Origin of the sequence: Flagellimonas sp. MMG031 (assembly GCF_040112705.1) — a bacterium.
Classification (GTDB): Bacteria; Bacteroidota; Bacteroidia; order Flavobacteriales; family Flavobacteriaceae; genus Flagellimonas.
Genome location: NZ_CP157804.1, coordinates 2,191,373 through 2,306,715, shown reverse-complemented (window position 1 = coordinate 2,306,715; position 115,343 = coordinate 2,191,373). Strand labels below are relative to the sequence as shown.

124 protein-coding genes, 1 tRNA gene and 1 pseudogene (2 of these 126 running past the window's edge) are annotated in these 115,343 nt (G+C 41.7%); 62 read left to right on the top strand and 64 right to left on the bottom strand.

The window, feature by feature from the left end:
* Positions 1 to 237 carry the 3' end of a tetratricopeptide repeat protein gene (locus ABNE31_RS10370; protein WP_349351070.1) on the top strand. 300 nt of this gene lie to the left of the window's left edge, so only the last 237 of its 537 coding nucleotides appear in the window; the start codon falls outside the window, past its left edge; the stop codon is at positions 235 to 237.
* A gap of 15 nt (positions 238 to 252) precedes the next feature.
* Positions 253 to 1,590: a histidine kinase gene (locus ABNE31_RS10365; RefSeq protein WP_349351069.1), complete on the top strand. Its 1,338-nt coding sequence runs from the start codon at positions 253 to 255 to the stop codon at positions 1,588 to 1,590.
* A 6-nt stretch (positions 1,591 to 1,596) separates the two neighbouring features.
* Here the strand turns inward: ABNE31_RS10365 and murA are convergent, their stop codons facing one another.
* The 3 genes from murA to ABNE31_RS10350 form a co-directional block, all read right to left on the bottom strand.
* The gene (gene murA, locus ABNE31_RS10360; protein WP_349351068.1) at positions 1,597 to 2,904 is read right to left on the bottom strand and encodes a UDP-N-acetylglucosamine 1-carboxyvinyltransferase; all 1,308 of its coding nucleotides are present in this window, start codon (positions 2,902 to 2,904) and stop codon (positions 1,597 to 1,599) included.
* Positions 2,905 to 2,919: 15 nt separating this feature from the next.
* Complete coding sequence (locus ABNE31_RS10355) at positions 2,920 to 3,567, bottom strand: DUF4290 domain-containing protein (protein WP_179385646.1); 648 nt, start codon at positions 3,565 to 3,567, stop codon at positions 2,920 to 2,922.
* Positions 3,568 to 3,649: 82 nt separating this feature from the next.
* The gene (locus ABNE31_RS10350; RefSeq protein WP_179385647.1) at positions 3,650 to 3,937 is read right to left on the bottom strand and encodes a DUF493 family protein; all 288 of its coding nucleotides are present in this window, start codon (positions 3,935 to 3,937) and stop codon (positions 3,650 to 3,652) included.
* A gap of 89 nt (positions 3,938 to 4,026) precedes the next feature.
* Here ABNE31_RS10350 and ABNE31_RS10345 point away from each other — a divergent pair, with 89 nt between their 5' ends.
* The 5 genes from ABNE31_RS10345 (at position 4,027) to ABNE31_RS10325 (ending at position 8,556) form a co-directional block, all read left to right on the top strand.
* Entirely contained in the window at positions 4,027 to 4,590 is a 564-nt protein-coding gene (locus ABNE31_RS10345) for an ATP-binding protein (RefSeq protein ID WP_179385648.1), read from the top strand.
* On the top strand, positions 4,590 to 6,482 hold the full coding sequence (locus ABNE31_RS10340) for an ATP-dependent DNA helicase RecQ (RefSeq protein ID WP_349351067.1): 1,893 nt from the start codon (positions 4,590 to 4,592) through the stop codon (positions 6,480 to 6,482). Before ABNE31_RS10345 ends, ABNE31_RS10340 begins: the two co-directional genes overlap by 1 nt.
* Positions 6,463 to 7,425: a methionyl-tRNA formyltransferase gene (gene fmt / locus ABNE31_RS10335; protein ID WP_349351066.1), complete on the top strand. Its 963-nt coding sequence runs from the start codon at positions 6,463 to 6,465 to the stop codon at positions 7,423 to 7,425. Before ABNE31_RS10340 ends, fmt begins: the two co-directional genes overlap by 20 nt.
* Positions 7,426 to 7,600: 175 nt before the next feature.
* On the top strand, positions 7,601 to 7,873 hold the full coding sequence (locus ABNE31_RS10330) for an HU family DNA-binding protein (RefSeq protein ID WP_127140702.1): 273 nt from the start codon (positions 7,601 to 7,603) through the stop codon (positions 7,871 to 7,873).
* 122 nt (positions 7,874 to 7,995) lie between these two features.
* Positions 7,996 to 8,556: a YqgE/AlgH family protein gene (locus ABNE31_RS10325; RefSeq protein WP_179385651.1), complete on the top strand. Its 561-nt coding sequence runs from the start codon at positions 7,996 to 7,998 to the stop codon at positions 8,554 to 8,556.
* On the opposite strand, the gene ABNE31_RS10320 is transcribed toward ABNE31_RS10325, so the two are convergent.
* Positions 8,553 to 9,398 carry an aminotransferase class IV gene (locus ABNE31_RS10320; RefSeq protein WP_349351065.1) on the bottom strand — a complete coding sequence of 282 codons (846 nt, stop codon included), beginning with the start codon at positions 9,396 to 9,398 and terminating at the stop codon, positions 8,553 to 8,555. The genes ABNE31_RS10325 and ABNE31_RS10320 overlap by 4 nt on opposite strands.
* 54 nt (positions 9,399 to 9,452) lie before the next feature.
* Positions 9,453 to 9,836 (bottom strand): START-like domain-containing protein, encoded by a 384-nt coding sequence (locus ABNE31_RS10315; protein ID WP_349351064.1) that lies wholly within the window; start codon positions 9,834 to 9,836, stop codon positions 9,453 to 9,455.
* A gap of 209 nt (positions 9,837 to 10,045) precedes the next feature.
* Here ABNE31_RS10315 and ABNE31_RS10310 point away from each other — a divergent pair.
* Positions 10,046 to 10,119, top strand: a tRNA-Met gene (locus ABNE31_RS10310).
* Between the two features lie 86 nt (positions 10,120 to 10,205).
* On the opposite strand, the gene ABNE31_RS10305 is transcribed toward ABNE31_RS10310, so the two are convergent.
* The 8 genes from ABNE31_RS10305 to ABNE31_RS10270 are packed head-to-tail and all read right to left on the bottom strand — an operon-like array spanning position 10,206 to position 14,742.
* Positions 10,206 to 10,457 (bottom strand): hypothetical protein, encoded by a 252-nt coding sequence (locus tag ABNE31_RS10305; protein WP_116183674.1) that lies wholly within the window; start codon positions 10,455 to 10,457, stop codon positions 10,206 to 10,208.
* Complete coding sequence (locus ABNE31_RS10300) at positions 10,454 to 10,780, bottom strand: hypothetical protein (protein WP_116183675.1); 327 nt, start codon at positions 10,778 to 10,780, stop codon at positions 10,454 to 10,456. The genes ABNE31_RS10305 and ABNE31_RS10300 overlap by 4 nt, the downstream gene beginning before the upstream one ends.
* A gap of 5 nt (positions 10,781 to 10,785) precedes the next feature.
* The gene (locus ABNE31_RS10295) at positions 10,786 to 11,439 is read right to left on the bottom strand and encodes a hypothetical protein (protein WP_116183676.1); all 654 of its coding nucleotides are present in this window, start codon (positions 11,437 to 11,439) and stop codon (positions 10,786 to 10,788) included.
* A gap of 37 nt (positions 11,440 to 11,476) precedes the next feature.
* On the bottom strand, positions 11,477 to 12,256 hold the full coding sequence (locus tag ABNE31_RS10290) for a PRTRC system ThiF family protein (RefSeq protein ID WP_116183677.1): 780 nt from the start codon (positions 12,254 to 12,256) through the stop codon (positions 11,477 to 11,479).
* Positions 12,246 to 12,953, bottom strand: a complete 708-nt coding sequence (locus ABNE31_RS10285; RefSeq protein WP_116183678.1) for a hypothetical protein — start codon at positions 12,951 to 12,953, stop codon at positions 12,246 to 12,248. The genes ABNE31_RS10290 and ABNE31_RS10285 overlap by 11 nt, the downstream gene beginning before the upstream one ends.
* A 2-nt stretch (positions 12,954 to 12,955) precedes the next feature.
* On the bottom strand, positions 12,956 to 13,999 hold the full coding sequence (locus ABNE31_RS10280) for a hypothetical protein (protein ID WP_116183679.1): 1,044 nt from the start codon (positions 13,997 to 13,999) through the stop codon (positions 12,956 to 12,958).
* 36 nt (positions 14,000 to 14,035) lie between these two features.
* Complete coding sequence (locus ABNE31_RS10275) at positions 14,036 to 14,257, bottom strand: PRTRC system protein C (RefSeq protein ID WP_116183680.1); 222 nt, start codon at positions 14,255 to 14,257, stop codon at positions 14,036 to 14,038.
* Positions 14,254 to 14,742: a PRTRC system protein E gene (locus ABNE31_RS10270; RefSeq protein ID WP_116183681.1), complete on the bottom strand. Its 489-nt coding sequence runs from the start codon at positions 14,740 to 14,742 to the stop codon at positions 14,254 to 14,256. The genes ABNE31_RS10275 and ABNE31_RS10270 overlap by 4 nt, the downstream gene beginning before the upstream one ends.
* Before the next feature lie 315 nt (positions 14,743 to 15,057).
* Here ABNE31_RS10270 and ABNE31_RS10265 point away from each other — a divergent pair, with 315 nt between their 5' ends.
* The 3 genes from ABNE31_RS10265 to ABNE31_RS10255 are packed head-to-tail and all read left to right on the top strand — an operon-like array spanning position 15,058 to position 17,583.
* Positions 15,058 to 15,942, top strand: coding sequence for a DUF488 domain-containing protein (locus ABNE31_RS10265; RefSeq protein WP_116183682.1), 885 nt, complete (start codon positions 15,058 to 15,060; stop codon positions 15,940 to 15,942).
* A gap of 4 nt (positions 15,943 to 15,946) precedes the next feature.
* A complete protein-coding gene (locus tag ABNE31_RS10260) occupies positions 15,947 to 16,768 on the top strand; it encodes a hypothetical protein (protein ID WP_067030397.1) in 822 nt (273 codons plus the stop codon).
* Positions 16,769 to 16,779: 11 nt separating this feature from the next.
* On the top strand, positions 16,780 to 17,583 hold the full coding sequence (locus tag ABNE31_RS10255; protein WP_116183683.1) for an HNH endonuclease: 804 nt from the start codon (positions 16,780 to 16,782) through the stop codon (positions 17,581 to 17,583).
* 152 nt (positions 17,584 to 17,735) lie between these two features.
* On the opposite strand, the gene ABNE31_RS10250 is transcribed toward ABNE31_RS10255, so the two are convergent.
* From ABNE31_RS10250 to ABNE31_RS10235, 4 genes are read right to left on the bottom strand one after another with little or no spacing between them, the layout of a single operon-like run.
* The gene (locus ABNE31_RS10250) at positions 17,736 to 22,640 is read right to left on the bottom strand and encodes an SNF2-related protein (RefSeq protein ID WP_067030391.1); all 4,905 of its coding nucleotides are present in this window, start codon (positions 22,638 to 22,640) and stop codon (positions 17,736 to 17,738) included.
* Positions 22,641 to 22,680: 40 nt separating this feature from the next.
* Positions 22,681 to 23,130, bottom strand: coding sequence for a hypothetical protein (locus tag ABNE31_RS10245; protein ID WP_141673213.1), 450 nt, complete (start codon positions 23,128 to 23,130; stop codon positions 22,681 to 22,683).
* 1 nt (position 23,131) lies between these two features.
* Positions 23,132 to 24,406, bottom strand: coding sequence for a hypothetical protein (locus ABNE31_RS10240; protein ID WP_116183684.1), 1,275 nt, complete (start codon positions 24,404 to 24,406; stop codon positions 23,132 to 23,134).
* Positions 24,393 to 25,187: a M23 family metallopeptidase gene (locus ABNE31_RS10235; protein WP_181899447.1), complete on the bottom strand. Its 795-nt coding sequence runs from the start codon at positions 25,185 to 25,187 to the stop codon at positions 24,393 to 24,395. Before ABNE31_RS10235 ends, ABNE31_RS10240 begins: the two co-directional genes overlap by 14 nt.
* A gap of 105 nt (positions 25,188 to 25,292) precedes the next feature.
* Between ABNE31_RS10235 and ABNE31_RS10230 the strand changes: the two genes are divergently transcribed.
* The 9 genes from ABNE31_RS10230 (at position 25,293) to ABNE31_RS10190 (ending at position 33,919) form a co-directional block, all read left to right on the top strand.
* On the top strand, positions 25,293 to 26,519 hold the full coding sequence (locus tag ABNE31_RS10230) for a hypothetical protein (RefSeq protein WP_147296615.1): 1,227 nt from the start codon (positions 25,293 to 25,295) through the stop codon (positions 26,517 to 26,519).
* 123 nt (positions 26,520 to 26,642) lie between these two features.
* A complete protein-coding gene (locus ABNE31_RS10225; protein ID WP_166247891.1) occupies positions 26,643 to 27,464 on the top strand; it encodes a hypothetical protein in 822 nt (273 codons plus the stop codon).
* Between the two features lie 75 nt (positions 27,465 to 27,539).
* A complete protein-coding gene (locus tag ABNE31_RS10220) occupies positions 27,540 to 29,096 on the top strand; it encodes a hypothetical protein (RefSeq protein ID WP_067030373.1) in 1,557 nt (518 codons plus the stop codon).
* A complete protein-coding gene (locus ABNE31_RS10215) occupies positions 29,093 to 29,350 on the top strand; it encodes a hypothetical protein (protein WP_067030369.1) in 258 nt (85 codons plus the stop codon). The genes ABNE31_RS10220 and ABNE31_RS10215 overlap by 4 nt, the downstream gene beginning before the upstream one ends.
* A gap of 35 nt (positions 29,351 to 29,385) precedes the next feature.
* Entirely contained in the window at positions 29,386 to 31,917 is a 2,532-nt protein-coding gene (locus ABNE31_RS10210) for a type IV secretory system conjugative DNA transfer family protein (protein WP_166247890.1), read from the top strand.
* An 85-nt stretch (positions 31,918 to 32,002) separates the two neighbouring features.
* Positions 32,003 to 32,401, top strand: coding sequence for a hypothetical protein (locus tag ABNE31_RS10205; protein WP_067030363.1), 399 nt, complete (start codon positions 32,003 to 32,005; stop codon positions 32,399 to 32,401).
* Positions 32,402 to 32,443: 42 nt separating this feature from the next.
* Entirely contained in the window at positions 32,444 to 32,941 is a 498-nt protein-coding gene (locus tag ABNE31_RS10200; RefSeq protein WP_067030360.1) for an ORF6N domain-containing protein, read from the top strand.
* Positions 32,942 to 33,042: 101 nt separating this feature from the next.
* On the top strand, positions 33,043 to 33,450 hold the full coding sequence (locus tag ABNE31_RS10195) for a hypothetical protein (protein ID WP_141673212.1): 408 nt from the start codon (positions 33,043 to 33,045) through the stop codon (positions 33,448 to 33,450).
* Positions 33,451 to 33,631: 181 nt separating this feature from the next.
* Positions 33,632 to 33,919: a hypothetical protein gene (locus tag ABNE31_RS10190; RefSeq protein ID WP_067030354.1), complete on the top strand. Its 288-nt coding sequence runs from the start codon at positions 33,632 to 33,634 to the stop codon at positions 33,917 to 33,919.
* A 43-nt stretch (positions 33,920 to 33,962) separates the two neighbouring features.
* Here ABNE31_RS10190 and ABNE31_RS10185 read toward each other — a convergent pair whose 3' ends face one another.
* Both ABNE31_RS10185 and ABNE31_RS10180 read right to left on the bottom strand, forming a co-directional pair.
* Entirely contained in the window at positions 33,963 to 36,260 is a 2,298-nt protein-coding gene (locus ABNE31_RS10185) for a relaxase/mobilization nuclease domain-containing protein (RefSeq protein ID WP_067030351.1), read from the bottom strand.
* Positions 36,261 to 36,647 carry a plasmid mobilization relaxosome protein MobC gene (locus ABNE31_RS10180; protein WP_116183697.1) on the bottom strand — a complete coding sequence of 129 codons (387 nt, stop codon included), beginning with the start codon at positions 36,645 to 36,647 and terminating at the stop codon, positions 36,261 to 36,263.
* A gap of 813 nt (positions 36,648 to 37,460) precedes the next feature.
* Here ABNE31_RS10180 and ABNE31_RS10175 point away from each other — a divergent pair.
* The 13 genes from ABNE31_RS10175 (at position 37,461) to ABNE31_RS10115 (ending at position 49,911) form a co-directional block, all read left to right on the top strand.
* Complete coding sequence (locus ABNE31_RS10175) at positions 37,461 to 38,141, top strand: ParA family protein (protein WP_067030418.1); 681 nt, start codon at positions 37,461 to 37,463, stop codon at positions 38,139 to 38,141.
* A 9-nt stretch (positions 38,142 to 38,150) separates the two neighbouring features.
* A complete protein-coding gene (locus ABNE31_RS10170) occupies positions 38,151 to 38,615 on the top strand; it encodes a hypothetical protein (RefSeq protein WP_067030415.1) in 465 nt (154 codons plus the stop codon).
* Positions 38,616 to 38,792: 177 nt separating this feature from the next.
* A complete protein-coding gene (locus tag ABNE31_RS10165; RefSeq protein WP_293283834.1) occupies positions 38,793 to 38,972 on the top strand; it encodes a hypothetical protein in 180 nt (59 codons plus the stop codon).
* Positions 38,905 to 39,264: a hypothetical protein gene (locus tag ABNE31_RS10160; protein WP_166247889.1), complete on the top strand. Its 360-nt coding sequence runs from the start codon at positions 38,905 to 38,907 to the stop codon at positions 39,262 to 39,264. Before ABNE31_RS10165 ends, ABNE31_RS10160 begins: the two co-directional genes overlap by 68 nt.
* A 13-nt stretch (positions 39,265 to 39,277) precedes the next feature.
* The gene (locus ABNE31_RS10155; protein WP_116183701.1) at positions 39,278 to 39,601 is read left to right on the top strand and encodes a DUF4133 domain-containing protein; all 324 of its coding nucleotides are present in this window, start codon (positions 39,278 to 39,280) and stop codon (positions 39,599 to 39,601) included.
* Positions 39,586 to 42,120: a TraG family conjugative transposon ATPase gene (locus ABNE31_RS10150; protein WP_116183702.1), complete on the top strand. Its 2,535-nt coding sequence runs from the start codon at positions 39,586 to 39,588 to the stop codon at positions 42,118 to 42,120. The genes ABNE31_RS10155 and ABNE31_RS10150 overlap by 16 nt, the downstream gene beginning before the upstream one ends.
* 10 nt (positions 42,121 to 42,130) lie before the next feature.
* Positions 42,131 to 42,748, top strand: a complete 618-nt coding sequence (locus ABNE31_RS10145; protein WP_116183703.1) for a hypothetical protein — start codon at positions 42,131 to 42,133, stop codon at positions 42,746 to 42,748.
* Between the two features lie 9 nt (positions 42,749 to 42,757).
* Complete coding sequence (locus ABNE31_RS10140) at positions 42,758 to 43,669, top strand: hypothetical protein (RefSeq protein ID WP_116183704.1); 912 nt, start codon at positions 42,758 to 42,760, stop codon at positions 43,667 to 43,669.
* Positions 43,670 to 43,715: 46 nt separating this feature from the next.
* On the top strand, positions 43,716 to 44,333 hold the full coding sequence (locus ABNE31_RS10135; protein WP_067037738.1) for a hypothetical protein: 618 nt from the start codon (positions 43,716 to 43,718) through the stop codon (positions 44,331 to 44,333).
* A gap of 10 nt (positions 44,334 to 44,343) precedes the next feature.
* On the top strand, positions 44,344 to 45,348 hold the full coding sequence (gene traM, locus ABNE31_RS10130; RefSeq protein WP_067037736.1) for a conjugative transposon protein TraM: 1,005 nt from the start codon (positions 44,344 to 44,346) through the stop codon (positions 45,346 to 45,348).
* Positions 45,349 to 45,352: 4 nt separating this feature from the next.
* The gene (locus ABNE31_RS10125; RefSeq protein ID WP_067037734.1) at positions 45,353 to 46,315 is read left to right on the top strand and encodes a DUF4138 domain-containing protein; all 963 of its coding nucleotides are present in this window, start codon (positions 45,353 to 45,355) and stop codon (positions 46,313 to 46,315) included.
* A gap of 2 nt (positions 46,316 to 46,317) precedes the next feature.
* On the top strand, positions 46,318 to 46,857 hold the full coding sequence (locus ABNE31_RS10120; RefSeq protein WP_067037733.1) for a conjugal transfer protein TraO: 540 nt from the start codon (positions 46,318 to 46,320) through the stop codon (positions 46,855 to 46,857).
* A gap of 12 nt (positions 46,858 to 46,869) precedes the next feature.
* Positions 46,870 to 49,911, top strand: a complete 3,042-nt coding sequence (locus tag ABNE31_RS10115; RefSeq protein WP_067037730.1) for a TraQ conjugal transfer family protein — start codon at positions 46,870 to 46,872, stop codon at positions 49,909 to 49,911.
* Positions 49,912 to 49,951: 40 nt separating this feature from the next.
* Here the strand turns inward: ABNE31_RS10115 and ABNE31_RS10110 are convergent, their stop codons facing one another.
* On the bottom strand, positions 49,952 to 50,437 hold the full coding sequence (locus ABNE31_RS10110) for a hypothetical protein (protein WP_067037728.1): 486 nt from the start codon (positions 50,435 to 50,437) through the stop codon (positions 49,952 to 49,954).
* 437 nt (positions 50,438 to 50,874) lie between these two features.
* On the opposite strand from ABNE31_RS10110, the gene ABNE31_RS10105 reads away from it, so the two are divergent.
* Positions 50,875 to 52,413 (top strand): Fic family protein, encoded by a 1,539-nt coding sequence (locus ABNE31_RS10105; RefSeq protein ID WP_067037726.1) that lies wholly within the window; start codon positions 50,875 to 50,877, stop codon positions 52,411 to 52,413.
* A 122-nt stretch (positions 52,414 to 52,535) separates the two neighbouring features.
* On the opposite strand, the gene ABNE31_RS10100 is transcribed toward ABNE31_RS10105, so the two are convergent.
* From ABNE31_RS10100 to ABNE31_RS09945, 32 genes are all read right to left on the bottom strand, one after another.
* A complete protein-coding gene (locus ABNE31_RS10100; RefSeq protein ID WP_349351063.1) occupies positions 52,536 to 53,318 on the bottom strand; it encodes a M90 family metallopeptidase in 783 nt (260 codons plus the stop codon).
* Between the two features lie 82 nt (positions 53,319 to 53,400).
* Positions 53,401 to 54,045: a GNAT family N-acetyltransferase gene (locus ABNE31_RS10095; protein ID WP_116183705.1), complete on the bottom strand. Its 645-nt coding sequence runs from the start codon at positions 54,043 to 54,045 to the stop codon at positions 53,401 to 53,403.
* Positions 54,046 to 54,127: 82 nt separating this feature from the next.
* Positions 54,128 to 54,346 carry a heavy-metal-associated domain-containing protein gene (locus ABNE31_RS10090; RefSeq protein ID WP_067037721.1) on the bottom strand — a complete coding sequence of 73 codons (219 nt, stop codon included), beginning with the start codon at positions 54,344 to 54,346 and terminating at the stop codon, positions 54,128 to 54,130.
* Positions 54,347 to 54,370: 24 nt separating this feature from the next.
* Positions 54,371 to 56,629, bottom strand: a complete 2,259-nt coding sequence (locus ABNE31_RS10085) for a heavy metal translocating P-type ATPase (protein ID WP_116183706.1) — start codon at positions 56,627 to 56,629, stop codon at positions 54,371 to 54,373.
* A gap of 101 nt (positions 56,630 to 56,730) precedes the next feature.
* Entirely contained in the window at positions 56,731 to 57,684 is a 954-nt protein-coding gene (locus ABNE31_RS10080; RefSeq protein ID WP_293283848.1) for a hypothetical protein, read from the bottom strand.
* Between the two features lie 251 nt (positions 57,685 to 57,935).
* Complete coding sequence (locus ABNE31_RS10075; RefSeq protein ID WP_166247888.1) at positions 57,936 to 59,231, bottom strand: sorbosone dehydrogenase family protein; 1,296 nt, start codon at positions 59,229 to 59,231, stop codon at positions 57,936 to 57,938.
* Between the two features lie 48 nt (positions 59,232 to 59,279).
* Positions 59,280 to 60,617, bottom strand: coding sequence for an MBL fold metallo-hydrolase (locus ABNE31_RS10070; protein WP_067032972.1), 1,338 nt, complete (start codon positions 60,615 to 60,617; stop codon positions 59,280 to 59,282).
* A 119-nt stretch (positions 60,618 to 60,736) separates the two neighbouring features.
* Positions 60,737 to 61,297: a DUF305 domain-containing protein gene (locus ABNE31_RS10065; protein ID WP_067032975.1), complete on the bottom strand. Its 561-nt coding sequence runs from the start codon at positions 61,295 to 61,297 to the stop codon at positions 60,737 to 60,739.
* Positions 61,298 to 61,394: 97 nt separating this feature from the next.
* Positions 61,395 to 61,610, bottom strand: a complete 216-nt coding sequence (locus tag ABNE31_RS10060) for a heavy metal-associated domain-containing protein (protein WP_067033717.1) — start codon at positions 61,608 to 61,610, stop codon at positions 61,395 to 61,397.
* Positions 61,611 to 61,983: 373 nt separating this feature from the next.
* On the bottom strand, positions 61,984 to 62,550 hold the full coding sequence (locus tag ABNE31_RS10055; protein WP_067033721.1) for an AraC family transcriptional regulator: 567 nt from the start codon (positions 62,548 to 62,550) through the stop codon (positions 61,984 to 61,986).
* Positions 62,551 to 62,846: 296 nt separating this feature from the next.
* Positions 62,847 to 64,667 (bottom strand): efflux RND transporter periplasmic adaptor subunit, encoded by a 1,821-nt coding sequence (locus ABNE31_RS10050; protein ID WP_067033724.1) that lies wholly within the window; start codon positions 64,665 to 64,667, stop codon positions 62,847 to 62,849.
* A gap of 37 nt (positions 64,668 to 64,704) precedes the next feature.
* The gene (locus ABNE31_RS10045; RefSeq protein WP_162987835.1) at positions 64,705 to 64,848 is read right to left on the bottom strand and encodes a hypothetical protein; all 144 of its coding nucleotides are present in this window, start codon (positions 64,846 to 64,848) and stop codon (positions 64,705 to 64,707) included.
* A 30-nt stretch (positions 64,849 to 64,878) separates the two neighbouring features.
* A complete protein-coding gene (locus ABNE31_RS10040; protein ID WP_067033727.1) occupies positions 64,879 to 65,583 on the bottom strand; it encodes a PepSY domain-containing protein in 705 nt (234 codons plus the stop codon).
* Between the two features lie 25 nt (positions 65,584 to 65,608).
* Complete coding sequence (locus ABNE31_RS10035; protein WP_067033730.1) at positions 65,609 to 66,835, bottom strand: permease; 1,227 nt, start codon at positions 66,833 to 66,835, stop codon at positions 65,609 to 65,611.
* Between the two features lie 85 nt (positions 66,836 to 66,920).
* On the bottom strand, positions 66,921 to 67,499 hold the full coding sequence (locus ABNE31_RS10030; protein WP_166247887.1) for a DUF2911 domain-containing protein: 579 nt from the start codon (positions 67,497 to 67,499) through the stop codon (positions 66,921 to 66,923).
* A 6-nt stretch (positions 67,500 to 67,505) separates the two neighbouring features.
* Complete coding sequence (locus ABNE31_RS10025) at positions 67,506 to 67,982, bottom strand: nuclear transport factor 2 family protein (protein WP_067033736.1); 477 nt, start codon at positions 67,980 to 67,982, stop codon at positions 67,506 to 67,508.
* An 18-nt stretch (positions 67,983 to 68,000) separates the two neighbouring features.
* Complete coding sequence (locus tag ABNE31_RS10020; protein ID WP_067033738.1) at positions 68,001 to 68,549, bottom strand: ion channel; 549 nt, start codon at positions 68,547 to 68,549, stop codon at positions 68,001 to 68,003.
* 2 nt (positions 68,550 to 68,551) lie between these two features.
* On the bottom strand, positions 68,552 to 70,051 hold the full coding sequence (locus ABNE31_RS10015) for an FMN-binding glutamate synthase family protein (protein ID WP_067033740.1): 1,500 nt from the start codon (positions 70,049 to 70,051) through the stop codon (positions 68,552 to 68,554).
* Between the two features lie 10 nt (positions 70,052 to 70,061).
* Positions 70,062 to 70,736 (bottom strand): DUF2231 domain-containing protein, encoded by a 675-nt coding sequence (locus tag ABNE31_RS10010; protein WP_067033778.1) that lies wholly within the window; start codon positions 70,734 to 70,736, stop codon positions 70,062 to 70,064.
* Between the two features lie 321 nt (positions 70,737 to 71,057).
* Positions 71,058 to 71,597 (bottom strand): hypothetical protein, encoded by a 540-nt coding sequence (locus tag ABNE31_RS10005; RefSeq protein WP_067033742.1) that lies wholly within the window; start codon positions 71,595 to 71,597, stop codon positions 71,058 to 71,060.
* 147 nt (positions 71,598 to 71,744) lie between these two features.
* Positions 71,745 to 72,266 (bottom strand): DUF3347 domain-containing protein, encoded by a 522-nt coding sequence (locus ABNE31_RS10000; RefSeq protein ID WP_067033744.1) that lies wholly within the window; start codon positions 72,264 to 72,266, stop codon positions 71,745 to 71,747.
* A 16-nt stretch (positions 72,267 to 72,282) separates the two neighbouring features.
* Complete coding sequence (locus tag ABNE31_RS09995; protein WP_067033748.1) at positions 72,283 to 72,738, bottom strand: heme-binding domain-containing protein; 456 nt, start codon at positions 72,736 to 72,738, stop codon at positions 72,283 to 72,285.
* Positions 72,739 to 73,368 carry a DUF3347 domain-containing protein gene (locus tag ABNE31_RS09990; RefSeq protein WP_067033751.1) on the bottom strand — a complete coding sequence of 210 codons (630 nt, stop codon included), beginning with the start codon at positions 73,366 to 73,368 and terminating at the stop codon, positions 72,739 to 72,741. It lies immediately after the preceding gene.
* A 21-nt stretch (positions 73,369 to 73,389) separates the two neighbouring features.
* Complete coding sequence (locus ABNE31_RS09985; RefSeq protein WP_067033754.1) at positions 73,390 to 73,863, bottom strand: DUF302 domain-containing protein; 474 nt, start codon at positions 73,861 to 73,863, stop codon at positions 73,390 to 73,392.
* Positions 73,864 to 73,874: 11 nt separating this feature from the next.
* Positions 73,875 to 74,261: a DUF302 domain-containing protein gene (locus ABNE31_RS09980; RefSeq protein ID WP_067033756.1), complete on the bottom strand. Its 387-nt coding sequence runs from the start codon at positions 74,259 to 74,261 to the stop codon at positions 73,875 to 73,877.
* Positions 74,262 to 74,265: 4 nt separating this feature from the next.
* Entirely contained in the window at positions 74,266 to 74,457 is a 192-nt protein-coding gene (locus tag ABNE31_RS09975; protein ID WP_067033759.1) for an SHOCT domain-containing protein, read from the bottom strand.
* Positions 74,458 to 74,514: 57 nt separating this feature from the next.
* The gene (locus ABNE31_RS09970; protein ID WP_232520874.1) at positions 74,515 to 75,072 is read right to left on the bottom strand and encodes a DUF4175 domain-containing protein; all 558 of its coding nucleotides are present in this window, start codon (positions 75,070 to 75,072) and stop codon (positions 74,515 to 74,517) included.
* A gap of 19 nt (positions 75,073 to 75,091) precedes the next feature.
* On the bottom strand, positions 75,092 to 76,417 hold the full coding sequence (locus tag ABNE31_RS09965; protein WP_349351062.1) for an APC family permease: 1,326 nt from the start codon (positions 76,415 to 76,417) through the stop codon (positions 75,092 to 75,094).
* Positions 76,418 to 76,420: 3 nt separating this feature from the next.
* Complete coding sequence (locus ABNE31_RS09960) at positions 76,421 to 78,796, bottom strand: multicopper oxidase domain-containing protein (RefSeq protein WP_067033765.1); 2,376 nt, start codon at positions 78,794 to 78,796, stop codon at positions 76,421 to 76,423.
* 72 nt (positions 78,797 to 78,868) lie between these two features.
* Positions 78,869 to 80,083 carry a TolC family protein gene (locus ABNE31_RS09955; protein ID WP_349351061.1) on the bottom strand — a complete coding sequence of 405 codons (1,215 nt, stop codon included), beginning with the start codon at positions 80,081 to 80,083 and terminating at the stop codon, positions 78,869 to 78,871.
* Complete coding sequence (locus ABNE31_RS09950) at positions 80,080 to 83,844, bottom strand: efflux RND transporter permease subunit (protein ID WP_349351060.1); 3,765 nt, start codon at positions 83,842 to 83,844, stop codon at positions 80,080 to 80,082. The genes ABNE31_RS09955 and ABNE31_RS09950 overlap by 4 nt, the downstream gene beginning before the upstream one ends.
* Positions 83,845 to 83,948: 104 nt before the next feature.
* Positions 83,949 to 84,329: a hypothetical protein gene (locus tag ABNE31_RS09945; protein WP_232520875.1), complete on the bottom strand. Its 381-nt coding sequence runs from the start codon at positions 84,327 to 84,329 to the stop codon at positions 83,949 to 83,951.
* 310 nt (positions 84,330 to 84,639) lie between these two features.
* Here ABNE31_RS09945 and ABNE31_RS09940 point away from each other — a divergent pair, with 310 nt between their 5' ends.
* From ABNE31_RS09940 to ABNE31_RS09805, 28 genes and pseudogenes are all read left to right on the top strand, one after another.
* Entirely contained in the window at positions 84,640 to 85,059 is a 420-nt protein-coding gene (locus ABNE31_RS09940; protein WP_067030421.1) for a hypothetical protein, read from the top strand.
* A gap of 166 nt (positions 85,060 to 85,225) precedes the next feature.
* Positions 85,226 to 85,807, top strand: a complete 582-nt coding sequence (locus tag ABNE31_RS09935) for a helix-turn-helix domain-containing protein (RefSeq protein WP_067030424.1) — start codon at positions 85,226 to 85,228, stop codon at positions 85,805 to 85,807.
* Between the two features lie 264 nt (positions 85,808 to 86,071).
* A complete protein-coding gene (locus tag ABNE31_RS09930; RefSeq protein WP_309474604.1) occupies positions 86,072 to 86,476 on the top strand; it encodes a hypothetical protein in 405 nt (134 codons plus the stop codon).
* 24 nt (positions 86,477 to 86,500) lie between these two features.
* Positions 86,501 to 86,743 (top strand): hypothetical protein, encoded by a 243-nt coding sequence (locus ABNE31_RS09925; RefSeq protein ID WP_067035924.1) that lies wholly within the window; start codon positions 86,501 to 86,503, stop codon positions 86,741 to 86,743.
* A gap of 14 nt (positions 86,744 to 86,757) precedes the next feature.
* Positions 86,758 to 86,973 (top strand): heavy metal-associated domain-containing protein, encoded by a 216-nt coding sequence (locus ABNE31_RS09920; protein ID WP_067035921.1) that lies wholly within the window; start codon positions 86,758 to 86,760, stop codon positions 86,971 to 86,973.
* 25 nt (positions 86,974 to 86,998) lie between these two features.
* On the top strand, positions 86,999 to 87,217 hold the full coding sequence (locus ABNE31_RS09915; protein WP_067035918.1) for an SHOCT domain-containing protein: 219 nt from the start codon (positions 86,999 to 87,001) through the stop codon (positions 87,215 to 87,217).
* 15 nt (positions 87,218 to 87,232) lie between these two features.
* Positions 87,233 to 87,505 (top strand): DUF5676 family membrane protein, encoded by a 273-nt coding sequence (locus ABNE31_RS09910; RefSeq protein WP_067035915.1) that lies wholly within the window; start codon positions 87,233 to 87,235, stop codon positions 87,503 to 87,505.
* Complete coding sequence (locus ABNE31_RS09905) at positions 87,506 to 88,210, top strand: lycopene cyclase domain-containing protein (RefSeq protein ID WP_067035912.1); 705 nt, start codon at positions 87,506 to 87,508, stop codon at positions 88,208 to 88,210.
* Positions 88,211 to 88,263: 53 nt separating this feature from the next.
* A complete protein-coding gene (locus ABNE31_RS09900; protein ID WP_067035909.1) occupies positions 88,264 to 88,740 on the top strand; it encodes a universal stress protein in 477 nt (158 codons plus the stop codon).
* Between the two features lie 22 nt (positions 88,741 to 88,762).
* Positions 88,763 to 90,115, top strand: coding sequence for an NAD(P)/FAD-dependent oxidoreductase (locus tag ABNE31_RS09895; protein ID WP_067035907.1), 1,353 nt, complete (start codon positions 88,763 to 88,765; stop codon positions 90,113 to 90,115).
* 27 nt (positions 90,116 to 90,142) lie between these two features.
* A complete protein-coding gene (locus tag ABNE31_RS09890; protein ID WP_067035904.1) occupies positions 90,143 to 91,159 on the top strand; it encodes a type II glyceraldehyde-3-phosphate dehydrogenase in 1,017 nt (338 codons plus the stop codon).
* An 8-nt stretch (positions 91,160 to 91,167) separates the two neighbouring features.
* Positions 91,168 to 92,229: a class I fructose-bisphosphate aldolase gene (locus ABNE31_RS09885; protein ID WP_067035901.1), complete on the top strand. Its 1,062-nt coding sequence runs from the start codon at positions 91,168 to 91,170 to the stop codon at positions 92,227 to 92,229.
* Between the two features lie 13 nt (positions 92,230 to 92,242).
* On the top strand, positions 92,243 to 93,592 hold the full coding sequence (locus ABNE31_RS09880; RefSeq protein WP_067035898.1) for a dicarboxylate/amino acid:cation symporter: 1,350 nt from the start codon (positions 92,243 to 92,245) through the stop codon (positions 93,590 to 93,592).
* Entirely contained in the window at positions 93,589 to 94,560 is a 972-nt protein-coding gene (locus tag ABNE31_RS09875) for an ATP-dependent 6-phosphofructokinase (RefSeq protein WP_067035894.1), read from the top strand. The genes ABNE31_RS09880 and ABNE31_RS09875 overlap by 4 nt, the downstream gene beginning before the upstream one ends.
* Positions 94,561 to 94,573: 13 nt before the next feature.
* Positions 94,574 to 95,569, top strand: coding sequence for a 2-hydroxyacid dehydrogenase (locus ABNE31_RS09870; RefSeq protein WP_067035891.1), 996 nt, complete (start codon positions 94,574 to 94,576; stop codon positions 95,567 to 95,569).
* 58 nt (positions 95,570 to 95,627) lie between these two features.
* Positions 95,628 to 96,458 carry a universal stress protein gene (locus ABNE31_RS09865; protein ID WP_067035888.1) on the top strand — a complete coding sequence of 277 codons (831 nt, stop codon included), beginning with the start codon at positions 95,628 to 95,630 and terminating at the stop codon, positions 96,456 to 96,458.
* Between the two features lie 3 nt (positions 96,459 to 96,461).
* A complete protein-coding gene (locus ABNE31_RS09860) occupies positions 96,462 to 97,304 on the top strand; it encodes a restriction endonuclease (RefSeq protein ID WP_067035885.1) in 843 nt (280 codons plus the stop codon).
* A gap of 36 nt (positions 97,305 to 97,340) precedes the next feature.
* Positions 97,341 to 97,595: a hypothetical protein gene (locus tag ABNE31_RS09855; RefSeq protein ID WP_067035882.1), complete on the top strand. Its 255-nt coding sequence runs from the start codon at positions 97,341 to 97,343 to the stop codon at positions 97,593 to 97,595.
* 13 nt (positions 97,596 to 97,608) lie between these two features.
* The gene (locus ABNE31_RS09850; protein ID WP_067035879.1) at positions 97,609 to 99,000 is read left to right on the top strand and encodes an MBL fold metallo-hydrolase; all 1,392 of its coding nucleotides are present in this window, start codon (positions 97,609 to 97,611) and stop codon (positions 98,998 to 99,000) included.
* Between the two features lie 69 nt (positions 99,001 to 99,069).
* Positions 99,070 to 100,572 carry a thymidine phosphorylase family protein gene (locus ABNE31_RS09845; protein ID WP_067035877.1) on the top strand — a complete coding sequence of 501 codons (1,503 nt, stop codon included), beginning with the start codon at positions 99,070 to 99,072 and terminating at the stop codon, positions 100,570 to 100,572.
* 11 nt (positions 100,573 to 100,583) lie between these two features.
* Positions 100,584 to 101,477 (top strand): ribose-phosphate pyrophosphokinase, encoded by an 894-nt coding sequence (locus ABNE31_RS09840; RefSeq protein WP_067035874.1) that lies wholly within the window; start codon positions 100,584 to 100,586, stop codon positions 101,475 to 101,477.
* A 32-nt stretch (positions 101,478 to 101,509) separates the two neighbouring features.
* Entirely contained in the window at positions 101,510 to 102,127 is a 618-nt protein-coding gene (locus ABNE31_RS09835; RefSeq protein WP_237685876.1) for a hypothetical protein, read from the top strand.
* Between the two features lie 3 nt (positions 102,128 to 102,130).
* Positions 102,131 to 102,423: pseudogene (locus ABNE31_RS09830) on the top strand (phosphoribosylpyrophosphate synthetase).
* A gap of 17 nt (positions 102,424 to 102,440) precedes the next feature.
* Entirely contained in the window at positions 102,441 to 104,591 is a 2,151-nt protein-coding gene (locus ABNE31_RS09825) for a copper-translocating P-type ATPase (RefSeq protein WP_176712428.1), read from the top strand.
* Positions 104,591 to 105,850, top strand: coding sequence for an MFS transporter (locus tag ABNE31_RS09820; RefSeq protein ID WP_067035866.1), 1,260 nt, complete (start codon positions 104,591 to 104,593; stop codon positions 105,848 to 105,850). Before ABNE31_RS09825 ends, ABNE31_RS09820 begins: the two co-directional genes overlap by 1 nt.
* 2 nt (positions 105,851 to 105,852) lie before the next feature.
* Positions 105,853 to 107,046 (top strand): phospholipase D-like domain-containing protein, encoded by a 1,194-nt coding sequence (locus ABNE31_RS09815; RefSeq protein WP_067035864.1) that lies wholly within the window; start codon positions 105,853 to 105,855, stop codon positions 107,044 to 107,046.
* 174 nt (positions 107,047 to 107,220) lie between these two features.
* Positions 107,221 to 107,673 carry a pyridoxamine 5'-phosphate oxidase family protein gene (locus ABNE31_RS09810; RefSeq protein ID WP_067035861.1) on the top strand — a complete coding sequence of 151 codons (453 nt, stop codon included), beginning with the start codon at positions 107,221 to 107,223 and terminating at the stop codon, positions 107,671 to 107,673.
* Positions 107,674 to 107,872: 199 nt separating this feature from the next.
* Positions 107,873 to 108,379 carry a hypothetical protein gene (locus tag ABNE31_RS09805; RefSeq protein WP_116183710.1) on the top strand — a complete coding sequence of 169 codons (507 nt, stop codon included), beginning with the start codon at positions 107,873 to 107,875 and terminating at the stop codon, positions 108,377 to 108,379.
* Between the two features lie 25 nt (positions 108,380 to 108,404).
* Here ABNE31_RS09805 and ABNE31_RS09800 read toward each other — a convergent pair whose 3' ends face one another.
* From ABNE31_RS09800 to ABNE31_RS09745, 12 genes are all read right to left on the bottom strand, one after another.
* Complete coding sequence (locus ABNE31_RS09800) at positions 108,405 to 109,223, bottom strand: NHL repeat-containing protein (protein WP_067028995.1); 819 nt, start codon at positions 109,221 to 109,223, stop codon at positions 108,405 to 108,407.
* Positions 109,213 to 109,554, bottom strand: a complete 342-nt coding sequence (locus ABNE31_RS09795) for a mercuric transporter MerT family protein (RefSeq protein ID WP_166247886.1) — start codon at positions 109,552 to 109,554, stop codon at positions 109,213 to 109,215. The genes ABNE31_RS09800 and ABNE31_RS09795 overlap by 11 nt, the downstream gene beginning before the upstream one ends.
* A 5-nt stretch (positions 109,555 to 109,559) precedes the next feature.
* Positions 109,560 to 110,045, bottom strand: a complete 486-nt coding sequence (locus ABNE31_RS09790) for a heavy metal-associated domain-containing protein (protein WP_067028999.1) — start codon at positions 110,043 to 110,045, stop codon at positions 109,560 to 109,562.
* A 25-nt stretch (positions 110,046 to 110,070) separates the two neighbouring features.
* On the bottom strand, positions 110,071 to 110,940 hold the full coding sequence (locus tag ABNE31_RS09785) for a hypothetical protein (protein ID WP_083157918.1): 870 nt from the start codon (positions 110,938 to 110,940) through the stop codon (positions 110,071 to 110,073).
* 17 nt (positions 110,941 to 110,957) lie between these two features.
* Positions 110,958 to 111,227, bottom strand: a complete 270-nt coding sequence (locus ABNE31_RS09780; RefSeq protein ID WP_116183711.1) for a thioredoxin family protein — start codon at positions 111,225 to 111,227, stop codon at positions 110,958 to 110,960.
* 154 nt (positions 111,228 to 111,381) lie between these two features.
* Positions 111,382 to 111,744, bottom strand: coding sequence for a metal-sensitive transcriptional regulator (locus ABNE31_RS09775; protein WP_067036917.1), 363 nt, complete (start codon positions 111,742 to 111,744; stop codon positions 111,382 to 111,384).
* A 66-nt stretch (positions 111,745 to 111,810) separates the two neighbouring features.
* On the bottom strand, positions 111,811 to 112,026 hold the full coding sequence (locus ABNE31_RS09770; protein ID WP_083158132.1) for a GDCCVxC domain-containing (seleno)protein: 216 nt from the start codon (positions 112,024 to 112,026) through the stop codon (positions 111,811 to 111,813).
* A 1-nt stretch (position 112,027) separates the two neighbouring features.
* Entirely contained in the window at positions 112,028 to 112,651 is a 624-nt protein-coding gene (locus ABNE31_RS09765; RefSeq protein WP_067036919.1) for a class I SAM-dependent methyltransferase, read from the bottom strand.
* A gap of 16 nt (positions 112,652 to 112,667) precedes the next feature.
* Positions 112,668 to 114,014, bottom strand: coding sequence for an NAD(P)/FAD-dependent oxidoreductase (locus tag ABNE31_RS09760; RefSeq protein WP_067036921.1), 1,347 nt, complete (start codon positions 114,012 to 114,014; stop codon positions 112,668 to 112,670).
* Complete coding sequence (merTP, locus tag ABNE31_RS09755) at positions 114,015 to 114,638, bottom strand: mercuric transport protein MerTP (protein WP_067036923.1); 624 nt, start codon at positions 114,636 to 114,638, stop codon at positions 114,015 to 114,017.
* A 1-nt stretch (position 114,639) separates the two neighbouring features.
* On the bottom strand, positions 114,640 to 115,011 hold the full coding sequence (locus ABNE31_RS09750; RefSeq protein ID WP_067036925.1) for a metalloregulator ArsR/SmtB family transcription factor: 372 nt from the start codon (positions 115,009 to 115,011) through the stop codon (positions 114,640 to 114,642).
* 146 nt (positions 115,012 to 115,157) lie between these two features.
* Positions 115,158 to 115,343, bottom strand: the end of a protein-coding gene (locus ABNE31_RS09745; protein WP_116183712.1) for a hypothetical protein. It continues 1,047 nt past the right edge of the window; the window shows 186 of its 1,233 coding nt (coding positions 1,048-1,233); the start codon falls outside the window, past its right edge; the stop codon is at positions 115,158 to 115,160.

The following is a 115,343-nucleotide window of genomic DNA, read 5'->3' as shown; positions in this document are numbered from 1 at the left end:
TCCATGGGGATTGTATATAAACGCATTGGGGATTACCCTTCGAGTCAAGAAAGCTATCTAAAAAGTCTCAAAGTAATCGATTCGTTCAATCTTCAAATAAACGCTGCTTCCGTGTACATCAACCTCGGGGTTTTACACGATTTGATGGATGAAAGGGAAGAGGCCATTGCCAGCTACCAAAAGGCGCTGGAAATCTACGACGGCCCAGACCCAGAAGCCATGAAGAACGATGTCTAAGTAAACTTGGCCATCATGAGCTACACGGACGGGGACTACCAAACAGCTTTGGACAAATTTTTGAAAATTGTACCGTATTGGAGGCAAGAAGGAAACAACATCAAATTGTACGACCTGTATAGTAATATTGGCCATTGTTATTTGCAATTGGAACAATGGAATAATGCGGAGGAATATCTTTTCAAAGCCCTTGATTTGGCTAACCAGCTGTCCCTAGAGCAAGGAAAGGCATTCGTGTATCATAATTTGGCAAGTCTAATGCTCAATCAAAGTAAGCTGAAGGAAGCCATAGGTTACTCCAAACAAAACCTTGACGTTTTACAAGGTATGGAGGGAACGTTTGAGCGTAAACGAGAGGCCCATCAAAAAGCTTATGAAATCTACGAGGCTTCAGGACAGCTTAAAAAGGCTATTTTTCATTTGAACAGGGCACAGGAGTACAAGGATAGCCTGATGAACGAAGCCAAGGTAAAGGAAATTCAAAATTTACAGGTGCGACACGAAGTATATGTGAAAGACCGGGAAATCGAGGCCAATACCTTAGAATTGGCGCTCCTGAATACCCGAGTGGAGCAAAATAGAAAACGAACGCTTTACCTTATCGTTATATCTATCCTATTGCTCTTCTCCGCCAGCCTGCTCTATTTCCGATATTTGGCAAAGAAAAGATCTAATGCCATTCTTTCCGAAAAGAACAGGTTGATATCTGAGCAACGAGATACCATAGGCCAAATGAACAGGCAGTTAGAAAAGCGGATGTTACGGGCCCAGATGAATCCCCATTTTATTTTTAACTCCCTCGGTTCCATACAACACCTCATCAGCACCAACGATAAAAAAGGGGCCCTCACCTATCTCTCCAAGTTTTCAAAACTGCTTCGTCAGGTCTTGGAAAGTTCGGTGAACATAAGTTTGGTGCTAAGTGAAGAAATAGAGCTGCTCAAAATTTATGTGGAACTGGAAGCTTTGCGTTTTGACCATTCCTTTTCCTATCAATTTGAAATCGATGAGAATTTGGATATCGATGCCCATGAAGTTCCCATGCTTTTGGTACAGCCTTATATCGAAAATGCCATCATACACGGATTGATGCCAAAGGAGGGAAACAAGGAGCTTAAAGTTTCTTTTACCGATAAAGGAGATAATATCGAATGTGTGATTGAAGACAATGGCGTGGGACTGACACAAACGGAAGCACGAAAATCCAACCGGATATCCCGTGGCATGTCCATTACGGAACGAAGGATACAAGCACTTAAACAGCACTCTGCCCAACAATTGGTTAAAATAGAGAACCTTTCCGACAAGAACCGCTCAGGTACCCGTGTAACCATCTTGATCCCGAAAGAATAAGTTTAATTATACCCTTACGATATTGGCTCCAATGGCACGCAAACGCTCATCGATGTTTTCGTAGCCACGGTCAATTTGCTCAATATTATGAATGGTGGATGTTCCTTTGGCCGACAGTGCTGCAATCAAAAGGGAAACACCCGCCCGAATATCTGGCGACACCATGGTGGTGGCCTTTAGGGTGGATTTAAAATCATGCCCAATAACCGTGGCCCTGTGTGGGTCACAAAGGATGATTTTAGCCCCCATATCAATAAGCTTGTCCACAAAGAACAATCGGCTTTCAAACATTTTCTGATGAATCAGGACTTCGCCTCGGGCCTGTGTGGCCGTAACCAAAATAATACTCAATAAATCAGGGGTCAATCCGGGCCATGGTGCATCGGCAATAGTTAGGATAGAACCGTCAATAAAATTTTGGATTTCGTATCCATCTTCATGCTTGGGAATAAAAATATCATCGTTTCTTCGCTCTACTGTAATTCCCAGCTTACGGAAAACAGTTGGAATCTGGCCCAAATCGTCCCAACTCACATTTTTAATGGTCAGTTCGCTCTGGGTCATGGCCGCCAGTCCAATCCAGCTACCAATTTCAATCATATCGGGAAGCATGGTATGCTCCGTTCCCTTTAGGGATTTTACGCCCTCAATGGTCAACAAATTGGAACCGATACCTGAGATTTTGGCCCCCATCCGGTTCAGCATTTTGCACAACTGCTGCAAATAGGGCTCACAGGCCGCATTATAAATCGTAGTGGTACCCTCGGCCAAAACGGCTGCCATCACAATGTTGGCCGTACCGGTTACGGATGCCTCATCCAACAACATGTAGGTGCCAGTAAGTTTTTCTGCTTCCACACCATAGAAATACTCTTCTTTGTTATATCTAAATTGGGCTCCAAGCTTAATGAAACCTTCAAAATGGGTATCCAAACGACGTCTTCCTATTTTATCCCCACCAGGTTTGGGGATGTATCCTTTTCCAAAACGGGCCAACAGTGGACCAACCAACATAATGGAACCGCGAAGGCCTCTTCCATCTTCCTTGAACTTGACCGATTGCAGATAATCCAAGTTAACATCATCCGCTTTAAAGGTATACGAGCCTTTTCCTTTCTTTTGGATCTTGACGCCTAAATCTTCAAGCAGTGCAATGAGTTTATTGACATCGACAATGTCCGGAATGTTGTTTATGGTAATTTTTTCTTCTGATAGCAATACGGCGCAAAGAATTTGAAGTGCTTCGTTCTTTGCTCCCTGGGGGGTGATTTCACCATGCAACTGGTGGCCGCCCTCTATTCGAAATGTACCCATGTATTCCTTTGGAGTTTAATATCTTTTTTTACGACCTCTTTGACTTTTTTTGCCCCGATTATTGCTGGTGTTCGAACGGCTGGGCCTATTTTTCAAAAACTGTCCGCTCTCCGTCAAACTCTCATCGCTCTTGGCCAAATCAATCTGACCATCACTAAGCTCTTTCAAGTGATTAAAAATTACGGTGTCCTCTACGGTATCCTTGTTCCAAGTCAAATAACACTTTTTCATGTGGTTGGCAATGGCATATTCCAAGCCAGACCGCATATCGCCCTTTTCCCAATTTACCGCCACATCAATCATCCGTTTGATGTTGTTTCCATAAAAACGGTACTTGGGATGGTTCTGAGGATATTCCAAGGGTTCAGGACGCTGCTGCAAGGTCTCTTTGGAGGTTATGGGAAAGGGAGAGTCCACATCCAATTTAAAATCGGACATAATGAAAAGCTGGTCCCAAAGTTTGTGCTGAAAATCCGGCACGTCCCTTAAATGGGGCTGCAAATTACCCATAACACTAATAATGGATTGTGCCACTCGGTTTCGTTCATCACGATCTTCGATGGCTACGGCATGGTCCACCATTTTTTGAAAATGGCGCCCATATTCGGGAATAAAAAGCTTTGGACGCTCTGTATTGTATTCTAGGGTATATACTTCGTTCAAACTACTGGATTTAGTGAATTGATAATTGGAAAGTCAAACTGATAACGAGTGCAAATTAAGAAAATTATGGCAAACTAAGGACCTACAGGGAAATAACACCTTCCACAACAGAAACTTCCTTGTACTTTTGGATAACTTCGTCCGGATTCTTCAAATGTACGGTAATGGACAAGCTGGTGTACGTCCCCTTTTTGCTCTTTTTGGATTCTATCACCGCCCCTGTATTATCGAAAATGTCCTGGATTTGCGATATTTTGGCCTCCTCTGTGGGAACAATAAATTTGTAAAGGTAGGTTGATGGCCAACTCGTGGTCTCCAACAACTGCTCCTTTAGCTTCGCGTAAAATTCTTCCGTCTCTTTCTTATCCATACCGCAATTTTATACAAATATATGGCTTACCCTTCAATTTTTTTTCCTTGGGGCGATTTCATTACTTTGCACCATTAATTCTAAGGTCTTTGGGAAAAAACAAGGTAGTTATAACGGGAGCTCCCGGCACTGGGAAGACGTCCATAGTAAACGGTTTGGAACAGAGAGGTTTTCACTGCTTTCACGAAATCATTCGGGATATGACCTCCAAGGCAAAGCAGGAAGGCCAATCGGAACACCATATTTCCAATCCGCTGGTTTTTGTGGACGATGCCTTGCAGTTCAATAAAGACTTGCTGGAAGGTAGGACGTCCCATTACCGACAATCAAAGCACATCAATGCGCCCATCAGCTTTTTTGACAGGGGCATTCCCGATGTGCTCGCCTATATGGATTTTTTCGACCAAGCATATGACGACTATTTTATTTCCCATGCCGAGAACCATAGGTATGATTCCGTTTTTATAGTTCCGCCTTGGAAAGAAATCTATGTTTCCGATAATGAACGTTTGGAAACTTTTGAGGAAGCGGAAAACATCCACCATTCCTTGCTTAAAATTTATACCCAATTTGGCTATAACCCCATCGAAGTGCCAAAAGATGATGTCCTAAATCGGATTGATTTTATTTTGGAAACACTTAAAATAACATAGTGCACAAGAACATCACAAGCGTTTTACAACAGTACTGGGGATATGATGATTTTAGGGGTTCCCAGAGGAAAATCATTGATACGGTCATTTCTGGGCAAGATGTACTCGCCCTGATGCCTACCGGTGGCGGAAAATCCATTTGTTACCAAGTGCCCGCACTGGCCATGGAAGGTATTTGTGTTGTGGTCTCACCTTTGGTGGCCCTGATCCAAGATCAGGTGGCCCAATTAAAAAAGAGAAATATCAAGGCAATCGCCTTAACCGGGGGCATCCGTTCCAACGAAGTAAACGACTTGTTGGACAATTGTGTATTTGGCAACTACAAATTCCTGTACCTATCCCCAGAACGCTTACAGCAGACCGTGGTAAGGGAACGCATTCAGCAAATGAACGTTAATCTTATTGCGATTGACGAGGCACATTGTATCTCCCAGTGGGGAAACGACTTTAGGCCTGCTTATTTGGAATGCTCTATTTTAAAGGAATTGGCTCCTCAAACTCCAATGATTGCACTTACGGCGACAGCTACGCCTCGTGTTGTGGATGACATCGTTGAGAATTTGGAACTGAAGGAGGTCCGTATTTTTAAGGATTCCTTTTCCCGTTCCAATATCGCTTTCAAGGTAAGGCGTTCGGAGGACAAATTGTACCAGCTCAAAAAATACATGGAAAAAATCCCGGGAAGCGGCATCGTCTATGTACGTTCCCGGAAAATGTCCATATCCTTGGCCAACTTTTTGATCAACAACGGGGTATCGGCTCCTTTTTACCATGGGGGCATTCCCAAATCGGACAAGGAGGAAAAACTCAATCGTTGGTTGAATGGCAAAGACAGGGTCATGGTGGCCACCAATGCCTTTGGCATGGGGGTGGATAAACCAGATGTGCGTTTGGTCATCCATTACCAGATACCCGACAGTTTGGAAAGCTATTTTCAGGAGGCGGGACGTGCTGGTAGGGATGGAGAGCCTTCAACGGCCATCATCCTAACCTCCAAAGAAGATGCGGATAGGGCCAAACAGCAGTTTTTGTCCACCCTGCCCGATGTGGGTTTTGTGAAAACCGTTTATTCCAAGCTCAACAACTATTTTCAGATTTCCTACGGAGAGCTTATTTCGGAACCCCAGGCCTTCAAGTTCAATGAGTTTTGTTCACGATATGCGTTTAATCCCAACATGGCGTTCAATGCCCTTCGTATTTTAGATCAAAATTCCGTGCTATCGTTGGCCGAAAACTTTAAGGAGAAAACTACGCTTCAATTTGTAGCTTCCAAGGCCGAAATATTCAATTACTTGGACAAAAACCGCAAAACGGCTCCCATCATTCAAACCATTTTACGGACCTACGGAGGTATTACGGATTATGAGACCAAGATCAATCTGTATATGCTGTCCCAAAAAACGGGCACGGGCGAAGAACGTTTAAAACAATTATTACAGCAACTGGCGGACGATAACATTGCGGAATACTACAACCATAGTTCCGATTTGGAAATTACCTTTTTAGTGCCCCGTGAAGACGACCATACCATCAACCCGTTTGCCAAAAAAATAAAGGATTTCAACCAAGTGAAGGTGGATAATATGGCCGCTATGTTGGGGTACATTGCCAATCAGAAAAGGTGCCGTAGTGTTTACCTACTGAATTATTTTGGCGAAAAGTCCGCCGAAAAGTGCGGCACTTGCGATATTTGCACAAAGAAGGCCAAAGTATCCCCTCCACACGACTTGGAACAAAAAATTCTGGAACTCTTGGAAATTCGCCCCCATTCCTCCAGACAGTTGGAACGCGTCACGGGAACAAGTGAAAAAGAACTTTTGAACCTGCTCGAGCGGTTGCTGGAAAATGGATTGGTCTCGATAAACATTAAGAATGAGTACATCAAAACATAATTTGCTTCGTATCGTATTTATGGGTACCCCCGATTTTGCGGTGGGCAGCCTAAAACAACTTTTGGAAGCTGGCTTTAAGGTGGTGGGTGTAATTACCGCCCCGGATAGGCCAGCGGGAAGGGGGCGCAAGCTCCAAGAGTCAGCCGTGAAACAATTCGCTGTTAAACACCAATTAAAGGTATTACAGCCGACTAATTTAAAGGACGAGGCATTTTTGAAGGACCTCAAAAGCCTTGATGCCAACCTTCAAGTAGTGGTCGCTTTTCGGATGCTGCCCAAAGTGGTCTGGCAAATGCCCGCGTATGGCACCTTTAACCTTCATGCTTCGCTCCTGCCCCAATATCGGGGTGCAGCTCCCATTAATTGGGCAATCATCAATGGTGAAACTAAGACAGGCGTAACAACCTTTTTTATTGATGAAAAGATAGATACCGGGAACATCATTCTTCAAAAAGGAGCCAACATACGGCCAGAGGACAATGCCGGAGACCTGCACGACAGGTTGATGGAACTGGGCGCCCATTTGGTCGTTCATACCTGCAAACAGATTGAAGCAGGAACCGTGTCCCTACAAAAACAGGATGAGAGCATGGAATTAAAGCCCGCTCCAAAAATCCATAAGGATACCTGCCGAATCGATTGGAATAGTTCCATGATGGATATTTACAATCATATCCGGGGGTTGAGTCCATATCCAGGGGCATGGACGGAGTTGGTGAACGATGGAAAAGCAGAACCCATGAAGATTTTCAGGACCGAAATGGAGACCTCCGAACACAACTACATCGTTGGAAAACTGGTGGTAGAAAAAAAATCGCTCAAGGTTGCGGTTAAAGAGGGGTACCTAAACTTGTTGGAATTACAGCTTCCTGGCAAACGAAGGATGCAGGTAAACGAAGTTTTGAATGGGCTAAATCTGGAAAAAGAGGCACATCTTCGCTAAAGCCTTGCTATGATTGGGCTGGGAAAAGTTGTCGTTTTTTCCCACTTTATCAACAAACGTTTCAAGTTATCAACAAAAACCCCTATTTCCCTTGGTTTTACTTGCGTGAGACCCAAATCCATATAAATTTGTTCAGCATTAAAATTATATTAACAACAATTAATTTAATTCCATTATGAACAAAACAGAATTAATCGATGCTATGGCAGCTGATGCTGGCATCACTAAGGCAGCAGCAAAAAAAGCATTGGAATCTTTCTTGGGAAATGTAGAAGGAACGCTTAAAAAAGGAGACAGAGTTTCCTTGGTAGGTTTTGGTTCTTGGTCAGTTTCTAAAAGAAGCGCTAGAGAAGGTAGAAATCCACAGACTGGAGCTACTATTAAGATTGCCGCTAAGAACGTTGTAAAGTTCAAAGCAGGTGCTGAATTGAGCAGTGCAGTAAACTAATCAATTTATTTATTGAATATACGAAAGCACTCCTTTTGGGGTGCTTTTTTAGTTGATAACAGCTTTGTTTTTTTTGCATATGTTGAATAATATGTTAAATTTAGAAACATGAATTCAGGTAAATGGTAACTCAGAAGCCAAAAAAGGGAAATTTACTTGTTGCGGAACCTTCGCTGACCGGCGATGTTTCTTTCAATAGATCTGTTGTACTTATTGCCGAACACAACCACGAGGGTTCGGTCGGGTTTATTTTGAACAAGCCCCTTGACTACACCATTTGCGACTTGGTCTCGGACATAACCATTCCCTTCCAAGTGTTCAATGGTGGCCCTGTAGAGCAGGACAACCTTTATTTTATCCACAAGGTGCCCCATTTGATAGAAAACAGTATCGAGATTTCCGATGGGATTTTCTGGGGCGGTAATTTTGAAGTGACCATAGAACTCATCAACAATGGAACCATCACCGAACAGGATATCCGATTCTTTTTAGGGTATTCCGGATGGGGAACCAGTCAATTGGATCAAGAACTCTCGTCCAAATCATGGGTGGTACTGCCGAACGAATACGAAAGCAGTATTCTGGAAAAAGCCGCTAACGCCTTCTGGAAAGAAAAAATGGTGGAATTGGGCGGTGATTATCTGCTTTGGTCCAATGCTCCCGAAAACCCTTCGCTCAACTAGCCAATTCTGGCCTTAGCATTTAATTTACCCACCAAACTCTTGGCAACTTTGGTATCGTACTCCTTTTTTCTGTATTTGCTGATGGGCTGAATCCCCACAATGGAATTGGTGAGGAACATCTCGTCCATTTTTTGAAGCTCAAACGGCGAAACGGAATCCTCGACCAAATCATAATCTTCCGACCCAGCGATCAGCTTCATCAGGTTTTTTCGGATAATCCCGTCCAAGCAACCATCACTCAAAGGAGGTGTCTTTATTTGGTTGCCCTTCACCAAAAATAAATTGCCATTAATGGCTTCTACCACCTTTTTGTCCGTGTTCACCAATAAACAATTGGCATATCCATTTTCCTGGGCATAGACACCGGCCACCACATTCAAAATTTTGTTAGTGGATTTTAGGTTGGAAAGCATATCCTTATTGACGTAATAATCCTTGAAAAGTTCCACTTCGTAGGGTTTCTCCTCGATGATGAAGAAAGGAGACTCCATAGCATTGGTTTCAATCACGTAGGAAACATCGTTGGTAGCCGGGGTATACAGTCCACCGTCGTTTCTAAAAACTGTTAATCGCACACGAACCGCTCCGCTTTCCAGCTGATTGGATTCGATGGTTTTCTTGATTTCTTCCTCTAAAAATTCCAGGGTAAAATCCATTGGGATTTCCATCCGAAGGATACGCATGGAAGCCATCAACCTAAAATAATGATCTTCCCAAAAAAATAAGGTCCCGTTCACATACCGGACCGTCTCAAAAAGAGCGTCGCCATATTTAAAGGCCCTGTTGTTGTGGGTGAAAATTGTTTTATCCGCTGCTTGTAGTGCTCCGTTACAATTGACCATAAAAAAGTCCCGATTTTTATAGGGACCAAAGATACGGTTTACTGAAGAATCGGGCTAGGTGGAACCTAGAACTTGTTTGAGGTCCGATACTTGGTTCTCCCACAGCATTTTCGCTTCGTCCACTTCGCCTTCCTCGGCAAAATCGGTAATGAACAAGGAAACATCCTTTGTAATCTCATCCACAATGATGCGCATTTCAAAAAAGGAACCATCTTCGTTTTCTTCCCATGCCAATTTGACGAATTCCTCGCTCTTTCGCTTGAGCAGTTTGGCCCGCTCCTCGGAGCCATCCCATATAAACGTAAAAATCTCCCCACGGGAGTTTACGTTATCGGCATACCATTCGGAAAGTCCTGATGGGGTGGAAATATATTGGTAAAGCAACTGAGGTGAAGCCTGGATCACAAATTCCAGTTCAAATTTAACCTTATCACTCATTGTCGTGTTCTTTAGAAGTTTTTTCAGCTTAAGTATAGTTTGGGAAGATATAAAAATAAATATCAAATAATAAATTAATAATGAATTTTGATTCAGCGAAAATTTAAACCTATATTTGCACCCGCTTAGCAAAAACACGGCGAGGTAGCTCAGCTGGTTAGAGCGTCGGATTCATAACCCGGAGACAAAATTGAAATATTGTAGTAAATGGCGAGGTAGCTCAGGTGGTTAGAGCGTTGGATTCATAACCCAGAGGTCGGGGGTTCAAGTCCCCCTCTCGCTACTTTTTGATGATAAAAAACCCAAGACGAAAATCTTGGGTTTTTTTGTTCTGTACAACATATGTACAACATTTTTGGTTTTTCCTTATCATTCCACATAGTCTCTAAAAATAGTGTGCCTACCGTGCTTGACCACCAAATTCGGAAGCTGTTTCAAAGGGCTAATTTTTTCGACTATATCCACACGGTAGAATTTGCCATCAATTTTGAATAATTCTTTTTTTCTTGCCCCAAATGCTGCGGATTGAAAAGACCTTTCCTCAAAATAGGTAAACTCCCAATACAGTTTTTCTGGGTCGATTTTTCTAAAAATCGTGATTAAATGTGCATACATGGTCATTGCAATGGTGCTTTTGATTTGCCAGTATTACCCAAAAGCCGAAGCGCAACGGTCTGCAATTTACACGGAAAGAAAGCTTTTTTTGAAAACCCCGTTCTGATAAAACCTATGAAATCCCTATCGGCATATTCTATAACCTTGACATTATAGAATTTATGGTCAGTCGGAAAATCAAGAGGTTTTCCCTTCCATTGCACCAATCGGTACAAGGCTTCCAACTTTTTACCATATAATCCTGTCCTTTCGTTGTGGTAGACGAAATTGTGAATTGTCCCGTAATGCTGTTCTTTGATGTTAGATCTGTTCTTTTTATTTGTTTTCATTTTTGTTATTTAGAGTAAAAATGAATTTGGCCAATTGATTGCCTATATATTAATGGAACTTGTGACCTGATCCATCTTTTCACTTTAATAGCGTGTTTAACGATCTTTTGCCTTAAGTAATGCTCATCATTTGATTTTGCTTCCCCGATCATATCTTCCTTTCCCAAATCCCCATAATAGCCATAACAACTGTCCAAAGTATTTCCACTGGAATCGGCAATGGAGTAACCGAATACATTACCCGTCAAATAATCATCGTACAACCGAACATTGTCCCTAATCATTTCTTCCAATTCCTTGGCAGTTTTATCCCCTGCCCGTAAACCCCATTGCTTCAACGTAGGAATATCTATAAAGGCAAAACCGATTTGGCTGCTATCCCAACAGCAAATAAAAGGGCTAGTCTTAATAGTAATGCCACCGTGGTCGTACATGAAAACTGACAATATGGCCAAGGGGCAATATTCATCTTCAATAGCTTCTCTTATAGCTTCCCAACTCTCAAATTCATTGGTATCAAAATCGGTGTTATTATGCAAATCATATCGTTTGTGGTTTAGACAAAAAAGTACATGCCCATCCCAATCCCTAAGTGGATTTTGGGGAAAATCATCCCGCTCGATTTTGATTTCATATCCTTTATAATGCAACGTTTCCATGTCTGATATTTTTTAGCGTCAATATTTTAATTCTCAATTAGACCAAAATCGAATTGACCTTCCCACTCTCCAAATTCACAAATGCCCCATGCTTTTGAATCTGCTTGTGGTACAATAACCGAAATAGGCAATCGGAAGCATGGGCGACCAGTACATCGTTGATGAAAAGTGATTGCTCGTTCAGCTTATCGGAATAGGCACATCCCGCACCTTGAAGACGGGGAATGTCATGGGCATCCAAATCGGGAAAAAAATCGATGATGTTTTTGAGTTTGTCCACCATTTCAAAATCTTCCCGTTCCATATTTCGTTCTTCCTCGAACAAAGTTCCTAACACGAATTGCCCACTATCCCTACAGTTGCCAATGTCCAGCCAATAGAACATGCTTTGATATTCAGACCCCTTGAAGGGAAATGCAAGCGATTTTGATAACAGCGTTCTAAATCGGGCATTATCGACACAAGTGATGATGATGTTCGCCCGAATATCCTCGCCATCGGGAAGTGCATCCATGGGAATTCCTTCCCATTGCAGACCAAAGGCAATATTTACCTTATTGACGGCATTGACCACTTTATACTCCCCTACATCACTAAGGGCATAGAGTTGTCTGCCAACATTGTTGTTTTCAACCATATCCGAATCATAGGCGATTATGTGCAAACCTGGGTGTCCGATTTGGCGCAGGGCAAAATCCATCCGTGCCAACCGTGCCAGCATCAGGGAACCTGTACCCCCTACCCCGATCAATGCAATGGTTATGGGATGTGTTGGATTGTAAAAGTAGTTGGGAGCGAAATGAATTCTAGTTTTCATATAAATCCTTTAAGGTCAATTTGTTTTTTTTCAGTAGAGCGTCATCAAAGAATGTTTTCCTGAAATTCCGTTTCATTACATCCACAATGTTCCCTTTCGCAATGTTGTTGTGATGGGTAGCCGTAAAAACGGAACGAAAGAATTGCTGCTCGACAAACCCCATGATGTCCTCGTAATAGTCAAAGCCGTCATAATCCATCGAGGCATTGCCCATACATACATTTCCTTGCCTCCCTACGTTCAATAACGGTGCGTGGTACAATGAAACGGTGTCGGTCAATGTATCCTTTCGATGGAGGGCAAAGACTTTAAGGGTGTTCCCTTCAAGCTTGAAGATCAGTTTTGGCAAGGGATAATTTCCCGAAGCGATACCCGTTCGTGTATCGAAATACAGGGTGTGCTGTTTTGGATGGACGTACCATACCAGTTGGAGATTTCCTTTGAAATCAAAATGAATAAGGTTCTTGGGCAACATTCCCTTAAACCTGAACTTTATCAAATCCCCTTCCAAACACCTAAAGAGGTTTCGGGCGGTATCCTTGGTCAGCGGCATCCCTGCCGTAAGCTTTGCCCCTACGATGTTGTGATATGAAAAGTAGTGCCCCCTGTTGTAATAATCTTCTTCTTGGGAATAACCGATAATGGCAAATTTTGGAAGAAAGTGTTCATCGGGCCGTAAATTGGCAATCTGTTCCATGTTCAAAGCAGTCTTAAAAGTTCGTTGAGATCGGTAAGAAATTCTTCCAATCGATTAAGTTTGTAGGTCGACCCTTCCTCAAAGGGCTGTAGGTTACCTTTTTCGACCGTAGTTAGTTCATAGGCAGAAATAATGTCATATTCGTTGGAACATTCGTTGAGCATTTCGATATAGGAACGGGTAAATTCACTGTCCGCATCGTCAACTATCAGGAAAGATTCCCAATGCTCGAACATACTTTCATAGGCATCCCTTGTTCCGATACGGAACGGCACCCGAAAATCAATGGTATCGGCTTTTGATAACAGTTCCTTGATTCCCTTGTGCAGGGGTTTTCGAGGACGGTATTTTAGTAAAAGGAATTTCCAATCCTGTGGTTCGTATTCGTCGAACAGCTTTTGGTAGCGACCAAAGAACCTGACCGAGTTACAATTACCAAAAACACTCCCGTTTTTCCTATGGTAGGCTTCTTCCTCAAATAGATATTCCCAAAGCCAGTCCACCCTATCCTCTCCCGTATGGAAAAGATTGATATAGGGTAGGCTTTTGATAAAGGACATTAGTATATCAAAAAGCATAGGGTTTTTCCATCGAAGGGGCATAACGGGTCGCAACGGAATGCAATAGACCGTGCTACGATTCCCGATATGGCGTTTCAAGACCAAGCGCAGGTCGGCATCTTCCCGTAAAACTTCGATATGGTCAATTCTTGCCCTTTCTTTCAGCCGATTGGCACATCGCAATATCAAATCATCCAAGCTATCGGATGCCGAAAACCGCCAGTCGTCAATATTTCCCGAAAAGTTACGGGTGGCATCCACCATTAAACTGGCAAGTGCCTTTATATCAACCGATGATCCGTCCTCGATTATCGGCTTGGAAAGAATAGGCAGAACGCTCAGGTCAGAAAGGGAAAAACCTTTGGTTGCAAGACTTTCGGTCTTTGCGTTCCGTACCTGTAATGGGATTGTTGAACCGCCTTGAACAATCGGGCGTGGAACTCTTTGAGTTCTTTCGATAAAAGGGGTGTCGGTTTGTGGGTGCATCTTTCGTGATTTAGAAATTCGTCTACGTTCATCGGTCTATCCCTTTGTTCCTGCCAAGGTCTTGAAATGGATTTCATGATGGCCATTGACTATGCCCTTGTCCATGATATTGGCGTTGGTCAGTTCGGCATAGATCTGCGAATAGTGTTCCATCACTTGCTGATGGGTCAATTGGCTATCCAAATCATCCAACTCAATGGCATTGTTGTTGCCGTCTTGGTAGATGTACTTGCGTTCTATCGTTGCGATTTCCATCATTGAAAAAGTTTTGGGGATTCGTATGCTTTCATATCCTTGATGACCTTTTGCGCTTCCTTGTGGTTCGGGTCTATCTTCAAGATTTCGTTGGCAATGTCCGTTGCCTTCTTATGGTCGCTCATGGGGTTAAAGTCCTTCTCTTTTAGAAGTTGCTTTAACTCGGTGACCTTTTTGGTAGTCGATTCTTTTTTCTTCTTGGCCTGTTGGGTCTTTTGTTCGGTTTCCGCCAAGGCTTTTTCAAAAGCAACGGTGTTTCTGAAAAGTGCCTTGGTCTGCTCCAATGGTTTTTGAAGAACTTGAAAGAATTTCTCGTCCACTTCCGTTACGTTTCCCCGTAGGGTAAGCGGTTTTATGGATTGGAGGGCCTTGTCCTTGGCACTCGATTTGGGCAAAACGGACACGCTGACCGAATCCCCATCAAAAGAGACACTTATGCCATATTGTTCTATACCCGTTTGCCGTAATGTTGAAAAGAAGTCTGTCATAGTAACGGTATTTATAGTTCTTAAAAAAATTTAGTTAAAAGCGGGGCTTGGTTTGCACCGTATTAATTTGCCCCGCTCCTTCCTTAACTCTCTTTCAAGATACGCCCATACCCGTGGGAATCCTCGTAAAAACAGGCTAAAATCCACCCTTTTCTTCCTTCTCCCTGTCCACAAAAAAGCGCCCGATAGGGCGCTGGATTCTACATCCGAAATAACAATCAAAACGCTTATTCTACGTTTGCATTCATGTAGTTCTTTTTCATTAAGGAATTACCTTGATATTTCTGTTTGTTTATTAATAAGTAATTTTACATCATGTTTTATCGAAGAAAGTTGGTTTTTGCTTTACTGGAAAAGTTTGAAGATGGATTGGAAAGCACTCGTCTTCAAAAACTTATGTTTTTGTTGACCCAAATGCAGAAAGAACCCAACTATGATTTCGTTCCTTATCGATATGGGTGCTATTCGTATTCTCTGAAGGCGGATTTGGCGGCTATGGTAAAACATGATTGGTTAGTTGAATCAGAGAAAACCTATAGTCTTAATGTAAAGAAGAAATATTATAAAGAACTTACCCCAGTAGATAAGCAACTTGTCAACGAAACTTTCGAGCTTTACGGAAGCATGAAAACGGATGTCATTACAAAACATACATATATCAATTTTCCGTATTATGCCACCAATAGCATTATAGCAGAGAGAATTCTTCCAGAAAAGTTTTTTGAAAGAGTTGTAACTGCACGTCATAATGATGAATCTACAGTTTTATTTACTATTGGGTATGAAGGTATTTCGCTAGAGGAATACTTAAACAGGTTACTAAAAAACAATGTCCATCTTCTTGTAGACGTCAGAAGAAACCCCTTGAGCCAGAAATACGGTTTTAGCAAAAAGTCTTTAAGTAGTTTTTGTAGTCGATTGGGAATTGAGTACATCCATATTCCGGATGTAGGCATTGATTCTAGTAAAAGGCGAGAATTAAATACGCAAGAAGACTATGATTTGCTTTTCGATGAATATAAGGCGACCGTACTAAAAGAGGCCATTGAAAGTCAAAATTTTATACTCAGTTTGTTGGAAAAACACAGGCGTATTGCCCTTACTTGTTTTGAGGCCGATACCTGTCAATGCCATAGAACCCACCTAGCTGAAAATTTGAAGAAGTCTCCTAATTTTAAATACGATTTGAAGCATATTTAAAAAAATGGCGCTTACAAAAGTACTTATCACTGTAAAAACCTACCCTTCCCTTTCGGCGAAATACGGAGAACTTGTGTGTACGGCAGGTTTTCTAGAAGACGGTTCTTGGATAAGACTATATCCTATACCATTTAGGAAGCTAAAAAAGGACGAGAAGTATACAAAATACCAATGGATTGAATTAGATATTGTAAATAACGACAAGGACTTTAGACCTGAAAGTTTTCGACCGGCCACTATTGACACACCGATTACACTTCTGAATACAATTGATACCAAAGGCAATTGGTATAAACGCAAACAAATTGTTCTTGGAAAAGTTTATACGGATATCAAGGCACTTATAGCCGAAGCACACGATAAGGACATCTGCACATCCCTAGCCGTCTTTAAACCTGCTAAGGTAACCGATTTCAAAGTCGAGAAAGTTTCGGCCGAATGGGATAAGAAAAAATTAGATGAACAAAAAGCGCTACAAGAACAAGGGAATTTATTCGAAATGGAAGAAGAACCCTTCGAGGTTGTGGCAAAACTTCCATATAAATTCTCTTATGTAATTGAAGATGAAAACGGGGTGTCAAGTACAATGATGATTGAAGATTGGGAAATTGGAGCACTATTTAGAAACACACTTGCGGCAGCAGAAGGAAATGAAGCGGTTGCCGTTGAGAAAGTCAGGCAGAAATACTTCGACTATTTTGCTTTGAAAAAAGATTTGCATTTGTATTTGGGCACAACCAAGGCATTTCATTATCGTTCTAAAAATCCATTTATGATAATTGGAACTTTCACACCGGGTATTGAAATACAAACTAGCTTATTTTAATTTTTTGAATTATGCGTTGTATTTTCTGCAAGAAATCGTCCGGCAGGTCTTCAAGTATTCAGCATATCATTCCAGAATCGTTAGGCAATAAAGAATTGATTCTTCGACCTGGTGTGGTATGTGATGAATGTAACCAATATTTTGCCGTGAAAATTGAGAAACCATTATTGGAGATGAAGTATTTCCAAAATGTAAGATTTAGAAACAATATCAAATCTAAAAAAGAGCGTAACATCCCATACAAAACCCTATTTCCGCATAAAGATGGTGGCTGGTTTGATATGTATATGGATGGGGATAGTTTGGGTTTTAGAGGCGATGATACTAAAGTAATAAACTTAATACGCAACAAGAAGGTCAATAAATTAATGTTTGAAGTGGTGGATATGCCTGAAAACAAAAACTACCAAATGTCCCGTTTTCTTGCAAAGACCGCTCTGGAGTTATTTGCTTTAAAAGCAGGTCATAACCAGTCAAATCTGAATGAAGTTATTGATATGTCCGAATTAGACCCATTACGTGAATATGCCCGGTTTGGAAAAGGAGAACAATGGATTTATAGTCAGCGTAGAATTTATTCCGAAGAGGCGCGGTTTGTAGACCCTATATTCAATCCTAAACCCTACGAAGTACTTCACGAATTGGATTTCTTAATCATCGAACCGGGCATATATTATTTCGTTCTTGTAATTATGGGTGTTGAATATGTAATTAACTGTGGAGCTTCTGAGCTGAATTTATTTAATGATTGGTTAGAACGAAATGAAAATCAATCGCCTATAAGGCGTTTTACGGAGAGAATGGTCAAGGAGTAAAAAGCAAGCGTTAGGGATAGCAGCGGCATCGAACGCGGCGGGCCGTTAGGGTTCGTTGCCCAAGAAAGCGACAACGGAGCTCTTTTTGGGCTTACGAAACCTTGGGGCCCGCAAGGGCGATATAGCGGATAGCCCGGGCAACGCCCTAAACCTTACATTGAAATTTCTTGGTTCATGTTTATATTCTGTGACCGTGCACTTTGTGAGTTACATTTCTCTTCTTTTTCCTCCGGTTCGGCATCGTACTTTTCATCAAGGTCGGTATTGATTTCTACGAGCCTTTTCTGAACCAATGCCAGTTTTTCGGTCTTGTCGAATTCAAGTTCCAATACTTTCCGGTTGGCCTTTATGGATTTTTTGTACTCGGCCAGATGTTCCTTTTGTGCCAAGAGGGATTTCGGGATTTTGGATAGGGCATTGTAAACATAGTCGGTCAGGCTTTGCCAGTTGGCCACGATTCTCTTGGAACCATAACCATAGGAGGCATTCGGGGTAAGTACCAATAAGCGGTGGTGCAATTTGTCTTCTACGTCAAGAACCAGTCTTGCATTGGATATAGTCATAATGGTATGCTGGCCAACTTCTTCCCGTTTGGCCTGTAACCTCGAATTAAGTATTTGGCCCAACATATTGGCATCCATGGTATCGGGGCTATCAAGTGCCTTTCCCAATGCACTATAGTAAACGTCCTTTTCTTGCAGCGTGGTCCACAAGGACAGGTCTTTTTCAAGTTTGTCAATATTCTTTGTCGTTCTTGTCAGTTCGGTTTCATAAAAGGCGATATTGTTCTTGGCCTCCAAACGGTTCTTCTTGAAAATGGATCGTTCCAGTTCCAGTTCGTCCAATTCTTTGCCCAATTCCTCTTTTTCCAGATACAACGGGTCGTTCTTTGCGACCGCCAAGAGCGTTTTGTAATCTATGGTGCCCTCATCGTTTACCGCGCCCATATCCAGCCGATTGAACTGTATGGTGCCATTGGTCAATTGCTCGATAAAATTTTTCTTGATGTTGACGTTGTTGAGCATGAGGGCATCGGTACAGTTTTCGACAATGTAAAAGGAAACAACGACCTTGTCCCCAAAATGCTGCTTTGCGCCAATATTGCCTTTACGGACTCCCCTACCGTTTCGTTGGTCGATGTCCGTCGGACGATAGGGAATGTCCACGTGATGGATGCGTACCAATCTTTCTTGGATATTGGTACCGGTCCCCAACTTTTCAGTAGAACCGATGATGACCCTATAAGTGCCTTCGTTCACTTGCTTAAAGCATTCCAGCCGCTTGTTGTCGGTCTTGAAATCATGGATAAATACCACTTCTTCTTTGGGAATATCGAATTCTTCGGTCAGAATGCGTTTGAGTTCATCGTAAATATTAAATGTGTCTTTCGGTACGCCCAGGTCCGAAAAAATGGCCTGTGTACCTTTAAAAGCGTCCGTTTTCCTATAGGTGTCATATACCTCGGAGGCTATTTTCTGCAGTTTGGCATCGCCCGGATCTTCTAGGTTCTGGTTCAACATCCTTGGGTCTATGGAGGCGTTTCTCATGTGGTGCAAGGCAATCAGTGAGAGGGCGCTTTTTTGGTCTTCCGTATAGTCCTTATCCCCATATAATAGGCTGCTGTCCCCCGTTCTTAGAAATTCCTTGATCTGTTCAAAATATTCCAATTGGGCCGCCGTGGGTTTTAGCGTGTGCACATCGAGCTGCATTTTGGGCCTATCGATTTGGTGCGTGGTTCCGTTGACAATTATGGAAATCTCATTGTACAGTGAGGACAACAGTTTCATTTTCTTGAACGAACGAAAGCGTTCGCGAACTTTATAATCCCCCGAGACGGTAGGTTCAAATTCATAGGATTTGTTGGCGAAGACCTGTGCCCATTGGTCGAATGATGTAATGTTCATCTGTTCCATTCTATGCGGGATTAGATATTTGAACAGCACATAGACCTCCGTAATGGAATTGGAAATGGGCGTACCCGATAGAAAAGTGGTCTGAAAATCCCTTGTCTTTGCCCTCTGCAGTGTTCGGATGGCCACCAAAAGGTTTTTACTGCGTTCGGAGCCTTTGTTGGTATTCAGCCCCGCAACCCTGTGGTGCCTTGTTGTGTACATCAGGTTCTTGAACTTGTGGGATTCATCTACCATAATATGTTCAAACCCCATCTGCTCAAAATCGATGGCATCGTTCTGTTTGCTTTTGATCTGGTAATAGACCTGCTCCAAGGTTACGTTCAGGTTTTCCTTTCGTTTCTCCAGACCTTTGAGCACCCTTTTGCCTACATCGTATTTATTTTCGTTGATTACGCTAAGGTCGCGTTCAAGGTTTGCCAGCTCCTCGCTTATGATTTCATGGATGATCTCGGGGGATTGGGGTATGAACTTAAACGTGTCATGACTCATCAGCACGACGTCATGCCGGCCATTTTTTATTTTCTTAAAAAAGGTGTCTCGCTTTGTCTTCCCGTTTACTACCTTATCATGGGCCACCAATAGTTTCATCGTGGGAAATGCATTTAACAACTCCCGTTCCAATTGCACCACGGTGGAGCGAAGACCGATGACCAATGTCTTTTCCGAGAGGTTCAGCTCCTTTAGTTTCTGGGTCGTAAGGGCAATATCCAAGGTTTTTCCAAAACCGACTTCCTTGTTGACCAAAAGGCCTTGGTTTACGATGATTCCCGCAACCGTATCCATTTGGCTTTTGTACGGGGTAAAATATTGCAGCCCTTCAAAATGAAGGTAGTCACCGTCGTATTTCGGATGGACCTGGGCATCGTAGGTATTGTAAAAAATACGCTCCAATTGCGCCTTGATTTCAGGCTTGCCCAAGATGTATGCGGTAAACTCCTTGTAAATAAGGTCGAACTTGATGCGTATTTCCTGCATTTTCGCCTTGTCCGTGCGCTTATATTGTTTCGAGCCTTTTGTGACGTAGGGTATGGTGGAGTTCAATGCGCCTTCCAATATCTCTTTGAAATTGTAATAGCGATGTTCCGTACGCACGCTGAATTTTTTGATATACTCATAATCCGTCTTTTCGATTTTGACCATGTACTTGGAGGTACTCTCGTTATAGGCGATATGTACCAAGGAGCGGTAGGTGTCGAAAATGAAGGCTTGGGTATATTCAATGGGAAACCACGGTTCATGGAGTTTGATATCCAGATCCTCGTAAGGGGTCATCGGTGGCTTTACCTTTTCCAAGGCAACAACAGTACGTTCGATATAGGATTTGTCCACATAGGACTGATATTCCCCAAAATCGTTTTTGCGATAGGCATTCAGTTTTTCGTAAATGGTTCCCGATAAAAACAGGAACTTGGGGGCCAGTTCCCATCCCTGCTCCTTCGGGTCCAAAAACAATAGTTGCAGATCCAAAGCCTTTTTTATGATTTCGTCCTGTTCCATGCCCGTGTTCGAAACCAGGGAATCCAATTTTATTCGATTGAATTTGTTCAGGGAATAATAAATGGCATCTTCCAAGCTGAGCACTTTCTTCGGCTCTTGCGGCTTTTCTTTTGAAATCGACCGGAATGATTTATTGAAAACCTCCGATTTGATAAAGTTTCCGTCTTTCGGTGTTTCCAGCCCCAAAATCAAAGGCCCCTGAATATCCAAGGTCACAAAGGGATAGTTGGCTTTGTCATGGAGCCGCCCGTACTGGAAATTGAAGGCATCGTATTGATAGTCTAGCTCGTCCCTTACCTTGTCGATCTGTTCTTCGGGTGCCCGTAAAAATTTGAAATAGGTATCCCGCAGCGCTATTATTTTTGACAGCCTATCGAACTCCCGGGGCTTTACTTTCAATAACCGTAAACCGTTTTCCTCTTCTACTTTATAGAGTTTTTGTTGCTTGATGGTCAGATTTCCAGGTTTAAGTTCGGGATCGTCAGCACCGGAAATACCGATGGCCGTTTCTTCCGCCTGCGAGGTTTCTTTAGGTTTTGGGGCAATGGCCGGAATTGTGGCCTTTTTTTGCGCCTTTGGTTGCACGGTAAATCCTGCCATCAACGCTTTGATTTCAAGAGCGATATGCGCCAAGCCTTTATCGCTTTTTACGGTGTAGTCCGCATTGTTGTAGAGACCGCCTTCTTCGATAGTTCCAATAATTTGGGAGGTATATTCGGTATAGTAGTCGTTTATCTGAACATTATTTTTCCCTACGGTTTGCTCTGAACTGTTGGCAAACAAGCTGTTTATTTTCTTCTGTTCGTTCGAAGTTTCAATACGCCGGTTATTTTGGAAAACCAGAATATCCGTTACAATAGCCGTGTTCTCTTTGGAAAACGTAGTATCGGGCAGACGCACCCCACCCATAAAATTGTTTCGCTTGATGATATGCTCCCGAATTGGAACGTATTTGGTCCTGTCCATAAAATTCTTGGTGCATATCAAAATGGAAACACCTGAAGGTTTTAGACATTCAAGACTTCTGTAGACAAAATAGGAATGGATATTTCTGGAAATCTTGGTTTGTAACGGATGGCCCATTAGACCGCTGTCGAATATTTTATTGTCCCCAAAGGGCACATTGCTGATGACCAGGTCATAGCTTTTCGCAGCATCGGTCCGGGAAAGGTTTTCAAAGGGAACGCCGAAGATTTTGACCCGCTGCCGGAACCTGAAGTTGTGCTCCAATATTCGTACGGTTAGTATCTCCTTTTCAAAAGCGGTAAACTTCGCGGAGGGATAGCGCCTCAACAATTCCCGAATGAACAGCCCGTTACCGGCGCTTGGCTCAAGAATGGTTTTAGGAGTAAAGGACCCTTGGGTTTTTAAATAGTGGGATATTGCATCGATAATCGGCTCGGGGGTGTAAAAAGAATTAAGCGATCCTTTTTTTAGGCTACCGATAATGGTGTTTGTGTATTCTTCGCCATAATATTTCTCCAATATCCTAATGAGCTGTGCCCGGTAGGCATCATTTTTTAGAATGTCGAAGATATTTCCGAATCCTGGATTGTTGATGAAAAAATGGGATTGATTTTCAGGACTGTGGAGTGCTTCAATCGTCCTGACCAAATAATCCAGGTACTTCTTTTTTGAGTATTTCATTTTGAGTGAGTGAGTTAAGGAACTTGATCGGATGGTTATGTTACATAATTAATCCTTTGTTTTGGTTACTGTTCAGAAGCTTGCGAACTTCTTGCAGATCATTTCTTGAGAGCGTAAAACCCAAGTCCTTTTGTAAAGCCATATTGCATTTGTCCGTTATATTTTCAGACCTGCAAAGAATTCCCTGGAACTCTTTTTCATGTTTGAGAAAATATTCCTTGGCAAGGTCGATTCCGTGTTCTTCGACCATACATTTTCTGGCATATCTGAGCCTTTTACAAATCCATTCGTAATTGTAGTACAAAAGGTTTTCGTACAAATCACGGTTCGCCATATAGTTATCCGAAACCAACTTTTGTGTTTCCCTATCGAATAGAATAACACTGCCGTTATCGTCCCCTTCGCTAAAATCCATGTAGTAGGTAAAATCGATGGTTTCCATTACCTTCTCAAAGGTGTTGCCCTGATGTATAAGCATATTCCGATCCATGCTATTGTTGTTTTATTTGTGCAGTTTGTATGGTTTGATTTTTTTGAAGTTTTGCCAACGCAGTTTGGAAATTAGTACTTCGGGAATAGGTTCGGTTGATGTGTTCCAATACCGAGTCGTCAACCGGTCTGGAATTCATTGCTGACCGATGATGTTTCCCTTCCAAAAAATGCCATTTTCCTGTGCCATAGTGCTTTTTTAGACTGGCCTCATTGGTGTCGGATTTCAAGGAAATGGCATCCGTTTCGACCAAAAAGTTCTTTTTTGAAATGACCTCTTTCGATATATAGTACTTTTCAATGGCCGAGAGCGAACCCGATTGCATCCGGCTTTCAAAATTTTCCCAGCGTAAACGCCCCTTTCCATTTGCCCCGTCATGTTTCCCTATCTGTAACGTTCCATTTTGAACCCCTAGGCGGAGTCCATGTTTAAGATGGGCCAATACTATAATTCCGCTATCGAGAAATCGCTTCTTAAACTCTTGCTTTTCAAAATAAATGGATTCCTGTTTCGGTGCCGTTTCCATAAATGACTGAAAAACAAAATAAAGGTCGGTCGCCTCGGTCAATGTCATTATGGTTTCCTTCCCTTGCGACAAGGACAGATAAAATTGCTGGCCAAAATAGTTTTTGGGGTTCACTAATAGGTCTTCCTTTGGGGAGGAAATACTATTTTGAAAATAGGTGTTGCTATGAAATGTTTGCCGAACGGCATCATTATAGACCCGACAAATCGCCAATTTGTAATCTTGGCCGACTTTCAGAGCACCTATATCGAAAAAAATATGGCTTAATTTAAGTTTATTGCCCATTTCCGGATGCAGTGCACCAAAGTACCGTTCCAATCTTACCGTGTCATAAGGTTTCCATAGGGGAATATTTTCATGATTGCGATAGGCTACGCAGAAAGTTTCGTTAAGGGTGTCAAAGCCCAATTGCATCATGGCCACTAGCTTTTCCCCTTCCATGACCCGAAGATTTCCGAAGGGAACAATCTTGTGGTCTTGTTCTATAAAACGTTCTTTCCGTTTTGCGGCTACCAATTGTAATTTAAGGTTCTTATCTACATATCCCCTTTTTGCAAGCTGGAGTTGTTTCATGAAACCCAATCGTTTCGCATCGTTTACCTCTTCAGGTGTTACTTTGTCGTATTCCAGAAGGCTGAAATCCCTGAAATCGGGGTCTTTAGCGCTCATCCTATAGTTATTTACGGAATGGTACAGCCTTCTTGCCGAACGCAGTACCTTCTGCCAACGTTTTATGCTATTCTTCTCCATCTTTATTTGGATTTATTTGGATTACATGTTCATATATCTTCTTCTTTAAGGCAAGTGAGGGTCTCGGATCGATCTTTACTTGATTTTTGATGGTCTCGTAATGTAAGTGGTAGCCAGTGGAACTTCCCGAACTTCCCACGGTAGCGATGAGTTCATGCTGTTCGACCTTTTGGCCCTTATGGGCCAAAACTTTATCCAGATGCCCATAAAGGGTCTGAAAACCGAATCGGTGCTTGATTATGATATGGGTTCCATAGCCCTTATCGGAATAGAAAATATCGGTAATGATACCGGAGGCCGATGCGTAGACGGGTTTGCCGTTGGATGCGGCCAAATCGATTCCAAAATGTTTTTTTGTCTTTCCGGAAATCGGATGGCTCCGAATACCGTAATCGCTCGAAAGTATATAATCTCCTTTTTCCAAGGGAACGGCGGAAGGGAGTTGCTCCAATAGTACGTGGCGACATTTCAAGTACGTTTCCAGTGAACCTATATAGGAATAATCGGGAATTTGATAGAGATACGTCACGATGCGTTCCTCGATGGCCATCAGTAGTTGTTCCCGCTCTTTTTGAACGGTCAGTGAATCGCCATAATCGGAATTTATATTCAGTTTTAGGCGTTCTTGATACTGGGCCATGGCAACGGTGGCGTCATGCAGTCTCGTTTCCGACATCTTGTGATCTCCCTGTACAAAATACACAAGGCATACAAGCGTCAATAAAAGAAGATAGGCCAACTCCTTTCTTCCCAATTGTTTCAAGCATTCCCAAATGCCCAAGATGATATTTTTTGTTCGAAATGTTGTGAATTCAAAAAAATTCATATATTTGTATTTATAAGCAAATATATTATTTTAATGCAAATACACAAACATTAATAGGATATGATGAACAAATGGCTTGTGGAAGACTATAGGATTCATCTCCCCAAACTTTTTGAACACTTGGGTTTCCAAAGTATTCGAACGGAAAAGACCCATCGCATTTTCGAAAATGCCGGACTGTATTATATAGTCATATATACAGAAGAGGGCTTTTTGTACTATAAGGCCCAACGTCCGAAGGAAAAACTCTCGGCAACAGATCTGATCACCGAACACGTCTCGAAAATTGAGGGCGTACAAAAAGAAATGCTATGGGACAAGGTAGCGGCCTACCATACAAAGGTATTGGAGACTGACGCTTTGACCATATCAAGGGATTGGAAGGGTGAGTTCAAAAAAGTGCCCAAGGATTTCAATCATTTCGATTCTTATAGACTTCCCATCCAAAATAATGGCGAAGGCCTGTACGGTGATGCTGCCGATTTACCCTCTTTTACCGGCCGTATGTTCCTAAACGAAAAAGGGGAGATTCTTTTCCCCCTGTTCAATATGCAGAATACCGTTTGCGGGTATTTCGTCGACGCGGGCAAAAATGTGGCCCCCTACCGGGAATCAGCTGCGAAGCATGCCTTATGGTATTCCAATATACCCAAGAAAATTGACGGACTCTTTCTTTTCAAGAATCCCAAGGAGGCCTTGGCCTTTCATAAAAAATTCCAATTGAAAAACGTGGTGTATATGGCGTTGGGAGAAATAAATTCACAAACAACCGATATTCTTTTTCAAATACGGCAAACCGTTAAAGTGGACAAGATTATGCTTAGTTTTACCGGAGAAAAGAAAATAGAAGGTTATTTACGGGACCTTCATTTCATAACCTTCATAAAGGATTCCGGATTCAAATTGTCGTTGACGGACAGGGATATGGTACTAAGATTCCCTATTGGCGACAAAAAAGCCTTTTCCAGATTTTATGACCATACGAAAAGGTACAATAAGGAACTGGCCCAAAGCTTTTTAAGATATAACAACATACTCGACCAGCATCGATTGAACCGGTACGGAATCTCGGTTTCCAAAAACGAGGAAAGTATCAAGGTGCGATTGCCCTTGGAGACGAACGCCATTAAACTTTTGGTCTGGTCGTACTATAAAAACTATTTGAACAAGGCGATAGATATTCTAAAACCCAAGTCCGGTAATTGGTATTCGGAATGGGAGACCATGGAACATCGATCCAAAAGCGGAAAGGAGGTGCAGTTGAAAGAATATAGAATCGCACTATAAAAAAAATGGAAAAAGGGCGCTCCCGCCCCTTTTCCGTTCCTTAACTAGCAAATCACTCCTGAAATGCTCGTTACTCAAAAGTACTTAATTAAAAATTCCTTAACAATTAAAAATCACTCAAAAATGGAAAAACAAGTAGAAAAAGTGTTCGTAAAACTCAATCAGGCATGGCAGAAAGGCGATGCGGTCGCCGTCAACGACACAACGTACAAAGTGAAGACGGCCGACAATCTGACCTTTGAAATCGATAAGCAGAGCGAATATCTCGAAATGCAAAAGTCTCCTGCGCAGCGATTTGCGTTGGGCGAGGCCAAAGAACGGCTTGAAGGTGCGTATATCAGTTTTGCCAAGCTCCCCGAGAATGTGCAGGATGCCATCGTAAGAGGGGAAGAATACCTCCATAAATCCGCGTATCCAAAAGATGGTGTCATCAAGGAAAGCGTTAAAATGGTGCAAATGGTATACAGCCCCACTTCTGGTTCCCGATTGGATGTTCAAATCAAGCGCAAGGAGGAGGTAACCTTGGCCCAGGCCAAGGCATACAACCACCAGTTTACACAGGCCGAGTTTGACAAAATGGTCAATGAGGGCCGGTTCGTTTCCTTTGAGGGCCGTTCCTCCAATGGAGAATCGTTCACGAAACTGGCCTATTACGAGCCAAAACTGAACGACATCCGTACAAAATCGGCTTTGTCGTCCAGCACCTATCTCTATGGGCAACAATTGACCCAAGAACAGGCGGATTCCTTAAATCAGGGCAAGGAGACGAAAATAACGATCAAGGCAACCAAGAAGGGGCCCTTGACCTATATGGTCAGCTACAGCCCGAGAGCCGAGCGCTTTATTACTAAATCTTTGGAAAAAGCAAAGGTCAAGGATATGGAAACCAAGGATGCGATAACGGTAAGCGGCGAAAAAAAAAGAAACAGCCTAGCAACGCCATAAGTATGTAATCCAATAATTACCAACTCAATGTAATGGCCGACATGCTTGGTGTGTCGGCCATTTTAAAACCTTTCCATGCAAAGTCCAAACTACGGGGATAACCCGCAACACTATAAAAATTTGATTGCCCAGATCAATGAAGAGGCTAATTTTCCGATGTACCTACATCAGAACGGATACAAGTTGGTACAACAAAGTGCCGGGTCTATGGAGTTTCAAAATGACGAGGACCGCATTGTACTGCAGACGATGCGCAAACCCATGACCTACTTCAACCGGAACGATTCCTGCGACAAGGGCCTGTTCTTTAAATACCTTTTGCAACGTAGTGCCAATTTCTACAAAGCCATAGAAAGCGGTTTGGAAATAACCAATCGAACCTACGATCTAGGGAACACCGTTATCAAAATCACAAAATCGAATGCTTTCTTAAAATCGTTGGAAGAAAAATACAATATAGTCCCGTTACGGAATTCAAACTATTTACGGATCCATCGGGGAATCTGCAAAGCTACCATAAACAGTCCGCTCTTTAGGGGCCGCATTTTCAATGCCTATCACATTAGGGACAACGGCGGTAGAATCGCCAACATCGCCTTTCCCAAATATGATTTGGCGGGCGACCCAAAAAACTATATCCTCTATAACAAGCCCTACCGCAGAAGGGCCGACAATAAAGTAAAAAAGTTCCGTCTTGTATTGAATCAAAAAGATCATTTTCTTTTTCATTCCAAAATCATGGCAAGGCCGACCAGAATTATTTTCGGGGAAAGCGGTATAGACCTTCTTTCCTACCAAGAACTTCATGGCAAAAAGGATGATTTCTACGTTTCCTTCGGTGGGAACGTGCACAGGGAAAAACTACAATTCTTCATGCAATTGATTACGCCAATGCTACAAAATAAAGGCCTCGAACTCAAATCCATCATGGACAATGACATATCTGGCCATGAGTATGACCTAAAGATCTTTACGGCCCTGATCAATCAAAACAATACGGACCTCTATGCGGAAGCCTCGTTCAAAAATGGCAATGTCAGTTTGAGCATCCATTATACTGAAAAAGTGCGAAATCGGATTGCATCCCACAAAAATCTCTTGGAGGAAAAATTGACCTCTGACCTCCGTAGGGATAACCATGTTTTTGGTTTGGTTCGATGTGTGGGGTTCTCCGATAAATTGCTTTTGGAATTCTCTTTACAGGAAGTAATCAATACTACCCATATCATACGGCAACAAAATGTATTCAAGACCTTACTCGACGCCATTAACGGCCTGTATCTCCCTTTTACCGCCAACATCCATAAATCAAACGGAAAGGACTGGAACGACGACCTCATGGTTTCGAAAAAAACAAAATTTATAAAAATGGAAAAAGTCGTACCCAAGGAATTGGGGATTGGCGATCAAATCGAATTGAAATCGCCCAAGGGTCCAGAGGGCGCAACGAACAAAGGAACCATCAAGTCCATAAAGCCAAATGGCGTCGAATGTGATTTCGGGTTGACCTATACGTATGCCATCCCCTATTTGGCCATTGTCTCCCATTTTAAGAACACCGCTTTTCTTTCCAGGGAAAGGGAGGATGAAAGAACAAAGAAAAACGATAACTTACAAAACCATATCGCATGAATATCATGGAACCACTATCGGAAGAACTACAGGACAACCAATATTATGTCGCCCTCTTGGACGAACTCGTCGAAGAGAACGATATCGAACTAAAGCACCGTCTGCAAAAAGCGGATACCTATGCCCAATTCATCAACGATCAGGCCGGTCTATTGATGGATAAGACCATAGACTACATAAAGTCGAATGAAGTATCTTTCGTCCTTGCGTCCAACATAGTGGTAGAGCAATGGAAGGAACGTATGTTCAATTAGTCCTTCAATTTCATTCCAACCCTGAAGTTTTCAACATGAAGGACAAGAATCTGGCTTTTTCGGCAATGCTACTATCCGTGCTGGTATTTACGGTAATAGGTTTTACGGGCTACTATCCCATCCTGCAGGACCGGCAGTTGGATTCCAATCTTTCCGAAATAGTTTATCGGTTCTTGATGCGATTTGGACCCTTACAAAGCCCCCTGAAAAGCAGGGGATTGTTGGTGATGTGCATTTTTGGTGCGGTCTTGTTATACAACCCTAAAAAACAGGAAGGCAAATCGCTCTCCGGTGGCCTTTCGTATTTTGGTATGGGCTGTATGCTTCTTTTAATATCTGCATATTTTAAAACGAACCATATCGGTATGTTGTGGTTGTCCGCAGGTCTCTATTTTTTAGGGTTCCTATTTACCGTGTCCGGTACGGTTCATATTTTCCAAACGATGAATTTCGGCAACATGGTCGATGACGACCCTTTCAATGACCGGAACGAGATGTTTCGGCAAACGGAAAAACGTGTGGACACCGAACATTCGGTAAACATACCTTATGAATATAGGTATAAAGGGAGATTAAGAAAGGGCTGGATAAATTTTGTCAACCTTTTTCGCGCTTTGTTGATTATCGGTACGCCAGGTAGCGGAAAGTCCTTTGCCTTGATCGAGGAAATTATCGAGCAAATGATAGAAAAGGATTTTACCATGCTGCTCTATGATTTTAAATTCGACACCCTGAGCAAAATCGCCTACAACTACCTCAGAAGAAAAAGGGAACGGCCCGAAAATGACAAGGTCCCCCGAACCGTAAAAATTCCGGAATTCTACGTCATAAGTTTTGATAACATCGAAAAGTCGAACCGTTGCAATCCCATCGATCCGTATTTGATGAAGAACCAGTCCGATGCTGCGGATGCGGCCACCGTTATCATGAAAAACCTGAACAAGGATTGGATAAAGCGCAGCGATTTCTTCGCGAAGAGCGCCATAAGTTTCGTTTCGGGACTGATTTGGTACTTGAAGAAGAAATCCGAGGAATTGGGCAAGAACATATGTACGCTTCCCCACGCCATTACCTTATCCATGGTCAACATCGAGTACCTGTTGGAAATCATGATGCAGGACCTGGAGGTACGCACCTTGATGATTCCATTTAAGGATGCCATGGAAAGACAAGCGGGCCAGCAATTGGCAGGGCAGACCGCGAGCGCACAAATTTCACTATCGATGTTGGCCAACAAGGAAATCTACTATATCATGACCGGTAACGATTTTCGCCTGGATATCAACAATCCCAAAAAACCTAAAATCGTGTGTATCCAAAACAATCCTGACCGTTCGGAAGTCTACGCGGCCCCTATCGGCCTCTACATCAATAAGACCTTGCAAGTAGTCAATAAACCCGGGGGAAGACCGTTAGGATTGATTTTCGATGAAGTCCCGACTGTCTTTATTATGGGGCTTCGAAAGATAATCGATACCGGAAGGTCGCACTATATCGCTACCATATTGGGCATCCAGAGCGTCACGCAACTGATCGCGGATTACGGTAGAGAACTTGCGGAGGTTATATTCGACAATTGCTCGAACGTTTTCAGTGGGGCCGCCAAAGGAGAAACCGCAAGACGGATAAGTGAAATATTCGGTAGGATACATCAGGAAAAAAAGAGCAAAACGGTTTCCAATAACGACACTACGGTCAATTATAGTACCATTCTCTCCGAACTGCTGCCGAAGAGTAAGATTACGAGCATGTCCACAGGTCATTTTGGGGGAATCGTTGCCGACACCTTTGAAAATCCCATTGAACAAAAACTATGTTTCGGCCAGATAAGACCTAATATGGCCTCGAAGAAAATTCAAGGTAGATACGATATTCCCGTACATACCCATTTTAAATGCAAGAACCATAAAGAGTTGGTCGAAGGAAAGCTACGACTTATTGGGACCCTTGATTTTTTCGATAATGTCCATGCAATCGATTTCCAGCAATTGGACTATATTGATTTTTACAATGTATATCTAAAGGAGTTTGCCCATAAGCACTATTCCAATACCATAAAACGTATGCAGTTCATAGCATTGGTACGTGAACTGAAACTTTTTGACCACCTGCCCCGTTTGGAAGAGCTTTCAAGAAGGAAAACTTCAAAAGAAGATCTAAAGGCTTTCATTTTTAAGTTAGTGGACCGGATGTACATTGACAAGGAAATCGATAATGTGTTGGATATCAATTTTTTGAAAGTCATTAAGGATATCGATACTTTAGTTCAGGAGGAATATTTGATAAGCACGGGAAAGCAACTCGAATCCACCGTTTTCGATAAAAATAAAATGGGTGATCAGATCGGGGAATCCCTAGAGAAGGAAGAGGCCATCGCAGCGCATTTCATGAAAGAATATCGTAAGAAGCCGAGCAGGGAATTGGCAGATGCGTTCTTAAAGGTCCATCAAATCCCGACATTCGAAAAGGTGTCGGCAAGCCAGGAAGTGAATTTGTTCGCCGCTGCCGAACAAGAGGATCTGGAGGCTTTATATTCGAGTTTTCCGGTCGAAACCAAAGAAGAATAATGAATAGCAACTTAGCATAGCCTCAAATTCACCAATCAAGAATGCCGATAGCTGAAGTGTCATATAAACTAGTAAACTAAATAGTATGGAAGATATAGAAAAAATCATGAAAGGGTCAAAGAAGGACTTTGCTTACATCGGGGAGCGTTTGCGTATGATACGCGAAGAACTGGTCAAGAAGGACACCGACAATCAAATTACGAGTCAATTCTCAATGAAAAAACTTGCGGAGCGTTTTGATATGAATCCCATGACCATCGCGAACGTCGAAAGGGGAACCATTTCCCTTACCACTATAAAGCTGGCACTATATTATTATACGTTGGGCTATAATATGATGTGGATCTTTTCGTACGATAACGAGTTTATCGAAAAGCACAATATCGGCGAGAACGTGGTGTACCAAACGGATGTACAGGAGGAATATAAGGAATTGGAGTCCTCTATAGTGGATGCCTTAATGACCTTCAAGAAGAAAATTTAAAGAGGGGTATCACAATTTGTGATACCCCAAAACCGACCAAATATGACAAAGATCGTATCAGAAACCATTGCCGAAACAATCCATTATTTAAGGGGGCACAAGGTAATCTTGGATTTTTATTTGGCAAGATTATACGAAGTGGAAACAAGATCGTTAAAACAGCAGGTCAAACGGAACCTCGACAGGTTTCCGGAGGATTTCATGTTCGAGCTCAGCGTCCCTGAGATAGATGAACTGGTATCACAGAATGTGATACCCAACAGAAGTATTTTAGGTGGGGCCGTTCCCATGGCCTTTACCGAACAAGGGGTGGCTATGCTTTCCAGTGTACTTAGAAGCCAAAAGGCACTTGATGTCAATATCGCTATAATGAGAACCTTTGTCCAACTCAGAAAGCTTTTTCAATCGAACAAGGAGCTGGAGAAACAAATACTGGCTATGGAACGGAAATACGACCAGCAGTTCAAAGTGGTCTTTGACGCGATCAAAAAGCTTATCGTCAAAGAGACCGGGCCCAGAAAACGTATTGGATATAAGTAACCAGGTTACGATGGGAAATTTAAACTCGTGTACCAATTCAATATTTCAATGACTTTATATTTCAAACCAATAAAATGAAGCGTCCCGCAAAAAAGTTTACCATGGAAGAATTACTTGAGTTCGCCGATTGGTGTAGAAATGGATTGACCAATTCGGAATATAAATCCTTATCAAGTTCAGGACTTCTTTACCCAAATTGGCGTAAAAGTAAGGAAAAAGCCAAAGTTGAGGAAAATTTGAAACAGGCCAGACTATGGTTCAATGCAAGACCTGGGGATATTCTAACAGTAATTTCAAAGGACCCTAGATCAAAAATAGAGCTGGGAGAAAAACTCGTAGTCCAAAAGATATGGCACTCAATACGAGAACTAAACGACGAAAGAGCAAATGTCTATGATGTGAGATTAAAACGGACTAGAAAATCCTCGATAAAAAATATAAAAATCTCGGCATGGAGTGATGGAGTTTTGGTTAACTCCAACTGGCTTTTCGAAAAGTCAAGCTCTTAGGGATAATTAAAGAATTTGGGATATTTAGTTGAAAATAAGAGGCGCAAATAATCAATTTTTATTGCGTCCCCAAAATCATGACATTGGCTTCAACTTCTAAATTAACGACACTAGCCATGTTTTTTGAAACACTTTATTAATAAAATTCTCCGTGATACAAGGAGCTTAAAATAAGCAGGGTATGAATTCTGATGGTCTTTTAAATATTTACGAACAATACTACGAAGCTGAATTGAAATATGGGTTCTTCATCAAGGCGAAATCATGGCAATCCATAGGCCAGGTCATGTTCATAGCCGGAATTGACGAAGGGCAGCCCTTGAGAGGGGAACCACCCTATTTCAACAACCCAAAAGTTATCGTAAGACTATTCTATGCCGACAGTGTTTCGCAGATTACCGAGTCGACCACGTCGCGGGTCGTAGCTTTGGTGGATGGTGGTACTTATAGGTACCAGCCTGTTGTCTGAAAAAGTGTTTCGCCAAAACCAAATCCCGATAAGGTGTCTTTTCCTAGATAAATAAAGATTTATATTTCGAGTAGTCAGTAAACTCGTCCTTAAACCCGTTAAAGACGTCTTCTTCTTTATAATCGCCACCTAGAAGTGAACTGAATGCATAAACACTTTTTCGTAGCAATGAGGCCTGTTCGGCACTAACTTTTCGGTTTGACATCTCGATCAATTTTTCCCGTAAGCCGTTTTCCATATGGTACTCCATCGTTTCAGGATGTAAATTGGGTTGAATACCTTCATAGACCATTATGTAGGCAACCTTTCCGTACCACTGCTTTTCCATTAAATAAGAGACCCATAGGTTTTTAAGCTGCCCTCGTCCCTGCTTTTTTATACTATCCATGGCCGTGCGTTGTTCTTTCAGTACATCATCCAAATTTTTCAGGGAACTGAGATATTCATTAGTGTTTTTACGTAATGGAACACTGACCGGATATTTGGAATAGATGGATGCTACATGGATTTTATCTCCCCGTGCTTCAAAAAAGAAACCTCTGGCATTGAAAAGCCTTATATAATCGGTTGGGGATTTTTCAAATAGGATATTGAATCCTTCCATTGCCTTATGAAAGGCCTTTAAACTCTTTTTCTCGTAACCCGTTCGAAACGTTTTGGTCATGCTCCCATATAATTCCGGCATCAATATCGGCAGGAAAAATGATGTTGGATTTAAATCCATGGCTTTTGTGCTATCGTCCGCTGTTAGCATTTCCAACACCTTTTCATTTTGGTTGATGGACCCGGTGGAAATATAGGCTTCATCGGAATTGGAGGGAATTATTCCTTGCAATGTAAGGGGAATGGAATGTGTGCCAGAATTCAAAAAGGTAACGTTGCCGTGATGATATTTTAGACCTAACCCCCGTAGTAGATAAAATGCGATGTTCGTATCGTTGGTTATGTCAAAAACCGATTTTTCCAGCACCTTTTTAATCAACCCCGTCCTTATTTCCAGTTTTTTGATTTCCCTTTTCGATTCGGTCTTCGCGAATTCGGCTCGAATGTCATCAAACCTATTTTTAAGGGTCTTGGGCAACATTTTTCCGTTATTTGCACCTAGATAGTGGTTCAAAAAAGAATAGTGCTCAGTACGTGCTATAAGTGGCAGCAAGTCCTTAAGATTTCTGTTTACAACAAATTCCGACAATAGCTCCTTGCTTTTATTTGTGCCCAGATACGATTTGTAGAAAGCGTTCTTTATCAGTTTTTTGATTTCAAGGCTAAACTGATTACTCCCAATATCAATGTGGGTCTCGGAGGACTGGTCTCCACTCAATCGGGAATTATTGGGCCAATCGTGTTGCAGGCTTATCTCGGATGCCTTAAAAGTATATCCCGACTTATCATATATAATAAAGTCCGCCAATTGCCTATTCCTTCCATATAGTAGCTGACAATCGATGTTCTGATAAGATTTCAGGACATCGGGCAAATCCTCGGTCTTAATATTATTGAAGAGTTTAAATGTGGTCAGCAGTTGCTTTTCCAAACGTTTTTTGTGCATGGGTAAAAGCTTTGATTTGCTGTATTTTTCAAAGATGGTCCTTAGTTTTGGCCCACTCAGTTCAGGATGGACGACATAGCCGTTTATGAACTGGGTATTGTATTGTTTTTGGTTGTCGATGCCGTAGGCCACCCCTACCCTTCCGCTGGCATGGGTCATCGTCCTTACGACGATATGGTAAGGTTTTGCCAATCGCGCCAGCTCTTCAAAACCCCGAACTTTATATTTCTGCAACAGGCCGTTGATTACATCCTGCATATAGAATTTAGTCCCGTTATTTTCATCGACAGAAAGCTGTAGTTCGGGCAAACGGTACTTCGGAAGGTCCCTTTGAACCTTTGTGCCCGGCGAAGGAGAGAGACCGTATTTTTTCTCCAAAAACCTTTGGGTGGCTACATTTCTATGGTAATCGTTGCGCAAATTGATGAGCGTACCGGATTCGTTCACGGTGGTAGATACAAGGTGTACATGCTCATGGATGGTATCGCTATGGCGTACCACGACGTAGGGCTGTTCCCCGTATCCCATTTCATCCATATAATCCTTGGCAACCTTATAGAACGTTTTGTCGTCAAGATGCTCCCCATGGGGCAGGTTGAGGGTAATATGGGCATATCGACTGGCCGAATCATGGCGTTGGCCCTGAAAATGTAATGTATTCGCGAAAAATTTAGGGGTGGTGCCAAATTCCGATATCGTGTTCTGAAAGCCCAAAATGGTACTTCCGTTCTTTCCAAAAACATAGTTCAATACCCCATGTACGGTCTCGCGATATAGAATACGACCGATCATTTATGGTAATTTTTCACTTAACAGTTCCAAAATTTGCATCAATAAGGTATTCGTTTTTTCGATTTCAGCATCCAACTTTGCGGATGGGCTTCTCAAATTTTTGGCATGTGCAGTTGCTGTAAGCTGGTTTATATTGGTGCCGATCCTATTGATTTGATAAATGAGGTTTGCCGAAGGTCCGGGCAGTTTTTTGGTGTCCTCGGCCTGTTGTTTATCAAGTATCAGCCGCCTTAAAAAAGGGGCCACTACTCCCCTTTTGGTAAAATCGAGGTTGTAGGTTCCCATGGTCTCCTTGACCATTTGCAGTTCCGAATCATTAAAGCGGAGCACTATGCCATGTATCCGCTTTTTATTGCCTAAAGGTTTTCTGCCTGTTTTACGTGCCATTTCTCTGGTTTAACGGTATAACCGCATTTTTCACTTCGTTAGAAGTAGTAGTTTTAAGATACTTAAAACATAACTTGCGAAATTCTCTGAATTTCAATATACGAAATTATTACCGAAAGTAAATGGGATATTTAAGGTATAAATGTACCATCAAATTAATTATGGACATTATAACATCTTGGATAACAGCGAACGATTGTTTTTACCATCTTAAGTAGGGTTGTCAAGACAACCTATTGCCCCCATAACGGATTCATTTTATGATATGCACCATCTCAAATGATAATAAACGATACAGCAAACTTAAATACCGTGCCTGGGCAAAAAAAGTGCATGGGACTTTTTTGTCCCATGGGCTTTTGAGCGGTTCCGAGGATGCCAAGGAGGCCGATAGGCATTTCTTGGCTTCCACAGGAACAAGGGCTACACATTCTTTTGATTTTACCCATCGGTCATACTGTGTTTGAACCCAAAAATGCTCTAGATACAGCCATCCTATTTTTTCAAGATCATTATTTAAAAAATCGGTCCTATTTGCATTATTGGACCTTTATACATTTCAAGAAAATCATCGAAATATCATAAAAATAGATTCGTCCTTAAGCCAAATGAAACCACGTTGTGGATCCATTTAGATTCATTTGGCCTCATATGGTTTTAGCCCAAATTATTTTTCATAAACATCTAGTTATTAACAAATTATAATTATATATTTCTCAATAATTATATAATTAATTAGGGATTTAGGTCATTAAACAATGCCTTGATTATTTCATCATTTAACTAATTATTGAAAGAACTAAATAACGGATTATGGATACAAAGATTATTAGTGTGGTAGGCGAAAAAGGTGGTATCGGAAAAACGACATTGAACATTATTCTAGCTTCAAATCTTTTCTATGCAAAGCAGCAAAAAATTGTGCTTTTGGATGCCGATAATCCTCAATACTCCATCTACAAAAAACGGAATCGGGAAATGGAAATGTTGGATGCCGAAGAAAGGGCAGGTTTGGAACTTTATCCTATTGAACCAGTAACCGTTCAGAATCTACAGGATGCCATCCTGAAGTACTATGGCCAAGTGGATTATATAATTCTCGACCTTCCTGGCAGTTTGAATGTAGAGATGGTCAAAGGGCTAATGTATGTGGAACATGTTTTTGTGCCCTTTGACCATGACGAACTGGAAATAGACAGCACTTCACACTTTTATTTCACGTTGAAAAATAATTTCCTTGATAATGAAGAGCGTGTATTAAAGAGCATCCATCTTTTTTTCAACAAGTACAAGCTGGTTAAAAGAAACAAGTTTGCGGTGCTGCGCCAGCAATTTAAAGAGGCGGGTATTCCCATGATGACCAGTGTAGTCAAGGACAAGACCATCTACAAGGAAAGATATCGGAATACACTGTACCCCATACCTGAGCATAAAGAAAGGGGCGAAAAAGATATCAAACATTTCTTTGAGGAAGTAAGCCAACTAACAAAATAGCGCAATACTATGAAAAGAGGAAAAAAAGTAAATACACTAGGTCTGATCCAAAAAATGGCGGAACAGAACAAAGAAACCGTGAATGTGCTGAAGACCTTGAAAAGTGAGCGTTCGATTGAGGAAACGCCGAGTGGGTCCAAACAACATTTTGAGCCTAAAACCGTTAGGAATACGAAAGAAACCGCAGTCATTGAGAATCATAAAGGGATGACATCCAAAAATTCTTCAATGACCGACGAGTACCCGGTTCGACAATTTAAATTGTTCCTACGCACGGAAAACTTTCGCGATAGAAAGGAATCCTTCGTGCTTTCCTTAAGTAAGGACTGCATGGGAAAATATGAAAAATTGGCACAGGGGGCATCCTATAAATTGGACATAAAAACCCATCGCAATGACTTGATAAGAAAGGTTTTGGAAGATTTTATAGATAAAAAGTATAGAAAACTGATAAACATAATAGAACAAAAATAGAAAACTTTGAGCAGCTACTGGTACATATTGATAGGTTTGGCCCTAATCTATTACGGGTATGTTCTGTGGGTGCTGTTCAAGAAGAAAAAAACGTCAAAGAAAAAAGATTCAAAAAATATTGCTTTTTTGCATTTAAATAATATATTTGCATATAAGTCAGATAATGAACAAACTGATTTGGAAGCTGTACTCGACCAGATGACCGAAGTGGAAAACACCTCGGAACTTCTGGAAGCTTTTAAAGAGGGTTCATTGGAAGATGATGCAAATTCCTTAACTCGCAAAAAGCATGAAAAACTCAAAGTTATCCGCAATGAGGATACGGCCGAGAACAATGGGCCGGATTCCGAAACCTGATCCCATTATCCTATTCCTACTTCTGGTCTGCATTCCCATATGTTTCTACGGCCAGTTTGACCAACTCCTGCAAGAGGCGCAAGATTTCAAGAACGACTCCAAAAGCCTTTCCCGTGAAATCATAGATATTATCAAGATTATAGCGGGCACGGCACTTGGTATTATGGCCTTGGCCTATATCTATATCCGTAACCAACAGACGGATCTTGCGGATAAACTTGGAAAGGCCATTATTGGGATAGCCATCTTTTTTGCCATGATCGCCATTGGCGAGGAAATTGCCAACATCTAAATTTCCTTACGTCATGGAGAATAATTTTATCCCGATCAGGAAAGGGCTGCAAAAGGATGTCCTATATCGAGGCCTCAAGGCAAAGTACATTATGTACTGCCTTTATCTTGGCCTGGCAGCGATTATACTGGGACTGGTCCTATCCACTTTTATTCCGATGGTATTGGCCATGTTAGCGATCGTCATCGCAATCGCCATCATATTCCTCGTCCTTCTGTTCTACTCACGAACCTACGGCGCCAATGGGTTTGTCAAAAAAATGGCAGATGCCGCCAAACCCGATTCCATAAAAATATCCAATACATACGAAAACCTATTGCTATGGAAAAACAAGTAGCACTTTGGGACGCGTTCCCTATTTACGGTTATGAGAGAAGGGCATTGATATCCAAAGAGAAGGGTTGTTTGACCGTTCCCCTAAAACTTGAATTACCCGAAGTATATACATTGGATGCTCTGGAATATGGAATGCTTCAAGAGCTGTTTTCCAACATCATCAATGTCTTGGGCCCGAATAGGCTCCTACACCGGCAGGATTTCTTTCTTCAGGAAAATTATACTCCGAATTCCCAAAGGCTACGAGGCGATATGTTGGAACGCGCCAACGAAAAACATTTTGAGGACCGCCCTTATTTGGTCGGCAGCCATTATCTATATATCAGCGTTGTTCCCAAAAATTACATTACCTATGGTTCCAAACGGGCGAACTCGTTCTTGGGCAAAAGGCGGGAATTCTATTTGTCGCATACCGTTCCCGAAGAATTCATCGATAGCGGAATATTGAAGGAGTTCGAAAATCAAGTGGAGAATGTCGACAATTTGATTAATTCGAGCGGTCTGATAAAGTCCGAACTATTGGATTATGACGATTTGTTTTCCCCGGATGGGCTATACCCCAAATATTTTGGCATTTGTGAAGAAAACGCCAATCTAACCGATGTGGATTTCGCCAACAACTCCATAAATATTGGCAGTAAGAAGGGGCAATTTTTCACGCTGGAAAATTTGGATCAGTTCACCAAAGAGCATGTAGGCACCCATGAGCTATATGGAAAGTTCACTACCCGTCATAATCGTTTCCCTATCGGCAATCTGTTTTCTTTGGGTTTCAAGGTGCCCCATGAACATATCATCAATCAATATATCCACATACCGGATCAGGAAAAAGCACTTTCCAGCCTACGGAAAAAAGCGAAAAGCTTCCAGCGCTTCAGTACCGGAAAGAAAGATGACAGTAACGCGATATACGCGGATCAAATATTCGACTATACCAAAGATATCCTTGAAAACCACAAGGAAACGGTCTTTTACCATCTCAATGTATTCGGGTTCGAGGACGACCGGAGCAGGCAAGGGCAAATGGAAAACTCCATTTCTTCCGCCTTTAAAAAATTGAAGATCAATGCAAAGAGGAACAGTATAGATAGGAAGAATCTGTTTTTTGCCGGTGTCCCTGGTAATGCTATTGGCATCCCGTTCGAGCTATACCTACCCATGCCGAGCGATATGGCCTCCTCCCTACTCTATTTTGAAGGCGGCTATAAAGATTCGTCGAAAGCCGTTGATGGGCTGCGTACGGTGGATAGAATCTCCGGCCGGCCGCTTACTGCCAGCTTGTATCGAATACCTGAAGAAAAAGGTTGGATATTCAATCGGGGGATGTTGGTCGCCTCCGGGTCGGGCGGCGGCAAATCCTATTATGTCAACCATTACATCGCTTCCGAACTGAGGCAAGGCGGGGAGGCCGTTATCATCGAGGACGGCAATTCCTACGATAAACTTACCGAGGTATTTGGTGGCATAATCCTGCAGCATGATGATGACCGGCCATTTACCTTCAATCCTTTTCTTCTGGACAATCACGATGTTGTCGAGAACCGCACTCGGAGCAAGACTTTGGCCGAAAGCAAACTGCTGCACCTTGTAACGCTTCTCAAATTGATTACGGGTAACAGTAAGGATGTCACAGGTTTGGAAGTCGCAAATACCGTTATCGAACTTTTGGTTACGGGTTATTACGAGTTAATGTGGCAAAGCGGTAATACAAATTTCAGGTTTGACACTTTCTATGAGTATTGCAGGAATCATATAATAGCATTTATTGGAACCAAAGAAATTCCGAAGGAAAAATTCGATGCCAATGTGTTCCTCTTCCTGCTGGAAAAGTATTACACAGGCGGGCCGAGAGGCGAACTCTTGAACAAACAGGACGATAGGATTACCAGACTAAGCGATGAAAAAGTGGTGTACTTCAAATTGGGCAAACTGATCGATAACGAGCTGCTGTTTCCCATCACTGCGCTGATGATAATGGAGATCTTTAACAAGAAGATGCATGACCTCGCCAAACTGTCCATAAATAAAATATTGGCCGTAGACGAGGCATGGAAGGCCTTGGTAAGGCCCGAACTGGTACACTATTTCAACAGCCAATCAAGAATGGCGCGAAAACTGGGAGGCCAGCCTATTTTTATTTCCCAAAAAGTAAGTGACTTTATCTCCTCCGAAATCATCAAAAATGCCATTGTGGTCAACTCGCACATCAAGGTCTTCCTGGACATGCGGGACTTTGCCCAATCCTTCGATAAGATACAGACCGTTATGGGTTTAAACGAGAAACAAAAACAGCTTATTCTTTCCATCAATAAGGATTTACCGAAGGACAGAAAGTTCCGTGAGGCCGCGTTCTGTTGGATGGACAAGGTAAAGGTCTACGGCTTGGAAACCTCTTTGGAAGAGAAATGCATTTACGAAACCAATCCGACCGAGAGCGGTAAAATTTTGGAACTGTATAAAAAGAATCATAAAAATTGGGAGTTGACCGCAAAGGCCTACGCCTTTGAAAATGCTCCATAAAACTAAGACTATGAAAAGAACATTTGTATTAATGGGTTTGCTTTTTCCATTGGCGATCATTTCCCAAATTCCGGTTACCGATGCCGCGACCAACGCCAGCGTTGGAATGGTAAACAGTCAACTGATGAATATCAACATACAGCTAAAGGCCGTCAACAAAAATCTTTCCCGCCTTATTAACCTGATGGAGAAAAACAACAATGAAACCTTAAAATCGAGAAAGATCCTTAAAGAAGAGCTGGAGGCCAAGAAACAGGCACCGGCCTATGTGACCAAATCGACGGACGTTAGCAGGACCATCGACTTAAAAACCAAGATTTTGGAGGCGTATCGCACTTCCAAACAGACCGTACAACAATTGGAACACTTGAATCGAAAAGAAAGGCAGGAGTTTTTTGGCTTTGCCGCGAACGCTATCCTTGAAACCAAAAACCTTTTTAAACAATGCAACGATATCCTGAAGACCAAGGCGATAATCCTACCCGAGGAACGCCTAAAGAAAGTGAACGGAATCAACAGTGAACTGGAAAGTATTCTCGATAACCTGATAGTCTATAACAACAAACTTTCACGGACCAATGCCTTCAGAAAGTCCAGAAGCACACTGATAAATATGAACAAAGAATAAAAAGAAACCATGCAGATTACGGACAAAGGAATTCGGGAAACGGTCAACGAGCTTTTTGACCAATATATTATTGACGCTTTTGAGGTGGTCGATCCCATTATAGGTATCGGGCAACAATTCGCCTATATCGGTATCGGGCTTATCGCACTGGGCGTGTTTCTGAACGAAGAAAAAAGAGCGAACATTCTTGCTTACCTCAAATGGGTGCCTTTGGCCATATTGCTTTTGAACTACGAAGTGGTTATCCTGACCATATACGAGTTTTATCAAACGGTCGGAACAACTTTTAAAGCCAACGATATTTCGTGGGACGTACTTCAAACGAAGATTTTTATAGCACAGATGGAGGCCCTTGAGTCCGAGGACGGCACATGGAGCTTATTGGCTTTGGATTCGGAAGGACTTGCATCCATCGCCTTGGGATTTGTTACCTCTACGGCCACGTCGATTGCCTCGTTCATATCGGCCGTTGTATTTGTCGGCATCAAAGCCATGTCGGTAATCTACCTTTTCGTCCTGATCATATTTGGCCCGTTGAATATCGGGCTGTCATTCATTCCTGTCTTTTCGGGGATGTGGAAAGCTTGGCTACAGAAGTTTATGAGCGTATGCCTATGGATACCCATGCTATATCTGATCGACAATTTTATGCTCAAGATTCTCGATAATCTTATACAAACTTTGCTATACGACGGAGAAGCCAATTTGGGCCTGGTGCTGACAAGTGCCCTATTGATGTTAATGAACGTATTCGTATACCTCAAGGCACCGGTCTTGTCCAACTTTATTGTGCAGGGCATGAACGTAAGCGCAAGCCAACTAAAAGACAGGACAAAACATTATGCCAAAAAAGCCGCACAGACAGCGGTCGATGCAAAGACGGGCGGAGCTACAAAAGGCGTAAGAACTTTGATACAATAATCCTTTCAACGATCAAAGAAGAATTTAAACGAACACAGAAGAACAGATGGACGGTAAATACAGGATTTTCAACGATTTAAGTAGGATTCGTAGCAATAGCAACAAGGTACTATATGTATCTTTAATTCTTACGTTCGTCTCGACCATCCTCAATATCTACTATACCTACAGAACGAACGAGAGTGCCAGGAACAGTTTCTATCTGCTCGATAAAGGCCAGAAATTGGCCGTAGTCAGAATCAAGGACTACAAGCGGGCGGTAGATATTTTATGCGAAGGCCATATTGCAAATTTCCATGAACTCTTCTTTGCCTTGGAACCTGATTTGCGCCATATCAAAAGAAATATTGAAGGCAGGGCGCTTTATATGGGCGATCATTCGGTACAGCGATTGTACAATAGGTTGATCGATCAAAGTTATTATGAGGATATAGCCAAAAGTGGCTATTCCATCGAAGTGGAAAAGGATTCGATTTTAGTGGATTACTCACGCTATCCCTTTCCATTTCGGTTTGTCGGAAAACAACGAATCTTAAAAGATGGGAATGCGGAATATCGAACCTTGATCACAACGGGGTTTATCGAGGAGACCAAATCGACACCGAACAATTTGAACGGTTTAAAGATCCTCAGGTTCGATGTTTTGAACAATACGGATCTGTAACCACCAACCTATGAACAGTATGATTGAAAAGTTTAACCATTGGATACGGCAGCATAAGCTGTTCGCTATTTCTGCACCCATAATCGTGTTGCTTACGGTATTTTTTATCACGACCAGTATAAGTTCTGTGCGGAACCATGGGAAAAACGATTTGGATAAGGATGGTTACAACAATTTCCTGCCGGACCAAAAGAAGGAACTTAAGGTCGAGGAACCAAACGATATCTATAAAAATGCTCAACAAGATTCTTTGGACGCCCAGAAGAATAATGGACTTTTCAAAAGCATTCTCCACTCAAAAAAAGAAAACGATTCACTGGAACGCCTCTTGGAAGAACTGAACAATTTTTCATTGGACGAAACGGCTTCGCAAGATATCGATGATGAAAACACCCTCGACCAAAACACTACAACCCCCGAATATGTTACAAAAAAGAGCGTAGCCAAAGAAAAACTGGAATACAGGAAGTTACTGATGGAAGCTCGTGACGAACGTCTCTCGCGAAGTCAGGACTATTCCGCACCTTATATGGAATCACCATCTACAGTTACCGTGGAATCAATAAAATTTGATGCGTCAATATATCGCGATCAGTTCATACTGCCCGGTAATCGTGTAGTGCTTATTTTAAGGGAAGATGTGCACTATAATAACAAGCGATTCCCCAAGAACACCTTTGTGTATGCCAAATCGAACTTGCAAGGATCTCGGGTTCTGTTGGAAGTAACCAATATCGACAACGTAAAGATACCGCTAACGGCTATCGACCAAGAAGATGGAATGGTCGGATTACACAACGAAAGGGCAGGTGAACTGCTGAATGAATTTAACGCAGAGATCCGACAACAAGGAGTCAATGAACTTTCCGAAGCGGCAGGAGAAGTTTCTGAAACACCACTCGGTCGAAACCTTGTCCGCTCCTTCGGCAACTTTTTCCAGAAGAAAAAATACAAACAACAGGATAAAATCTTATTGGTCAATGGAGACCGTGTTTTTTTGGTGCCCAAAACCTAAATGAATGGCTAAGAAAATACTACTCATATCAACATTTATTTTCGCTTCGGCATGTGCCGCACAGCGTTATAGCGACACTTTGGAAGTGGCTAGAAACTACAAGACCATTTTGATATTTCCTGAAAATATTTCTGAAAGTATTATCGGGAACGATTTTGGGTTTATAGCAGACCTGCCAAAAGCTGAGGGAAGTAAATTTCATGGAAGGATCTTAAAGCTATATTACGATGAACTTGCCACGGAGGAAAAAAACTTTACGAACCATACCGTAATTACAGAATCGGGCCAAGTCTATGATTTCATTCTTGAACTGACCGAGCGACCAAAACAGTTCACTTGGTACATCAAGCCCGAAATGGCCATTACCAATATTGATGGAACAACAAGAAATGTGCAAAATAACAATAACGCTTCTGAGGGTACTACATCAGAAAACAAAGAGAATGAGGCGGTAGCCATATCAACGGCTAAACCTGCAAAAACTTCCGACAATTCCATAGACAGGGCAACCAAAGAGCTTTACGAAAAAGATCCAATGGAATACTATCGTCTTCGGTGCTATTATATGCAGTTTGACAGGGCCAGAATCAGTCGCTATTTTGCACGGTTGGATAATGTTTTTCTTTGGCTCAAGGGGGTCTATTACAACGAGGACGAACTCTATTTTCAGTTTCGGATCGAGAATAAGGAAGGGCTTGATCTGGACATCAATTTCATCAAGCACCAAATCGCCACAAATTACAGGAACAGTAGCAGCAACCAGCGAATGGAACTAAAGCCCCTTTTTACCTACAAACAGCCCAAAACGGTGGCCGGAAAGAGCGAGAACCATTTCGTGGTGGTCTTTAAAAAATTCGCATTGGACGAAAAAAAAGAGGTGGTCGTGGAATTGGACGAAGAATCGGGCAACCGAAACCTGTCCCTGAAAATCGGGCATGAAATAATCAACAACCCAATACACTTTTGAACATGAAAAATTTATTATTCATAACCGCAATAATAGCTTGCAGTTCAATTCATTCCCAGGAAGGCAATTATGCTTCATCAATCGGGGTCAGCAGCGGATATGCCGAAGACGGTTTTGGCATTATGGCAACCTATAATTACCACTTGAATCGAAATCGGTATGCCCAGTTGAGCGTATTCGCCGCCATAGCGGAAGACCGAGGTACGTTCACGATTCCCTACAACATATTCACGGTACAACCTGGCTATTTCTTTAAAATTCTGGAACAAAGAAACTTTAAACGTTATGCGCTCAATATCGGGGGTGGTGCCATTATCGGTTACGAGGTCATCAACAATGGCAATAGCCTCTTGGAAACGGGTGCGGTCATCGATGCCAAGAGCCAGTTTATCTACGGAGCCTATGTAGGGCTTGAGGGCGAGCTTACCCTGAGCAATGATTTTTCCCTCTTGGTCAAGGCCAACGAGTATTATCATGTAAATAGCGATGTGGGCAATTTCTATCCCTATGCAGGTATCGGCCTTCGTTATTTTCTGTTTTAAAACCAGTCGAAAATGAAAAAGTTAAAAACTACTACAAAAGTGACAATAGGGGTTTTGACCCTCATTTCTATCCTAGTTATTGCCTGTAGCAAGGATTTTGAGGATGTCATTTTGGAAGATTTCGATTTCAGCTTCTCGGTGGAACATCCCGAGGAAAGCTTTGTATTCGAACGTACGAGAACCTCATTTTCCCTGGTTCCGGAAAAGGAAATCTCTACAGTAGATTATTTTCTAAAATACTCGGCAGCCAATGCAAAAGGCTATTTTTTAAACATGGAGGGGGATACGATACGTGAGAACGACACATTGCGCATAACCGATAAAAATTGGGCCTATAATTACGTGGCTATTGATACCGGTATGCATAAGATCAATTTTTTAGCATGGGATTCCAACATGCGAGAGAAGAGATTGGAGCTGTTTCATCGTGCCAAATATGCCAGTTTCAGTTTCTTGCTCAACAAGGGACTTAATGAATTTATCATCAATTCAAAAAACCCGGTCAATCTTACACTTATTCGTGATAAGGAAACTGAAAGTCCAAGTGCAATAGGGAATTTTGAAATAACGTATCAAATCGAGAACGGCTCGGGCAAATTATATTTGGGCGATAAGGTCTTTGATGCGGGGAATCCATTTTTCCTGCCAAAAGGCATTTCCGAACTATCCTACCTACCCGAGAATTTGGGTGAACATAAACTGATCGTTACTGCCAAAGCCCCTGATGGCGCTACCTTGACCCAAGAACTATTATTGACTGTATTAAATCTTGGTTTTACACTCAATACAACGGCTTCCTCTTCACAGGTGGAGCTCGATACGAATCTGGCCATTGCCATAGACCTTGCAACACAGGATGAAAATTCGAATGTGACCTATGAGATAACCCATTCCTTTTCCAGTTCAAGTGAGGGTGGTGGAACCGTAAGGGACCAGAACGGCGGGGTTATGGAACCGGGGCAATTTAGGGCCATTGACCCTGACACTTATAATTTTTCATTTACGAGTACGAATCTGGGAAAGCGTAAAATATATTTTGACGTACGGGACAGTAATGGTCAGCAAAAACGGGACAGCGTCGAAATCGAGGTCGCCAATATTCCGTTCACATTCTCCGGCAACTCGGAAAGTAATTCGGTGTTCATCAATGAAAGGACCCAATTCAACTTCAATATAAAATCCAATGGAAACACGAACAATATAGAATACAGCATCTCCTATGAAATTCTGGAGGGAAATGGTATTGTACGCAACGTGAACGGTACAGAACTCATAAATTCAACGGATTATCCAGTCGCTTTCGGTAATTTTTCACTGTTCTATATCCCAGAGACGGCTGATACCCATAGAGTTTCCTTTGTGGTAACGGATAATTTTGGACAATCCTCTGAACCGGTTATCATCGATCTGGAAATCAAGCAAAATGAATTCGAGGCGACTTTCACCCCATCAAAAACATCTGAATTTACCAATATTCCCGTTTCTGCTATTGTGAATATCGATGAAGAACCTGAAGGCACCAATGACACCTATGAGGCATTTTTTACCTCTGGAAAAAGTGGTGGGGTAAGTATTAACGGAAATTCTTATGGACCTGGGGAGAAATTTAACTTGACCGCAGACATAAACAACATATTTTATACCGGTTTTGAGCCTGGTGAGCATAATTTGGTCTTTAGTGTCGAGTCGGGATCAGGCGTAACCCATGCGACGGAACCTATAACCATAGCATATCAACAAGTTGATTTTTCTTTCACTGGCGGCATCCAAAAATCGGATATTTCTGTTGGGGAGGTGACCTCGGTAAACTTCAATATTTCAGAAAGCGTAGGGTCTTCGGACTATACCATGCGGTTTGCAATGAACGGCAATGCATTGTTGAAGGATACCAATGGAAACGCCGTAAGCCCAGGCAATAGTTACGATGTTCCCAAGGGGAATTTCAATTGGAGTTTGGAGGGCATCAGCGAGGGAACGGTTACTATAACTTTTTATGCCAAAAATGAGACAGGGCTGGAAAAACCTGTTCCCATTACGGTCAATGTCAGCCCGAAAGACTATGTTCTCACTGTAAATGCTACGGGGCCTGGCGCATTTATTGGAGAGGCCATACCCATTAACTTTAATATTACTGAAATCGGCCTGGGGGGAGATACGTATACCATGTACTATTCTACCGGCAATGCTAATAGTACTTTTGAATTTGACGGAAACTCTTATGGCCCAGGAGAGGCATTCCCAGTGCCCGTTGGTTCATTTTCGGGTAACTACACCGGCCTTTCGGAGGGTTTGCACAACATAGTATTCAACACCATATCTTCTTCCAATGTCACCAAAAACGAAAGTGTGGATATTGATTATGAGCGATATGTTGAGCCATTCGATTTAACCATAAGTCAGGCTCCTGGTGAACGCCTTGAGGGAGAGGCATTCAATATAACTGTCATCACCAATGCCATAGGCACCCATGATAATACGGTTTCCTATACGATGACCTTTTCCTTTGAGGGTAATCGAGCGGGTTATTTTCTTCTTTCAGGATCAAGATATGATGAGGGCGAAACCGTTCCATTGAACTATGGGAGCACCAATCTCACATTCTATCCCGACAGTCAGGATACGTTCACCATTGATTTTGAGGTGGAGAACTCAACGGGGGAAACGCAAACCGGAAGCACATTTGTGGATACCTTGAGAAGGCCTGTAGCTTTTGTAAAAGGAGAAAAGTACAATGTCAGTTGTGGCGGTTTGAATGGATGCGATTATCAGGTAAGGATATACACTTGTTATGATATCGGATGTTCCGAGGCCTATGGGGGTGCCACCTTGGACCGAGTAGAGATCAGGATTTACAACAGAAGGGATAATCGATGGGATACCCGGGTATTCAACTATAATGAGGCTGTGGGGAATGGTGTGGACCGATACTTTTTGTTAGAGGAGGAGGCCAGAGAAAGCAGACTACGTTATTTAGACCAAGACTTTGAGGTCAGGGTCAGGGATACCAATGGACAGTGGAGTGAAGTGGCTTTTGGTAAAGTAATAAGGGTATAAGACAAATATCTCTTCGTTTAAAGATTCCTTTTTGAGGCTGTTAACTACGTCTAAATACATAGGTAACAATCACATTGCGGTCATCTAAAAAGTCCTCTTCTTCAACAACTAGTCGGTTTTGGGTAAATTCTATGATCGTCCAATCGCTACGGGTATCAAATCGGATAATCTCGTTATTTATTAATTCATAGGTATCACTTTCCACGTTTTGAAATGCCGGAACATCACCGCAAGAAAGTCCATTTTCATTGATGGTGAAAACATCCTTTTCCCCAGGTCCCCTATCATTGAAAAACGTCAAATTGTCCTTTAGGCACTGCCGAATTTCGTTTGTATTATAAAAGTCATCATTCACTGTGCCATCCCCATTAATATCGACTGCGATGTTGGAACCAATGGCCTCATACTCCCATTGACCAAGCAAGGCTTCTGCCCTATCTGCTTCAGAAACACCATTGTCGTCATTATTACAAGAGTAAATTAATAGCACCAATAAAACTAAAAAGACTTTAGTGTAGATTTTCATTTCGAAATGTTTAGACGCCTTTATAAAGATAAAATTTTTATCCCTAACCTTTTTAACCCTTCCAGTCGATTAAGAAACTATCAATGAGATTAAAACAAGAAATGGAAGATTAAATTGCGTAATTTGACAAGATAAATGCAGGGAGCGCACTTTTACGCCTCCACGTGTTCAGGTGCGGCTCCGAGGAGGTTGATAAATCTGGAACGGAAAGATCTCGATTGTGTCGCGGCGAATTACGTCTGCTCTGGAAATCTTGATGTAGATGATTTGTTAAAATTCAACAGTGGTTGAGTACATATTAAAATAAGGTATCTGTCAAACTCCTTTTAAGCAAAGAGAAACTTATTTTCATGTCTCTTACCCATAAATAACTGTTTTTCATGAAAAGTAACCATTTTTCATATTATATTTGTACTTATATTTCATGAAATGTAACTATGAGTAATCAATTTGCACGAAAAATAAGCACTTTTCACGATAGGGTCTTGCCAGAGGAAGGAATTTTGGTTGGGTATGGTTGGCTTCTACAATTTATCGAGGATACAAGAAATAGACGATTACCTTTACCAGAGCTACTTGCCATTGTAACAGAGAAACAACAGCGGTACAATACCCCACAATGGCAGGTATTTGCAAAACGGTATATCCCCGAGGATAATGCAAGTGGCCATCTCACTTTTGCACTGAAGTACGAAGGTATTGATTTGCTCATTTTAAAAGAGTTTTTTCTGGCAGTGGGTGATGCGCCGGTAATGAGCATGGTGCAGAACGAGCCCACTGGTCAATATTCCAGAAGGATTTGGTTCCTATATGAATGGCTCTTTGGTAAAAAACTGGATATCCCCGATTTAAAAACCGGTAATTATGTTGAAGTTGTAAACCCCAAGCATCAATATGTAGGACCGGTTGAAAATAGTACCAGGCATCGCGTAAAGAATAATCTACCGGGTACCAGAGAATTCTGTCCCATGATACGCAAGACCAAAAAATTAGAGTCTTACGCCGCAACAAAATTTCCTGAAATCATGGAAAAAGGATTAATGGGAAGAAATAAGGACTTGATACGTAGGACGGCCGCATTCCTTTTGCTGAAAGATTCAAAAGCATCCTTTGCCATCGAGGGGGAATATCCTCCGAACATGAGGGCCAGAAATTGGGGCAAGGCCATTGGCCAGGCAGGTAAAAAACCATTGACGATTGAAGAGATTGAGCGACTTCAGGATATTGTAATAGGCACCAAGAAATTGAAGCACATGGGAATTCGCAAAGGCGAAGGATTTATTGGTGAACATGACCGCGAAAGCTTACTTCCAATGCCTGATCATATCTCGGCCAAGGCAAAAGATTTGGAATCATTGCTACGTGGATTGATTGACACTAACAACCTCTTGAAAAACAGTGGCTATAACCCAGTTTTGGCGGCAGCCAGTATCGCTTTTGGTTTTGTGTTCATCCACCCTCTTTCAGACGGAAACGGCAGGATACATCGATATATCATACATCATATTTTGGTTCGCATGGGCTATACCCAGAGGGATATGATCTTTCCGATTTCGGCAGCTATACTGAATCGGATAGGAGAGTATCAAGATATTCTGGAGCACTTCTCATCGCCCAGACTTAATCTAATCGAATGGAAGCCGACCCTTGACCACAACGTTGAAATCTTGAACGACACCATTGACCTCTATCGCTATTTTGACGCCACATTGCAGACAGAGTTTCTTTATGAATGTGTCGAAGAGACCATTGAAAAGATAATACCCGAAGAGTTGGATTTTCTGGAAAAATATGACCAAATGACCCATCAAATCAATGCGTTGGTTAATTTGCCCGATAACAAAGTAGATCTATTAATCAAGCTTCTCAATCAAAACAAGGGAAAGCTGTCAAAAACTAAAAAGGCAAAAGAATTCGAGGAATTATCCCAAGAGGAAATTGAAAATGTCGAAAAAATGTATGCTTCAATCTTTTAACATCCATCAGGTATAACATTAAAAATGGTTCGTAAGGTTCTTCTAGTAATACCAACACCTAAATAAGGAATTACGTTGTGGTGCTTTACTACCCAAAACTAAAAAATCGGTTTCTTGAAACGTTACTTTTCTAAAACTCCTGGTTCCTGCCTAAAGCATTCTACCAGCATTTTGTAGAGTTCTGGATGTTTTCTCTTAAATAAATCGGGACGTTCAAAAAAGTACTCGGCAGCTACGGCAAAAAACTCCGCTTCGTTGGTACCGCCATAGTTTCTTATATCGGATTTATTGGCATTGATAACTTCCATTTCCGCATGGATCAACTTTAACCACGGGATGGTATATTGATGCTCCAACAACCTTTCCGGAATTCCATCCGTGAAATCGTCCAATTTATCAATAAGATGCACAAACTCGTGTATGCCAGTATTGCTTTTGTCGGTTGTGTTTTTGAACCCGTGATGCAATGCTTTTTTCGATAAAATCATTTGCTTTTCAAAACGTCCATTCCCCACAATTCCGCCGATATTACGCGATTTATCTTTGCTGCTAAATTGCATATCCTCATTGAAGTTATCAGGATACAATAGGATTCCGCTTAAATTGGTATAGTGCCATTCGTCAAAACCAAAAACGGGAATTACAGGACTCGCCGCAATTAAAATCTTGTCGAGCTCTTGCAATTCCAGTTGTACCCCATCAATATAGACTTCACTTAAAAATTGCATCATTCGTTGTTGAAAAACTACCTGTTTTGCTTTGGGAAGGTTGCGGTAGAAGAGCACATTTTCCATCAGTAACGGATGCCAATATTTTGGGAACGGTTTTACTTTTTTGCTTCCTATTTTTGAAACAAAATAAACGGCAAGGACAAGCATCAATCCGAATATAATCGTATAAATCATAGTTGATGTAGCGGATAAGGGAATATCATCTGATTTTAGTTTTTCCAAGAATGACCACCATATAATAAATTATCCGGTTTGATTATTTGGAATAGTCCTTCAACAGAAAATTCCAATGGTATCTTTTTAACAATCCTATGTACAAATAGAGTTTCAACTTTTGGGCATTCAATTTTTCATTGACTTTTATTGATGACGTATTGAAGTAGGAGACAATACTGTAAAGTTCTTCTACGCTATAGTTTTCAAGAAGTTCAAAGCAATGATAACGTAAGTAGGTAGCCAAGTTCTTACCTCTATACGCCTGAAACGTGTAAACATTCAAAAGGTAACCTTCCTTATCTTTTATTTTGAAGGAGCGGCCTTTAAACACAAAATCCTGCAAATCAACGAATAATAGGGCGGCAATCTCTTTCCCTCGCTTGAGACCGATACATATCTGCCCCATACTTAAATTCTGCTCTAATTCCTTGGTTGTAAGCCCCATGATGTTATTCATTATCCCAATCTCGTCCAAACCTATATAACATAATTCATAGTCTTTGAAGCTATCTCGAATCTCAGGTTTTTCGGCTCCATTTTTTATTTCCCTATACCAATAGTAGGGTGCGATGTCCAATCCTATCCGGGTCAGAGCATTCCTAAGGGTGAATAAAAATAATCCATGGCGTATTCGGTGCCACAATAACTTCGTTTTATAGAATTTGCTTTTTTCCGCTACCTTCATTTTCTTTTCATTTGACTTAAGTCAGTACTGACAGAACGATATCTTTTAGATTGGATATAAATTTATTATAGGCGTTTGGTGATTAACGAACATCAACACTTTCCGCGCTAAACCCTATTTTCTGCAAAGTAGCTTTTACATCTTCTTCCGAAGCACCATGACTTTCTATAGTCAAGATTTTATCAGGATTAGCGGTATCCACTTCCCAACTTTCAACGCCTTCTTGTTTGTTTAAAAATGGGGTTACTTTAGAGACACAACCACCACAATTGATATTTGTTTTAAATTTTAAAGTTTTCATCGTATTTGAATTTATAATTAATTATTAAAGTTTTGCTCGTTTAAGTCTTAAGCTATTTGCAACCACAGATACGCTACTGAATGCCATTGCTGCTCCCGCAATCATTGGGTCTAATAAGAACCCATTTATGGGATACAAAACGCCCGCCGCAATCGGTATTCCAATGATATTATATATGAATGCCCAAAACAGGTTCTGACGGATTCCCAAAACGGTTCTTTTTGAAAGTTCCAACGCTTTGGGAATGGATTGCAAATCTGAGGTAATCAAGGTCATCTTTGCCATGTCCATAGCGATGTCAGAACCTTTACCCATGGCAATGCTCACATTGGCTTGCGCCAAGGCGTGTGAATCGTTGATGCCATCGCCAACCATAGCTACGATCTTTCCATCAGCTTGCAGTTTTTCTACAAAAGCTGCTTTGTCCGAGGGCATTACTTCTCCTTGATAATTTGTTATTCCTACTTGTTTTGCGACAGCCGATGCGGTTTTATTATTATCTCCAGTAAGCATAAAGACCTCGATGTCTCTTTCTTGAAGTGTTGCTATGGCCTTTTTTGAAGTTTCCTTAATCTTATCCGCAATGGCGAGTATCGCGAGCATTTGTTTTTCATTACCAAAAAATATGACCGTCTTTGCTTGCTCTTCAAGACTCTCTGCTGTTTGCATCAAGGAAGCGTCGATTTGAATATTATTCTCAAGCATTAGTTTATGGTTTCCAACATAGTATTGTGAACCGTCCTTTATTTCAGCTTGAACGCCTTTTCCTGTAATACTTTCAAAAGAAGCAATTTCAGCTTTTTCAATATTTTCATCTTTTAAGTGGTTGACCACCGCTTCCGCCAAAGGGTGTTCTGATTGTGCTTCAATTGCTAAAAGAATTTGTTTGTATTTTTTCGTGTCTTTATTATTCTCAGACCAATGAATATCCGTCACTAATGGTTTTCCTTTGGTAATGGTACCCGTTTTATCAAGAATGACTGCGTTCACTTTGTGTCCTAGTTCTAAACTTTCGGCATCTTTTATTAGGATATTGTTCTCGGCACCTTTGCCAATCCCCACCATTATAGCCGTAGGTGTAGCCAATCCCAATGCACAGGGACAAGCGATAACCAATACTGCTACAGAGGTCAATAAGGCCTGCGAAAATGCATTATCGTCTCCTACCGACATCCAAACAATAAACGTAATGATAGATATCCCCAAAACGATAGGAACAAATATTCCCGCTATTTTATCGACCAGTTTTTGAACGGGTGCCTTGCTTCCCTGGGCTTCCTGAACCATTTTAATGATTTGGGACAGCAAGGTTTCGCCGCCTACTTTTTCAGCGGTAAATTGAAAACTTCCTTTTTGGTTTACCGTACCCGCAAATACTTTTCCACCATCTGATTTTTCTACGGGAACAGGTTCACCTGTAATCATACTTTCATCAACATACGAGTTGCCTTTTGAAACTTCACCATCCACAGGAATTTTCTCACCAGGCCGTACCAAGATGGTCTGCCCAACTTGGACTTCGGAAATCGGAATCTCCATTTCTTCACCGTCCTCAACAATCTTTAACGTTTTGGGCTGTAATCCCATCAGTTTTTTAATGGCCGAAGAAGTGTTCGACTTTGCTTTTTCCTCCAACAATTTCCCAAGGGAAATGAACGTAATAATGACCGTGGCCGCTTCGTAATAGACGTGAGGTTCTATACCACGGCTCAACCAAAATTCGGGAAAGAGCGTATTGAAAACACTGAACACAAAGGCAATCCCCGTACTGAGCGCGACCAAAGTATCCATATTGGCCTTGGCGTACTTTGCTTGCTTAAAGGCATTGATAAAAAAGCTACGCCCGAACCAAAAAAGCACCGGTATGGTCAAGACCAACGAAATCCATTTTCCAGGTATCCATTCCATAAAGAACATCCCAAGAACGAAAATGGGCAACGTTAAAATTGCCGACCAAATGGTACGGTTTTTTATGTCTCGGTAATGTTGCCGCTGAAGTTCTTGTTGCGCTTCGGCTGGGTCTTCGACATCAATAATGATATCATAGCCCACTTCACGCAGCACGTTTTGCAGTTTTTCTTCGGAAACACTTGCATCATAATCTACCCACACGGAATTGCTGGCAAAATTTACGGTGGCCTTGTTTACACCATCGATATGGGAAAGAATCGACTCCATACTACTGGCACAGGCAGCACAGGTCATACCTGTTACCGGAAAGGATTTTTTGATATCTGATTTCTTGGTTTTATCCTTTTGCTCCAAAACAGTTGTGGTTTCCATAGCTTTACCTGAATTGCTTTATGCAAAGTTCAGAATCGTTACCGCCAACCTTGTTACGAAATTTGCTGAAAGAGTTGTAATATTCTCGGGAAAACAACTAGTCAAAGTTGTTTTTCTAGCTCAGCGACTGTTTTCTTAAACTGTTCTAAATCCTTGAAGATATGTGCCCCTATCTCTATGGCTTTGCGATAATAGGGAAGAATGATTTTGGGAAAGCTCCTTTTCTTGTACTCATTTTCCTCTACATCCATTTTGTCTTTACGGACATCCCCAAATTTCAACAGTAATAGTGTTGCTCGTCGTATTTCCTGCGGGTTATTTCGTTCTTTGATTTTATCCACCAAATTGAAAAACTCTAAGTCATTCTTGGTAATGTTAGCTTTTGTTTCGTATCGTCTTAATTGTTCGTCAATCTCTATATCTTCAATTCTGGCTAAGTTCATATTGATATTATGGCCTGCCCAAAAACCATACTCTTCATCGAACCAAATGCCAGAATCGTGCCATTTACCAAAGAAGTTGACGGCATTTTTAATGCGGAAACCTTTCAGTCCTTCCTCAGAACCCAAAATGGTAACCTCGCAAGGATTGGGAAACATTCCCATTACAACCACATCCTTTTTATAAGAATTAAAATATTGAAAATACAATTTCTTGAAAATGTCAAATAAGTCAATAACATTGTTCAACTTGGGATAGAAAAATTCATCTAAATCGAAGGAATGAATCAAAACGCCATCTAAATTGATAGGGTCTGAATCGTGCATAACATACCGACCTTCGTCTATAGAATAGGCGGAATGAAAGAAACTGTTGCGTATTTCTTTAAAATGGTTCTGTTCATAAAAATCGATTAGGTGCTGCTTTTCCGAATCGGCCAAGAGCTCCATCAAGAAATCTTGTTTTTCGCCAATTCCCAAAAGGCGCTCATATTTTTTCGTTTTCCAAAAAAGATATGATGAACCTTTGTACCCCAATTTAATACGGCACAAATTACCTATTATGTTGTAGAAGTCGCTGTTCTCAAAAAAAGTGGAGTAAATCTGTAAACCCATACGGGTTTTCTCTTTTCCTTCTAATTCATTGTACAACCTTTTATAAAACTCGATTGCATCGAACCATTCATGAAGGTTAGAGTTTAAATTAGATGAACTGATTCCCCTATAATTAATCAGGTTAAGTACAAAATCGAATTCGCTTTTAGCCTTGGCTTCTTCAAAAAGATTTCTCAAATCATTTATCGGAGGTTGTGCATCTTCCATAAATAAAAGTACTTATAAAACGGCAAACCCCCACTGAGAATCCCTCACATACCGCGTTTACCGTCCCAACTAATTCTCCAGATCCTATTGGTCACATCATCGGATATCAACATCGATCCATCGGGTAGTATGGCGGCACCCACGGGTCGGCCATAGACCTCATCTTTTTTGCCGTCAACAATAAAACCCGTTAAAAAATCTTCAGGTTTTCCAGTTTGTTCTCCGTTCTCGAAAGGCACGAAAACCACTTTATAGCCTGATAAAACCTGTCTGTTCCAAGAGCCATGCTGTACGACAAAGGCCCCGTTCCGATACTTTTCGGGGAAGGAATCGCCCGTGTAGAACGTCAATCCCAAAGATGCGGTATGGGGGCCAACGTTCACATCGGGCATCAGTGTATTTCCCACTTGGGCCGAAGGCACCCATTTTACCCTAGGATCTTCATTTTGCCCATAATACAAGTAGGGCCAACCGTAAAATCCGTTTTCGCGGACACTGGTCAAATAATCAGGTACGAGGTTGTTGCCCAATCCGTCGCGTTCGTTGACCGCCGTCCATAAGTCTCCGGTAACGGGATTCCAATCCATACCCACGGGGTTTCTTAGTCCTGATGCGAAAATTCTTAGTCCTGCGCCATCGGGATCAATCTCAAGAATGGCCGCCTTCATGAATTCAGCCTCTGCCCCTTTCTCCCCAACATTCGAGCCACTACCGACCGCTATATATATTTTCGAGCCGTCCTTGTTGGCAATAATATTGCGTGTCCAGTGCCGATTGGCCTTTCCTGCGGGTAAGGTGGTAATTTTTTCCGCTTTTCCCGATATTTGCAATTGACCGGGCTTGTAAGGAAAACGTAGCAATCCGTTGGTATTGGCCACATAGAACCAATCATCTAGCACAAGCATTCCGAATGGTTGATCGAGTTCCTTTTCGAGAAATACGGTACGTTCATCGGGAGACCCGTCCTTGTCTACATCGCGGAGCAAGGTTATCAAGTCCGCACTGTTCTTAAAGCTTTTCGACTTTGATGCCCCGATGAACCATGCCCCGATTTTTTTCCAGAGCGGATAATTCGAATTGCTTTGCGCCACAAGTACATCGCCGTTCGGTGTAACGTACATCCACCTTGGATTCTTGAAACCGTCAGCATATTTTGTAACGGTAAAACCGGGCGGGGCTTTGGGGGTCCTTCCATTTTTCCAGCCAATGACATTGCTATAGTTGGAATAGGATTTGGAGGCCGATATCGGCGGTAGCGAATCGACGGTCTGCGCATTTGTAGTTGCCAATACTAAGAGTGAAATGATTAAACCTGTAAAAAAACGTGTTCCCATGACCATTTAAAATTTTGTCTTACATCTTCTGCCAATTAAAACTTAGCATCTTGGTTATTTGAATTTCTCAATAACTTCCCCTAGGTCATATACTTTTACGTCTTGCAATTCATTTGAAAGTATGCTGCTTCCGATCGCGCTTCTATATCCACTGCCACAATGGACAATAATGGGTTTGTCGTTAGGAATGTCCTGAATTGATTCCCTTAGTTCGTGTAGGGGTTGGTTCAGGGCACCGTCAAAAATTTTCTTTTTTCTTACTTCATCCGTATTTCTGACATCGACAATGGTGTAATTATCCAGATTTTGCACAAAATGCTTGAAATCCAATCGCTCGTTTTCGACAAAGCTTTTCTTCGAAAGGGTAATTATCGCCTTGAGTTGATTTTCATATCCAATCTTCGCCACCCGCCGGGCGATGGTCTTTACACTTTTTGGAGAATCGACAACCAGATGAAATTCCTCATTTGGTTGGATTATAGTACCTAACCATGTTTCAAAAGAGGATGCTTCGCCACCCTGCATAATATTGATACTCTGTGGCCAATGACCTTGTTTAAACTCGTTTTCATCACGACTATCGACAATTAAGATATTATCTTTTGGTGTTTCGGCATTAAGATGAATAGGGATTTTAGCGGTAACCATATCAATCGATTCAACTTTCTTTTTGTTCATAGCTACATCATGTTTGAAATAGGCCGGTATGAACGGTTGGTCTTCAAGGAGTTCTTTGACAAACTCGTCTTCATTCTGATGGCCAAATGCCCAGTTATCCTTTCGCTCCCTACCTAATGTGCTAATGCTATCTGCCGACATGCTTTTGCCGCACAGGGATCCCGCCCCGTGGGCGGGGTAAATAATGGCCTCATTCGGTATTTTTTTGAATTTAGTTCGAATTGTGTTGAACATTTCACGGGCCAGTGCTTGCTTTTTTTGCTCTTTGTCATCTTCATTTCCGCGCAGGTCCGGGCGTCCGACATCCCCGATCAATAAGGTGTCCCCCGTAAAAAGTGCAACCTCATTTTCATCTGTGGCAAGAATGGAAATACTATCGTATGAATGCCCAGGAGTATTTATGGCTTCTAGTTTGGTATTGCCCACGAATATGGCACTGTTCCCATCAAAACTTTCGAAAGGGTATTCAGCTTCCAATTTGCTGCTGTTATAAATCGTGACACCTGTTTCTTTGCTAATTTGCCAATGTGAGCTTACAAAGTCTGCATGGGAGTGGGTCAATAGCACAGCTCTAATCACAGCATTTTCTTTATGCGCAAGATTATAATACTGCATCGGGTCGCGATCGGGATCGATTATCGCCATCTCCCCTTCGCTCAGCAGTGCGTATGAATAGTGGGAAAGTGGTTCATATTCAAATTGCTGTATTTTCATAAAAATTTTATGCGTTTATAATTTAACGTCCGAAATGCCTTCGTTTATTCTCCTGTATTTTCGTTTTTTCCTTTCGAAAGTAAAAACTGTTATTACCTCCTGACATTCACTTTTCCGTATCAGTCAAGGTTTGTTGTTTCTTCGGTAAGCGATCCTTCAAATTTGGGAAGCGAACGCTTTTCCTTTTCTTCTTCTGTTTCTACTATCCCATTTTTCTTGATATCGTTGATTAACCATTGCATTTCCATTATTTCCCGACGCTGCGCTTTGATGATCTCATCGGCAAGTTTTCTTACCCTAATATCTTTTATTTGAGATCGTTCACTAGTTAGGATAGCGATGGAATGATGGGGAATCATACCTTCCATATAGTCAACACCGGAAACCGTAACCTGGCTCCTGACCAGCCATATTCCGCCTGCGATCAGCAAAACACCCAAAGCCAAGATGGCAATATTCTTATTGCGGTCTTTGTACATCTGTAGCATATACAGCAGCATGATAATAACCATGGACCCACCCATGATCAACGTCATAAAGAACCTGGTTTCACTATACCAGAAGTGATCGATAATCTGATAGGAGTGTGTGTACATTAAAAAGAACATCGCGACCATTGAGGTACCGATCATTGCGAAGAACTTTAAGTAATTGTTGACTTTCTTTTCTTTATTTTCCATTGTATATACTTTTAATTGGTTAATATGATTTCATTCTTTTTGGCCATCATCAAGATTACTGGACAACTATAAAGGGATTATTTTAGCCATGTTCCACTCAATTTACAGGTTGTATTTTATATTGATTACCAGCATTTTTTAAGGCCTCTTGCAAATTTTCCAAAGGCACTTCAAATTGCGACTCTACCGTTGCTTCGGCATCCTTCAAATCGACAGATACATCGGCCACTCCTGCGACGTTTAAAAGTGCATTTTCAACATGATTTCTACAGCCGTTACAGGTCATTCCTTCTATTTCGTATCTTCTTTTCATATTATGATCAATTTTTATTCTAACAATTTCACCTTTTGAATCAGAAGTGTTGATTCAAATACGTTATCGAAAAATAACATTTACTAAATCTGGGCGTTGTTTGAAAAAAAACAAACCTTGACCCATTCGATTATTTAGGGCTATTTACATCAATTTAAGTATGCGATTACCTAAAAAGTTTTATTGTAATCGAGCTTTTGCCATTAATGACTAAAAATTCAGTGCAATAGGTTTAAGTTCGCCCATCACTATGCACCAAAAAATCTCTAAACATCTTTATTGAAACCTGAACATAAAGAAGATGATAATGAAATTCAATGCATGGGAATCGACTTCTTATCACAAGCCACGAAGAGAAGGTTAAGCTTATAAATTATATGTTATCCAGCGATTTTCTATTTTGAAGGGCACTTTTCTTAAATTGTGTAGGTGCCATACCATTGATTTTTTTGAACTGGTTGCTTAAATACGCGACACTGCTATAGTCTAACTGATGGGCTATTTCCTTTAAGCTTAGCTCGTCATAGATGAGCAATTCCTTAACCCTTTCAATTTTTTGGCTAATGACATACTGTTCAAAAGTGATAATCTCCACGGAAGAGAAAAGGGAACTTAAGTACTTGTAATCCAGACCTATTTCTGAACCAACATAATCGGTCAATTTGACGTTTAATTCTTGTCTTGAATGAAAAATTTTTTCTATTACAAGATTTTTCATACGCTCGATCAATTGAGACTTGCGATTACCGATCAAAGAAAAACCCAGCTTATTCAATTCGGTTTGTAATTGATTTTCTTGTTTTGCGGTCAGTTCTTCCTTCAATGTGACTTGGCCCAGTTGCACATTGGAATAATCAATACCAATCTTTTTCAGAACATTGTATACCGCCGTAACACATCTTGGGCAGACCATGTTTTTTATGTGCAGCATATGGCTCATGATAAAGTTTTAAAATACATTGCGCTCACATTATCCATTATCACAGATGGGACCGATGTTCCCAAATCGCTCTCAACAAAACCAAGACTACCGTGACTATAAACAAGATGATAATCGCCAATGCAGCATAGAATCTTGTTTTTCGGTTAGATTCTATTTTTGTTTTCTTGCTCTCCTTTCTTTGTTGGCTTCTTCTCTCCCTACGTTTTTGACTCATGATGCCAAAATCTTTTCATTTTTCTTTTACTCACACCATTCAATTTTCTCTATTATAATTTTATCGGCCTTATAATTAATTATTGTATCGTTCCCCTAATTTCCCCACAAGTCATCATTGCTTCTCCGTAGTATGGGTTTCGAATCTCCTTTTCCAGGCTTAGCCAATTGGCTCCCTTATTGCTATCTGCCATCGGGCAATAGCTGTTGTACACTTTTTGATTGACTCCAAAAAGCTGAACACCGCTGATCATGTGGGCCGATAAATGTTTAAAGTGGTCCCTTTGCTCCTTGATCTCAGAAGTGCTGGCCACTGCATTTGACGATGCTTTGAGCTCTTTTTGAATGGTCATCCAATGATCATGGGCCTCTTTGTCTTTTAGCAACTTCATATCGACTTTGGCCAAACTTTCTTCCATTTGTTTTGCTTCTTTTTGTGCGGCCGCGCCATCATCATTTACCAAAGCATCCTTAACATCTATATAGGCTTCGAAAACCTGCTTCAACTGACCTTGAAACTCACTTGATACTTCAATCCTTTTTTTCATCTTAGAATGGTCGGTGCCCGTACTTGTTGAGGGTTCCATTTTATCTCCTTCCTGCATACCCAAATGACCCTCATGCCCGGTCATGGTTTTGCCTCCCTCTGCGTTCATCATCGATTTTTTACCCTGTAACTGTGCGGCCGCATCAACGGTAAATGTTCCGTTGGTCACAATTTGATCCCCCTTTTCAAGCCCGCTAATTATTGTATAGGTATCGCCATTGGTACTTCCAAGGGCAACTTCGCGCATTTCAAAGACAGGCTCATTGGGATTGGTCTTTACATAAACCACCGATCGTTCCCCCGTCCACATTACGGCACTGGCCGGTATGATAACGGTATTCTCCATCTGCATTTCGGCAGCTTTGATCGTACCTTCCACGAACATACCCGGCTTCAAGAGATTATCCTTATTGTTAAGTATTGCCCTTACCATGACCGTTCTTGTAGAAGAATTAAGTAACGGGTCTACAAAGGATATTTTTGCCGTAAATTCTTCATTGGGATAGGCATTCGTCGTTATCTTGACCTCCTGACCCTCCTTCAACGATGCTATCTGATTTTCATAGGCATCGAATACCGCCCAAACGGAATTTAAGTTGGCAATTTTGTACAAAGGCTGCCCTTGTTTTACATAATCTCCTTCTTCAACCATGATATCGGTAATCGTTCCTGAAACTGTGGCATAGACTGGAAAGTTTTCCTGCACTTTGCCCACTTCTTCTATCTTATCTATTTGATTGTCAGAAAGCTTCCATAATTTTAATTTATTGCGAACGGCATTGTATAATGCCGGTTGCGATTCCTTCATGGATGCGGCCGTCAACAGCTCTTGTTGTGCGCTTACCAATTCTGGGGAATAGATGGTTGCCAAAAGTTTGCCCTTGGCAACGTTCTCTCCGGTATAATTCACATTTAGCCGTTCAATGCGACCCGCAAAATATGTAGCTTGGGTAGCATTGGCTTCTTCGTTCTCGCGAATCTTTCCTGAGAGTTTAAGTGAACTCCCATCCGAACCACCTGTACCAACGGTAGAGGTGCGTATATTGGCCAAGGCCAAGGCGTTGTCCGTCATTTTTATTTCATTGGCACTAAGCCCCGTCGCTCCGGTTTCAGCAGGAATGAGATCCATACCGCAGATTGGGCAGTCTCCCGGTTCGGGTTGCATAATCTGTGGGTGCATGGAGCAGGTCCACATCTGATTCTCGGATTCTCCGGAATGGTCATGGCTATCGGACATATCCGAAAGATCTTTTATGGCCGATTGATCGGCCTCAGCGTTTGAGAAAATAAAATATCCCCCCAATAAACCGACCGCTAAGGCGGCTACTACAATGTAAATGATGTTCTTGTTCATGATATTGAAGATTGAAATGTTATTGTTTCTTAAAAATTTATACGGATTCACTAATAGTTTTCAAAACCAGTACAATGAGCGTATGTACTATAAAAAGTATGATAATGCCCGCTAAAATATAGGCGCCTTCCTTTTCAAATGGCACTTTTCTAATCTCGCCGTTCGGGTTCTTTTCTTCCATAAATTACGTCTCCATTCATTAAATTACTTTCTAAATCTGTTTTTTTATCTTTCGAATAGATGGCGATGATATATACCATAGGACAAAGCCGCTCAACACGGTTATTAGTCCCAAAAGCGAAAATGACCTTAACAAAAGGGTGTTGAAATTATCTCTTGTGTCATAGTCCATGGTATGGGTCATCCACAGAAAGTCGAACCAGCGCCAATCTCTATGCCGCACCGTTTGAAACGCCCCATTTTCGACAGCCACATAAGCCTTTAAATTTTGTGGTGTTTCATACGAAATCTCATAAGCCGGTAGGGGACGTCCTCGATATTCGTGGTGGTCTCCGACTTCTTCTATCCTTTTTATTGCGGCTATTTTAAGCTCTGGAAGTATATATCTTTGTGCTACCTCTTGGGCTTCTTCTTTAGTGATACCGTCCTTTTCCTCTCCTGTTTTGGCATTATAAAGCTTTGCTTCGTTTATCCAATAGTAAGGTTCTTCTGCTATTTCCAATAATTCAAGCGTTTGGATGGGCTGCGTACTATCTAATTGGCCTGTACCCAATAAATCTGAAAAAGCCGTCTGTTTTGGCTTCTGGTTTTTGAACTGGTCGCCGTGTATTTCATCGATATCCGTCCAGCTAAAATACATCCCGCTAATCGTCCACATCAGGAACTGAATACCTAGGAAGATGCCCAAGTAGCGGTGGGCTTTTCGAATCCATTTTGCTGTTTTTCTGTTGACCATATTTGTTTTATTCTATATCCGAATTTTAGTTCACTAAAAATTTTACAATAAGTCCCCCAGCGAGCCATATATAACAGATGAAGGCTGCATATTTTAAAACACTTTCCAACAATGGACTCTTGGGTGCCATCTCGCTCATTGAATGTTCTACATCTTTTTTTTTGAAAAAACCCAGATAAACGAGATAGGCCGAAATGATGAGAAAAGCAACGTTCAAGAAAAAGGTATAATCAATCTTAAAATGTTCCTTATCCTGAATCTTGACCTGCGAAGGGTCGGGCAATATTCCCAGCAAATCGAAACCATAATGCAAGGTCAAAGAGGTGCCAATCAATGCCGTGAAAAGTAAGAATAGAATAAAGAGTGACATTTTCCAACCATAATACTTTGCATTGATTCTCAGTACTGGAAAAACCACCAAATCGCTAAAAATAAAGGCCATTACGCCCGCAAAACTTACGCCTTTGCTGAATAGTAATGCTGCCAATGGGATGTTACCCATTGAACCGATAAATGTTAAGAATGCGGCAACTGGACCAACAACAATATGTTCCAGAATTTCGAGAAAAGTGAAATCTGTATTGCCTTGACCACTATTTATAAATAAGGTCTGAAAAAACGAATCTGGCACAAAAGCCGCTGTAATACCCGCAACGGTAAAACCTACGGTTACATCCTTCCAGACCATTTGCCATTCCATCTTGTATTTTTTGGCAACGCGCGCCCAACTGTCTTCGTTCTTGATTTGTTTCTTCCAATCTTTGGAACCGTCCATCTCATCATCATCTTCATTTTCGATATTTTTGCGGGCTTTTTCGATGAGTTTTTTAGGATTGATGAGTCGTATCAGAATCCACGAAATACCAATCAAGAGAATACCACCTACATATTCGCCCACCACGAACTGCCAACCTAAAAAGATGGAAATGATAATCCCCAATTCTATGACGAGATTGGTCGATGCCAACAGAAAAGCAATGGAAGACACAAAACTTGCACCTTTCTTAAAGATGGATTTTGTACCTGCCAAAGCAGAAAAACTGCACGAGCTACTTATAAAGCCGAAAAACGTGCCCAACAGCACACTTTTGCCTTCGTTTTCGCCCATTGTTTTTTGCATCCGTTTTTCGGTCACGAAAATCTGTATCATACTACTGATGATATAACCCAAAATGAATGCCCAAAGCGCCATCCAGAAAAATCCGGTAGTCGTATAGGCGGCTTCGCCCCATTGTTTTAAAAATTCGTTCACGGTTTAAACTGTATTAGTTTTTATTCTTTGATGATACACGTTTTTTTAATTTTTTTATCATCGTACCCTTGTTGACCCTATCTTGTTATTTTACTTTGAATGGAATTACTACTTTAACTTTTTCCCAAGCTAATGTTATCTCACCTTCAGTATCACTAATTTTATCGATATTATATTCTAAGTGTTCCTTTAGGCTATCCGCAATAATCGGTGTCACCTTAAATCGTATTACATCATCTTTTTCGTCATATTCATCCTTACCGTGCTGGTTCCAATTGGAATTTAAAATGATGATCCATTCTTCCTTTGAAGGAATGGTAAAAAATCCATATTTACCTGCTTTTAGTTCCTTACCATCTATTTCTATATCCGTATCCGTCTCTATCCACGTAGCCATATGTGCCCCAGCTTGCCAGACTTCGTCATACGCCAGCAAACCACCAAAAATCATCCTGTCCCTAACCCCTGGCGATGAATAATCAATATGGATGTGCGCATTACCAATGGTCGCCATTGCAGAGGTGTGAGGGCTTAACACTTTTTTTGGCGGTTGGTCTGTGATTGCTTCTTTTGACGGTTCTGGCATTGGCTCCGTTTTCTTCTCTTTACAGCTGGTAATAAGAAGAAGACCAAACACTATACTAATTGAAATATATCTACTCATCGGGTGTTACTTAATATTTCTTGAAGATGAATGGGTTTTTATTATTTTCCATTTTCCATCTATTTTTTTAAGGATTGAGGTTGCTACCCCTTTTTTCTTTATAGTCCGGCTATTTCCCTTGTCGTCTGGATTGAGGACAATGGTATATATGTACGTTTCGGTAGTAAAGGCATAGGGTACATCTACCTTTACATCGATTTCATAATCTGAAAATTCGAATTTTTCAAAATGACCTAATTCCGGTCCTAAATGATGTTCTATATAGTGGCTGTACGTACCCTCGACGCCTCCCGATTCAAAAACCTCGGAATCCTCGGTAAATAATTCGAAAGTACCATCGGTCGTTAGGTTTTGTAGGGCATCCTTATAGCTTTTCATTACTGTAAGCACTGCTTCTTTTTCTGTTTTTGCATCTTGACCACATAGTGGACTTGTCGCTATTATGAGCAACATTGTTACTGTAGTTGATTTTAGTGTTTGCATACTTTTAGTTTTTAAAGGTTATTTATTTACTCGTATTCTATTCACATTTGCGATACCAAAGACCAGGACGAAAAACCGCAGTGCCACTTCAAGCGCCACCAAGGTTTTCGCGGGTAAGGAAATTGGGACTATATCACCATATCCTACTGATGAGAATGTTATCAAACTGAAATAGGATAAATCAAAAAATACCGACAGTCCATCTTTGCCAATACTGTTGTTCATTTTAAAATGAATAGCATCCACAAACTGCAACGCTGTGTAATCTATTGCAAACGAGAAAACTATCAACACAATCAGGTATCCGAACAACACCAGTACGTGGCTCAATAGATGGCTCTGACCAATTATCTTCATCAATTGGTTAAAGGACAAGGCTATAATGAATCCTATCTTTAGTAATGTTAAGGCCAGTAGGATAATCATAGCATAAAACCCTTCCATAGTAGGTAGCGCATACAGTTCGATTACTGAAGCAATAAGCATCACCAATAGAACATACTTTGAGCTATTGAAAAGCTGTCCATAAAATGCCCCTGTGGTTTCTATGTCTTTTTCTTTATCCATTCTTATTTGTTATCTATAAAAATTTCATCATAGCCTTTTGCTTTATTCTCACTGATTCTTCTCTTTATATACATTTTGGTGATACCCCTTCTATTTTCAATTCCCATTGATTTAAGCAGCTCCTTAAAGGCTTCCATAGTGTTTTTATGGTAGTTGGCTACTTTGGTCTTTTTATCTTCTACTACCAATGATGCGACCCTTGAAGGTTCCATTGTGGTGATTCCCGTAGGGCAGGTATCCAGATTGCATTTTAAGGATTGTACGCAGCCCAAGGCAAACATCATCCCTCTGGCACTATAGCAAGCATCGGCACCAAGTGCCAACATTCTATAGATATCAAAAGCTGAAATTATTTTTCCTGCTGCCATTACTTTTATTTCATCGCGCAACCCATACTTTTTAAGAATGCCGTTTGCGAAATGCACGGCTTCAATTATTGGCATTCCAGCCCAATGCAGCGATTCCATATGTGCAGCACCGGAACCACCTTCTGCACCGTCTATGGCTATAAAATCCGGATAGTTTTGCTTTTCGGCGAAAATGCGGACCATTCTTTCGAATTCATCCTGCTGTCCGATGCACATTTTAATCCCTATGGGCTTTCCAGCGGAAAGCTTCCGTAATTCTTGGATAAAAGCTACCATTTCCAAATCAGTACCAAATGCAGCGTGATGTGGTGGCGATAGAATTTCGGTTCCTTTTTCTACGTCCCTGTACTTTGCGATTTCCTCGGTATTTTTTTTGGCAGGAAGAATGGCCCCAAAACCGGGTTTTGCACCCTGTGAGACTTTTATTTCAATCATTTTGACCACTTCATTGGATGCGATTTCCACAAATTTTTTAGGGTCGAAATTCCCTTCTTCTGTCCTACACCCAAAATAGCCTGTACCGAACTGAAAGATAATATCAGCTCCATATTCCTGATGGTAGGGCGTAAATCCACCTTCGCCGGTATTTTGCGCAAAGCCAGCAATTTTTGCACCGCCGTTAAGGGCCAGCGTTGCATTTTTACTGATGGAACCATAGCTCATCCCTGCCAGATTTAGAATGCTCGCTGAATAGGGTTTTGAGCATTTTGAACTCCCTATGGCAACCCTAAAATCATCTTTGATTTCCTTAACAGGATACGTGGAATGGGTAAACCATTCGCGACCAACTTCGTCATACGGAATCTGCGTTCCAAAGGGTTGGTTTTTGACCGCGTCCTCGGCACGTTTATAAACAATTTCTTTCTGTATCCAATTGAAAGGTTTTCCCTCTGTTCTATTCAATAAAACCGTTTCTTGAACGACGTGACGTTGTTTTTCCAGAAGCTTCGTAATCCTGCCCAACAACGGATAGGTTCTTTTGATATTATCGGTTTTTTGAAAATAGTCTCTTAAGCCGAGAAGCATAAAAGGTGTGATCAACAGCGCAAGCCACCAGAAATGAGGCTTCCACATTATGAGCCCTGCAAGTACCACTAAAAGCGTTATCGACGATATTAAAAATATTCTTCTCATGCTTTGTTTTTCAATGCGAATGGCTTTCTTCCCCTGCCCTTTCAGTTTCCAAATACTGGCCCTGTGGTCCAACACCCTGAATATAAACGAGCTGAGCGCCATAATGCCCTGCTTGCGAAACGGAGAACGCCGAAAAGGCCATAATAAAGAGAACGGCAATTTCAAAACCTCGATTCAGTTTTATCCAAAAAAGGCTGATAATTTTTAAAACTGCGGCCAAAGCACTTGACCAAATAGTCCAATCTGCATATTTATCATGGTTGTCCAGGATTTTTTGAGCTACATCCGTAAGGCCATGGGTATGCGGGTGTACAAAAGTTCCCGCTACGTAGGCCCCAATAAAACCCGTACCGATAAGAAACAGGATAACCCAGTCCAAGTTCCTTTTAAGGACGAAGAGCTGAATACCTTGGAGCAATGCCGCAAACAACAGGAGTACGATAGGAAAATGCACTACCAACGGATGTAAATTGTCGAATTCATCCAAACCTACCTCTTCTTTGTTTATGGGCTTTTCGGCGTGGGTTTCGGTATGTTGCTGTGGTTTTTCGGACAATTCAACAGTATTAAAGGTTCCTAAACTATTCGCCGAATACCCTGAACTGTTCTCAATGGACTTAGGTGCACTTGCATGAAGCGACATTAGGCTTAGAAGTAATACTAAAAATGAGACCGTTTTTTTCATAATCAATCGTTTTTATGATGCATTATTCGTTAACTGTACAATAAGCGCACCTAATACAATAGCGCCTATAACGATGTAAATGGTATAGTTGAACCACTTTTTCCAACCTTGTTTCCCTGACTTTTCCGGCCCCCTTTTACAACAATCTTTCATTACAACATTATCTATATTGTGCCTGTCAAGGGAAGGGCGTTAAACACTACATCAACGAAGTTCCCCTTCCCATAACAGGACTTTTTCTTCATTAAAACAATCTGGGCGGTCATGAAATACACTAAATAACTAACCAATCAAAAAACACATTCCCGACCAGCCCAGATTTTACTTTTCCAAATTCCCCTTGTTTATATAGTTTTTACCAATCACAAAAATCAAATAGGGCAATACCGCAAATTGTAATAGCGGCGACAACCCCACATTTACCCATGGCACTATAGGCATAGCCCCTGCATAGTTCCAATCGCCTCTTGAGGTATGCCAAATTTCTCCCAATATGGCACCGATCGTTCCGATTGTAACTAGTACCAAAATCTGTTTTGGAGTTAAATCATCTATCCAAAACACATTGCGATACAACAGGCCAAATCCGAAAAGCAGAATAAGCACCATCAACATATCGGCGATGGATGCCAAGGCACAAAACGAAATATGTTGCCAATCGTATTCAAAACCTTCATAGAGCGGACCTTGTGCCAGCTCCCAAATAAAATTGAACGAAAACGCTATTAATGCAATACCGATGATATAGTTCCTATAATTTTTTTTGTTCCGTACCTGTTTGGCAAAATAGATATACATCAGAATGACCAAAGTCAGCGCAACGGTGGGCACAACAAAAATGTCAAGGCTTAATGTTTCCATCTAGATTTTGCGAATGTTATTTTCTTTTTCTACACGTTATTTTTAAAAACTCCTATAACTATACCGAGACAATCAATTGTTACTACCTGAAAAGGGGAAGCATTTTAAACACTAATCATTAACTATATTCAACCTCCCCAATCAGCTTTACTTTTCGATGATGGCTGTCACTTTTCCACAGCTTAGCATTTTTGCTCCATAATATGGGTTGCGGATGTCCTTAATGGCAGATAACCAATAAGCACCTCCGTTCAAGGCCATGGGGCAGAAATCCTTATAGATTTTTCCCGATGTAACGGTTCCTTTCAACAAGGGTTCCATTTCATTGCTCAAATCGGAAAAAGCCTTTCGCTGTCTCTCTAAATTATCGGTAGCAGCGATTTTTTGCGAGGCCGCCAATGCCGCTTCGGAACCCTCGATTTTTTCTAGCGCTTCGTTCAACATAACCGCTCCCTTTTGGGTATCGCCCGGATTGGAACCGACCAAGTCATTTTTAATGTGCTCGTAATGTTCGTAGGCATTGGCGATGTTCTTGTCGTTAAATTCCAACTCGACCACTTTCATCTCCATCTTGCTATGGTCATGGTTCAGTTCTATTTTGTGCTGTGCGTAGCCCATTGTAGTCCCCAACATGAGCAGGGTTACTACACCATGTTTTAAATTCTTCATTTATTGGATTTTTAGTTTATAAACTGTCCTTTAATTTTGAAACCCAATCGAGAACGGTTTTCCTCTTGTCCTCCGAAAGTTTTGCTTCCCTATGAATTAGTGTATAAGACCAAAGGGGCATTTCTCCATTTTCTATCTGACTTATGATCGATTTTAACTTGCTGTTCTTTCTTCTGTTTGAATAATCGGCCCATTCGTTAAAATTCAATTCTTCCTTGCCATGGGTAACATGATCCTCCAAAAACCAGGCAACGGGTTGCACTTTGTTGTACCAAGGATAATCCGTGTTGTTGCTATGGCAATCGTAGCAAGAGGTCTTGATGATGTTCTCCACTTGTTTCGGTACATCGTTCACAAGCATAAAGTCAGTTTTTGGTATTGTGTCGCTTTGGTTTCGGGAAGTGGGAAAAAACTGTATCCCCACAAACCCGACCAAAAACACTAGTGCTATGATTTTTATACTTTTCTTCACTTAGTTGATTTCCCTTTGTACTTTTCCACAAGTGAGCATCTTATCCCCGAAATATGGATTTTTGATTTCTTCATTCATGCTTAGCCAGGCACCTCCTTTGTTGTTATCATACATTGGGCAATATTGTTCATACAAAGTATTTTCTGTACCAGTAATGGCGACCATATCGACTACATCTTTGCTCAAGGTTTTAAAGTGCTCACGTTGATGCCCGATGTCACTTTTCGCGATATGTTCTGCATGTTCGGTGGCATCTTCAATAATGTCTTTCAGCTCATCCTGCTGTTCATCACTGAATTTGCTCGTATCGAAGTTCTTTAGGCTGCCTTCAAGCTTTTCTCCTGCCTTTGCGGCCCCATCTTTGTCATCGGACACAAGAGCATTCTTTAGCGTCAGATAGTCAGCGATGACTTCAGATGACATCATTGCCATTTCGCCATGATTCATGTTGTCATGGTCCATTTGCGAATGGTCTTCCATAGCGCCATCCATATGGCCGCTGTCCTCCATTTGTTCTGTTTGGTGACCTTCTTGGTTTTCCTGCACTTTTTTCTTGTCTTTGCAAGATGTGGCCGATAGGGTTATGATTGCCATGGCCAAAATTCCAGTTGTTACATTTGATTTTCTCATGATTGTTGAATTTGATGTTAATTATAGTTTTACATTTTGCTGTTCAATAGTGTCGAGCAATTTTTTCAAGATGTTCTTTGTGTTTTTGGCCACCTCTATTATTTCTTTCTTCTTTGCGGAAGACCAAGTCGAATCTGTATCTTCTATCGACACTTCGATAATCGTATTATTTTCCACTTCCTTAATGGTTACATTGCACGGAAAAAGAACGCTCATTTGAATATCATTTGAAATCAGTTTTAATGCAGTTTCTTTTTCACATACCATTAGAATGAGGTGCCGAGGCATCTTTTCCATATCTGAACTGAGATACTCGCGCACGTCAAATTCACCAACAAGGTCAAGACCTAACTTTTTAATGCCATTTTTTACGTTTTGTACGGTTTCCTCAAATGTCAAACTACCGTACCTCCGCGTAATGCAATAAGGGGTACTCTGACTTTCTGAATAATTTTGTTGCGAGACCCATTCGCTTTTACCCTTATTATTTTCCATATTTATCCCTTCTAAAGTTTCTCGATCACATTTTCCAATTTGGCGGTAATATCATTTGCGATTTCAGCCAATATTTCATTGTCGACTGCTTGCATTGAAGCCATTGGATTTACCGCCGCCACTTCTACATTCCCTTTCGATACGTCCTGCACGATTACATTGCAAGGCAACATGGTACCTATCTTATCTTCGGCTTCCAGTGCCTTATGGGCATAGGGCGGATTACAGGCACCGAGGATCTTGTACTTTTTAAAATCAACATCCAGTTTCTTTTTCAGGGTTTCCTTGACATCGATTTCGGTCAAGATGCCAAAACCCTCTTTTTTCAGTTCTTCCGTTACTCTCTCGATTACCTTATCAAAGTCTTCGTTAAGGGTCTTGTTGAAATAATATTCCATCGTTTTAATTTTTAGAGTTAATAGTTCGTTTTTGTTCTTCGTATTCTTCTTTGGATAGTTCGCCTTTGGCGAATCGATTGTCTAGAATTTCCATAGGATTTTCCTTGGTCCTGGAACCTCTGCTATTTCGTCCGTTATACATAAAAAAGGCCAACACCAAAATGACCGGTATCAATACCCACCACCACATCATCATAATTGTAGAATTTCAATAGTTATTTTCTGTTTTCAATCCACCTCGGTATTCAAAGGCTTACGCTCCTTTATTTTTCATTTTTTCTTTCATCTTTTTCATCATCTCTGGATTTTTTTCCATCATTTTCTGCATCATTTCTTCCATCATATCAGGATTCTCATCCATCATATTTTTCATTCTTTCCTTCATCTGTTTTTTCATCATTTCGTTTTTGTGCATTTTTTCCATCAACATCTTACGGCCCTTTTCACTCTCCATCATCTTATCGAGCATTTTGGACTGCATCTTTTCCTTCATTTCAGGATTCTTCTCCATCATCTTCTGCATATGGGCCTGCATTTTTTCTTTCATTTCGGGATTTTTGTCCATCATCATTTTCATATCCCCAGATTCCATCTGCTCCATATGGGCTTTCATCAATAATTTTTTGGCCTCTTCATTCTTTCTTGCCTCACTGATAAAATTGGCAAACTGCACCGGATTTGAGATAATCTCTTGATAGATGGCATTTCTATTTTCATCTACCTGCATGGTCTCGGAGGCATTGAAAGTTGATTTACAGCCAACCATCGTTGCTATTAATCCGATTGTCATTAAAATTCCTTTTGTTTTCATTTTTCTAATTTTTATAGATTCATACATCATTTTTAAAATCTTCTTTTTCATCACTATCATTTCTTTTCAAAAACCATTTTTCTCCGAAAAAAATCAAGACCATTAGTAGGACCGCCACTAGTACGACCAATACATCACTGCTTACCTTTATCCAAAGAAAAGCCCCAAGAACCACTACGTCTAGAATAATAGCAGTAATCAAAACGGCAGGATTGGCCTTAACATCCTTACGAAGATTTTTAAACACTCCCCAATGGATTCCTATATCCATAATCAAATAAAATATAGCACCCAATGAAGCGATTCTCGTAAGATCAAATAGAACCGTTAAGGTTATGGCCAGAATTACTGTATACACCAGCATATGTTTTTGAAGCCTGCCCGGCATACCAAAATGCTCATGGGGAATCAATTCCTTTTCGGTCAGCATTGCTGTCATTCTGGATACTGCAAAAATGCTTGCTATCACACCAGAAATTGTCGATATGAAGGCGATACCCACTGTGAACCAAAGCCCATACTTGCCAAAAGCGGGGCGGGAAGCTTCTGCCAATGAATAGTCTTTCGCTGCTATGATTTCGTTTATCGAAAGATTGGAAGAGACCGCAAAAGCGACCAATAAATAGACCACCGTACAGATGAGCAAAGAAATGACAATTGAACGCCCAACATTTTTATTGGGTTTGACTATTTCATCGCCACTATTGGTAATTGTAGTGAAACCTTTGTAAGCCAAAATAGATAGAGCTAATGCTCCCAAATAATTAGTGATTGGATATTCCGTCAGACTTTCGGACGGAACTACTTCGGAGAATGAAAAACCTGCGGCCCATAGACCGCCTATGGCAAAAATGGCTATCCCACCTATTTTTAGAATGGCCATGACCAAAGAGGCCTTTCCGATAACTTTGTTGCCCGAAATATTGATAAGAAAGGCGACAATCAGCAGGAATACCCCCAAAATGGGCACCCAAACACTGTTATCATCTACATCGAACAATTGTAGAGTGTACGAGCCGAAGGTACGTGCAACCAAACTCTCGTTGATGACCATTGACAAGGCCATCAACAACGCTCCGGAAGCTGTCAATGCACTTTTACCATATATCTTCTTGAGATACATGGCGATACCGCCCGCAGAGGGATAGGCATTGGACATCTTAACATACGAATAGGCACTAAAACCCGAGATAATGGCCCCCAGCAAAAACGCATAGGGAAACCACTGACCAGACAATTCTGCTACCTGCCCTAACAGCGCGAAGATACCTGCGCCAATCATTACCCCCGTTCCTAGAGATACGGCACCGGTCAAACTCAGGCTATTTTTTTTGTATTGTCCCATGTGTTAAAATCGCATTGAAAGTCCTCCTCCCCAACCGAAACGGTTGTCGTAACTGCCCATTAAGGAAAAATCTCTGCTCAGGACATATTCCAATCCTACTTGCCAGGTCTGCTCTTGTTCAAAATCGGTTCCCGGTTCAAAATCATTGACCCAGCCAAAATCCATTTGATATTCGTATTCGCCAAAAAGGGCGAGTCTCTGAAAGATCATCGTAGCCGTCGAAAATGAAATCGTCGGCCGTAGTTTATTATCGATGCGTAGATCAGAATCTATCAACAATGGCAAGAAGTACCGGATACCCACTACTCCCGTGGTGCCTATTTCATCCATACTATCTTCCATTTCGTTTTCGACATTTACCCCACCGAAAACACGGAAATAACTGTTCAGCCATCGTTCATAGGTAAATTCGGCTTCCAAGTTCTCGTTCCATCCATATTCCGCTCGCAATATGAACTGGTTTCGGATGTTCGTAGTGGTCAGAAAAAACTCGCCCATGTGGCTGGCACCCGTAACCTCACCCCATGTCCACATATGGTCGGCCTCGGTGGTCAGGTTGGATAAGGGATACCCTTTCAATCGTTCATCCCTTGGGGTGTCATAGCTGAATACCCTTGCCATACCACTGTTGATATGGTACAGTACGTGGCAATGAAAGAACCAGTCGCCATATTCATTGGCATCGAATTCGATGACCACTTTTTGCATCGGGGCCACGTTGACCGTATGTTTTAAGGGCGAATATTCGCCGTGTTCGTTCAGTACCCTGAAAAAGTGTCCGTGTAGGTGCATCGGGTGGTGCATCATGGTCAGGTTGTTCAAAGTAATGCGCACTACTTCGCCTTGTTCAATTTTTATTTTATCGGTTTCTGAAAGCGGAACCCCGTTGATGCTCCATACGTAACGGTTCATGTTTCCCGTAAGGTTGAACAGCATTTCCCTAACAGGTTTGTTGTCTTCGTATACCGTTTTTCCGGGTGCTTTGAGATAGTTGTAGTTAAATTCCGGATTGCCCCCGGTTTTCATGGCATCGCCAATGACCTTGTCGGCGGGCAGCACATAGCCCATTTTCATATCCATTTTATCGTCTTTCATCTCCATTTTGGCATGATCCGTCTTATCCTTTGGCATTTTCATCTTACCCCCTTCATCTTCCATCTTTTGGTCATTCTTCTGCATTTGATCTTCTTTTTGCATATCCATTTTGGAATGGTCCATTTTCATACCGCCCATATCCATCGCATATTTTTTCATCACTTTGATGGAATCGTTTTTGGAGGGATTGAATTTGGCCGCGGGTGCACCCATCTTCATGTCCATCGACATCATGTTTTCCATTAGTTTGATAAGGTCGGGTATAGGTACCGTGGGGGCTTCCAAAACATCGCCCGTCCCTAGATAGGCGGAAGCCTGACCAGATCCGTCCTGAGAAGTGGCACGTATTTCAAGTTTTCCGCTTTGTGGTATGGTCACTATAAAATCATAGGTCTCGGCCACACCGATAAGGGTCTTGTTCTGTTTTACCGGCACTACATCAAGGCCGTCGGCAGAGACCAACATAGGGTCATTACCACCAAATGTCAGCCAGAAATAGGAAGCTGCGGCCGCATTTACGAAGCGCAATCGTACCCGTTCGCCGGGATTGAAATCAGGGTATTCATTAGAAGATTTTCCATTTATAAAAAACAGGTCGTAATAATTGTCCAATATGGCCATATCGGGCATACGCTGCCACATCATTTTTAGTTTCGCACCTACCGCACCTTTTGAGATTACCTTGTCCCAACTTTGAACCTGGTCCTTTTTGATTAGGTACCACTCATTGCCTCGTTTAAGGTTTCTCAGTTGTGTCTTGGGATTTTCATCCATCCAATCCGAAAGTATCAGTACCAAATCTTTGTCATACTCAAGATTTGTTTCTTTGGGATTGATCTGGATGGAGCCATAAACACCACGTTGTTCCTGTAAACCCGTATGGGAATGGTACCAATACGTGCCCGACTGTTTCAGCGCAAATTTGTATTGTTGGGTCTCGCCGGGTTCAATTGGTGGCGTTGTAAGGTAAGGTACGCCGTCGTAGAAGTTGGGCAGTATCAACCCATGCCAGTGTACCGAGGTTTCGACATCCATCGTATTGGTTACGTTGATAATGGCAAACTCGCCCTCGTTGAATTCGAGATTGGGTCCAGGAATACCACCATTGATCGTCATGGCCTTCACATCTTTTCCGGTATAGTTGACCGTTTCGTAACCAATGGTCAAATCATAGACCCGTTCAGGCCAATTATCCACATTTTCTTCGCTTTCATTGGATACTAATTGTGCGGCAATGTTGCACGAAATGAGAAGTACCAACAACACTGTAATTTTTCTGATCATGATTCTCATTTTTGTGGTTTATAATATTTTATTTTATTCAGTCGAGATACCTTACTCCTATCGATACGGACATTAACTCCTTAGATAATTGATAATGGCCGACTGCACAAAGTAGCCCTTGATGGATTCAATTCGATTGATTTGAAACCTAAGCTGAAGCTCTTGAATATCGAGCACATCGTTAAAATCGATGGTTCCGGTCTCGTAGCTTTTGATAAGGATTTCCTCCCCGTCCTTGGCCTGTCCGATATTTTTTGTTTGGGTCCTAAAACGAATCCTGGCAGCCATTCTGTTGTTAATGGCCTCGCTCAAAAGTGTTTCGAGCTTGTTTCTTCGTTCTTGCTTTTGGGCGGTTATTTCCTCTTGCCTTAATTTGTTCTGTTGGGAAATGGATTTGTATTTATTGTTGAATATCGGGATGGACACCACCATCGGCATCAAGATGTCCTTTCCGTTATCATCGAAAGACATATCAGGCCTTTCGGCAACGGGTACGTAATCCAATCCGAAACCAAGATTCGGTAAGGCTTCTTTTTGGTTCAAGATTTCAGATTGTTCGACCGACTCGTACAACTTGTCATACTTTAAAAGTTCAGGATGCAGGTCAAGGCTTCCTTCTTCCGTTATCGGGTCTTGTTCGGGTACCGTAAGCCCTTCGTAAACTTCGACTTGTGTTTGTTCGTCCCTATTCAATAGATTGTTGAACAGCGTTTGTTCGGCCAAATACTCCTGTTCCAAAACTTCTTTTTGCTGAAGCAGTTCGTTCTGCCGAATCTGCAAGCGCAACACATCTACTGCGGAGGCATTACCAACTTCTACCGAGGTCAAGGCCAATCGTTCATAGGTTTCCAGCAATTCTATATTTTCGTCCAAAACGCTTTGCTTCGCCCTTATCGAGAATAATCGGTAATAGGACTGAGATACCGACAACGCCAATTTTCTTTTGACGATGACCAGCTCTTCGTATTGGGCATCGGCCAATGAACTTGCATAATTTTCACGGGCGGTAATGGTACCGAACCACGGGATCATCTGTTTTGCCGAGAACCGTGCTTTCTGTGCTCCGGTCCGTGTTTCGGGCTCGCTTACGAAAAGTCCGGCACTTACCTCCGTATTGGGCAAAGTATTGACCTCGTTCACTCTTTCGGAGGCAATATTGTACCGCAGCTCAAAAGCCTGGATTTCCGGATTGTTGAGTTCGGCCTGTTGGATAAGGCTTTCCAGTTCCTGTCCGTTCACAGAAGCGATGGATACTATTCCGATCAATATGTATAGGTATTTCTTCATTTGGACATTCTTTTTAATTGAAACTCGGCCTTCCAACTGTACAACACTGGAACAACAAATAGGGTAATCAAGGCGATAAGCATCCCCCCGAAAGAAGGGATCGCCATCGGAATCATAATATCGCTACCACGGCCGGTGGATGTCAATACCGGAAGCAGTGCCAGAATAGTGGTTGCGGTCGTCATCAAACACGGACGGATACGTTTTTCACCAGCTTCGACAACCGAATCCCTAACGGATACAAGGGAATCGGGCTTGTTTCTATCAAAAGTTTGGGTCAGGTAGGTGGCCATGACCACACCATCATCGGTTGCAATACCAAAGAGCGCAATAAACCCAACCCATACGGCAACACTCAGGTTAATGGTATGCATCTGGAAGAGGTCTCGTAGGTTTTCCCCGAAAAAGTTGAAGTTCAGGAACCAATCCTGACCATAGAACCAAATCATCAGAAAACCTCCGGCAAAGGCAACAGCAATCCCGGTAAACACCATCAATGAGGTACCTACTGAACGGAATTGGAAATAAAGAATCAAGAATATGATGGCCAATGCCAGCGGTACTACGACCGATAGCGTCTTTTCGGCACGTAGTTGGTTTTCATAGGTACCGGTAAACAAATAATTGATGCCCTTGGGAACCACCAATTCTCCATTATCTATTTTTTCTTGTATAAGGGCCTGTGCATTCTCGACCACCTCGACTTCGGCAAAACCGTCCAACTTATCGAACAGTACATAACCCACCAAAAAGGTGTCTTCGCTCTTGATGACCTGTGGTCCCTTTTCATATCGAATGGTAACCAACTCGCTCAAAGGAACCGGGCTTCCCTTGGCAACGGGAACATAAATATTCTCTAAGTCCGCTGGATTCTCTCGCAATTCCCTTGGATACCGTACTCGAACTCCATAACGCTCACGGCCTTCAACAGTTTGGGTAAGCACCATGCCGCCAACCGCTACTTGCAACACGCTTTGCACATCTTCAATGGTAATGCCGTATCGTGCCAAACGCTCCCTGTTGATATCTATAAGCAAATAAGGCTTTCCGACAATTCGATCGGCAAACACGGCTTCATCCTTGACCCCCTCGGCCTCCTTTAAAATGTCCTCCAGCTTGAGGCCAAAGGCTTCTATTTCCTTTAAATCTTGCCCTTTTACCTTGATACCCATGGGCGCACGCATGCCGGTCTGCAACATGACCAAGCGGGTTTCAATAGGTTGCAGTTTGGGCGCGGATGTAACGCCTGGAAGTTTCGTTACACGTACAATCTCGTTCCAAATATCATCGGGGGATTCAATTTCAGGCCGCCAGTTTCTAAAATATTCCCCATCATCGTCGGGAATCAAATCCTTTTGTTTAACAGAGAATGCAGAAACTATGGCAGATTCATCGTAATTTCCTTCATCATCTACAACCATGTTCGGATTGGTCACAAAGGTGCCGTCCCTGAGTTCGAAGAGGCCATCTTCATTGACCTTGAACCGTTGGCGCTCCCTGTTCTCGTTCAACATGTATTCTGGCTTGTACTGGATGACGTTCTCATACATCGACAAGGGCGCCGGATCCAATGCGGATTCGGTTCTACCGGATTTGCCGACTATCGTTGCTATTTCAGGAATACTGGCTACAGCCATATCCAGTTGCTGCAATACCCGTTTGTTCTCTTCGACACCGGCGTGCGGAAGGGAGGTAGGCATCAACAAAAACGAACCTTCGTTCAATGAAGGCATAAACTCCTTGCCCGTATTGCGCATAATCATTACTCCGAATACCACAATGGCGGTGGGTATGGAAAGAAATATCAGCTTATTCCGTAATGCCCAGCGAAGTATCCTTGTATAATAGTTCCGGAATATGGTAAAGAAGCCCAGTAGTCCGAAACATATAAGCGAAACAAAAATCAGGTTCCAAAAAATACTCTTATCAAGACCGAGAGGTCTCCAGTATTCCGCCAAAACAAAAACAATTGCAAAGGCCGAAATAATGATATTGATAAGATTGGCTCGTTCTTCGGAAAGCGAAAATCCAGTGGAAATACGTGATGCCAATTCCGGATTTTTTAGCAAGCCTACGATACCGAAGGCAATCAATATAAATCCTAATAAAAAGCCATAAGCAAGGGCTATAATCCCTAGAAGTATCAATATTCCATTAACGGCGTATCCAGTAGTTTTCTTTATGCTTTTTTTTCTAAATAGAAAGGCCGCAAATGGTGGTATCAAAAATAAGGCTACGATAATGGATGCGGTAAGCGCAAAGGTTTTTGTAAAGGCCAAGGGTCTGAAGAGTTTTCCTTCGGCCCCGATCATCGTAAATACCGGAATAAAACTGATGATGGTGGTCATCACGGCGGTCAATATGGCCCCCGACACCTCTGCGGTGGCATTGTAGACAACGGTATTAATGGGTAGGCCCTCTTCATTTTCGTCCAAATGCCGTATGACGTTTTCCGAGAGTATGACCCCTACATCCACCATGGTTCCAATGGCAATGGCTATACCCGAAAGTGCCACGATGTTTGCATCCACATTGAATAGCTTCATCGCAATAAACACCATAAGCACTGCAACCGGTAACAGTCCCGATATCAGGATGGATGCCCTTAAATTGAAGACCATGATAATGATGACCAAAATGGTAATGAATATTTCCAAGGTCAGGGCCTCGTTGAGGGTTCCGAGCGTTTCTTGAATAAGTTTGGTCCTATCATAAAAAGGAACAATGGTAAGTTGGGATGTTCTGCCATCCTCAAGTACTTTTGAGGGCAGTCCGGCACTTAAATCATTGATTTGGTCTTTGACATTATTGATGACTTCCATGGGATTGGCACCATACCGTGCGACCACTACCCCCCCGACAACTTCTGCTCCTTCCTTATCCAATATGCCGCGCCGTGTGGCCGGTCCGTAGGAAACATTTGCAATGTCCTTTAAGCGAATGGACGTGTAATCCTCAGAGGTAACGACTGCATTCTGTAGATCCTCGATGGACTTCACATACCCAAGCCCGCGAATGAGATATTCGGCCTGGTTGATTTCCAAGGTCTGTGCCCCAATATCACGATTACTTTGTTTTACAGCTTTTACCACCTGCTGTAGCCCAATACCATATTGCTTCATCAGTTCGGGATTCACATCTACCTGATATTCGAGTACATAACCCCCTATAGAGGCCACCTCTGAAACACCGCTTGCCGATGATAGGGCATATTTGACATAAAAATCCTGAATACTTCTAAGCTCCTGTAAATCCCAGCCGCCTGTGACATTTCCTTTCTCATCGCGTCCCTCCAAAGTGTACCAGTAGATTTGTCCAAGTCCTGTGGCATCCGGCCCCAATGCAGGGTTGACCCCGTCGGGCAGTAAACCGCTCGGTAAGGAGTTCAATTTTTCAAGGATTCGACTGCGGCTCCAATAGAACTCGATATCCTCTTCAAATATGATATAGATACTTGAAAATCCGAACATGGAGGAGCTACGGATGGTCCTAACCCCTGGTATTCCCAAGAGTGAGGTTGTCAATGGATAGGTAATTTGATCCTCGATATCTTGTGGGGAACGACCGTCCCATTTGGTAAAAACAATCTGCTGGTTTTCCCCGATGTCAGGTATGGCATCTACGGCAACAGGGTTTCTTGGTAATGAGCCAGTGCTCCACTCGAAAGGGGCGTTTACGGTTCCCCAGCCTACAAAAAGGACTAGGAGCAAAACGGCTACCAATTTATTTTCGATAAGGAATTTGATGCTTTTATTCAGCATGGTATTGATGATTAAGTAATTAGAAGTGCTGGCCGGAAACCAACGAAAACAGGATAAGCCCTAAACTGCTATCAGTCGGGCTGTAAAATGCTATTACTTAAAAATCAAATGAGAAAAATCTGATCTAGGATCTGTATATCCTTGACCAAAAGTGGAGGGGGGTAATCACTAAACGGGACTATGTTTTCAGGTAGTCCTTCGTAAAGATTAAGATAGGTGTAGATGAAGCTGGCAACAAACTGTTGTTGTTCAAAGCTTAATTTTTCAAACGATACTTTTAAGTCGTTCTGGCCATCAACGGTAAGGACTTCATCGCTACAGCAATCGGCTTTGACCAAATTGCACTCTGGTAACTCTGCTGTCTCCTGAACTTCCATGCCGCAAGATTCTGCATGGCCCAAGAAAGAGTAATCAACCAGAACATCACCACAATAGTGTTGTGCAACCGAAAAAGAGAAGGTTGATAACAGCACTAATAGTGCCATTGTAAACGATGTTATTTTATGGAAAACACTTTTCATCCGTTCTGCAAAACTACAAAAATTTTAACACTCTTTTTTTGTTTAACAAAATTTTGGAAATCTAATCCCTTGATTTTTCTTTCAAGTCACGTATGAACAAAATCAATTATCGGCGATATGATAAATATCATTTATTTGTTTAAGCCTTTAGTTTACATTTGGTATTAAGGCTATATGTATCACCGAATATATATTTGATTTTCAGATAATTAAGTGAGATTATCAAAAAAATCGATTATTTTTGGGGGTAAACAAAATTTTGTAATTTTAGAATGTGAAGCAGTTTTTTAGCAAAATATTATCCATCTTTTTGACGTTGGCGGTACTCTTTTCGACTACCTCGTTTACGGCGGATATGCATTTTTGCTGTGAAAAACTGGTAGATATTGCCGTGTTCGGTAAAGCAACGCCCTGTGATCAAAAAATCCAAAAGACGGAAAACACTTCAAAAAAATGTTCAATTGGAGTTGGAGACTGTTGTAGTGATGATTCATTTATACAGCAAGGTAATGATAATCTCCAAAAGGTTTCCTTTGAGATTGATTCTCAAAATTTTGTCTTCTTAAAGGCCTTTGTCCACACTTATATAAACCTTTTTGAAGGACTTGAGGAAAATGTAGTTCCCTTCAAAAACTATAAACCTCCGTTGATTCAGAAGGATTTACTAGTTCTTCACGAGACTTTCTTAATTTGATTTATATTTAAGCGGATTGTTTATGCAATAGTCCGCTCTTCGCATTGGCCATACCTCTTAAGTGGCCCCTTTTTGTCGTACCCCATGCCCACGACAGAACATTCAGATTGATTGCCAAACAGGGTTTTACCTGTTGAGATTTATTGTAAACCATAATACGTGCACCATGGATTCCATAAGGGAATATTGGATAAAGAATATGGTTTGTAGGCGTTGCCTAAAGGTCATAAAGCAAGAATTGTATGATTTGGGCATTACCATACTATCCCTTGAACTTGGGAAACTTACGGTAAAGGCTCCAGAAATAGCTATTGTCGAAGCAGACCAAAAAGTGGTGGGCGTCCTCCATTCCAACGGTTTTGAAATAGCCAAAAGCGAAGAGGAGATGATAGTCGAGAAAATCAAGATCGCCTTGATTTCATTGGTCGCAGATATCCCTATCAACATTCGGGGAAAAACCTCGGACTATCTGGCTAACATAGTACATCGAGAGTACAAGGTACTGAGCAAGATTTTTTCAAAAAATGAAAATATCACTATTGAAAAATACTTCATAAAGCTGAAGATAGAAAAGGTAAAAGAGCTCATTCAGTTGCGGCAACATACCTTTTCTGATATCGCTTATTTGCTCGATTACAGCAGTGTCAACCACTTATCCAGGCAGTTTAAGGAAATCATGGGCATGAGCATGACCGACTATAAAAATGATCAAGCCTGGGAACGAAATTTCTTTGACGAAATTATATAAATAATAAAGAGAATTATGCAGACAAAGGCTTTTGGCAATACATAGATTTAACCTTGGAGATTACCAGAAAAACAAGCAAATGTTTAGAATTAAAAAAAGAATTGAAAATGCTACTAAAACAAGACAATTAGAGATAAATACAAAACGAATAACCGAAATAATATTAATTAAAAATCAAATATGATGAGAACGGCAGCAATTATTTTACTGGCAATTGGCTTAGTAAGTCTATCCGGTTGCAACCAGAAAACAAATCCTAACGCAATGCTCGAAAATTCGAAAACGAGAACGGAACTCTTTGAGGCAATTGCCAGTAACCACAGTTACATGACTGAATTCATGGACAACATGCAAGGCAACGACCATGCCATGCAGATGATGCAGGGCAATCAAAAGATGATGGGTACTATGATACAGGGCCAGGGAATACAGATGATGATGAAAGATAGTATGATGATGAAAAACATGATGCAATCCATGATGCAAGATGGAAAAATGATAGGCAATATGATGCAAATGATGCACGAAAAGGGCATGATGAGCGAAGATTGTATGGAGTCTTGTAAGAAGATGATGGGCGACAAGGGAATGGATATGAAAGGAATGGGCATGATGGACGGTTCAAATAAAATGGAACCATCTGAGCAAGACCATTCTGAACACCATTAAGGATTAACTTTTAAATTTTCGATTATGAAAAATCATTGGATATGGATGATACTAGGTTGCGGACTTCCGCTTCTTTTCATCTTTTTTGCACCAGCATTCGGCATTAAAGGCAACCTCACACTGTTTACGTTCATAGTAATCATGTTCGCGGTGCATCTCTTGATGCCTATGAGACATGGTGGCCATACCCATGGGCTAACGGAGGATAACCTTAAAAGAAAAAAGGAAGAAAAGGAAAAGCACGACCAAAAACAGCATCAACACTGAAATCCGCAAAAAAAATGAAAAGAAAATATCAAATAGACGGAATCAGTTGTGGCGGTTGCATAACAAAGGTCAAAAAAGTATTGGAGTCTCATGAAGACATTGAGGAGGCAAAGATTTTTTTAAGTCCGAAAGGAGTCGCCAAGATCAGTATGAAATCGAACCTTTCGGTCGATGATCTGCAGAAACAGTTGAATCGACTTGAAGGTTATACAATTTCAGAATTGAATTAATTACTAACATTTAAAACTTTTAGCTATGCACTATTTCGAAGGACATTGGGGCGGCATGCACATTATATGGTGGATTATCTGGCTCGTACTACTGGTGTGGATTTTCTTTATCCCGTATGACGTACCCTACCAAAAATCGAGCAATGAAGATCCCATGCAAATTCTAAAAAAACGATTTGCAAAAGGAGAAATTACCAAGGAAGAATATGAAGATTCAAAAAAAACCTTGGAAACGGACAAATAACTAAAAACAGAAATCATGAACCGTATAAACATTAAAAAATTCGGATTTGCATTCGGTCTCACTGCCGCCATCCTCTACATTGGCTGTATGGTCGTCATGTTTACGGCCGGCAGGGAAGGTACCATAGATTTTTTCAACAGCCTGCTCCATGGGCTTGACACAACCAGTATTATTCGCATGGATGTTCCTTTTTGGGAAGCTATAATTGGGATGATCCAAACATTCATTATCGGATGGCTGACAGGAGCGCTGATCGCAGCTTTTTACAATGCACAGCTAAAACGATAAATGCAGTACGTCTGGTTCATATGGTCCCTTATTATTCTAGCCCTCTGGGGCGTGGTCTATCTAATGAAGAAAGATTCTCGAAGAGAAATGCTGAAGATGAGTTGGATAACCATGCCCTTTGGGCTTACCGAACCCCTTTTTGTTCCCCAATATTGGCATCCGCCATCGCTTTTCGATTTGGCAATAAAGACAGGGTTCGATATTGAAAGCCTAATCTTCTCTTTTGCCATAGGGGGCATAGGCACGGTAATCTACAATCTTATTTTTAAGCGAAAGTATGTTGAAATACCGCATACCGAACGGAAACATGAAAGGCACCGGTTGCACCTATATATCCTTTTCGTACCGGCAGTAGTGTTTTTGGTATTGGCCCTGTTCACGCCTTTGAATCATATCTACTGTGGAATATTGGCCATGTTTTTGGGTGGAATGGCCACGCTATACTGCCGTCCGGATTTAAAGACCAAAATCTGGATAAGTGGATTTCTGTTCACGGCATTGTACTTTGTTTATTTTGGAAGTATACTCCCGTTCTATCCCAACTATGTAGAACTTTTCTGGAATCTGGAAAACCTTAGTGATATTCTAGTGGCCGGCATTCCAATTGAAGAGCTTTTGTTCGCTTTTACTTTCGGAATGTACTGGTCAGGGCTATACGAGCATTTGTATTGGAAAAAATTGATGAAACCCTTGGCCATAAGTTGATTTGGCAATATGGGAATTAACATAATTAATCATGAACAAATAAATCTACAAAGATGAAAATACTATTGGCAATAGATGGTTCTGACTTTAGTAAAGTCGCCATAGATGAACTTGCGACGCTGCCGTTCCCTGCGGGTACCGAAGTATGTATTTTGAATGTGTTCGAAAATCCCATGTTGGCCGCTCCTGGTGCCCTACCCTTGGGCGGCACGCTTGGAAATTATTATGAAGAAACCGTCTCCAGTGCGAAAAAATCGGCAGAAGATCTTGTTAATGAAGCTTCAAAATCATTAAGGGACAAGAATGACGTATTGTCGATAACAACAGCCGTGGTAGAGGGGCTTCCCAAAAGTGCAATTTTAGAAAAGACCGAAGCCTTTGATACCGATTTGATCATAGTCGGGTCGCAGGGCCATGGCGCATTCTCTAGATTTTTGCTCGGCTCGGTTTCCCAGTCCTTGGCAACACATGCCGACTGTTCCGTCATGATAGTCCGAAAACGCGGTTCAAAAGAGAAAAACAACTATTGAAAAGTTAACAGGCAAGAACCAAATGTTAGACGATAGCAAAAACAATACACGCAAAGTGACGGATGCAATCTGCTTGCCGCATTCCAGGTTCCCAAGAATAGTCATTGTAGGTGGTGGCTTTGCGGGTCTGGCATTGGTGGAAGGGTTGAAAAATAAAGATGTTCAGGTGGTACTTATTGACCGCCATAACTTTCATCAGTTTCAGCCCTTATTTTATCAGGTAGCCACCAGTGGGCTTGAACCCGATAGCATTGTATTCCCTTTTAGAAAACAATTCAAGGGATATAAGAATGTGAGCTTCAGGCTGGCCGAGGTAAAGGAAATTCAAAACTCCATCAATACCGTCATAACGGACAAAGGAAAACTTACCTATGATTATCTGGTCTTGGCAACGGGAACAAAGACCAACTTCTTCGGTATGGAAGAAGTGGAAAGAAATAGTTTGGGGATGAAGGATATCCGGGATTCTCTAAATATCCGCCACATGATGCTGCAAAATTTGGAACAGGCCGCGATCACGTGCGATGATGAGGAACGCGATGCCCTCACGAATTTTGTGATCGTGGGTGGCGGTCCCGCCGGAGTAGAAATGGCAGGTGCTTTGGCGGAGTTTTGCAAGTACATCCTTCCTAAAGACTATCCCGAGTATCCTTCCTCCATCATGAACATCTATTTGGTGGAAGCTATGGACGAAGTGCTCTCTGCCATGTCGGACAAAGCTTCTTCAAAAACGCTGACCTATTTAGAGAATCTGAACGTTAAGGTGATGTTGAAAGAATCCGTTAGTAACTATGATGGCAGGGTGGTCAAAACCAAAAGCGGCAAGACCATTTTAGCCAAGAACTTGATTTGGACAGCAGGGGTAACTGGAGATTTTCCAAAAGGATTCGATGAGACGTCTATTGTCAAGGGCAATCGTCTTAAAACGGACCACCACCTAAAAGTTTATGGAATGGACAATGTCTTTGCCATTGGGGATATCGCCGGGGTAATCACAGATGAGACCCCGAAAGGGTATCCCCAAGTAGCCCAAACCGCCATACAACAAGGCAGACATTTGGCCAAAGTACTGCTCAACACCTTGCTTTCAAAGCCTTCAAAACCCTTTACATATAAAGATAAAGGTTCATTGGCCACTGTCGGCAAGAGAAAAGCGGTCGCTGATTTGGGGAAGTTTCATTTCGGTGGCTATGCTGCTTGGCTTTTATGGTCTGTTGTTCACTTGGTCTCCATCAGTGGGTTTAGGAACAAACTATTGGTGGGCTTCAATTGGGCCATCAGCTATTTTACTTACGAAAAAAGTAATAGGGTAATCATAAGAAGTTTCAAAAGAACAAAGAAAGTTGATGCGCAATACACATCAACCCAAGAATAAATATTGAATCACTAAAAACAATTGAAAATGAAAAATATTGCAGTAGTAGGATACGGGGTCATCGGCAAAAGAGTTGCCGATGCCATAAAGGTACAGGATGACATGAAACTAGTCGGGGTTTGCGACATTATCAGCGATTGGCGCATACAGAACGCTGTAAGAAAGGATTATGATATCTATGCGACAACCACCGAAGCGGAAAAACAAATGAAGGCTTCGGGCATTTCGGTAATGGGCAATATGCAGGACTTATTGGATAAAGTGGAACTTGTGGTGGATTGCACCCCAAAAATGATTGCGGCGAAAAACGTGGAAACCTATAAAACACACAATATCAAATTCATTCTGCACGGTGGGGAAAAGCACGAGACAACAGGCCACTCCTTTAGTGCTGAAAACAATTATAACACGGCGTTGAATATCAATGCAACCCGAGTGGTTTCCTGTAATACCACATCAATCCTGAGAACATTGACCGCTTTAAAAAGGGCCGATTTACTGGATTATGCACGTGGCACACTTTTAAGAAGGGCGACCGACCCTTGGGAAAGTCATTTAGGAGGGATTATGAACACCATGGTACCGGAAAAAGAAATCCCGAGCCACCAAGGTCCCGACGCACAGAGCGTGGATCCTGATTTGGATGTCATTACTTCAGCGGTCAAAGTTCCCCAAACCTTGAGCCATATGCATTACTGGAACGTGAAACTAAAGAAAGAAACATCAAAGGAAGAGGTGTTGAACGCCCTCAAAACCTCAAGTAGAATCAAGTTTATTCACTATGATCAAGGCTTGGTCTCCAACAACACCATCAAGGAAATGTTTTTGGATATGGGCAGGCCTTGGGGCGACATGTACGAGGTAGCCCTATGGGAAGATATGCTAAAAGTGGTGGGCGATGAACTCTTTTATGCCTACGTGGTGGACAATCAAGCGATTGTAATTCCCGAGACCATCGACGCCATTCGGGCACTTACCGGAATCGAGATGGATGGTAATAAATCCATCGCTAAGACCAATAAAAGTCTAGGTATTAATCAATAGTTAAAACAATGAACTCTCACGAAAAAATAATAGAGCAGTTGGGGGACAAAGCGTCCTTCTATTTAGATCATGTTAGCGAAAAGATTACCAAGGATGAACTGCAATTGCCCGATAAAAATTTTGTCTCTAAAGTTTTTGTCAACAGCAATCGTAATCCACAAACGCTTCGAAGTCTTGCCCAATTATACGGGCATGGCAACCTGAAGGATACAGGGTATTTAAGCATACTTCCCGTAGATCAGGGAATCGAACATAGTGCCGCTTTTTCCTTCTATAAAAACCCCGATTATTTTGACCCTGAGAATATTATAAAACTTGCCATTGGCGCAGGTTGTAACGGGGTGGCCTCGACTTTTGGTGTATTAGGTCTGTACGCTCGGAAATACGCGCATAAAATACCGTTCATCGTGAAGATAAACCACAATGAACTACTGTCATATCCCAATGCCTACGACCAAACCTTGTTCGGAAAGGTCAAGGACGCTTGGGATATGGGCGCAGTTGCTATTGGGGCGACCATATATTTTGGATCTAAGGAAAGTAATCGACAGATAGTGGAGATTGCGGAAGCCTTCGCCGAGGCCCATAATCTGGGCATGGCCACGATTTTGTGGTGTTACACCCGTAACGATGCTTTCAAAACGGATAAAGAGGACTATCACACCGCTGCAGATTTAACGGGACAAGCCAACCACCTTGGGGTAACAATACAGGGGGATATCATCAAACAAAAATTACCCACTACAAATTACGGTTTTAAAGACCTTCAATTTGGGAAATATGACGATGCCATGTATGAAACCCTGACCACCGAACACCCCATCGATTTGTGTCGTTTACAGGTTGCCAATTGCTATATGGGCAAAGTAGGACTGATCAGTTCCGGTGGGGGTTCCAGAGGAGCATCCGATTTGACCGAGGCCATTACAACCGCAATCATAAACAAACGGGCAGGAGGCTCGGGTCTGATACTTGGAAGAAAAGCTTTTCAACGACCCATTAAGGAAGGGGTAGAATTATTGCATGCAGTCCAAAGTGTTTATTTGGAGGAGAAAATAACGATAGCCTAAGTGATAAAATACCATGTTCGAAACTGAAATAAAATCTTTAAAATCACTCAACCATTACTTGCAGAGACTGGTAGAGAGCAGGCTATGGCTAAAAGTGATTATCGCTTTGTTTTTGGGTGTAGGTTTCGGGTTGTTATTAAGTCCTCAAAACGGTTGGGTCAGTAAGGCGACTGCCGATATGTTGGGAAATTGGTTGGCCCTACCGGGAATGCTCTTCCTTAAATTGGTGCAGATGATAATGATTCCCTTGATTGTGGCTTCCATCATTACGGGCATAGCCAGTAACGACAAGGAAAATCTAAAAAAGTTGGGGGGTGGTGTGCTCTTATATTTTATATCAACAACAATTATATCAGTAACCATAGGAACGTTGCTAGCCGCACTGTTCAGACCTGGAAAGTATCTGCACCAACAGGCGGAAATGGATCATGCAAATGCATTGGCCGATACTGCCGAAAGTTCGGAACTATCCTTTGGAATAAATGATATTCCGAATGCCATAACGGATCTACTGCCCGAAAACCCATTGGCCTCCATGGTAAGTGGCGAAATGTTGAGCATTGTCATTTTTACCATTATAATAGGGGTAGCCGTTCTGTCGTTACCCAATGATTTGCTCAAACCAGTAAAATTACTTTTGAGTGCCGTACAGGAAATCTGTATGACCGTAGTAAAATGGGCCATGTTGTTGGTGCCGGTGGCAGTATTCGGATTGATGGCCCAGCTTACATCCAGTGTCGGGTTAAGCTCCCTTTCAGGATTGGGTTTTTATGTGCTCGTTGTACTGTTGGGCCTATTTATGTTGATTGTTATCTACCTCTTATTGGTAAGCACACTTGGCCGGACTAATCCTCTTAAATTTTTGAGAAAGATTACGGATGTCCAACTTTTAGCATTCTCGACTACAAGTTCTGCCGCGGTCATGCCCTTATCGCTGAAAACAGCAGAGGAAGAACTGAAAGTAGATAGCTCTATCAGTAATTTCATAATTCCGATCGGGGCTACTGTAAATATGGATGGGACGGCCCTCTATCAGACCATAACCACTTTATTCATAGCACAGGCTTACGGATTAGAAATGGACCTTTTAAATATTATTGTCGTCGTCGTTACGATAGTTGCGGCCTCAATCGGAACCCCGGCCATACCTGGAGGTGGCGTTGTCATACTGGCTTCGGTACTATCGGGGGCCGGAATACCTTCTGAGGGAATTATCATAATAATCGGGGTGGAGCGCTTGCTCGGCATGTTCCGAACTGCAGTGAATGTTACCGGAGACTTAACGGCTTGTATGGTTTTCAATCGGTTTTACGGAAAAATACCCGATCTGATTACCGCTAATCTTAAAACCACTAAATCATGAACACGAATATGAAACATATTGGGGTATTTACCTCGGGAGGGGATTCCCCAGGCATGAATGCAGCTTTATTTGCCATTGCAAAAACTGCCGAAGTGAACAGCATAAAATTAAGTGGTTTTCGTAAAGGTTATGAAGGCCTAATCGATGGGGATTTAGTCGAATTGGATACCCAGGAACTTCAAAAATTAGTGCATCGGGGCGGTACTTTTCTTAAGACCGCACGAAGCGCAAGATTCCTAACTAAAGAGGGAAGACAGCAGGCCCTGGAGAACCTTCGGAAAAATAACATCGATGCACTTATCGCCGTGGGCGGGGATGGTACTTTTAAAGGGCTGCTCGCCTTTTCGGAGATTTGCGAACTACCATTTATCGGTATTCCAGGTACCATAGACAATGACATGGCCGGAACCGACTTCACCTTGGGCTTTGATTCCGCAGTGAATACGGCAATCGAAAACATTGATAAGATCAGGGACACAGCAGAATCACATAACCGAATATTTCTAATTGAGGTAATGGGAAGGGACTGCGGATATATAGCAATGCATTCTGGGTTGGGCGTAGGTGCCGATGCCATTTTAGTGCCGGAAAGTGGACAAGATTTTGTCCGTTTGCTCGAAAAGGCAAGTGTTTATGATAGCGAAGAAGCCTTCATAGCCGTTGTTGCCGAAGGCGATGAACTTGGTGCCGAAATAGCGGCATCAAAGATTAAAGAATTAAATCCGAAGCTAGACCTCCGTATCACAAAACTGGGGCATGTGCAACGCGGTGGAAACCCTTCCGCTGCCGATCGTATGTTGGGGATAAGACTTGGGGCAGCTTCGGTAAAGGCCCTTTTACAAGAAAAAAAGAGCGTTATGGTCGGTATTCTCAACAACGAACTTAGCCTCACGCCTTTTGACCAAGTGGTAAAACAACACCAGGTACAAGACGAGTTGTACGAACTCGTAAAGATTTTTGGTAAATAAAATTAAAACGCAAATGAAAACAACGGTATTCAGCACCCATAAGTTTGAAGAATCCTATTTAACATCCGCCAATGACGGCAAACATGAATTGAGGCTACTAGAGGAACGATTATCCGAGCATACCGTTCCCTTGGCAAAAGGCTCGGAGGCCATCAGTCTATTTACAGGGGATGATGCATCCGCCAACGTACTGGAAAAATTAGGTGCGTTCGGAGTCAAATACATAGCTCTTCGTTCGGCAGGCTACAATCATGTGGATATGGAAAAGGCGGATGAAATGAACATCAAGGTGGCTCGTGTTCCCGCATATTCGCCTTACGCCATCGCAGAACACACGGTCGCACTCATATTGGCTTTGAACAGAAAACTAATTAGGGCCAATAATAGAGTGCGTGAACAAAACTTTTCCTTAAACGGACTCACTGGTTTTGACTTGAACGGCAAAACGGTTGGGGTATTGGGCACCGGAAAGATTGGCGCAGTCTTGGTCAAAATCCTTCATGGGTTTGGCTGTAAAATTCTAGCCTATGATGTCAACAAGGATGAAGACCTAGTAGAAAAATTTGGTGCCCGCTATACCGATTGTAGAACATTATGTGCCGAATCGGATATTATCAGTCTTCACGTGCCTTTGGCTACCGACACGAAACATTTAATAGATGCCGAGCAAATTGGGGTCATGAAAAAAGGTGTTATGCTCATCAATACGAGCAGGGGCGGTCTGGTAGATACCAAAGCGGTCATCGATGGACTAAAAACCGGAAAGGTCGGGTTCTTTGGTATGGATGTCTATGAAGAAGAGGAAGGACTGTTTTTCGAAGACCATTCTGACGAGATTTTACAGGACGATGTAATCGCTCGTTTGATGACCTTCAATAATGTTCTGATAACGAGCCATCAGGCCTTCTTGACCGATACGGCACTGACGAATATTGCCGAAACCACCATACATAATCTGGATTGTTTTGAAAAACAAATCGACTCGGGAAACGAAGTAGCCAGCAAATAAAACGACAAGCTTCCATAGGAAGTACTTAAATCTATATAAACCTAAAAACAATAGCACTATGAAAAATATACTCGTACCCACGGATTTCTCAGAAAACTGCAACAAAGCCGCCGATTTGGGCATTGAAATGGCCAAACTTTATAATGCGGAAATTCATTTTTTCCATTTGTTAAAGACTCCTGTCGATTGGGTCAAATTGGATAAGCAAAAGGAAAAACGGTATCCAGAAACCCTCAAAAAAATTGGAAAAGCGAAAGCCTCGTTACGTGAACTGGAAAAAAAGGCCGAAAAAGAACATCTAAAATGCCAAACCTTTTTACAATTTCATGTAGATCAAGACAACATTCTGAAACATTCGGGTCATTATGACCATGATTTCATCGTTACAGGAAGCAGTGGCACCAAAGGCATAGTTCGTGAACTTCTTGGTAGCAACGTAGAGCGTTTGGTAAGAAAATCCGATGTGCCGGTCGTTGTGGTAAAAGAAGATGATGTAAGGTTTCCTTTCAAGGATATCGTTTTCGTTTCAGATTTTATGGAAGATGTGGGCAGTGCTTTTAGGGCAGTACTCTCCATCGCAGAAAAATGTAATGCGAAAATTCATCTATTACGCATCAACACGGCATCGGACCATAATAGTATCGCCCTTGGCCTAGATCCCATACGAAAGTTTTTGGAGGGTTTTCCAGAACTCAAGAATTTCTCCATGAACGTGTATAACGAAAACCAAGTTGAAACGGGCATCAATACATATTTGAAACACAACAAAGCGGACCTGATCGCCATGTGTACACATGGGAATACAGGATTTTTAAGTTTGTTCTCAAAAAGCATTACAGAAGGGGTCGCCAACCATTCTTCGCTACCAGTGATGACCATTAAAATATAGAGAATGACCCAGCAGGTACAGATAAGAAAATATTCCGGTGAACTTGAGGAATTCGATATCAAAAAGCTCATCAAATCATTGCGCCGTTCAAAGGCTGACGAAACGCTTGTTCAAGAAATTGCCAATGAAATTAGGGACAGGGTATCCCATGGCATGACCACCAAAGAAATATACCGAAGTGCCTTTAGGATGCTAAAGAGCAAGGCCCGTGTGAGCGCTTCGCGGTATAAACTAAAAAAAGCCCTTATGGAACTCGGGCCTTCGGGTTATCCCTTTGAAAAATTTGTTGGGGCCCTATTGAGTCAAGAAGGTTTTGATACAAAAGTCGGGGTAATCGTTCAAGGCAATTGTGTACAGCATGAAGTGGATGTGATAGCTGAAAAAGACAACAAGCATTATATGATTGAATGTAAATACCATAGTGATCAGGGCCGGTTTTGCAATGTGAAAATCCCGCTCTATATCCATTCAAGATTTTTGGATGTGGAAAAACAATGGGAAAAACAGCAAGGCCATAAAACCAAGTTTCATCAAGGGGGTGTTTATACCAATACCCGCTTTACCACCGATGCCATACAATATGGTACCTGTGTTGGGCTGATGCTTACAAGTTGGGATTATCCGAAAGGGAACGGTCTGAAAGAACGCATAGACAGATCCGGCCTACATCCCTTAACCTCTTTAACAACATTGACAAAGGCCGAGAAATCCAAATTATTGGATAAGGGCATTGTGCTCTGCAAGGACATTAGCGAAAACCCATCATTTTTGGGGCAAATAGGTATCGCCAAGCAACGACAAAAAAAAATTCTCGAAGATTCAGAAGAATTATGCACAGCACATTAAACCAATAAACATTGATCAATCCTAAAAAGAAAACAGATGAGAACAGAAACATTACAAAAACAGAACAGTATAGACCTAGAGCCATTTTACCAAGCAATGGAAGATGATCCAAGCTTACTTGAAGAGGCCTTCGAAACATTACTGGAGATGGTAAACTCCGAACCCAAATCCACCAAGAAACTAGCCCTTCTCATCAAAGAGGATTTTCATGATCTCTACAAAGAAATAGCGGAGTTATGCCAACCGGACCAAGATAAAGGGAACACACCTTCCTGCTGTGGGGGACACTAAACGGGTACTATAAATGAAAAACAACAAAATAAACATTCACTTTTTAGGAGCTGCTGGAACCGTTACCGGTTCAAAATATCTCTTGGATACCGGCGAACGCAAAATCTTGATTGATTGTGGTCTTTTTCAAGGGCTAAAAGAACTACGTCTAAAAAACTGGGAGTATCCACCCGTTGAAGTCTCGGAAATTGATGCGGTCTTGCTTACGCATGGGCACATGGACCATACAGGCTATCTGCCCAGATTGGTCAAACAGGGTTTTAAGGGGCCCATTTATGGAACGTACCCCACCCTGGACATTGCCAAAATCATATTGAACGATAGTGCCAAGATTCAAGAACAGGAAGCCGAACGGGCCAATAAGGAAGGTTATTCCAAACACAGCCCCGCCGAACCACTTTATGACTTAAAGGATGTTGAAAAAACCGTTCCCTTTTTTAAGGGAGTACCCCCCGGCCAATGGCTGCCCTTAATGAAAAACATAAAGGCTAGATTTCAGTACAACGGCCATATCCTAGGTGCTACCTACATTGAATTGGATGTTCTCGGAAAACGTTTTGTTTTTTCAGGGGATATCGGCAGAACCAACGATTTATTGCTATATCCACCGCTAAAACCAAAAAAGGCGGATGTTCTTTTTATAGAATCGACCTATGGCGGCAGGTTTCATCCCGAAGAGGCGGAGGCACTTCCCGAAATTGAAAAATTGGTCAACAAAACCATTGAAAGGGGCGGAAGCCTTTTCATACCAAGTTTTTCCGTAGAGCGTGCCCAATTGATGATGCTGATATTTTGGAGGTTGTTAAAACAAAATAAAATTCCCAAAGTACAGATGATTATGGACAGCCCGATGGGGGCCAACGTACTGGAACTGTTCCATCGAACTAGAGACTGGCATAGGTTGGAAGATGCTGAGTGTGACGAAATATGTTCGCACTTTACGGTCGTAAGCAGTTATCGGGAAACAATGGAATTGAGAAGCGATGATACACCTAAAATCGTCATCGCTGGAAGCGGAATGCTCACGGGAGGTAGAATGCTTAATTACTTGGAAACCCAGGCGCAAAAACCAAAAAACACCTTGCTTTTTGTTGGGTATCAAGCAGAAGGTACTCGGGGACGGAAATTGTTGGACGGCGACAGGGAATTGAGAGTGTACGGAAAAACAGTATCCTTTCAAATGGAGGTGGCAGAAATAGAAGGGCTTTCGGCGCATGCCGACCATGCCGAACTATTGGATTGGCTAAGCAAGGTCGAACAGAAACCGGAAAGGATATTTATTGTTCACGGAGAGAAGGAAGGTGCGGAGGCATTGCAAAAAGGCATTAAGGAAACTTATGATTGGGATTCTGAAATTCCCAAATTATATAGCATTGAATCCGTAGAAACTTTTCAAAACAGTTAATGGACTAGATTATAGGAATACTATTGGTGGCATCACCAACACTATTAAAAATAAAATAACGAAAAGGTTATGGAAGAAAAATCGAGTACTTTAAAATATAAACACTTGGGCATTTATACACAGAACGAACATGTGGTTTATATGCGGGAAGATTGCCATGTCTGTGTTTCCGAAGGTTTTGAAGCATTAACCAGAATCCGGGTATCCAATTTCAATACTTCCATCGTTGCCAGTCTTAATGTAATAACGTCGGATGTGCTGCTAGCCGGAGAGATAGGCTTATCGGAAGCGGCGGCGAAAAAATTAAAAGTGTCCGGAAATGAAACACTAAGGGTGTCGCACTTGGAACCTATAGATTCGTTAAGCCATGTAAGGGCCAAAATCTACAATCAAAAACTAGCTTATACGGCCTTCGAAGAAATCATTACAGATATTGTTGAAGGAGATTACTCCAACATTCATCTTTCGGCTTTTATTACGGCCTGTGCCGGAAATAGATTGGATGTCAATGAAATCTCGAATCTCACACAAGCCATGATAGCTTCTGGAAAACAATTGGATTGGAACAAAAAAATCGTAGTCGATAAACATTGTATCGGTGGCTTGCCAGGAAACCGAACAACACCCATCGTTGTAGCCATTGTTGCAGCCTACGGGCTTACCATGCCCAAAACATCATCGAGAGCCATTACTTCCCCGGCAGGAACAGCCGATACCATGGAGGTATTGACCAATGTTACCCTTTCTTTGGAAGAAATCAAAGCAGTTGTTGAAAAAGAAGGCGGATGTTTTGTTTGGGGGGGTACCGCCCAATTAAGTCCGGCAGATGATATGCTCATCAAAATTGAAAAAGCCTTGGATATTGATAGCGAAGGGCAGTTGATTGCATCGGTTCTTTCCAAAAAAGCGGCAGCAGGTTCTACCCATGTGGTCATTGATATTCCTGTCGGCGAAACGGCCAAGGTTCGTACCAATGACGCTGCCATGAAGCTTAAGGAACATCTCGAAGTCGTGGGCAAAGCTGTTGGCCTTACTACAAGAGTAGTTATTACAGATGGCACACAGCCTGTCGGCAGAGGTATTGGTCCAGCCCTTGAAGCAATGGACATCCTTAGTGTACTCAAGAATGAAGTTGATGCACCGAAAGACCTAAGAGAAAGGGCAGTTCTGTTGGCGGGCGAGCTGTTAGAGCTTTCTGGCGAAATCGAATCGGGAAAAGGAAAGCAAACCGCCAGAGGGCTATTGGAATCAGGTAAGGCATATAACAAATTTCTCGCTATCTGTAAAGCCCAAGGTAATTTTAAACAACCTCTCCTAAAACCTTATAAATTCGAAATAAAAGCCAAAAAAACAGGTGTTTTACGGCGTATTGACAATAGAAAGATTGCAAAACTCGCCAAACTTTCAGGTGCGCCCCAATCAAAATCTGCCGGTATTTTACTGAACGTTCATTTGAACGATGAAATAGAAAAAGGCCAGTTGCTGTATACGCTCTTTGCAGAATCGCAAGGTGAGTTGAATTATGCCTTGGAATATTATGAGAACCATGACGATATTATAACAATAGAATAAAAAAAGGACAAATGAAAACTATATTATTCAGTCTTCTGGGAAACCAAGAACTCACGGAATTATTGGCAGAGAAAATGAAAGCGGAAATCGGGGAATGTACCATACGCAAATTTCCGGATGGGGAATCCTACACGCGTATCCTTTCCGATGTAAAAGACAAATGTGTAATCATGGTCTGCACCTTGCACGAACCCGATGAAAAACTATTGCCATTGTATTTTTTAAGCCACACCGCAAAATCTTTGGGCGCGATGTGCACATGCTTGGTGGCTCCCTATTTGGCCTATATGCGGCAAGACAAGGTTTTTCATAAGGGCGAAGGGGTTACTTCTGGGTTTTTCGGAAAATTGATTTCTGGTTTTGCAGATAGCATCACGACCATTGACCCGCATCTACATAGAATACATTCGTTGGGCGAGGTATACAACATTCCGAACAGGGTCATTCATGCAGCGGACGAAATCTCCAAATACATCAAGGAGAACATTCATAATCCGGTACTTATCGGGCCCGATTCCGAAAGTGAGCAATGGGTTTCCGATGTGGCAAAAAAAGCGGGAGTACCCTTCACGGTGTTACAAAAGGTCCGCCATGGCGACCGTGATGTTGAAGTTTCCGTTCCCGATGTAGATAAATATAAGGAAGCGACGCCAGTTTTAGTAGACGACATCATTTCTACGGCCCGGACCATGATAGAAACTACGGAGCATTTGAAAAGTGCGGGAATGAAACCTGCAATATGCATTGGCATTCATGCCGTATTTTCAGGAAATGCCTATCAAGATTTGTGGGACGCTTATGTGGAGGACATCATTACCTGCAACACGATTCCACACCAGTCAAATAAAATTGATTTGAGCGATGTGATCGCCAAGGAAGTAAAAGAGTTGATGCACCACATATGAAAATAGGATTGCACTTAATAGTATACGTTTTTATGATTTTTTCCGCATACCCACAAGATAAAATGTTGATTGGACAATTGTCCGATAGATTGGTGGTACGGGAAAATTTTGATAAAAATGGAGACTTTCTGAACAAGCAAACTTTTAAAGCCGGAAAGCTAAAAGAAGCCAATGGTTACTATGAAATTGTTGTCACAACCGAGCTTTTTGATGAAAAAGGCACCCCGACCGATAAATATACCACCACTTACCGATGCAAACCGGATGAATCCAGTATTATAGTAATGGCCTTCCCTTTTTCAAAGCCAAAATCCAAGGAAACCGAAATCAATACAGTGTCCAAAAATTTCAAGGAACTCTATGACCTTGGGAACTTAGAGAATGTTGAACTCGAAATGAGCTTTGATTCGGGATTGTTGAACTTCTTTGGTTCCAACAGTAAGATTAAAATTTATGACCGCGTGTTGGAATCTAACGGAAATGGGAAAACAATCAAATCCAAAATCAATATTAAGGCCTATGCCATTGGTATACGAATTAAACAATTGGACTATGTTGCAAGTGAAAAACTTACAAGTGAGAACTTGTTATCATTCCAGAAATTTACCGAGAAAGACGGCAGCTATTTTACGATGACATACAAACAATAAATTATGAGAAACTATGACACCCTATCAGAAGCAATTAATGACTTACAGATCAGGGGATATACCTATGATTTCAATTTGGCCCCGACTGTATAAAATGTGCTTCATTGGAATTGGAAATCCATCCCGAAGAATTTGATGTGGATGAAACCCATCGTTTTGAAGGTATGAGCAGTACGGACGATAACAGTGTTCTTTATGCCATTTCATCAAAAGATGGTATAAAGGGGCTTTTGGTAGATGCCTATGGGGTCTATGCTGAAAATATCTCGGAAGCAATGCGAAAAAAATTACGATAACCCTTAAATAGAATACTATGGACAATCACGAAGAGCAAAAGAACAAAAAAATGGACCATTCTAAAATGAATCACGACAAAGATGACCATTCAAAAATGGATCACTCGAAAATGGAAGACCCAAAATCGGACGACCATAGCAAGATGGATCATAGTAAAATGGATCACGGTTCTGGCGACCATTCAGGTCATAATCCAGGTCACGGTCAAATGGGTCACGACCATCACAAAATGATGATTGCCGATTTTCGAAAACGGTTTTGGGTAACGCTCGTGCTAACCATTCCCATATTGTTCTTCTCGCCAATGATACAGGAGTTTTTCGGATATGAATTTCTCTTACCAGGAAACCCATATATCCTATTTGCACTATCTACCATCGTCTATTTCTATGGAGGTTGGCCTTTCTTAAAAGGTTTTTGGTCAGAGGTCAAAAAGGGTGCACCTGGAATGATGACCCTAATTTCCATGGCCATAAGCGTTGCCTACTTTTATAGTACTGCCACAGTATTCGGACTAAGAGGTGAAGATTTTTTCTGGGAACTTTCAACACTGATCGCAATTATGCTTTTAGGCCATTGGATAGAAATGAAAAGTGTGCTAGGTGCATCAAAAGCCTTACAGCTATTAGTAAGTATGATGCCCGCCGAAGCCCACAGGGTAAAGGGTGATACTATAGAAGATATTCCCTTGGAAGATTTGTTAAAAGACGATGTGATTTTAGTAAAGCCAGGTGAAAAAGTTCCTGCTGATGGGATTATAGTAGATGGTTCGAGTTACTTAAATGAATCAATGCTTACAGGGGAATCCAAGCCAGTGAAAAAAGATGAGAACGACAAAGTAATTGGAGGCTCAGTAAACGGCAATAGCACCTTAAAGGTTAAGGTAGAACATACCGGAAAGGACAGTTATCTCAACAAAGTAATCACAATGGTTGAGGAAGCGCAAAAGACCAAATCTAAAATGCAGAACCTTTCCGATAGGGCGGCAAAATGGTTGACATACATAGCCCTGGCAATTGGTTTTGGCACATTGGCAGTTTGGTTGATTTTAGGCTTCCCTTTTGTATATGCCTTGGAGAGAATGGTAACGGTTATGGTTATCGCTTGCCCACACGCATTAGGACTTGCCATTCCGTTAGTTGTCGCTATATCTACCGCAGTATCCGCCCAAAATGGCTTACTGATAAGAAATCGAACGGCTTTTGAAGAATCCCGAAAAATATCAGCTTTGTTGTTTGATAAAACCGGAACATTGACCAAAGGTGATTTTGGTGTCACAAGAGTTGAATCGGTTAAACAAGAATATTCAACAGAAGAAATCTTAAGGCTTTCAAGTGCCTTGGAACAGAGCTCGGAACATCCTATTGCAGTTGGAATCATAAAAAAGGTCAAAGAAGATAATATTACAATCCCGAAACCAAAAAACTTTAATGCCATTACTGGTAAAGGTGTAGAGGCCAATGTGGAAGGTAAGCAAGTGAAAGTAGTAAGTCCGGGTTATTTAAGGGATGAAAAAATTGCAATTCCTGAAGATGCCTATAGCGATGCCGCTGAAACGGTGGTTTTTGTTCTAATCGATGGAAAATTGGTCGGTTATATTGCCTTAGCGGATGAGATTAGACCGGAATCCGCTGAAGCCATCAAAATTTTCAAAAAGAACAACATCAAAGTCTTGATGGCCACCGGGGACAATGAAAAAACCGCCAAGGCTGTTAGCGATAAATTAGGGTTGGATGGCTATTATGCCGAGGTACTACCCCATCAAAAAGTGGAAATCGTAAAAGAGTTGGAAAGCAAAGGAGAGTTTGTGGCCATGACGGGCGATGGGGTCAATGACGCACCTGCATTGGCACAAGCCAACGTTGGAATAGCTGTGGGCTCCGGCACCGATGTCGCTGCGGAGACTGCCGACATTATTCTAGTAAACAGTAACCCACAGGATATTGCCAATTTGATTTTGTTCGGCAAGGCCACCTACAACAAGATGATCCAGAACTTGATATGGGCCACCGGCTATAACGTGGTCGCCATCCCATTGGCAGCAGGTGTTTTGTACTCATCAGGCTTTGTACTGGGTCCCGCAGTTGGTGCCGTGTTTATGAGTTTGAGCACCATTATTGTAGCCATTAACGCCCAATTGTTGAAAAGAAAAATTGGGAAAAAGTAATGAATAGAAAGGACAAACTTAACAGGATATTTTTAGTGCTGTTAAGTTTATTTGTGGTAATGCTCGGGTACGGTATTTTATTGCCTACCCTGCCCTATTACACGGAAAGACTGGCTCTAAAAGACAATCTGGATACGGACCTTATCAACTTCCATATCGGAATGTTAACCAGTATTTATCCATTGTTCCAGCTCTTGTTCGTTATCGTCTGGGGCAAGCTTTCCGATAAATACGGCCGTAAACCTATAATACTATTGGGGCTTGTAGGTTTTGTCGTGATGAACTTGCTAACGGGTCTTGCCACTTCCCTGTCGATGCTATATATAGCCCGTATCATAGGGGGCATCTTTACGTCTGCGGTTATTCCTGTCAGTAATGCTTATTTAAGTGATATCACTTCAGAAAAGCGAAGGACCAAAATAATGGCCTGGTCTGGGGTCGCTATCAGTTCCGGTGTGATATTTGGCCCTGTTCTGGGGGGATTTCTGTCGCAAACGAACCTACACTATACATACTCTTTTGGAGTGTTCCACTTAGACCGTTTTTCGGTTCCCTTTATTTTGGCAGCTCTTTTGGGCTTTGTGGTATTGCTGATAATCATAAAATGGCTGAAGAATACCGAAATAAAAAATCGTATTGCTTCTGAGGCAGTCAAATTCAGTTTTTCCCTGAGTAACTATTTTATCATTTTGTTGCTCTTGTCCTTTGTGATGCAGTTCGTGGTTACCTTGTTTGAGACCGTGTTTTCAATTTATGGGAAGGATGAGTTGGCCTTTACAACCAATCAGGTGGGTATTGGTTTTATGCTTTGTGGTTCCGTTATGGCAGTTTTACAGCCTGTATTTGCGACCTATGGAGAAAAAATGCTGACCTCGAAACAGCAAATAACATTGGGGTTATTGATTTCCGGTGTTTCGCTAGTTGTCTTCCCTTTTGTGAGCGGTGAACTATACATTTATGTTACTATAATAATTTTCGCAGCAGGGGGAGCCATGGTAACACCAAACCTGCTTTCGGCAGTTTCTTTGATTTCCAAGGAAAACACGGGAAGGAATATATCCATTCAAAGTTCCACGAATAGTATCGGTCAAATTTTGGGTCCGGTATTGGGGACTTGGCTAATAGCGGGAGGGTTTTATTATCCTTTTATTATTGCCGGTACAACCATTTTGGGTGCTATGGGACTGGTTTATTTTTTGAATCGACCAAATAAAGGGATTGACAGGCCATTATTGGCCGACCAGCATAAAAAAGGGTAGCGATGGACCATCGATATGCACTTAGAAAACGTAGTAAAACAGCACTTCAAAATGCTGTTGACAATTCGAAATATGTTGAATTGGTCCGTTCGGGAGAAGACTATTTTTTAAGGCTGGAAATGTTAATCGATAGGGCAGAAAAAGAAATCCATTTACAGACCTACATTTTTGAAAACGATGACACGGGAAACCGTATAGCCTCCTGTTTAAAGAAAGCCGCTCAACGAAAAGTAAAGGTATATGTCTTATTGGATGCCTATGGTAGCGCTGCATTACCCGATAGTTTTGCCCAGGATTTGGTACAGCATGGTATTTTACTTCGTTTTTTTTCGCCTTTATTCTCCTTGAACAATTTTTATATCGGCAGGCGGATGCATCATAAAATTGCGGTCGCCGATGAAAAAATAGCGTTGATAGGCGGAATCAATATTGCCAATAAATACCACGGAACCACAGGTTCGGAACCTTGGTTGGACTATGCCGTTCAGTTGAATTGCCCGGCAGCTGAAAATCTTCAAAAACTGTGTAGCGACTATTTTTTCAAAAAAGGAAGCTCAAAAAAAATACCACCCGTGTTACATTCGGCAGGTAGGGCACTCGTGGGAATTTTACAGAACGACTGGCTACAGCAAAAAACGGAAGTCTGTGATGCCTACACGAACGCCTTCATTCATGCCGAAAAGGAAATAGTTATCATAGGCTCGTATTTTTTGCCTGGAAGCAGAATAGCAAAGGCATTGAAAAAGGCCTGTAAAAGAGGAATAAAAACAACGGTGATCTTAGCGGGCATTAGCGATGTGCCTTTGGTACGTAGGGCTACCGAACATTTGTACTCCTCTTTTCTAGACCACCATATGAGAATCTATGAGTGGAACAAATCCGTGGTACACGGTAAAGCTGCGGTAGTAGATAATAAATGGTCTACCATAGGCTCATTTAACTTGAACAGTCTTAGTTGTTATGGCAGTATTGAAATGAACGTAGAAGTTCACTCGGTCAATTTTGCCAAAATTCTTCGGGCCGACTTTGAAATGGTTATAAGCCAGTGTAGCGAAATTACAAAGGGGAGTCTAAGACAAAGAGCCGGTATATTCAATAAGTTGGGTAATTGGATTTCTTACCAAATGGTACGCACAGCCATGCTTTTTCTAACCTTTCTTCCGCATTTAAGGTTTTTGAAAAATTATAGGTTATAATATGTTGGCAAGTGGTTAAATGGTTTCGCCTCTTTATCTGTCTGTACGGACAAGGCGATAAATCATGAGGCACAACAACTTAAAAAAGGAAATATATAATCGATGATGGAATACAAGTGGAAACTACACTTTGAAAAACACATAAGCAATCAGTAATATTCAAAAACAATAGCAATGACAGATTTAACAACTAGTGCGATTGAGCGCGTCCTCAGAAACAATTACCTCGGCCACTTGGCCTATCTATGGCAAGGGAAGCCTTATTTGATTCCCATCACCTATTATTTTGATCCTGCCGACAATACGATCATTAGCTATACCTCGGATGGCCATAAAATCAATGCGATGCGAAATAACAACTCGGTTACCGTACAGGTAGAAGAAATACAATCGATGTTCAATTGGGAATCGGCCATGGTGCACGGCACATTCGAAGAACTTGAGGGCAATATTGCCAAACAAAAGTTACACCTTTTTACCGAAGGCGTGAAGAGCATTATCCGTAGAAAAGAACGGAGAGAGGTTGAGTTTATCAATGAATTTTCGAGCAAATTATACGAAAGGGGAAATCCGATTGTCTATCAGGTCAAAATACTTGAGATTTCAGGAAAACGACGGGAAACGTAAAGGCAACATCGCTAATTGGATAGACTTTTTTGGCCTTGACAACCCAATAGGTCTAAATTCCAATGCGAGAATCTTATTTGTATTTTGAAATTATATAGTGAATGGCCATTTAAAACAACTTGGAACCTATCTAACTATAGTTCTGTAAAATAGATGTACTAAATGTTAGGATAAGATGTAACTTTATATCAATCAAGTAATGCCAAAACAAACAATTTACATAGTGTCACTTTCCTTGTTGGTTATGTGGTCTTGCAAAAAAGACGACCAAAGTTCACAACAAGTCAACCTTTTGTTTACCGAAAATAATTTAGCAGGAGATTGGAAAAGGATTGCAGAATTTAGAGGGCAACCAAATGATTCATTGGGCATATTGGAGCCCTTGGAAGATTTGTTTGCCCAATTCGAAAATTGCCGAAAAGATGATATTCTCAGATATGTTAAGGGTAACGAGCAAGAAGATAACCGCTATTTCTGGGGAATCGGGGCAATTGCCTGTCATAGCCAGATATCAAAAACTTTCACTGAAATTGGCACTTGGTCTCTCGAAGAATCAGGAAAACTGAGCCATGTTAATTCTAATACAAGTGAATACCATATTGTAATTCAATTAAATGCCCAACAATTACTTGTCAGAAGTGAATCGGATAAAAACGAAAATGGCGAGACTACGTTCGAATTTACGGAGTATGAACGCATAAGATAGCTTTTATAAAAATATCCAATTGATATTACCTGCCATAAAGGGATATAGAATTGTCCTTGAAATTGGCGATGAAAAGCCTTCCCTTGTCAAAGTGAATATCTGTTGGATAGAAAATGCCTTCCTTTAATATTTGCAGCAACTTTCCTTGATAATCAAAAATTAATATCCGGTTATTTTCTTGGTCGGTGATAGCTAATTCATTAGTGCTCAAAGTAATGCCAGAGGCCACGTTTATTTTTTCATTTTGGCCGATCGTAACAATATGATTGCCTTCAAAATCAAAGACCTGAACCCGATGGTTGTACGCATCGGCCACGAATACCTTACCATCCTTTAGTTTTACATCTATTGGATAATACAATTGGCCCTCATTATGGCCTTGCTTTCCAATAGTATAGCTATAATTTGGTGTCTGAACGATGATACGATGGTTATAGAAATCGGCTACCAGAATGGTATCCCCATATACAGAAACACCCGCCGGGGCCTGTGGCCGTTTGTTGATTTTCAACGGACTGGTTTTACCTTTTTTATATTGCCAGATGGTGTCGGTCAAGAATTCGGGTATGTAAAGTGTTTCCTTATCCATATGGATGTTCATCGGCCGTTGTATCCTCGTGATGGAATCCAACACCTTTCCATTCAGGTCGATTTTATACAAGCGGAAATAATCCGGATCTGAAAACCAAATGGCCTCCTCGTCCTTGGCCAAAGCCAAGGGGCGGGCTTCTTTGGGAAGTATAATTTTCCGTTCGAACTGCCATTGTTCTTTCGTTCTTTCACAACCGGATGTGAGAAGAACCAAAGCAAAAACCGAAAAAATGAATAACTTTCTAAAGTTCATACCAGTAGTTTAAAATCATAAGAGCAAGAATCAGCAAGGTAAATGTCCACATAAACCAAGTATTGATGGTACGTTTACTTTTGTCGTTTTGGCAGGATTCCCCTCCACTACATTTTTTTGAACTTTTAAAATTCTTAAAATGGGCAAACCCAAGGGCTCCGACCGAAAATGTGGTCAGAAAGGGTTGGGCAGGATGTACCCATTCAAAACTTCCGCCCAAGAAACCCAATCCCGCGCCGACCGATAGCAGAGCAGGCAAAAAACAGCACATCAAGGGAAGAAGGGCGGCAACCAAGCTGCTTCCCAATACCATTTTGGAAATAGTCTTCATAAAATCTATTCGATTTTGGTTAGTACGATGGACCATTGGCCAGAGAGGTTATCATCTTCCTCATCCTGCACCGTTCCGCTTATGCTTGCTGTTCCAACGGTTAATTTTTGTAACAACGCCGTAGGCGTATCCTGCGATACCGAAAATCGTTCATTAGCGGTCTCAATGTACCATTGGCCATCTTCTTTCGTTGCGTTTCCAATTAGGGTCACTTCAGCTTTTTTTGCCGAAAAACCGTTCTTTTTTACCTCTTCCTGAATGCTACGTAATTTAAGTCCGTTCTCGGCAGCCAATCCCATATATGCCTTTCCGTCATTGAGGCTGACACGCACTTCCTGAAGCCCATCCATCTTTTTCAGTCCCCGCTCTAGGCCATAGGCGCAAGGGGCGCAATCCATTCCATAAACTTCTTGGTCAACTTTGGTAATTTGCCCCGATGCTGTGCCAATTCCGAATAGACCTATCATCATAATTCTAAATATATTTCTCATTTTATACATTTTTAAAATTCTTGCTTTATAACCAATAGCTTAAGTTTATGGCCAATCGATACCTTTCTTTCACTGCCCCAAGTGTCAAGTCCTGTACGACCGGAAACATCGCACCGAACGATATTCCCCAAGCGCCATATAGTCCAAGAAAAGAGGGCCCGACCAGTATTTTTGTACTGCGCGAATCTGTAAAGTCCATTTGCCCCTCAAATTTATTGTCGCCAGGGAATTCGGCCAATGATTCTATGAAAATGCGCCAATCGGGCTTTGGGTAATCGCCCATAAATATATTGGGGCGATACCCCACTACCGCACTGGCGTAGGGCAGGTCGCCCAATTGTTCGCCACCTTTCTCAAAATAATATTGGTATCCGCCACCGATCCATCCATACCAAGTGCGCGAGGCATAGCCCGTTGAAATGGCCGCGTGTACCGAGTTGCCCACATTGGCCTGTCCCCTGACATCATCCGTCGGCGCAGAAACGCCCACGATGGCGGTGGACTCAAAGCGTTTTCCAACCCCAAAGGCGTTCGAGAAAAACCGGTACCAAAGGGAAGCCTCAATATCCCCGTTGGCGGGCATATTGCTGTTGCCCCGTGTCCTCGGTGCATCACCCAACCTTTCTATCATCGTGGGGGTGGTCAGGTTTATCTGCAGGTCTTCCGTAATGCCATAGGAAAACAGATAGCGGAGCATATAGGACGTTTCGGTCTCCGTACTTAGGCTCATTCCCGCCACGTTCAAATCGACCCCACCTTTGGCAAGGGTCGGTGTCTGAAGCCCATAGAGTGGGCCGTGGCCTTGGGCCATCGCCGATCCTGATATGGCCAATAACAATATCAATTTGAGATAGGGAATGTTCAATGATATTTTAGGGAATACTTTGTTAATCATACTCAAACACATTATAATTAGGATTGTCCGATTCCCGCTTCTACCAATTTCACTTCGGTGATAGCCGAATCCTTACAGCATTCCAAGAGCTCACCGTTCACTACCACAGCGGGAACTTTCTTTATGCCATATTCATCCATCTTATCAAGACAGGTCTTGTCTTCACATTGCTTGACCAAATCATATGTGGTTACCTCACATTTATCGCAGGCCATTTCCTTTATCATTTTGACCACTGGGTCACAGACCGGACAATTGGCCGTAAAAACTTCTACTTGACGTTTCATATTTCTGTTTTTTAACTATTTAAAATTTCTTTACGCGTCATTGAATTCAAACAACGAATCAAAGGTAGATTGGTGGGTAGGGTGGTCTCCAAATAAAATTTCAAAAAAATGGCCCGCGTCGTGCAGGCCATCAAATCGGTTGTGATTGCGGGGGTCAAGCATTTTTGTGGTTTTCGAGCTTGGCCTTTAGTGCATCTATCTCCCTCATCTTTTCCGTTAGGCTGTCCAATTCCAAATCTGGAAACTGTTTTCTTATAAATTCGATACGGCCTTCATTGCCACAGTTTCCAGGGCAGGCTTCGACAGTTTCAGATATTTTTATGGCCAAAGCTTTTCGATAAACTTCGTCCAGTAACAGAAAATGAGCTTTATCCAATCCTTTCTGTGCTGCCTTGAACTGTATTAAAATCTTCTCTGGGTCTGTATCTTCATCGAGCATTTTAATGAGGCCACCAATTTGCCCATTGATACTTTGCAACCTCTTTTTTATGTCCTTGCTTAAATCTCGTGGTATCATCGATTTTAAAATTTTGGCAATATATAATTGTACTGGGGGTGCTCTACAAATTTATCCCGAAATTATTCAACAACAACCAGAGCCTTCTTGTATTGGTGGGCAGACTACCGTCCCATAAGAGCAAAAGACACAGCAATCGCCTTCCTTTGGTCTTAATATTTGATTGCAGTTTTCGCATTCATAGAAAAACTGACAGGCCGTTGTTGGCATTTCCTCCTCTTTCGTATGTCCACATTCGGGACAGGTAATGGTTGAATTTAAAAGGATTCTCTCGTAGTCCATATTATTTTTTCTGAAACAGGTTATAAATAAAATTTTGCTCTGTTTTAAAAGGGGTTTTATGAATTTTTTCAAAGGATTCCAATAGGGTGAAATCTACTTTAAACAATTCCTTTAGTTTTTCAGGAGAATATTGGGCAATCTCCAATCCACTACATCTTTTTGGGCCGGTGGTCGAAAAAGTTGCCAGTATAAAATACGCTCCCGTCTTAAGGGAACGACCTAGTATGTCAATATACTTTAAGATATCTTCTTCCCGTGTGAAGAAATGAAAAGTAGCCCGGTCGTGCCATAACTCAAAGTCTTGGGTCGGTTCAAAATTCAATATGTCCGAATTTATCCACTGCACCTTTGTGGCTGACTTGCCTAATTTTGATTTGGTACGCTGAAGTGCATTTTCTGAAATATCAAGAATGGACAGGTTGTTATAGCCATTTTTCAACAAATGACTGATAAGGTTTGAGTTCCCCCCGCCAATATCAATAATTGAACTATCTTTGGGTAAGTCAAGGGAAGCTATAATATCCAATGAAGTCGAGGGTTTCCCTTCAAACCAACTTACTTCTTCATCACTTTTTCCGGTATAAACCTCTTCCCAGTGCTTTTTAGTGTATTCATCACTTTTCATAAATTTTGATATTTTGTTAAAGCATATAGGGAATATCCGAGGATAATGTTGGATAAGAAAAAATCATAGTCCTTAAATCGTTGATCCTCATCTTGGTCTTTATCGCTATTGCGAACAAATTGATGGTTTCCTCGGCGTTGGGACCAATTAAATGTGCTCCCAGTATCGTATGATCTTCTTTATCGACAATAGTCTTAAAGGCATATTCCTTAACATTCAACCGCTCTGCGTTGAACCAATTGCCCACCTCGTTATAATTGACCTGATATTCGATTTTTTGTGATTTGGCCTCTGCCTCGGTCAGACCTACGGCTGCTAATGTTGGCAAAGTGAAAACTACGGAGGGCATAGGTGGATAGCTCACTTTTTTCGTGTTCCCCTTGATGATATTCGAAGCTACAATATGTCCTTCCATAACGGCAACAGGTGTCAGGGGCAGTCCTTTTGAATCTGCCGCATCTCCGGCCGCATAAACATTTGGGTTCGATGCGCTTTGAAGATATTCGTTGACGGCAACCCCTTCTTTTGAAAAGGATATTCCGGACTTGTCCAGCTCCAAATCAAAAATTGCAGGCGGGCGACCGGCCGAATTGAAAACGGTTTCCGTTCTAAATGTCATTTCTTTACCGTCGGTAGTTCCTTTAACTGTATAGTGGTTATCTCTCTTTTCGATTTTAGAAACCTCGGTCGCTAGAACCAGTTTTATTCCCAATTCCTTCGTGGCATTTATCAAGTGTACTACAATATCCTGTTCAAAGTTTTCCAAAGGTCGTTTGCCCCTATGTACAATAGTTACATCGGCACCACAACGGGCGGCGATATGTGCAAATTCAAAGGCGATGTAACCTCCGCCAATAAAGAGCAGGGATTTGGGTAGCTCCTTTAAATTGAGGAAATCGGTACTCGAAAGTGCCAAGTACCCACCTTCAAAATCCAGTACCCTTGGTTTTGCGCCCGTTGCAATCACAATCTTGTCGGCTTCGATAGTATCTGTTCCCAACTGTAGGGTATTTTTGGACAGAAATTTTGCCGAAGAATGATAGGTGTCTATATCATTATGCCTGTATCCTTTTTCTATTTTGGGCGGCATTGCATCCACAAAGGATTGTTTGAAGGCCATAATATCCCGCCAATTGACATTGGGAACCGTATCGATACCCTTATCCTTTAAGCGTATTGCAAAATCCCTTACTTCTGTCGCACCGATGATTACCTTTTTGGGGTCGCAACCTCTTAGCGCGCAGGTTCCACCGTAGGGCAGTTCGTCAGTAATGCCTACCTTAAGGCCTTTGGAAGCACATTTATTGGCAATGGTCATCCCTGCCATCCCGGAACCGATAACAAAAACATCGTACTTTTTCATCTACTCGTTTTCTTTGTTTTCACCATCGATTACTTTATAACCTGTGCTGTTTATCGCTTTTTGGATTGCGGCCAAATCGGTTTTGGTCTTATCATATTCCACTAGGGTATTCGCACCTTCGTAACTGGCCTTGACGGATAATATGCCATCCAATTTGTTGACCTCGCTCTCTACGTGGGCTTCACACCCTGCGCAGGTCATTCCCTCAACATTAAACGTGTGCTTTACAATATTGGATTGCGAGACATAGACAATGTCCTTACTCGGCTGTGCATAAAACATATTGGAGTAATATGGAAACGCCAGCATCAATCCCGCGAAAACCGTAACTATTAAAAGAAAGCTTTTGGATTGCCAAAAGGAGGGTTTTGTATCATCCTCACAGGTACAGTCAATTTCCTCCTGTGTTTTTGGTCGTAGTTTCTGGTACCAGGCAAAGACCAATACGAGTATAGTGCTGCTGATAAGATAAGGCCGAAATGGTTCCACCCAAGAAAACGTGGATGCGATTCCACTGGTTCCTGCAATCAAAGCCAAAACCGGGGTTATACAACATATTGATGCCGCCATGGCCGTCAATATTCCTGCGTAGGCTACCTTGTTCGAGGTTTTTCCTGTTTCCATTTTATGCTACCTTTTTATTTTTCTGAATTTTAATAAACACATTTTCCAATATTTCGTTATGATTCTGGACCAATGAATAATACAGGGTTTGCCCTTCACGTCTCGAAACAATCAGTCCCACATCCTTCATTTTACGTATGTGCTGTGAAATTGCGGGCACGCTCATTTCAAGTATATCGGCAAAATCACAGGGACAAAGCTCACCTTCCTCATATAACAGGAATAATATCTTTAACCGTGTTTCGTTACCGGCCAGCGCGAGTATTTTGCTGATTTCGGAAATTGCCTCTGAGTTTGTTCCTAAGGTTTCGCGACAACGCATTAGTTGCTTTTGGTCGGCCTCGGCGCGTGTACAACTTAATTCAAGTGCCATAGTACTGTTTTTGACAAAGATATATTAATATAATTATTTAAGCAAATACTTAAATAATACTATCCATCGATGCTCTTTTAAAATCACACCTTACTTAAGTACATTCTACCCGGTATGAAATCAAAGCAGCTTTGTAGAATATTTTATTAAAAATAGGTGCTGAATCCAAAATACCATGTAGCGGTTCTTGAGGATGGATTGTTGAGAATATCATGTTGCCACTGGTATCTGTAGTTAATCCTTAGAACGGTCTGTGGTGCGGGCCTAAAGCTTATTGCAGGTGTAATTGCGAATAAATCATCCCCAATATTCGTATTGGTCTGGGCAAACCT

Coding starts and splice junctions, on each gene's coding strand:
- ABNE31_RS10365 (WP_349351069.1), top strand. CDS start 253: ATGAGCTACACGGACGGGGACTACCAAACAGCTTTGGACAAATTTTTG.
- murA (WP_349351068.1), bottom strand. CDS start 2,904: ATGGGTACATTTCGAATAGAGGGCGGCCACCAGTTGCATGGTGAAATC.
- ABNE31_RS10350 (WP_179385647.1), bottom strand. CDS start 3,937: ATGGATAAGAAAGAGACGGAAGAATTTTACGCGAAGCTAAAGGAGCAG.
- fmt (WP_349351066.1), top strand. CDS start 6,463: ATGAGTACATCAAAACATAATTTGCTTCGTATCGTATTTATGGGTACC.
- ABNE31_RS10330 (WP_127140702.1), top strand. CDS start 7,601: ATGAACAAAACAGAATTAATCGATGCTATGGCAGCTGATGCTGGCATC.
- ABNE31_RS10325 (WP_179385651.1), top strand. CDS start 7,996: ATGGTAACTCAGAAGCCAAAAAAGGGAAATTTACTTGTTGCGGAACCT.
- ABNE31_RS10320 (WP_349351065.1), bottom strand. CDS start 9,398: ATGGTCAATTGTAACGGAGCACTACAAGCAGCGGATAAAACAATTTTC.
- ABNE31_RS10315 (WP_349351064.1), bottom strand. CDS start 9,836: ATGAGTGATAAGGTTAAATTTGAACTGGAATTTGTGATCCAGGCTTCA.
- ABNE31_RS10305 (WP_116183674.1), bottom strand. CDS start 10,457: ATGACCATGTATGCACATTTAATCACGATTTTTAGAAAAATCGACCCA.
- ABNE31_RS10300 (WP_116183675.1), bottom strand. CDS start 10,780: ATGAAAACAAATAAAAAGAACAGATCTAACATCAAAGAACAGCATTAC.
- ABNE31_RS10295 (WP_116183676.1), bottom strand. CDS start 11,439: ATGGAAACGTTGCATTATAAAGGATATGAAATCAAAATCGAGCGGGAT.
- ABNE31_RS10290 (WP_116183677.1), bottom strand. CDS start 12,256: ATGAAAACTAGAATTCATTTCGCTCCCAACTACTTTTACAATCCAACA.
- ABNE31_RS10285 (WP_116183678.1), bottom strand. CDS start 12,953: ATGGAACAGATTGCCAATTTACGGCCCGATGAACACTTTCTTCCAAAA.
- ABNE31_RS10280 (WP_116183679.1), bottom strand. CDS start 13,999: ATGCACCCACAAACCGACACCCCTTTTATCGAAAGAACTCAAAGAGTT.
- ABNE31_RS10275 (WP_116183680.1), bottom strand. CDS start 14,257: ATGATGGAAATCGCAACGATAGAACGCAAGTACATCTACCAAGACGGC.
- ABNE31_RS10270 (WP_116183681.1), bottom strand. CDS start 14,742: ATGACAGACTTCTTTTCAACATTACGGCAAACGGGTATAGAACAATAT.
- ABNE31_RS10265 (WP_116183682.1), top strand. CDS start 15,058: ATGTTTTATCGAAGAAAGTTGGTTTTTGCTTTACTGGAAAAGTTTGAA.
- ABNE31_RS10260 (WP_067030397.1), top strand. CDS start 15,947: ATGGCGCTTACAAAAGTACTTATCACTGTAAAAACCTACCCTTCCCTT.
- ABNE31_RS10255 (WP_116183683.1), top strand. CDS start 16,780: ATGCGTTGTATTTTCTGCAAGAAATCGTCCGGCAGGTCTTCAAGTATT.
- ABNE31_RS10250 (WP_067030391.1), bottom strand. CDS start 22,640: ATGAAATACTCAAAAAAGAAGTACCTGGATTATTTGGTCAGGACGATT.
- ABNE31_RS10245 (WP_141673213.1), bottom strand. CDS start 23,130: ATGGATCGGAATATGCTTATACATCAGGGCAACACCTTTGAGAAGGTA.
- ABNE31_RS10240 (WP_116183684.1), bottom strand. CDS start 24,406: ATGGAGAAGAATAGCATAAAACGTTGGCAGAAGGTACTGCGTTCGGCA.
- ABNE31_RS10230 (WP_147296615.1), top strand. CDS start 25,293: ATGATGAACAAATGGCTTGTGGAAGACTATAGGATTCATCTCCCCAAA.
- ABNE31_RS10225 (WP_166247891.1), top strand. CDS start 26,643: ATGGAAAAACAAGTAGAAAAAGTGTTCGTAAAACTCAATCAGGCATGG.
- ABNE31_RS10220 (WP_067030373.1), top strand. CDS start 27,540: ATGCAAAGTCCAAACTACGGGGATAACCCGCAACACTATAAAAATTTG.
- ABNE31_RS10215 (WP_067030369.1), top strand. CDS start 29,093: ATGAATATCATGGAACCACTATCGGAAGAACTACAGGACAACCAATAT.
- ABNE31_RS10210 (WP_166247890.1), top strand. CDS start 29,386: ATGAAGGACAAGAATCTGGCTTTTTCGGCAATGCTACTATCCGTGCTG.
- ABNE31_RS10205 (WP_067030363.1), top strand. CDS start 32,003: ATGGAAGATATAGAAAAAATCATGAAAGGGTCAAAGAAGGACTTTGCT.
- ABNE31_RS10200 (WP_067030360.1), top strand. CDS start 32,444: ATGACAAAGATCGTATCAGAAACCATTGCCGAAACAATCCATTATTTA.
- ABNE31_RS10195 (WP_141673212.1), top strand. CDS start 33,043: ATGGAAGAATTACTTGAGTTCGCCGATTGGTGTAGAAATGGATTGACC.
- ABNE31_RS10190 (WP_067030354.1), top strand. CDS start 33,632: ATGAATTCTGATGGTCTTTTAAATATTTACGAACAATACTACGAAGCT.
- ABNE31_RS10185 (WP_067030351.1), bottom strand. CDS start 36,260: ATGATCGGTCGTATTCTATATCGCGAGACCGTACATGGGGTATTGAAC.
- ABNE31_RS10180 (WP_116183697.1), bottom strand. CDS start 36,647: ATGGCACGTAAAACAGGCAGAAAACCTTTAGGCAATAAAAAGCGGATA.
- ABNE31_RS10175 (WP_067030418.1), top strand. CDS start 37,461: ATGGATACAAAGATTATTAGTGTGGTAGGCGAAAAAGGTGGTATCGGA.
- ABNE31_RS10170 (WP_067030415.1), top strand. CDS start 38,151: ATGAAAAGAGGAAAAAAAGTAAATACACTAGGTCTGATCCAAAAAATG.
- ABNE31_RS10160 (WP_166247889.1), top strand. CDS start 38,905: ATGAAAAACTCAAAGTTATCCGCAATGAGGATACGGCCGAGAACAATG.
- ABNE31_RS10155 (WP_116183701.1), top strand. CDS start 39,278: ATGGAGAATAATTTTATCCCGATCAGGAAAGGGCTGCAAAAGGATGTC.
- ABNE31_RS10150 (WP_116183702.1), top strand. CDS start 39,586: ATGGAAAAACAAGTAGCACTTTGGGACGCGTTCCCTATTTACGGTTAT.
- ABNE31_RS10145 (WP_116183703.1), top strand. CDS start 42,131: ATGAAAAGAACATTTGTATTAATGGGTTTGCTTTTTCCATTGGCGATC.
- ABNE31_RS10140 (WP_116183704.1), top strand. CDS start 42,758: ATGCAGATTACGGACAAAGGAATTCGGGAAACGGTCAACGAGCTTTTT.
- ABNE31_RS10135 (WP_067037738.1), top strand. CDS start 43,716: ATGGACGGTAAATACAGGATTTTCAACGATTTAAGTAGGATTCGTAGC.
- traM (WP_067037736.1), top strand. CDS start 44,344: ATGAACAGTATGATTGAAAAGTTTAACCATTGGATACGGCAGCATAAG.
- ABNE31_RS10125 (WP_067037734.1), top strand. CDS start 45,353: ATGGCTAAGAAAATACTACTCATATCAACATTTATTTTCGCTTCGGCA.
- ABNE31_RS10120 (WP_067037733.1), top strand. CDS start 46,318: ATGAAAAATTTATTATTCATAACCGCAATAATAGCTTGCAGTTCAATT.
- ABNE31_RS10115 (WP_067037730.1), top strand. CDS start 46,870: ATGAAAAAGTTAAAAACTACTACAAAAGTGACAATAGGGGTTTTGACC.
- ABNE31_RS10110 (WP_067037728.1), bottom strand. CDS start 50,437: ATGAAAATCTACACTAAAGTCTTTTTAGTTTTATTGGTGCTATTAATT.
- ABNE31_RS10105 (WP_067037726.1), top strand. CDS start 50,875: ATGAGTAATCAATTTGCACGAAAAATAAGCACTTTTCACGATAGGGTC.
- ABNE31_RS10100 (WP_349351063.1), bottom strand. CDS start 53,318: ATGATTTATACGATTATATTCGGATTGATGCTTGTCCTTGCCGTTTAT.
- ABNE31_RS10095 (WP_116183705.1), bottom strand. CDS start 54,045: ATGAAGGTAGCGGAAAAAAGCAAATTCTATAAAACGAAGTTATTGTGG.
- ABNE31_RS10090 (WP_067037721.1), bottom strand. CDS start 54,346: ATGAAAACTTTAAAATTTAAAACAAATATCAATTGTGGTGGTTGTGTC.
- ABNE31_RS10085 (WP_116183706.1), bottom strand. CDS start 56,629: ATGGAAACCACAACTGTTTTGGAGCAAAAGGATAAAACCAAGAAATCA.
- ABNE31_RS10080 (WP_293283848.1), bottom strand. CDS start 57,684: ATGGGTTTACAGATTTACTCCACTTTTTTTGAGAACAGCGACTTCTAC.
- ABNE31_RS10075 (WP_166247888.1), bottom strand. CDS start 59,231: ATGGTCATGGGAACACGTTTTTTTACAGGTTTAATCATTTCACTCTTA.
- ABNE31_RS10070 (WP_067032972.1), bottom strand. CDS start 60,617: ATGAAAATACAGCAATTTGAATATGAACCACTTTCCCACTATTCATAC.
- ABNE31_RS10065 (WP_067032975.1), bottom strand. CDS start 61,297: ATGGAAAATAAAGAAAAGAAAGTCAACAATTACTTAAAGTTCTTCGCA.
- ABNE31_RS10060 (WP_067033717.1), bottom strand. CDS start 61,610: ATGAAAAGAAGATACGAAATAGAAGGAATGACCTGTAACGGCTGTAGA.
- ABNE31_RS10055 (WP_067033721.1), bottom strand. CDS start 62,550: ATGAGCCATATGCTGCACATAAAAAACATGGTCTGCCCAAGATGTGTT.
- ABNE31_RS10050 (WP_067033724.1), bottom strand. CDS start 64,667: ATGAACAAGAACATCATTTACATTGTAGTAGCCGCCTTAGCGGTCGGT.
- ABNE31_RS10045 (WP_162987835.1), bottom strand. CDS start 64,848: ATGGAAGAAAAGAACCCGAACGGCGAGATTAGAAAAGTGCCATTTGAA.
- ABNE31_RS10040 (WP_067033727.1), bottom strand. CDS start 65,583: ATGGTCAACAGAAAAACAGCAAAATGGATTCGAAAAGCCCACCGCTAC.
- ABNE31_RS10030 (WP_166247887.1), bottom strand. CDS start 67,499: ATGAGTAGATATATTTCAATTAGTATAGTGTTTGGTCTTCTTCTTATT.
- ABNE31_RS10025 (WP_067033736.1), bottom strand. CDS start 67,982: ATGCAAACACTAAAATCAACTACAGTAACAATGTTGCTCATAATAGCG.
- ABNE31_RS10020 (WP_067033738.1), bottom strand. CDS start 68,549: ATGGATAAAGAAAAAGACATAGAAACCACAGGGGCATTTTATGGACAG.
- ABNE31_RS10015 (WP_067033740.1), bottom strand. CDS start 70,051: ATGAGAAGAATATTTTTAATATCGTCGATAACGCTTTTAGTGGTACTT.
- ABNE31_RS10010 (WP_067033778.1), bottom strand. CDS start 70,736: ATGAAAAAAACGGTCTCATTTTTAGTATTACTTCTAAGCCTAATGTCG.
- ABNE31_RS10005 (WP_067033742.1), bottom strand. CDS start 71,597: ATGGAAACATTAAGCCTTGACATTTTTGTTGTGCCCACCGTTGCGCTG.
- ABNE31_RS10000 (WP_067033744.1), bottom strand. CDS start 72,266: ATGAAGAATTTAAAACATGGTGTAGTAACCCTGCTCATGTTGGGGACT.
- ABNE31_RS09990 (WP_067033751.1), bottom strand. CDS start 73,368: ATGAGAAAATCAAATGTAACAACTGGAATTTTGGCCATGGCAATCATA.
- ABNE31_RS09985 (WP_067033754.1), bottom strand. CDS start 73,863: ATGGAAAATAATAAGGGTAAAAGCGAATGGGTCTCGCAACAAAATTAT.
- ABNE31_RS09980 (WP_067033756.1), bottom strand. CDS start 74,261: ATGGAATATTATTTCAACAAGACCCTTAACGAAGACTTTGATAAGGTA.
- ABNE31_RS09975 (WP_067033759.1), bottom strand. CDS start 74,457: ATGATGATGTGGTGGTGGGTATTGATACCGGTCATTTTGGTGTTGGCC.
- ABNE31_RS09970 (WP_232520874.1), bottom strand. CDS start 75,072: ATGAAAACAAAAGGAATTTTAATGACAATCGGATTAATAGCAACGATG.
- ABNE31_RS09965 (WP_349351062.1), bottom strand. CDS start 76,417: ATGGGACAATACAAAAAAAATAGCCTGAGTTTGACCGGTGCCGTATCT.
- ABNE31_RS09960 (WP_067033765.1), bottom strand. CDS start 78,796: ATGATCAGAAAAATTACAGTGTTGTTGGTACTTCTCATTTCGTGCAAC.
- ABNE31_RS09955 (WP_349351061.1), bottom strand. CDS start 80,083: ATGAAGAAATACCTATACATATTGATCGGAATAGTATCCATCGCTTCT.
- ABNE31_RS09950 (WP_349351060.1), bottom strand. CDS start 83,844: ATGCTGAATAAAAGCATCAAATTCCTTATCGAAAATAAATTGGTAGCC.
- ABNE31_RS09945 (WP_232520875.1), bottom strand. CDS start 84,329: ATGGCACTATTAGTGCTGTTATCAACCTTCTCTTTTTCGGTTGCACAA.
- ABNE31_RS09935 (WP_067030424.1), top strand. CDS start 85,226: ATGGATTCCATAAGGGAATATTGGATAAAGAATATGGTTTGTAGGCGT.
- ABNE31_RS09930 (WP_309474604.1), top strand. CDS start 86,072: ATGCTCGAAAATTCGAAAACGAGAACGGAACTCTTTGAGGCAATTGCC.
- ABNE31_RS09925 (WP_067035924.1), top strand. CDS start 86,501: ATGAAAAATCATTGGATATGGATGATACTAGGTTGCGGACTTCCGCTT.
- ABNE31_RS09920 (WP_067035921.1), top strand. CDS start 86,758: ATGAAAAGAAAATATCAAATAGACGGAATCAGTTGTGGCGGTTGCATA.
- ABNE31_RS09915 (WP_067035918.1), top strand. CDS start 86,999: ATGCACTATTTCGAAGGACATTGGGGCGGCATGCACATTATATGGTGG.
- ABNE31_RS09910 (WP_067035915.1), top strand. CDS start 87,233: ATGAACCGTATAAACATTAAAAAATTCGGATTTGCATTCGGTCTCACT.
- ABNE31_RS09905 (WP_067035912.1), top strand. CDS start 87,506: ATGCAGTACGTCTGGTTCATATGGTCCCTTATTATTCTAGCCCTCTGG.
- ABNE31_RS09900 (WP_067035909.1), top strand. CDS start 88,264: ATGAAAATACTATTGGCAATAGATGGTTCTGACTTTAGTAAAGTCGCC.
- ABNE31_RS09895 (WP_067035907.1), top strand. CDS start 88,763: ATGTTAGACGATAGCAAAAACAATACACGCAAAGTGACGGATGCAATC.
- ABNE31_RS09890 (WP_067035904.1), top strand. CDS start 90,143: ATGAAAAATATTGCAGTAGTAGGATACGGGGTCATCGGCAAAAGAGTT.
- ABNE31_RS09885 (WP_067035901.1), top strand. CDS start 91,168: ATGAACTCTCACGAAAAAATAATAGAGCAGTTGGGGGACAAAGCGTCC.
- ABNE31_RS09880 (WP_067035898.1), top strand. CDS start 92,243: ATGTTCGAAACTGAAATAAAATCTTTAAAATCACTCAACCATTACTTG.
- ABNE31_RS09875 (WP_067035894.1), top strand. CDS start 93,589: ATGAACACGAATATGAAACATATTGGGGTATTTACCTCGGGAGGGGAT.
- ABNE31_RS09870 (WP_067035891.1), top strand. CDS start 94,574: ATGAAAACAACGGTATTCAGCACCCATAAGTTTGAAGAATCCTATTTA.
- ABNE31_RS09865 (WP_067035888.1), top strand. CDS start 95,628: ATGAAAAATATACTCGTACCCACGGATTTCTCAGAAAACTGCAACAAA.
- ABNE31_RS09860 (WP_067035885.1), top strand. CDS start 96,462: ATGACCCAGCAGGTACAGATAAGAAAATATTCCGGTGAACTTGAGGAA.
- ABNE31_RS09855 (WP_067035882.1), top strand. CDS start 97,341: ATGAGAACAGAAACATTACAAAAACAGAACAGTATAGACCTAGAGCCA.
- ABNE31_RS09850 (WP_067035879.1), top strand. CDS start 97,609: ATGAAAAACAACAAAATAAACATTCACTTTTTAGGAGCTGCTGGAACC.
- ABNE31_RS09845 (WP_067035877.1), top strand. CDS start 99,070: ATGGAAGAAAAATCGAGTACTTTAAAATATAAACACTTGGGCATTTAT.
- ABNE31_RS09840 (WP_067035874.1), top strand. CDS start 100,584: ATGAAAACTATATTATTCAGTCTTCTGGGAAACCAAGAACTCACGGAA.
- ABNE31_RS09835 (WP_237685876.1), top strand. CDS start 101,510: ATGATTTTTTCCGCATACCCACAAGATAAAATGTTGATTGGACAATTG.
- ABNE31_RS09825 (WP_176712428.1), top strand. CDS start 102,441: ATGGACAATCACGAAGAGCAAAAGAACAAAAAAATGGACCATTCTAAA.
- ABNE31_RS09820 (WP_067035866.1), top strand. CDS start 104,591: ATGAATAGAAAGGACAAACTTAACAGGATATTTTTAGTGCTGTTAAGT.
- ABNE31_RS09815 (WP_067035864.1), top strand. CDS start 105,853: ATGGACCATCGATATGCACTTAGAAAACGTAGTAAAACAGCACTTCAA.
- ABNE31_RS09810 (WP_067035861.1), top strand. CDS start 107,221: ATGACAGATTTAACAACTAGTGCGATTGAGCGCGTCCTCAGAAACAAT.
- ABNE31_RS09805 (WP_116183710.1), top strand. CDS start 107,873: ATGCCAAAACAAACAATTTACATAGTGTCACTTTCCTTGTTGGTTATG.
- ABNE31_RS09800 (WP_067028995.1), bottom strand. CDS start 109,223: ATGAACTTTAGAAAGTTATTCATTTTTTCGGTTTTTGCTTTGGTTCTT.
- ABNE31_RS09795 (WP_166247886.1), bottom strand. CDS start 109,554: ATGAAGACTATTTCCAAAATGGTATTGGGAAGCAGCTTGGTTGCCGCC.
- ABNE31_RS09790 (WP_067028999.1), bottom strand. CDS start 110,045: ATGAGAAATATATTTAGAATTATGATGATAGGTCTATTCGGAATTGGC.
- ABNE31_RS09785 (WP_083157918.1), bottom strand. CDS start 110,940: ATGATTAACAAAGTATTCCCTAAAATATCATTGAACATTCCCTATCTC.
- ABNE31_RS09780 (WP_116183711.1), bottom strand. CDS start 111,227: ATGAAACGTCAAGTAGAAGTTTTTACGGCCAATTGTCCGGTCTGTGAC.
- ABNE31_RS09775 (WP_067036917.1), bottom strand. CDS start 111,744: ATGATACCACGAGATTTAAGCAAGGACATAAAAAAGAGGTTGCAAAGT.
- ABNE31_RS09770 (WP_083158132.1), bottom strand. CDS start 112,026: ATGGACTACGAGAGAATCCTTTTAAATTCAACCATTACCTGTCCCGAA.
- ABNE31_RS09765 (WP_067036919.1), bottom strand. CDS start 112,651: ATGAAAAGTGATGAATACACTAAAAAGCACTGGGAAGAGGTTTATACC.
- ABNE31_RS09760 (WP_067036921.1), bottom strand. CDS start 114,014: ATGAAAAAGTACGATGTTTTTGTTATCGGTTCCGGGATGGCAGGGATG.
- merTP (WP_067036923.1), bottom strand. CDS start 114,638: ATGGAAACAGGAAAAACCTCGAACAAGGTAGCCTACGCAGGAATATTG.
- ABNE31_RS09750 (WP_067036925.1), bottom strand. CDS start 115,011: ATGGCACTTGAATTAAGTTGTACACGCGCCGAGGCCGACCAAAAGCAA.